Source organism: Janthinobacterium sp. CG3 (assembly GCF_000344615.1).
Lineage (GTDB): Bacteria > Pseudomonadota > Gammaproteobacteria > Burkholderiales > Burkholderiaceae_D > Janthinobacterium.
Genome location: NZ_KB467824.1, coordinates 2,705,718 through 2,816,879, shown reverse-complemented (window position 1 = coordinate 2,816,879; position 111,162 = coordinate 2,705,718). Strand labels below are relative to the sequence as shown.

Annotated in this window: 101 protein-coding genes, 4 tRNA genes, 1 other RNA gene, 3 pseudogenes and 1 riboswitch (2 of these 110 running past the window's edge); of the genes and pseudogenes, 57 read left to right on the top strand and 52 right to left on the bottom strand. The window is 65.9% G+C overall.

Annotation, left to right across the window (positions count from 1 at the left end):
• Nucleotides 1-1,348, top strand: the 3' portion of a protein-coding gene (locus tag JANGC3_RS0112310; protein ID WP_017876793.1) for a hypothetical protein. The gene continues 1,004 nt to the left of window position 1, outside the view; only the last 1,348 of its 2,352 coding nucleotides appear in the window; its start codon lies beyond the left edge, outside the window; it ends in the stop codon at nt 1,346-1,348.
• Between the two features lie 42 nt (nt 1,349-1,390).
• On the opposite strand, the gene JANGC3_RS0112305 is transcribed toward JANGC3_RS0112310, so the two are convergent.
• The 10 genes from JANGC3_RS0112305 to JANGC3_RS0112260 form a co-directional block, all read right to left on the bottom strand.
• Complete coding sequence (locus JANGC3_RS0112305) at nt 1,391-1,762, bottom strand: hypothetical protein (protein ID WP_017876792.1); 372 nt, start codon at nt 1,760-1,762, stop codon at nt 1,391-1,393.
• A 22-nt stretch (nt 1,763-1,784) separates the two neighbouring features.
• Nucleotides 1,785-3,038 (bottom strand): TerD family protein, encoded by a 1,254-nt coding sequence (locus JANGC3_RS0112300; RefSeq protein ID WP_017876791.1) that lies wholly within the window; start codon nt 3,036-3,038, stop codon nt 1,785-1,787.
• Entirely contained in the window at nt 3,035-4,069 is a 1,035-nt protein-coding gene (locus JANGC3_RS29190; RefSeq protein ID WP_017876790.1) for an HpcH/HpaI aldolase/citrate lyase family protein, read from the bottom strand. Before JANGC3_RS29190 ends, JANGC3_RS0112300 begins: the two co-directional genes overlap by 4 nt.
• Nucleotides 4,062-5,153: a cysteine protease StiP family protein gene (locus tag JANGC3_RS0112290; protein ID WP_017876789.1), complete on the bottom strand. Its 1,092-nt coding sequence runs from the start codon at nt 5,151-5,153 to the stop codon at nt 4,062-4,064. Before JANGC3_RS0112290 ends, JANGC3_RS29190 begins: the two co-directional genes overlap by 8 nt.
• Complete coding sequence (locus JANGC3_RS0112285; RefSeq protein WP_017876788.1) at nt 5,150-5,902, bottom strand: hypothetical protein; 753 nt, start codon at nt 5,900-5,902, stop codon at nt 5,150-5,152. The genes JANGC3_RS0112290 and JANGC3_RS0112285 overlap by 4 nt, the downstream gene beginning before the upstream one ends.
• The gene (locus JANGC3_RS0112280) at nt 5,874-7,037 is read right to left on the bottom strand and encodes a phosphoribosyltransferase domain-containing protein (RefSeq protein WP_017876787.1); all 1,164 of its coding nucleotides are present in this window, start codon (nt 7,035-7,037) and stop codon (nt 5,874-5,876) included. Before JANGC3_RS0112280 ends, JANGC3_RS0112285 begins: the two co-directional genes overlap by 29 nt.
• Nucleotides 7,034-8,056 (bottom strand): ATP-grasp domain-containing protein, encoded by a 1,023-nt coding sequence (locus JANGC3_RS0112275; RefSeq protein ID WP_017876786.1) that lies wholly within the window; start codon nt 8,054-8,056, stop codon nt 7,034-7,036. Before JANGC3_RS0112275 ends, JANGC3_RS0112280 begins: the two co-directional genes overlap by 4 nt.
• Before the next feature lie 64 nt (nt 8,057-8,120).
• Nucleotides 8,121-8,834, bottom strand: coding sequence for a TIGR00266 family protein (locus tag JANGC3_RS0112270; RefSeq protein WP_017876785.1), 714 nt, complete (start codon nt 8,832-8,834; stop codon nt 8,121-8,123).
• A gap of 85 nt (nt 8,835-8,919) precedes the next feature.
• Nucleotides 8,920-9,495: a TerD family protein gene (locus tag JANGC3_RS0112265; RefSeq protein ID WP_017876784.1), complete on the bottom strand. Its 576-nt coding sequence runs from the start codon at nt 9,493-9,495 to the stop codon at nt 8,920-8,922.
• Between the two features lie 109 nt (nt 9,496-9,604).
• Nucleotides 9,605-10,639, bottom strand: coding sequence for a DUF475 domain-containing protein (locus JANGC3_RS0112260; protein WP_026132898.1), 1,035 nt, complete (start codon nt 10,637-10,639; stop codon nt 9,605-9,607).
• Between the two features lie 268 nt (nt 10,640-10,907).
• Between JANGC3_RS0112260 and JANGC3_RS0112255 the strand changes: the two genes are divergently transcribed.
• From JANGC3_RS0112255 to JANGC3_RS0112245, 3 genes are all read left to right on the top strand, one after another.
• Nucleotides 10,908-11,330 (top strand): divergent PAP2 family protein, encoded by a 423-nt coding sequence (locus JANGC3_RS0112255; RefSeq protein ID WP_026132897.1) that lies wholly within the window; start codon nt 10,908-10,910, stop codon nt 11,328-11,330.
• A 333-nt stretch (nt 11,331-11,663) separates the two neighbouring features.
• Nucleotides 11,664-12,821 carry an efflux RND transporter periplasmic adaptor subunit gene (locus JANGC3_RS0112250; protein ID WP_017876781.1) on the top strand — a complete coding sequence of 386 codons (1,158 nt, stop codon included), beginning with the start codon at nt 11,664-11,666 and terminating at the stop codon, nt 12,819-12,821.
• Nucleotides 12,822-12,824: 3 nt separating this feature from the next.
• On the top strand, nt 12,825-16,031 hold the full coding sequence (locus tag JANGC3_RS0112245) for an efflux RND transporter permease subunit (RefSeq protein ID WP_017876780.1): 3,207 nt from the start codon (nt 12,825-12,827) through the stop codon (nt 16,029-16,031).
• A gap of 301 nt (nt 16,032-16,332) precedes the next feature.
• On the opposite strand, the gene JANGC3_RS0112240 is transcribed toward JANGC3_RS0112245, so the two are convergent.
• The 4 genes from JANGC3_RS0112240 to JANGC3_RS0112225 all read right to left on the bottom strand — a co-directional run bounded on the left by JANGC3_RS0112240 (nt 16,333) and on the right by JANGC3_RS0112225 (nt 20,453).
• Complete coding sequence (locus JANGC3_RS0112240) at nt 16,333-16,761, bottom strand: hypothetical protein (protein WP_017876779.1); 429 nt, start codon at nt 16,759-16,761, stop codon at nt 16,333-16,335.
• 79 nt (nt 16,762-16,840) lie between these two features.
• On the bottom strand, nt 16,841-17,605 hold the full coding sequence (locus JANGC3_RS29185) for a ferritin-like domain-containing protein (RefSeq protein WP_035787657.1): 765 nt from the start codon (nt 17,603-17,605) through the stop codon (nt 16,841-16,843).
• Between the two features lie 32 nt (nt 17,606-17,637).
• Entirely contained in the window at nt 17,638-18,810 is a 1,173-nt protein-coding gene (locus tag JANGC3_RS0112230) for a hypothetical protein (RefSeq protein WP_017876777.1), read from the bottom strand.
• Nucleotides 18,811-19,052: 242 nt separating this feature from the next.
• Entirely contained in the window at nt 19,053-20,453 is a 1,401-nt protein-coding gene (locus JANGC3_RS0112225; protein ID WP_026132896.1) for an L-cystine transporter, read from the bottom strand.
• Nucleotides 20,454-20,800: 347 nt separating this feature from the next.
• On the opposite strand from JANGC3_RS0112225, the gene JANGC3_RS0112215 reads away from it, so the two are divergent.
• Nucleotides 20,801-21,604 (top strand): alpha/beta fold hydrolase, encoded by an 804-nt coding sequence (locus JANGC3_RS0112215; protein WP_026132895.1) that lies wholly within the window; start codon nt 20,801-20,803, stop codon nt 21,602-21,604.
• 5 nt (nt 21,605-21,609) lie between these two features.
• Nucleotides 21,610-23,178, top strand: coding sequence for a hybrid sensor histidine kinase/response regulator (locus JANGC3_RS0112210; RefSeq protein ID WP_017876774.1), 1,569 nt, complete (start codon nt 21,610-21,612; stop codon nt 23,176-23,178).
• 138 nt (nt 23,179-23,316) lie between these two features.
• Here the strand turns inward: JANGC3_RS0112210 and JANGC3_RS0112205 are convergent.
• The 11 genes from JANGC3_RS0112205 to JANGC3_RS0112155 form a co-directional block, all read right to left on the bottom strand.
• Nucleotides 23,317-23,392 (bottom strand) — tRNA-Lys (locus JANGC3_RS0112205).
• Between the two features lie 77 nt (nt 23,393-23,469).
• Nucleotides 23,470-23,545, bottom strand: a tRNA-Lys gene (locus JANGC3_RS0112200).
• 90 nt (nt 23,546-23,635) lie between these two features.
• Nucleotides 23,636-23,711 (bottom strand) — tRNA-Lys (locus JANGC3_RS0112195).
• Nucleotides 23,712-23,789: 78 nt separating this feature from the next.
• Entirely contained in the window at nt 23,790-24,548 is a 759-nt protein-coding gene (gene ybgF / locus JANGC3_RS0112190) for a tol-pal system protein YbgF (RefSeq protein ID WP_017876773.1), read from the bottom strand.
• A 100-nt stretch (nt 24,549-24,648) separates the two neighbouring features.
• Nucleotides 24,649-25,179, bottom strand: a complete 531-nt coding sequence (pal, locus tag JANGC3_RS0112185; protein WP_017876772.1) for a peptidoglycan-associated lipoprotein Pal — start codon at nt 25,177-25,179, stop codon at nt 24,649-24,651.
• Nucleotides 25,180-25,205: 26 nt separating this feature from the next.
• A complete protein-coding gene (tolB, locus tag JANGC3_RS0112180; RefSeq protein WP_017876771.1) occupies nt 25,206-26,480 on the bottom strand; it encodes a Tol-Pal system beta propeller repeat protein TolB in 1,275 nt (424 codons plus the stop codon).
• The gene (gene tolA / locus JANGC3_RS0112175) at nt 26,480-27,511 is read right to left on the bottom strand and encodes a cell envelope integrity protein TolA (protein WP_026132894.1); all 1,032 of its coding nucleotides are present in this window, start codon (nt 27,509-27,511) and stop codon (nt 26,480-26,482) included. The genes tolB and tolA overlap by 1 nt, the downstream gene beginning before the upstream one ends.
• 19 nt (nt 27,512-27,530) lie before the next feature.
• Complete coding sequence (locus JANGC3_RS0112170; RefSeq protein ID WP_017876769.1) at nt 27,531-27,944, bottom strand: ExbD/TolR family protein; 414 nt, start codon at nt 27,942-27,944, stop codon at nt 27,531-27,533.
• A 36-nt stretch (nt 27,945-27,980) separates the two neighbouring features.
• Nucleotides 27,981-28,670, bottom strand: a complete 690-nt coding sequence (gene tolQ / locus JANGC3_RS0112165; protein ID WP_017876768.1) for a protein TolQ — start codon at nt 28,668-28,670, stop codon at nt 27,981-27,983.
• Between the two features lie 55 nt (nt 28,671-28,725).
• Entirely contained in the window at nt 28,726-29,127 is a 402-nt protein-coding gene (ybgC, locus tag JANGC3_RS0112160) for a tol-pal system-associated acyl-CoA thioesterase (protein WP_051068289.1), read from the bottom strand.
• A 231-nt stretch (nt 29,128-29,358) separates the two neighbouring features.
• Nucleotides 29,359-30,105 (bottom strand): SDR family oxidoreductase, encoded by a 747-nt coding sequence (locus tag JANGC3_RS0112155; protein WP_017876766.1) that lies wholly within the window; start codon nt 30,103-30,105, stop codon nt 29,359-29,361.
• 158 nt (nt 30,106-30,263) lie between these two features.
• A riboswitch (ZMP/ZTP riboswitch) is annotated at nt 30,264-30,387 on the top strand.
• A gap of 99 nt (nt 30,388-30,486) precedes the next feature.
• Between JANGC3_RS0112155 and glyA the strand changes: the two genes are divergently transcribed.
• The 12 genes from glyA (at nt 30,487) to nusB (ending at nt 40,015) form a co-directional block, all read left to right on the top strand.
• On the top strand, nt 30,487-31,731 hold the full coding sequence (gene glyA, locus JANGC3_RS0112150) for a serine hydroxymethyltransferase (protein ID WP_017876765.1): 1,245 nt from the start codon (nt 30,487-30,489) through the stop codon (nt 31,729-31,731).
• A 114-nt stretch (nt 31,732-31,845) separates the two neighbouring features.
• Complete coding sequence (gene nrdR, locus JANGC3_RS0112145; protein WP_026132892.1) at nt 31,846-32,316, top strand: transcriptional regulator NrdR; 471 nt, start codon at nt 31,846-31,848, stop codon at nt 32,314-32,316.
• Nucleotides 32,317-32,552: 236 nt separating this feature from the next.
• Complete coding sequence (pilV, locus tag JANGC3_RS0112140) at nt 32,553-33,128, top strand: type IV pilus modification protein PilV (RefSeq protein ID WP_035787655.1); 576 nt, start codon at nt 32,553-32,555, stop codon at nt 33,126-33,128.
• On the top strand, nt 33,125-34,108 hold the full coding sequence (locus JANGC3_RS0112135) for a PilW family protein (RefSeq protein ID WP_017876762.1): 984 nt from the start codon (nt 33,125-33,127) through the stop codon (nt 34,106-34,108). The genes pilV and JANGC3_RS0112135 overlap by 4 nt, the downstream gene beginning before the upstream one ends.
• A gap of 51 nt (nt 34,109-34,159) precedes the next feature.
• A complete protein-coding gene (locus JANGC3_RS0112130) occupies nt 34,160-34,786 on the top strand; it encodes a pilus assembly PilX family protein (protein ID WP_017876761.1) in 627 nt (208 codons plus the stop codon).
• The gene (locus JANGC3_RS0112125) at nt 34,783-35,253 is read left to right on the top strand and encodes a type IV pilin protein (RefSeq protein WP_017876760.1); all 471 of its coding nucleotides are present in this window, start codon (nt 34,783-34,785) and stop codon (nt 35,251-35,253) included. The genes JANGC3_RS0112130 and JANGC3_RS0112125 overlap by 4 nt, the downstream gene beginning before the upstream one ends.
• A gap of 38 nt (nt 35,254-35,291) precedes the next feature.
• The gene (locus JANGC3_RS0112120) at nt 35,292-35,807 is read left to right on the top strand and encodes a GspH/FimT family pseudopilin (protein WP_232429695.1); all 516 of its coding nucleotides are present in this window, start codon (nt 35,292-35,294) and stop codon (nt 35,805-35,807) included.
• A gap of 108 nt (nt 35,808-35,915) precedes the next feature.
• Complete coding sequence (gene ribD, locus JANGC3_RS0112115; protein WP_017876758.1) at nt 35,916-36,986, top strand: bifunctional diaminohydroxyphosphoribosylaminopyrimidine deaminase/5-amino-6-(5-phosphoribosylamino)uracil reductase RibD; 1,071 nt, start codon at nt 35,916-35,918, stop codon at nt 36,984-36,986.
• Nucleotides 36,987-36,998: 12 nt separating this feature from the next.
• Nucleotides 36,999-37,625, top strand: coding sequence for a riboflavin synthase (locus JANGC3_RS0112110; RefSeq protein ID WP_026132890.1), 627 nt, complete (start codon nt 36,999-37,001; stop codon nt 37,623-37,625).
• Between the two features lie 195 nt (nt 37,626-37,820).
• Nucleotides 37,821-38,936 carry a bifunctional 3,4-dihydroxy-2-butanone-4-phosphate synthase/GTP cyclohydrolase II gene (gene ribBA / locus JANGC3_RS0112105; RefSeq protein WP_017876756.1) on the top strand — a complete coding sequence of 372 codons (1,116 nt, stop codon included), beginning with the start codon at nt 37,821-37,823 and terminating at the stop codon, nt 38,934-38,936.
• Nucleotides 38,937-38,971: 35 nt separating this feature from the next.
• Nucleotides 38,972-39,457 carry a 6,7-dimethyl-8-ribityllumazine synthase gene (gene ribH, locus JANGC3_RS0112100; protein ID WP_026132889.1) on the top strand — a complete coding sequence of 162 codons (486 nt, stop codon included), beginning with the start codon at nt 38,972-38,974 and terminating at the stop codon, nt 39,455-39,457.
• Nucleotides 39,458-39,544: 87 nt separating this feature from the next.
• Nucleotides 39,545-40,015 carry a transcription antitermination factor NusB gene (gene nusB, locus JANGC3_RS0112095; protein ID WP_026132888.1) on the top strand — a complete coding sequence of 157 codons (471 nt, stop codon included), beginning with the start codon at nt 39,545-39,547 and terminating at the stop codon, nt 40,013-40,015.
• Nucleotides 40,016-40,372: 357 nt separating this feature from the next.
• On the opposite strand, the gene JANGC3_RS0112090 is transcribed toward nusB, so the two are convergent.
• Entirely contained in the window at nt 40,373-40,972 is a 600-nt protein-coding gene (locus JANGC3_RS0112090) for a recombinase family protein (protein ID WP_017876753.1), read from the bottom strand.
• A gap of 192 nt (nt 40,973-41,164) precedes the next feature.
• Between JANGC3_RS0112090 and JANGC3_RS32650 the strand changes: the two genes are divergently transcribed.
• Both JANGC3_RS32650 and JANGC3_RS29180 read left to right on the top strand, forming a co-directional pair.
• Nucleotides 41,165-41,374: a hypothetical protein gene (locus tag JANGC3_RS32650; protein WP_157406584.1), complete on the top strand. Its 210-nt coding sequence runs from the start codon at nt 41,165-41,167 to the stop codon at nt 41,372-41,374.
• Entirely contained in the window at nt 41,362-41,835 is a 474-nt protein-coding gene (locus JANGC3_RS29180) for a PIN domain-containing protein (RefSeq protein ID WP_017876752.1), read from the top strand. Before JANGC3_RS32650 ends, JANGC3_RS29180 begins: the two co-directional genes overlap by 13 nt.
• A 184-nt stretch (nt 41,836-42,019) precedes the next feature.
• On the opposite strand, the gene JANGC3_RS29175 is transcribed toward JANGC3_RS29180, so the two are convergent.
• A complete protein-coding gene (locus JANGC3_RS29175; RefSeq protein ID WP_035787654.1) occupies nt 42,020-42,910 on the bottom strand; it encodes a lytic transglycosylase domain-containing protein in 891 nt (296 codons plus the stop codon).
• Nucleotides 42,911-43,410: 500 nt separating this feature from the next.
• Between JANGC3_RS29175 and ubiD the strand changes: the two genes are divergently transcribed.
• Both ubiD and ffs read left to right on the top strand, forming a co-directional pair.
• A complete protein-coding gene (ubiD, locus tag JANGC3_RS0112075) occupies nt 43,411-44,895 on the top strand; it encodes a 4-hydroxy-3-polyprenylbenzoate decarboxylase (protein WP_026132887.1) in 1,485 nt (494 codons plus the stop codon).
• Nucleotides 44,896-44,967: 72 nt separating this feature from the next.
• Nucleotides 44,968-45,066: signal recognition particle sRNA small type (gene ffs, locus JANGC3_RS31530), an RNA gene on the top strand.
• A gap of 72 nt (nt 45,067-45,138) precedes the next feature.
• On the opposite strand, the gene JANGC3_RS0112070 is transcribed toward ffs, so the two are convergent.
• Nucleotides 45,139-45,804, bottom strand: a complete 666-nt coding sequence (locus JANGC3_RS0112070) for a DUF2987 domain-containing protein (protein WP_017876749.1) — start codon at nt 45,802-45,804, stop codon at nt 45,139-45,141.
• A gap of 169 nt (nt 45,805-45,973) precedes the next feature.
• On the opposite strand from JANGC3_RS0112070, the gene dnaX reads away from it, so the two are divergent.
• Genes dnaX through JANGC3_RS0112050 form a run of 4 tightly spaced genes read left to right on the top strand, consistent with a single transcriptional unit; the run spans nt 45,974 to nt 50,519 of the window.
• A complete protein-coding gene (gene dnaX / locus JANGC3_RS0112065) occupies nt 45,974-48,280 on the top strand; it encodes a DNA polymerase III subunit gamma/tau (RefSeq protein ID WP_017876748.1) in 2,307 nt (768 codons plus the stop codon).
• Nucleotides 48,281-48,322: 42 nt separating this feature from the next.
• A complete protein-coding gene (locus JANGC3_RS0112060; RefSeq protein WP_017876747.1) occupies nt 48,323-48,649 on the top strand; it encodes a YbaB/EbfC family nucleoid-associated protein in 327 nt (108 codons plus the stop codon).
• A gap of 39 nt (nt 48,650-48,688) precedes the next feature.
• A complete protein-coding gene (recR, locus tag JANGC3_RS0112055) occupies nt 48,689-49,279 on the top strand; it encodes a recombination mediator RecR (RefSeq protein WP_026132886.1) in 591 nt (196 codons plus the stop codon).
• Nucleotides 49,280-49,286: 7 nt separating this feature from the next.
• On the top strand, nt 49,287-50,519 hold the full coding sequence (locus JANGC3_RS0112050; protein WP_017876745.1) for a CaiB/BaiF CoA transferase family protein: 1,233 nt from the start codon (nt 49,287-49,289) through the stop codon (nt 50,517-50,519).
• Nucleotides 50,520-50,599: 80 nt separating this feature from the next.
• On the opposite strand, the gene JANGC3_RS0112045 is transcribed toward JANGC3_RS0112050, so the two are convergent.
• The 4 genes and pseudogenes from JANGC3_RS0112045 to JANGC3_RS0112030 form a co-directional block, all read right to left on the bottom strand.
• Nucleotides 50,600-52,729, bottom strand: a complete 2,130-nt coding sequence (locus JANGC3_RS0112045) for a putative bifunctional diguanylate cyclase/phosphodiesterase (protein WP_026132885.1) — start codon at nt 52,727-52,729, stop codon at nt 50,600-50,602.
• 1 nt (nt 52,730) lies between these two features.
• Nucleotides 52,731-55,631, bottom strand: coding sequence for a hybrid sensor histidine kinase/response regulator (locus JANGC3_RS0112040; protein WP_017876743.1), 2,901 nt, complete (start codon nt 55,629-55,631; stop codon nt 52,731-52,733).
• A 203-nt stretch (nt 55,632-55,834) separates the two neighbouring features.
• Nucleotides 55,835-55,981, bottom strand: coding sequence for a hypothetical protein (locus JANGC3_RS32645; RefSeq protein WP_157406583.1), 147 nt, complete (start codon nt 55,979-55,981; stop codon nt 55,835-55,837).
• A pseudogene (locus tag JANGC3_RS0112030) lies at nt 55,978-56,247 on the bottom strand (carbon starvation protein A); the annotation flags it as partial. The gene JANGC3_RS32645 and the pseudogene JANGC3_RS0112030, both read right to left, overlap by 4 nt.
• Between JANGC3_RS0112030 and JANGC3_RS33725 the strand changes: the two are divergent.
• The 4 genes and pseudogenes from JANGC3_RS33725 to JANGC3_RS0112010 all read left to right on the top strand — a co-directional run.
• A pseudogene (locus tag JANGC3_RS33725) lies at nt 56,246-56,353 on the top strand (DNA-binding response regulator); the annotation flags it as partial. The pseudogenes JANGC3_RS0112030 and JANGC3_RS33725 overlap by 2 nt on opposite strands.
• 222 nt (nt 56,354-56,575) lie before the next feature.
• Nucleotides 56,576-57,751, top strand: coding sequence for an HDOD domain-containing protein (locus JANGC3_RS0112020; protein ID WP_026132884.1), 1,176 nt, complete (start codon nt 56,576-56,578; stop codon nt 57,749-57,751).
• Nucleotides 57,752-57,753: 2 nt separating this feature from the next.
• Complete coding sequence (locus JANGC3_RS0112015; protein ID WP_017876738.1) at nt 57,754-59,802, top strand: putative bifunctional diguanylate cyclase/phosphodiesterase; 2,049 nt, start codon at nt 57,754-57,756, stop codon at nt 59,800-59,802.
• Nucleotides 59,803-59,898: 96 nt separating this feature from the next.
• A tRNA-Ser gene (locus JANGC3_RS0112010) sits at nt 59,899-59,988 on the top strand.
• Between the two features lie 368 nt (nt 59,989-60,356).
• Here the strand turns inward: JANGC3_RS0112010 and JANGC3_RS0112005 are convergent.
• Both JANGC3_RS0112005 and JANGC3_RS29170 read right to left on the bottom strand, forming a co-directional pair.
• A complete protein-coding gene (locus JANGC3_RS0112005; protein WP_017876737.1) occupies nt 60,357-61,478 on the bottom strand; it encodes an ISAs1 family transposase in 1,122 nt (373 codons plus the stop codon).
• A gap of 59 nt (nt 61,479-61,537) precedes the next feature.
• Nucleotides 61,538-62,677, bottom strand: a pseudogene (locus JANGC3_RS29170) (glycoside hydrolase family 3 protein); the annotation flags it as partial.
• A gap of 60 nt (nt 62,678-62,737) precedes the next feature.
• Here JANGC3_RS29170 and JANGC3_RS0111995 point away from each other — a divergent pair.
• Nucleotides 62,738-62,953 carry a helix-turn-helix domain-containing protein gene (locus JANGC3_RS0111995; RefSeq protein ID WP_017876735.1) on the top strand — a complete coding sequence of 72 codons (216 nt, stop codon included), beginning with the start codon at nt 62,738-62,740 and terminating at the stop codon, nt 62,951-62,953.
• 22 nt (nt 62,954-62,975) lie between these two features.
• On the opposite strand, the gene JANGC3_RS0111990 is transcribed toward JANGC3_RS0111995, so the two are convergent.
• Complete coding sequence (locus JANGC3_RS0111990) at nt 62,976-63,452, bottom strand: SRPBCC family protein (protein WP_327076117.1); 477 nt, start codon at nt 63,450-63,452, stop codon at nt 62,976-62,978.
• On the opposite strand from JANGC3_RS0111990, the gene JANGC3_RS0111985 reads away from it, so the two are divergent.
• Both JANGC3_RS0111985 and JANGC3_RS31525 read left to right on the top strand, forming a co-directional pair.
• Nucleotides 63,451-63,741, top strand: a complete 291-nt coding sequence (locus tag JANGC3_RS0111985; RefSeq protein ID WP_198292020.1) for a hypothetical protein — start codon at nt 63,451-63,453, stop codon at nt 63,739-63,741. The genes JANGC3_RS0111990 and JANGC3_RS0111985 overlap by 2 nt on opposite strands.
• 404 nt (nt 63,742-64,145) lie before the next feature.
• Nucleotides 64,146-64,517, top strand: a complete 372-nt coding sequence (locus tag JANGC3_RS31525) for a VOC family protein (RefSeq protein WP_081611837.1) — start codon at nt 64,146-64,148, stop codon at nt 64,515-64,517.
• Between the two features lie 96 nt (nt 64,518-64,613).
• On the opposite strand, the gene JANGC3_RS0111975 is transcribed toward JANGC3_RS31525, so the two are convergent.
• Nucleotides 64,614-65,618, bottom strand: a complete 1,005-nt coding sequence (locus JANGC3_RS0111975) for a DUF4349 domain-containing protein (protein ID WP_017876731.1) — start codon at nt 65,616-65,618, stop codon at nt 64,614-64,616.
• Between the two features lie 82 nt (nt 65,619-65,700).
• Between JANGC3_RS0111975 and JANGC3_RS32640 the strand changes: the two genes are divergently transcribed.
• The 5 genes from JANGC3_RS32640 to JANGC3_RS31520 all read left to right on the top strand — a co-directional run bounded on the left by JANGC3_RS32640 (nt 65,701) and on the right by JANGC3_RS31520 (nt 72,244).
• Nucleotides 65,701-66,483: a hypothetical protein gene (locus JANGC3_RS32640; protein WP_157406582.1), complete on the top strand. Its 783-nt coding sequence runs from the start codon at nt 65,701-65,703 to the stop codon at nt 66,481-66,483.
• Nucleotides 66,480-66,851, top strand: a complete 372-nt coding sequence (locus JANGC3_RS0111965) for an MmcQ/YjbR family DNA-binding protein (protein WP_232429693.1) — start codon at nt 66,480-66,482, stop codon at nt 66,849-66,851. Before JANGC3_RS32640 ends, JANGC3_RS0111965 begins: the two co-directional genes overlap by 4 nt.
• A 172-nt stretch (nt 66,852-67,023) precedes the next feature.
• Nucleotides 67,024-67,518, top strand: a complete 495-nt coding sequence (locus JANGC3_RS0111960; protein ID WP_035788606.1) for a hypothetical protein — start codon at nt 67,024-67,026, stop codon at nt 67,516-67,518.
• A 428-nt stretch (nt 67,519-67,946) separates the two neighbouring features.
• Nucleotides 67,947-68,903, top strand: a complete 957-nt coding sequence (locus JANGC3_RS29165; RefSeq protein ID WP_017876727.1) for a transporter substrate-binding domain-containing protein — start codon at nt 67,947-67,949, stop codon at nt 68,901-68,903.
• Between the two features lie 11 nt (nt 68,904-68,914).
• The gene (locus JANGC3_RS31520) at nt 68,915-72,244 is read left to right on the top strand and encodes a response regulator (protein ID WP_157406581.1); all 3,330 of its coding nucleotides are present in this window, start codon (nt 68,915-68,917) and stop codon (nt 72,242-72,244) included.
• 80 nt (nt 72,245-72,324) lie between these two features.
• Here JANGC3_RS31520 and JANGC3_RS0111945 read toward each other — a convergent pair whose 3' ends face one another.
• Nucleotides 72,325-73,338 carry a zinc-binding alcohol dehydrogenase family protein gene (locus tag JANGC3_RS0111945; protein ID WP_026132882.1) on the bottom strand — a complete coding sequence of 338 codons (1,014 nt, stop codon included), beginning with the start codon at nt 73,336-73,338 and terminating at the stop codon, nt 72,325-72,327.
• Between the two features lie 115 nt (nt 73,339-73,453).
• Here JANGC3_RS0111945 and JANGC3_RS0111940 point away from each other — a divergent pair, with 115 nt between their 5' ends.
• The gene (locus tag JANGC3_RS0111940; protein WP_026132881.1) at nt 73,454-74,356 is read left to right on the top strand and encodes a LysR family transcriptional regulator; all 903 of its coding nucleotides are present in this window, start codon (nt 73,454-73,456) and stop codon (nt 74,354-74,356) included.
• Nucleotides 74,357-74,639: 283 nt separating this feature from the next.
• On the opposite strand, the gene JANGC3_RS0111935 is transcribed toward JANGC3_RS0111940, so the two are convergent.
• On the bottom strand, nt 74,640-74,864 hold the full coding sequence (locus tag JANGC3_RS0111935) for a hypothetical protein (RefSeq protein ID WP_026132880.1): 225 nt from the start codon (nt 74,862-74,864) through the stop codon (nt 74,640-74,642).
• A 175-nt stretch (nt 74,865-75,039) separates the two neighbouring features.
• Here JANGC3_RS0111935 and JANGC3_RS0111930 point away from each other — a divergent pair, with 175 nt between their 5' ends.
• The 3 genes from JANGC3_RS0111930 to JANGC3_RS0111920 are packed head-to-tail and all read left to right on the top strand — an operon-like array spanning nt 75,040 to nt 77,570.
• Nucleotides 75,040-75,759, top strand: coding sequence for a phosphatase PAP2 family protein (locus JANGC3_RS0111930; protein ID WP_017876723.1), 720 nt, complete (start codon nt 75,040-75,042; stop codon nt 75,757-75,759).
• 30 nt (nt 75,760-75,789) lie between these two features.
• Entirely contained in the window at nt 75,790-76,749 is a 960-nt protein-coding gene (locus JANGC3_RS0111925) for a diacylglycerol/lipid kinase family protein (protein ID WP_017876722.1), read from the top strand.
• A gap of 2 nt (nt 76,750-76,751) precedes the next feature.
• Entirely contained in the window at nt 76,752-77,570 is an 819-nt protein-coding gene (locus JANGC3_RS0111920; protein WP_017876721.1) for a metallophosphoesterase family protein, read from the top strand.
• Nucleotides 77,571-77,589: 19 nt separating this feature from the next.
• Here JANGC3_RS0111920 and cls read toward each other — a convergent pair whose 3' ends face one another.
• Together cls and JANGC3_RS0111910 are read right to left on the bottom strand one after the other, a co-directional pair.
• Entirely contained in the window at nt 77,590-78,900 is a 1,311-nt protein-coding gene (gene cls, locus JANGC3_RS0111915) for a cardiolipin synthase (RefSeq protein WP_017876720.1), read from the bottom strand.
• Nucleotides 78,901-78,980: 80 nt separating this feature from the next.
• A complete protein-coding gene (locus tag JANGC3_RS0111910) occupies nt 78,981-81,098 on the bottom strand; it encodes a site-specific recombinase (protein WP_017876719.1) in 2,118 nt (705 codons plus the stop codon).
• A gap of 318 nt (nt 81,099-81,416) precedes the next feature.
• Here JANGC3_RS0111910 and JANGC3_RS0111905 point away from each other — a divergent pair, with 318 nt between their 5' ends.
• Nucleotides 81,417-82,511: a porin gene (locus JANGC3_RS0111905; protein WP_026132878.1), complete on the top strand. Its 1,095-nt coding sequence runs from the start codon at nt 81,417-81,419 to the stop codon at nt 82,509-82,511.
• A gap of 150 nt (nt 82,512-82,661) precedes the next feature.
• A complete protein-coding gene (locus JANGC3_RS0111900; protein WP_017876717.1) occupies nt 82,662-83,495 on the top strand; it encodes a branched-chain amino acid aminotransferase in 834 nt (277 codons plus the stop codon).
• A gap of 24 nt (nt 83,496-83,519) precedes the next feature.
• Here JANGC3_RS0111900 and JANGC3_RS0111895 read toward each other — a convergent pair whose 3' ends face one another.
• Entirely contained in the window at nt 83,520-84,068 is a 549-nt protein-coding gene (locus JANGC3_RS0111895; protein ID WP_017876716.1) for a DUF3617 domain-containing protein, read from the bottom strand.
• A gap of 145 nt (nt 84,069-84,213) precedes the next feature.
• Here JANGC3_RS0111895 and JANGC3_RS0111890 point away from each other — a divergent pair, with 145 nt between their 5' ends.
• Nucleotides 84,214-87,027 (top strand): M16 family metallopeptidase, encoded by a 2,814-nt coding sequence (locus tag JANGC3_RS0111890; protein WP_017876715.1) that lies wholly within the window; start codon nt 84,214-84,216, stop codon nt 87,025-87,027.
• Nucleotides 87,028-87,248: 221 nt separating this feature from the next.
• Here the strand turns inward: JANGC3_RS0111890 and JANGC3_RS0111880 are convergent, their stop codons facing one another.
• The 4 genes from JANGC3_RS0111880 to JANGC3_RS0111865 form a co-directional block, all read right to left on the bottom strand.
• A complete protein-coding gene (locus JANGC3_RS0111880) occupies nt 87,249-87,929 on the bottom strand; it encodes an OmpA family protein (RefSeq protein ID WP_017876713.1) in 681 nt (226 codons plus the stop codon).
• Nucleotides 87,930-88,030: 101 nt separating this feature from the next.
• Complete coding sequence (locus JANGC3_RS32635) at nt 88,031-88,177, bottom strand: lmo0937 family membrane protein (RefSeq protein WP_017876712.1); 147 nt, start codon at nt 88,175-88,177, stop codon at nt 88,031-88,033.
• A 184-nt stretch (nt 88,178-88,361) separates the two neighbouring features.
• A complete protein-coding gene (locus JANGC3_RS0111870) occupies nt 88,362-88,604 on the bottom strand; it encodes a hypothetical protein (RefSeq protein ID WP_017876711.1) in 243 nt (80 codons plus the stop codon).
• A 153-nt stretch (nt 88,605-88,757) separates the two neighbouring features.
• Nucleotides 88,758-89,417: a glycine zipper 2TM domain-containing protein gene (locus tag JANGC3_RS0111865; protein WP_026132876.1), complete on the bottom strand. Its 660-nt coding sequence runs from the start codon at nt 89,415-89,417 to the stop codon at nt 88,758-88,760.
• Nucleotides 89,418-89,766: 349 nt separating this feature from the next.
• Here JANGC3_RS0111865 and JANGC3_RS0111860 point away from each other — a divergent pair, with 349 nt between their 5' ends.
• A complete protein-coding gene (locus JANGC3_RS0111860) occupies nt 89,767-90,510 on the top strand; it encodes a Crp/Fnr family transcriptional regulator (protein ID WP_017876709.1) in 744 nt (247 codons plus the stop codon).
• Nucleotides 90,511-90,685: 175 nt separating this feature from the next.
• On the opposite strand, the gene JANGC3_RS0111855 is transcribed toward JANGC3_RS0111860, so the two are convergent.
• Both JANGC3_RS0111855 and JANGC3_RS0111850 read right to left on the bottom strand, forming a co-directional pair.
• A complete protein-coding gene (locus JANGC3_RS0111855) occupies nt 90,686-90,901 on the bottom strand; it encodes a glycine zipper 2TM domain-containing protein (RefSeq protein WP_017876708.1) in 216 nt (71 codons plus the stop codon).
• Nucleotides 90,902-91,046: 145 nt separating this feature from the next.
• Entirely contained in the window at nt 91,047-93,113 is a 2,067-nt protein-coding gene (locus tag JANGC3_RS0111850; RefSeq protein WP_017876707.1) for an AsmA family protein, read from the bottom strand.
• Nucleotides 93,114-93,474: 361 nt separating this feature from the next.
• Between JANGC3_RS0111850 and JANGC3_RS0111845 the strand changes: the two genes are divergently transcribed.
• The 7 genes from JANGC3_RS0111845 to JANGC3_RS0111815 all read left to right on the top strand — a co-directional run bounded on the left by JANGC3_RS0111845 (nt 93,475) and on the right by JANGC3_RS0111815 (nt 97,887).
• Entirely contained in the window at nt 93,475-93,840 is a 366-nt protein-coding gene (locus tag JANGC3_RS0111845) for a DUF4398 domain-containing protein (protein WP_017876706.1), read from the top strand.
• Nucleotides 93,841-93,929: 89 nt separating this feature from the next.
• Entirely contained in the window at nt 93,930-94,832 is a 903-nt protein-coding gene (locus JANGC3_RS0111840; protein WP_017876705.1) for an OmpA family protein, read from the top strand.
• Between the two features lie 63 nt (nt 94,833-94,895).
• Nucleotides 94,896-95,432 carry a ferritin-like domain-containing protein gene (locus JANGC3_RS0111835; protein WP_017876704.1) on the top strand — a complete coding sequence of 179 codons (537 nt, stop codon included), beginning with the start codon at nt 94,896-94,898 and terminating at the stop codon, nt 95,430-95,432.
• Between the two features lie 49 nt (nt 95,433-95,481).
• The gene (locus JANGC3_RS0111830) at nt 95,482-95,784 is read left to right on the top strand and encodes a DUF883 family protein (protein ID WP_017876703.1); all 303 of its coding nucleotides are present in this window, start codon (nt 95,482-95,484) and stop codon (nt 95,782-95,784) included.
• A gap of 20 nt (nt 95,785-95,804) precedes the next feature.
• Entirely contained in the window at nt 95,805-96,188 is a 384-nt protein-coding gene (locus JANGC3_RS0111825) for a phage holin family protein (RefSeq protein WP_017876702.1), read from the top strand.
• Nucleotides 96,189-96,236: 48 nt separating this feature from the next.
• A complete protein-coding gene (locus JANGC3_RS0111820) occupies nt 96,237-96,596 on the top strand; it encodes a hypothetical protein (protein WP_017876701.1) in 360 nt (119 codons plus the stop codon).
• Nucleotides 96,597-96,777: 181 nt separating this feature from the next.
• Complete coding sequence (locus tag JANGC3_RS0111815) at nt 96,778-97,887, top strand: patatin-like phospholipase family protein (protein ID WP_051068376.1); 1,110 nt, start codon at nt 96,778-96,780, stop codon at nt 97,885-97,887.
• Nucleotides 97,888-98,024: 137 nt separating this feature from the next.
• Here the strand turns inward: JANGC3_RS0111815 and JANGC3_RS29155 are convergent, their stop codons facing one another.
• The 3 genes from JANGC3_RS29155 to JANGC3_RS0111800 all read right to left on the bottom strand — a co-directional run bounded on the left by JANGC3_RS29155 (nt 98,025) and on the right by JANGC3_RS0111800 (nt 99,079).
• Nucleotides 98,025-98,345: a hypothetical protein gene (locus JANGC3_RS29155; RefSeq protein WP_017876699.1), complete on the bottom strand. Its 321-nt coding sequence runs from the start codon at nt 98,343-98,345 to the stop codon at nt 98,025-98,027.
• 73 nt (nt 98,346-98,418) lie between these two features.
• The gene (locus JANGC3_RS31515; RefSeq protein WP_017876698.1) at nt 98,419-98,574 is read right to left on the bottom strand and encodes a DUF3309 family protein; all 156 of its coding nucleotides are present in this window, start codon (nt 98,572-98,574) and stop codon (nt 98,419-98,421) included.
• Nucleotides 98,575-98,632: 58 nt separating this feature from the next.
• Complete coding sequence (locus JANGC3_RS0111800) at nt 98,633-99,079, bottom strand: glycine zipper 2TM domain-containing protein (RefSeq protein WP_026132874.1); 447 nt, start codon at nt 99,077-99,079, stop codon at nt 98,633-98,635.
• Nucleotides 99,080-99,475: 396 nt separating this feature from the next.
• Between JANGC3_RS0111800 and JANGC3_RS0111795 the strand changes: the two genes are divergently transcribed.
• Both JANGC3_RS0111795 and JANGC3_RS0111790 read left to right on the top strand, forming a co-directional pair.
• Nucleotides 99,476-99,787: a BON domain-containing protein gene (locus JANGC3_RS0111795; RefSeq protein WP_017876696.1), complete on the top strand. Its 312-nt coding sequence runs from the start codon at nt 99,476-99,478 to the stop codon at nt 99,785-99,787.
• Between the two features lie 236 nt (nt 99,788-100,023).
• Nucleotides 100,024-101,118 carry an AI-2E family transporter gene (locus JANGC3_RS0111790; RefSeq protein WP_017876695.1) on the top strand — a complete coding sequence of 365 codons (1,095 nt, stop codon included), beginning with the start codon at nt 100,024-100,026 and terminating at the stop codon, nt 101,116-101,118.
• Between the two features lie 46 nt (nt 101,119-101,164).
• Here the strand turns inward: JANGC3_RS0111790 and JANGC3_RS0111785 are convergent, their stop codons facing one another.
• On the bottom strand, nt 101,165-102,079 hold the full coding sequence (locus tag JANGC3_RS0111785) for a YhjD/YihY/BrkB family envelope integrity protein (RefSeq protein WP_017876694.1): 915 nt from the start codon (nt 102,077-102,079) through the stop codon (nt 101,165-101,167).
• A gap of 86 nt (nt 102,080-102,165) precedes the next feature.
• The gene (locus JANGC3_RS0111780; RefSeq protein ID WP_017876693.1) at nt 102,166-103,188 is read right to left on the bottom strand and encodes an OmpA family protein; all 1,023 of its coding nucleotides are present in this window, start codon (nt 103,186-103,188) and stop codon (nt 102,166-102,168) included.
• A 359-nt stretch (nt 103,189-103,547) separates the two neighbouring features.
• Here JANGC3_RS0111780 and JANGC3_RS0111770 point away from each other — a divergent pair, with 359 nt between their 5' ends.
• Both JANGC3_RS0111770 and pbpC read left to right on the top strand, forming a co-directional pair.
• Nucleotides 103,548-109,217 (top strand): Ig-like domain-containing alpha-2-macroglobulin family protein, encoded by a 5,670-nt coding sequence (locus JANGC3_RS0111770; RefSeq protein WP_017876692.1) that lies wholly within the window; start codon nt 103,548-103,550, stop codon nt 109,215-109,217.
• Nucleotide 109,218: 1 nt separating this feature from the next.
• Nucleotides 109,219-111,162, top strand: partial view of a penicillin-binding protein 1C gene (pbpC, locus tag JANGC3_RS0111765; protein WP_157406579.1) — the 5' portion only. The gene runs 192 nt beyond the window's last position; the window shows 1,944 of its 2,136 coding nt (coding positions 1-1,944); its start codon is at nt 109,219-109,221; its stop codon lies beyond the right edge, outside the window.

The window sequence follows — 111,162 nt, the reverse complement described above, 5'->3', positions numbered from 1 at the left end:
GGCCGCGACCGAGGCGCGCATCGAAGTGGACCGCCAGTTGCGCGCGGTGGCGCTGGCGCGCGTCGCCGCCGAGCAGGAAGCCGAAATCCAGGGCCACGCCAAAGTCGAGGCCGAGGCCAACGCGATGGAACAGGCGCGCCTGCTGCAGGCCGCCGAAGCCGCCGCCGCCGCCGCCGCCGTGCAGGAACTCGACGAGCGGCAGCGCGCCACCCGCCTGGCGCAGGAGCGCGAGAGCCTGGCGCGCGCCGGCGTCGAACTGGCGGCAAGCCAAAACGCGGCCGCGCAAACCGAAGTGCTGGCCATCGCCGCCCAAGTTGAGGAGAGCGGCGCGAACGCCGCGCTGGCGCAGCAAAAAGCCGCGCAGGCCGTGCGCCTGCTGGCGGCCGAGCGCGAACGCGGCGCCGCCGAACACCTGGCGCTGGCCAGCATGAACGAGCGGCTCGACGCCGAACAGGTGGCCGCGGCCGCCGCGCAGGCGCGCATCCAGTCCGAACAGGACGCGGTACAGGCGCTGCGCGCGCAGCAGGACGCCGAAATGCGCCTGCAAGAGGCGGCCGACAAGCAAGCGGCCGCGGCGCGGGTGATCGCCGAGCAGAGCGCCATCGAGGCGGAACAAAAGGCATTGGCGGCGCAAGCGGCCCAGGCCCAGGCCAAGCTGGCGGTCGAGCTGGGCCAGGTGCATGGCGAACGCACCCGCGCCGAACAGGACAAGGCGCAAACGGCGGCGGCCCTGCTGGCGTCGGAACAAGCGCTGCTGGCCTCGCAACAGGCCTTCGTGCAGGCCGAACGCCAGACGCTGGCGCTGAAGGAAGAGCATTTGCTGCTGCAGCGCCAGACCAGCGCAGCCGAAGAGCGCGCGCTGCAAGCGATCGCCGCCCGCGTCGAAGCGGAAAGGAACGCGGCGGCGCAAGCGGCGGCGCGCGCGCTGGTCGAGCGGGAAAACGCCGAGGCCGAGCGCCAGCGCGAACTGGCCGAACAGGACGCGTACCAGGCTAGCGTCGAGAAATGCGAAGCGCAGAAAATCCTGCTGGCCGGCGCGCAAGAACACGCCGCGCTGCAACGCAAGGTGGCCGACGCGACCCGCGCGATGGCCGCGGCGAAACAACAACTGCTGGCGCTGGAAAGCCGCCGCCTGCAAGCGGAAGAACAGGCCCTGGCGGAGCTGCAGGAAAAGCTGCAAGCCGAGCACGTGGCCAGCCAGCGCGTGGAGGAGGGCGATTTTTCGTCCGCCATCGCCGCCGCGCGCGCCAAAACCGAGCGCGCCCAATCCGAAATGATCGCCCGCGAAATGATCGCGCGCCTGACCCAGTCAAGCGAAGCCTCCAGCCACGACTGGCAAGCGCGTTAAAAACGCCCTACGACGCGCCAACTTCATGCCACCTGGGTCGCGTTATGGGACTATGTGGACTTTTTCGGCGTAGTATTCGGTTTCGCCGAAGCAGTCGGTCGGGACGCCTTTGTGCTGGGCGTAGCTGAGCAGCACGCGTTGGCCGGTCGCGGCCAGGAATTGCTTGGCCACGGCGTCGTCGCGCACGCTGAACTGGAATTTTTCCGGCACCGCGCCCGGCAGCGTCGTCAGCATGATTTCGCCTTCCCAGGTCTTGCAGACCCAGCCCCGTTTGGAGAATTTCTGCAGGAAGCCGGCGCGCTCGCCTTCCGAATAGGTGACGCTGAGCGCGATCCAGGTGTAGGCGCAGAACAGCGCCAGCGCGGCGGCGGCGACGCCGATCAGGGTGAACGTGATGCGTTTGCTGGTGGTCATGGTCTGCCTTTCTATGGGATGCTTAGTCTTTGCGGCCGGCCGACCAGTTCAGGCCGAAGCCGTAGCGTTCGTCCATCAGTTGGTGGGCGGTTTTCTTGCCTTCGCCGCCGAAGTACTCCACCAGCTTGGTCACTTGCAGGTTGCCGCCCTTGTTCTCCAGCATGGCGATGGCGCACATCATGTGCCGGCTGTCGCTGTCGAGTTTGACTTCGACCGACGGCTGGCCCGGAATCTCGATGCTCACCATGGCGTCCGTCGCGGCCCAGTTCGGCACGCCCTGGTAGATGAAGGAGTAGATCAGCACGCGCTTGATGCGGTCGAAGTGGACGCCGTTGATGAACAGGTTTTCGCCGGTGCTGACGGTGCCGGTGCGGTCGTCCGCCTCCAGGTGGATGTAGGGCGGCTGGTCGTAGGCGCCCCAGGTGTTGCCCAGCGCTTGCACCGCGCTTTTGGCGCCGTCGCTCATTTCAAACAGGCAGCCGATGTCGAGGTCGACGCCGTTGGCGCCGCCGCCGCCCACTTTGCTAAATAGTTTGCCCATGAAGCCGGCCGGCTCGGCTTTCGCCGGCGTCGTCGCCGTGCCGCCGCGGTTCCAGTTCAGGTTGACGCGGATGCGGCCGTAGCCCTGGCTGTCGCGCTTGTCGAGCGAAATTTTGTCGCCGGTCTTTTCCAGCCGGATTTTCGATAGCGAGATTTTTTTCGCCTCGGGCGCGGGCGCGGCCGCCGGTGCCGGAGGCGCGGCGGCAGCGGGCGCCGGTGTCGACGTCGCTTCGCTGCCGCCGAAGTGTTTCAGCAGCGCCGCCAGGCCGCCGGAGAAGCCCTGGCCGACGGCGCCAAAGCGCCAGGCGCCGTCGCGCCGGTAGATTTCGCCGACGATGACGGCTTTCTCGTCGACGAAGTCGGCGCCGGAAAAGGCGAAGCTCAGGTTGCCCTGGCCCAGCGTCAGCGAGGACGGGCCCAGCGCGCGCATGCTGCCCTGGTCGCTGGCGGCGGTAAACACCAGCTTGTCGATGCTGGCCGGCAGGCGCGCCAGGTCGAGCTGGAACACAGCCTTGCCGGCCTCGCCCAGTTGCAGCGTCACCGCGTTGTCCGGCGCGCTCTTCTGGTTGAAGAAGACCATATAGCGGTCGTCCGACAGTTGGCCGTTGGCGTCCAGCCCGAAGCAGCTGACGTCGACGTCGATGGCGCCGGCGGCGATCTGCAGCGTGGCGGCGAAGGCATCGCCCAGGCCCAGTTCGGCCAGCTTGCCTTTTTGTCCTCGGTTGAAATTGCTCATGGTCGTACACTCCCTTGTGTGGTCGGTGTCTGCGGCTGGCCGTGCGGCGCGGCCTCCGGGCCGGCGCCGCCGTCGTGGCCCTGGCCCTGGCTGGCGTGGTTGCTAATATTGCCTATACTATCATTAGCGTGGCGGATGCCGAACAGGCGCGCCTGTTCGATGATTTGCTGCGCCCAGCTGCTGTGGGTGGCCACTTCGCACATCGATTCCTGCATGCGGAACACCGCCGGGCTGTCCGGGTCGATGATGCGCAGCGCCAGTTCGATGTCCGATTGCGCCACCTGGTAGTGGCGCTCGATGTGCGGCACCTGGTCGGGATGGATCGCGGTTTTGGCTATCATGCCGTGGGCCAGGTCCTGCGCCACCTCGGCGTCCAGCCAGGCGCCCTGCGACAAGTGCTCGAACACCGGCGCGGTGAGCGGGATGCCGTGCGGCCGGAACGTGGTGATCAGCCGGCCGATCACCTGTCCCAGCGGGGTCTGGTAGATGGTGCCGCTGGTGGGGCGGCGCAGCCCCAGCAGCGCCAGCAGGTCGTTGCCGCCGATGCGCAGCGCCAGGATGCGCGGGCGCACCTGCGGCGCGCTCAGGCAGCGGCAAAACAGCTTCATTTCCTCGTCGTCGAAGACCTCGGCCGTTTCCAGCGTCGGCATCAACAGGTGCTGGGTGTGGCGCACCTGGGCGAAATACTGCTCGAAGTTGTGGCGGGTGGTTTTCGGCAGCACGAAGCCGGTCAGCTTGTGCGCGCCCGGCATCGCCAGCACGCGCGCCATCACTTCGGGGTTGCGCACGCGCACGAAGCGCAGCGAGTCCGATTCCTCGCCCATGTTTTGCAGCGCCAGCGACAAGTTGAACAGCGCGTAGCTCAGGTCGCGCTCGGCGACCGCGTCCTCGGTGCACAGGATCAGCGAGCGCAGGTGCTCCAGCTTGTCGCCGTTGGCGATCGCCAGCAAGTCCTTGTGGGTGCTCGGCACGTACAGCGAGGCGCCCAGCGCCGGCTTGTGCGCGCTGTGCTGGTAGCTCGGGTTATCCATCGACTGCGCTCCTGATCAGGGCGGCCGCCTGGTAGGGCAGCGTTGCATCTATTGTTAGTGGTATCGATTTTTCGGCCGCCAGCAGGCACAGGTGCGCCACGTCCGGCGCGTCGGCGTCGCGCACGATCAGGCGCTGCGGCACGCGCCGCAGCAGCACCCGGGTCGCTTCGCCGATGCCGGGCTTGACCAGGTTGACGTCGTCGATGCCGTAGCGCCGCTGCGCCTGCGCCATGTAGGCCGCCGAGGTGGCGGCGGCGGCGCGCGCGTCCAGCGCCTGCGCCGCCGGCACGCCTTCGGCCGCGGCCAGCGCGACGGCGTCGCCGACCAGGCCGTCGGCGAACTGGCGCGACTGGTCGTGGGCGGCGAACTGCTCGTAGTAGACGCAGCCGTGGAAGTCGTCCGGGCCGATCGCCTGGTTCAGCACCGAGCGGCTGACCAGGCCCGAGACGGTGGCGTTCAAAATGCTCGACGGGATCAGGTAGTCGTCGCCGGAGGCGGCGCAGGCGGCCGTGCCGGCCAGGTCGCACAGCACGTACAGGCCGCCGTCGACGGCGCTGCGGTGGCGCGCGTTGAAGCCGTCGACGGCCTGGCGCAGTTCGCGCGAGATCACGCCCTTGCCGGTCCAGCCGTCGATGAAGACGATCGATTCGGCGCTATGGCCCTGCCGCAGGATGTGCCGCAGCGCCACTTCGTCGACGCCGCGGTCGCGGATGATCGACACCGAGTAGTGGCTGCACTCGCGCCCGAAGACGCGCCGCAGCAGGTGGCCGAGGATGACGCCGACCGGGGTGCCGGCGCGCGCCAGCGACACCAGCGTGATGGCGCCGTCGCGGCGCGCCGCGATCAGCGCGGCCAGGCGCAGGCAATCGCGCGCCATGCGCTGGCGGTTGGCCGCGAAGGCGTCGCGGAACAGCGCCAGGTAGGCCGGCGACGGCAGCGACTCCGGCGACAGCATTTCGCTGTAGTGGCGCCGGCCGGACTGGATCAGGCGCTCCTTTTCGTCCAGGTCGAGGATAGGTTCGACGCCGATCGGTTTGAGCAGGAAGCTGACGTCCCCGGCGCGGTAGCTGCCGCTGAACGTCATAGGGCCGCCACCGTCAGGGCCGCCAGCTGGGTGCCGTTGGGGATGATGGCGTAGTCGCAGGCGGCCATGAAGCGCGCGTCCGAGCGGCTGTCGCCCATGCCGAAGCTGAGGATGGGGCCGTGCTCGGCCTCCAGCTCGGCGCGCAGGTAGGCCACCGCGCGCGCCTTGTTCAGCGTTTGCGGCAGCAGCGCCAGGTTGTTGCCGTTGCGGTGGATGAAGTAGTCGGCGCCGGGGCCGTCGACCCACGGGCGCAGCACTTCCATCTCGATCTCGGCGAGCCGCTCGGCGTTGGCCTCGTGGTCCTTGATGACGATGTAGAACGGCGTCGCGTAGTCCTCGATCAGGCGGGCGCGGGACGGCCGGCCCAGCTTGACCTGGAAATCGTCGATGACGTCCATCGCCTCGCGCAGGCCGGGCAGCGCCACGTGCATGTCGGCGCGCATCAGGTCGAGCCAGCCGGCGTCGAGCGCGCCGCCCGGTTGCAGCACCACCCCGCCGTAGTCCAGCACGGCGTAACTGGCGAACGGCAGCTTGACCCGGCCAAAGGCGTCGGCGTTGCGCGCGGTGGCCGGAATCAGCGTCATCTCGCGGTTGGCGAACTCGGTGAAGGCGCGCTGGCGCGGCGTCGTATACGAGCACGCCTCGCCGTTTTTCAGATAGGCGGCCGGCTCCAGCGCCACTTCGGCGGCGCATTTTTTCGGGGTTTGGAACAGGGTGTCGTCAAGGTCGACGAACAGGAATTTCTTCAATTTGGGTCTCTGACTGGAAGTGGAACAGGCGGCCGTCGAGCTGGCCGGCCAATTGGGTGAGGGCGTCGCACAGCGGGGTTTCGTGGCAGATGAAGACGTGTTGGTACTGGCCCGCCGCGACATTGTAGAGGTAGTTGGCGATGCCCTCGCCGTAGTTGTCGGGGCAGCTGACGATATGTCCAACCGAGCCCCACGACAGGATCGGCGAGCGGGTGGTCGACTGCACCAGCACGTGCTTGCCGAGCGCTTCGAGTTCGCGCGCCAGCAGGAAGGCCGGGTGCATGAATTCGCCGGTGCCGAGTACCAGCACCGATTCGCCGGCGCCGATTTCCCGGGCCAGGCGCACGGCCAGCGCGTGCGGGGCCGCCAGCGCGCGCTCGACGCCGATGCGCCCGAAGGCGGCGCTGGCGCCGCGCTCGGCGTCGGCGTCGAACAACTGGGCCGGCGCGGCCAGCGGCGCCGGCGCCGGGCCGTTGACGAAGCTGTAGTGGCCCGACAGCGTGGCGCCGACCGTGGTCGGCACGCCGAAGCGCGGGGTCAGCTCGGCGTTGGCCTCGCGGCCCATGAAGTTGGTGATGACGGCCAGGTGGATGCGCTCGATGTTCGGGTTGCGCGCGCGGCAGACGGCGGCCAGGTTGACGAAGGTGTTGCCGGTGCTGGCCTCGTCGTCGACCAGCACCAGGCTGCGCGCCAGCGCGAACAGCTGCGCGGCGCGCTCGGACAGGTGCAGGAACTGGCGCGGCGCGTGGCTGTGCGATTCCTCGAATTCGAAGAAGGGCACGCTGCCGACGCGGTAGCGCGAGCTGTGCAGGAACAGCGCGCTGCGGCCCGGGTTGTCGCGCAGGTAGGCCTCGAAGACGCCCTGGCCGAGGCCGATCGCGGTTTCCGCCATGGCGATGAAGACCACCGGGCCGGGCAGGCTGGGCGGGATTTGCCCGGCCAGGTCGGAGTGGATCATGTCCATCGCCCGCGGCGTCACCGGCCAGTGCTTGCCCAGCACCTTGGACAGGAATAGGAAGCCGCGCTTGGCGTTGGCGCGCGCGGCGAAGCCGATCAGCCAGTTCAGCGGGAAGCGCGCCTCGTCGACCTTCAGCGTCAGTTCGCCGGTCGGCATTTGCTTGGTGACGAAGTTCATGGCAGCTCCACGACCACGGCCGCTTCGCCGACGCGCAGGCCGTCGCGGATGGCCGGCACGGCCAGGCCGGCGTAGCCCCGGTCGAAGCCGGCCAGCGCCAGGTAGGGCAGGTTGGGGCCGGCCGCGCACGCCATGCCGATGCCGCCGGACATGCGCGGATTGATCTCCAGCAGCGCCAGGCCGTTGCGGCCCTCGCGGAACTGGATGTTGAACACGCCGTTCAAGCGGTAGTCGCGCGCCAGTTGCGCGCACGCTTGCAGGATGTCGGTTCTAGCGTCGATGAGCTGGCCCTGGCCGCCGGCGTGCGGCTTCTTGCGCGGCACCGCGCAGACCAGTTGGCCGTGGTCGGCGACGCAGTCGGCGCTGTATTCGTAGCCGTCGAGGTATTCCATCAGCAGCAGCGGCTTGAAGGTGGCCAGCTGCGCCAGGCCGCGGCGCAGCTCGGCGGCGTTGACCTGGTAGGCGGCGCCGGCCAGCAGCAGTTGCGTGGTGCTGCGCTCCTCGTCGAGGACGGCGAAGCCGAGCGCGTAGACGCCTTCGGACGGCTTGATGCACAGCTTGCGGTGCAGCGGGCGCAGCTCGGCGTAGGCGGCGTCGTACTCGGCGATGTTTTCGACCACGCGAAATTGCGCCGGCGGCGCTAGCGGCAGGTCGAGGCCGGCGCAAAAGCGCGCCTTGTCGTGCATCAGCGCCAGCACCTCGGCGCTGGCGACGCTGAGCACGCGCGTGCCCTGGGCCTCGAAACGGGCGCTGTTCGACGCGACCAGGCCGGCTTCCTTGCCGGGCCAGAAAATCGTCACGCCGCGCTCGCGGCAAAACGCCAGGCACCAGTCGAGGTAGGCCTCGCCGAGCAGGCCGGCCGGCTCGACGGCGTACTCGTGGGCGGCCAGGAAGGCGGCCGCGTGGGCGTTGGTGTTGCTGCAGATGACGTGGTAGCGGCCGGCGCCGTCCGCCTCGCGTATCAGTTTGATGGCCGTGCCGACCGAGGAAAATGTTTTGTTGAACCAGACGCGTTGCATGTAAAGCCTAATATGTTCGGTTGTGGCGCCCGAGGGCAGGGTGGTGCGGTGTGACGCGCTTGGCTTAACCCGCCTTGCCGCTGGCGACCCATTTCAAGAAGGCGTCGCGGTTGCGCGAGCAGATATACACCTTGCCGCTGCCCGAGAAGCGCAGCACGATGCCCTCGCCGCTGGTGACGCTGTTGACGATGTTGCCGATGAAGCCGCCGATACCGCCGCCGGCCGCCGCGCCGGTGGTCACCGACACCTCGTAGTGCAGCGAGCTGTCCCAGCAGACCACGTGCGCATTGTCGATGACGACGTCCTTGCCCTTTTCCACGTCGAGCTGGAACATCGAGCCGAAGCCCGACACCACCACCTGGCCGGTGCCCGAGGTTTCCATGACAAAAAAACCGCCGGACTGGGCGAACAGCGCGTTGCCGATGCTTTGCGTGCGCACCTTCATTTCGGTGCCCGAGGTGGCGGCGACGAAGGCGCCGTCGTTCATCAGATACTGGCGCGCGCCGACGTCGACGACCTCGATGGCGCCGGGCAGCGTCGGCGACAGCAGGCAGTCGCCGTCGCCGCGCAGCGCCTCGATGTGCTGCTGGAAGAACGATTCGCCGTTGGCGAAGCGGCGCATGATGGCGCTGCCGATGCCGCCGGTCATGCGGCCGCGCAGGTCGAGCGCGGTTTCCATCATGACCATGGCGTCGGACTCGCAATAGATTTTCTCGCCCTGCTTCATGTGCACGTGCAGGAAGGGATCGACGTCCCCGGTGGCGGTAAACACTGGCATGTTGTTCTCCCCAAAAAAGTGGCGGCGTGGCCAAAAAAAAGCCGCCTGAGCTAGATCCAGGCGGCTGCGTCAGCGCGGGACCGGTTTAAGCGTTGACCCCGTACGAGCGCGCCAGCGGCCCCAGGCCGCCCTTGAAGCCCTGGCCGATGGCCTTGAATTTCCATTCGCCGTTGTGGCGGTAGACTTCGCCGAACACCATCGCCGTTTCGGTCGAGCCGTCCTCGGACAGGTCGTAGCGGGCGATTTCCTTTTCGCCGTTGGCGTCCATGCAGCGGATGAAGGCCTTGCCGACCATGCCGAAGTTCTGGTTGCGCGACTCGGCGTCGTGGATCGTCACGCCGACGGTGATGCGCTCGATCTCGGCCGGCACTTTTTCCAGGTCGATGACCAGGCGCTCGTCGTCGCCCTCGCCGGCGCCGCTGGTGTTGTCGCCGGTGTGGGTGACCGAGCCGTCGGTGGATTTCAGGTTGTTGTAGAAAATAAAGTCGGAGTCGCCGCGCACCTTGCCGTCGGCCTTCAGCAGGAAGGCGCTGCCGTCGAGGTCGAAGGTGGCGCCGTCGGTGACGCGCGGGTCCCAACCGAGGCCGATGACGACTTTTTTCAGGTTCGGCGCTTCCTTGCTCAGGTTGACGTTGCCGCCTTTTTGCAGACTAATTGCCATGATTAAAACTCCTTTTTGTTAAGTATAACCGCACCGGGGATGCTTGTTGCGCACGGCGCCGCCCAGGCGTGCCGCGTCCTGCGATAACGTGGGGTTGATTGCGACAATATCAATCCTGGCCGGCCTGTTCTTTTTTATGCCGCACCGACGACCACAGCGACACCAGGATGAAGGCGACGCCGGACAGGCCGGTGAACCATTCGGGAATATGGTACTTGACGCTGGCGAGCATGATCAAGGCCAGGATGCCGATCGCGTAGTGGGCGCCGTGCTCGAGGTAGACGAATTCCTGCAAGGTGCCCTTGTGCACCAGGAACACCGTCATCGAGCGCACGAACATGGCGCCGATGGCCAGGCCGAGCATGATGACGACGACGTCGTTGGTGATGGCGAAGGCGCCGATGACGCCGTCAAAGCTGAACGAGGCGTCCAGCACCTCGAGGTAGAGGAAGCCGCCGAAGCTGCCGCGCGAAATCATCTTGCCGATCACCGGGTCGGCTTCCTCTTCCTCGAGCAGGCCGCTGATCCAGTTGACGGCGACGTAGATGGCCACGCCGAGCACGCCGGCGCTGAACACGCTTAATTTGCGCGCCTGCGGCACCATCAGCACGCAGCCGTAGGCCGCCGCCAAGGTCAGCAGGATGGCCAGGCCCTCGCTGCCGTGCTTGCCCAGTTTTTCCTCGATCCAGCCGAGCCAGTGCAATTGCTTCTCCTCGTCGAAGAGGAAGTTGAGGAACACCAGCAGCAGGAAGGTGCCGCCGAACGCGGCCACCTCGGCGTGGTTCTCGGTCAGGTGGCGCGAGTATTCAGTCGGCGTGTTGATGGCCATGTGCCAGACGTCGAGCAGGCCGAGGCCGGTGGCGACCGAGACGATGACGAGCGGGAACAGCAGCCGCATGCCGAACACGGCCACCAGGATGCCGACGGTGAGGAAGAGTTTTTGCCAGAATGCGTTCCAGTGGCGCAGCACCGAGGCGTTGACGACGGCGTTGTCGAACGACAGCGACACCTCCATGATGCCGAGCACGCCGGTGATCAACAGCGCCTGCAACAGGCCGGCCATGCCGGCGTGGCTGTAGCCCCACCAGCCGGCCACCGCCATCAGCACGACCGTGACCATAATAGAAATGCGAAAATGTTTCATATGAAAACCTTTGCGAGAAAACCGCGCTGAGCAAACGGGAGAGGCTGCCCCGGCCACCGCGGGCGGGGCGGCGGGCGCATTGCTGAATCCGACATGCTGATTTTATATTACTTGTCCGAAACTGGGCGCATTTGTCCCGATTGCTCGCGCATTGGTCCGCCCCGGGCGGGCGGCCGGTGGCCAGCGCGGCGTCCTTATCTGCGATAATTGCGGCCCGCGCCACGCGGCCCGTCACACCGGCCCATCACACCATATATAAGGAATCATTTTGGATATTGCCTACCTCGTCACCCCCCTGATAACCTGGACCCTGGTGGGCCCGATCAAGTTCCTCATCAACAGCGTGCGCACCCGGCAATGGGCGTTCGGTCTGGTCGGCAACGGCGGCTTTCCCAGCAACCATAGCGCCGTCGTCGCCAGCATGGCCACGCTGATCGCGCTGCGCGAGGGCATCGGCCACCCGGCCTTCGGCGTCGCCGTGACGCTGGCCTTCATCGTCGTCATCGACGCCAACAGCCTGCGCCAGCACGTCGGCAAGCACGCGGCGGCGATCAACCGCCTCGGCAAGGACGGCGGCGCGCGCGTCTGGTTGCGCGAACGCATGGGCCACACGGTCGTGGAAATCATCGGCGGCCTGTGCACCGGCGTCGCCATCGCCCACGGCATCCACGCCGTGCTTGGCCGCGGCTGAGCAGGCGCGTAGCCGCCCAGGCTGAAATGCCTCGTTGGCATCATTGAAACCAAGGGCGCCACCCCGGGGGCAGACCCTGAGGGCCTGATCTTCCCGCCTTGGCGCCGGCTCTTTGCCTTGGGTTGGTGTTTGGCGTGCGCGACCTCTTAACACTCGGGACCGGCTACGCCGGCTCCGCTTCATCCCCCCGAAACCGCGTTTCGAGCGCCAAATTTGGCGTTCCGTCTGCTCGCCGATTGACGCCCCGCGCCGCCTCCGGGATACTCTGACACTTGCTGTTTTATTAAATATTCCGTCCGCATTACAGGTCAATAATTTTCGGAGACGTCTTCTATGTTGCGCAAAACCATATTCGTGCTCGCGGTCGCATCGGCCCTGGCTGCTTGTAGCAAGGGTGCCACTGAACCGGGCAAGGCCGGCGCCGCCGGCAAGAAGGCGGACGCGGCGGCCGAGCGCAAGCTGCTCATTTCGCCCGAGGATGTGTTGACGATTCAAAGCAACGCGCTCGCTTCCGGCCCCGTCATCACCGGTTCGGTGCAACCCGAGCGGCGCGCCGACCTGCGCGCCGAGGTGTCGGCCGTGGTGTTGCAGGTGCTCAAGGAGAACGGCGAGGTCGTCAAGCGCGGCGATCTGCTGGTGAGCCTGGACGAGACGGCGATCCGCGACAGCCTGCAGTCGGCCGAGGCCGGCAGCCGCGCCGCCGGCCAGACGCTGGAGCAGGCCGAGCGCAACCTGCAGCGCTTGAAAACGCTGCGCACCTCGGGCATGGTGTCGGCGCAGGCGCTGGACGACGCCGAAAGCCGCCGCAACAACGCGCAAAGCGAGCTGGCGGCGGCGCGCACCCGCGCCGCGCAGGCGCGCCAGCAATTGCAGCGCACCGCCGTGCGCGCGCCCTTCGACGGCGTCGTCAGCGAGCGCAAGGTGTCGAACGGCGACACCGCGCAGATCGGCAAGGAGTTGATCAAGGTGATCGACCCGACCAGCATGCGTTTCGAGGGCCTGGTGTCGGCCGACAAAATCGGCGTGGTCAAGGCCGGCCAGGTGGTGCGCTTCCGCGTCAACGGCTATCCGGGCCAGGACTTCACCGGCCAGGTCAAGCGGGTCGACCCGGCCGCCAACGCCGTGACGCGCCAGGTCGAGGTGCTGGTCGCCTTCGCCGACAAGACGCTGCCGCGGGTGGCCGGCCTGTACGCCGAGGGCCGCATCGAGGCCGACAGCGTGCCGGCGCTGATGATCCCCGACGTCGCCGTGGTGCGGGTCGGCGACAAGGCGCATACCTGGCGCCTGAAGGGCAAGACCTTGAGCAAGGTGGCGCTGGAGCTGGGCGCGCGCGACCCGCGCACCGGCTACCGCGAGGTGCGCGCCGGGCTGGCGCAGGGCGACACGGTGTTGCGCAGCCCGAACGCCAGCTTCAAGGACGGCCAGCTGGTCGAACTGGCCGCGCCGAAGCCGGCGCCGGCGGCCTCCGCCGTTGCCAGCAAGGGGAATTGAGCCATGTTCCTGTCCGATTTCAGTATCAAACGGCCGGTCGCGACGATCGTGCTGATCCTGGCGATGATGTGCCTCGGTTTGCTGGCGATCAAGAAACTGCGCGTCAACCAAAACCCGGACGTGGAAATTCCGGCCATCGTCATCAGCATCCCCTATCCGGGCGCCTCGCCCGAGACGGTCGAGCGCGAAATCATCAACCGGCTTGAAAAGTCGCTGCAAAGCATCAGCGGCGTGGCCAACGTCAACGCCGAGGCGCGCGAGGGCTCGGCCACCTTCGAAATCGAGTTCAGTTTCAAGAAGAATTTGATCGAGGCGTCCGACGACGTGCGCAACGCCATCGCGGCGGTGCGCTACAAGCTGCCCATCGAGATGCGCGAGCCTATCTTGCAGCGCATCGACCCGTCGGCCCAGCCGGTGCTGCAACTGGCGCTGTCGTCGTCGAGCCAGAGCCACGCGGAGATTTCGCGCTTCGCCGAGGACGTGCTGGCCGACAAGTTCCGCGCCGTCGACGGCGTCTCGGTCGTCACCATCAGCGGCGCGCTGAAGCGCGAGTTGAGCGTGCTGCTGCGCGCCGACAAGCTGCGCGAATACAACGTCTCGGTCGGCGACGTGGTGTCGGCGCTGCGCAACCAGAACACCAACGCGCCGGTTGGCAAGGTGCGCGGCGAACTCGACGAGAAGAGCATCCGCCTGGTCGGGCGCATCGAGTCGCCGGCCGAGTTCGAGCAGGTCGTCGTCAAGCGCCGCGGCGAGGAAATCGTCCGCCTGGCCCAGGTGGCGACGATCCAGGACGGCTTCGCCGAAATGAGCGGCGTGAGCATCCGCAGCGGCAAGCCCAACGTCGGCATCTCGATCACCCGCACCCGCGAGGCCAGCGCCGTCAGCGTCGCCAAGCGCGCCGGCGAGTTGGCCGACGAGATCCGCAAGACGCTGCCCAAGGGCACCGCCATCGACGTCACGCGCGACGGCGGCAAGGACGCCCAGCGCAGCCTGAACAATGTGATCGAGTCGCTGGTGTTCGGCGCCGTGCTGACCATTTTCGTCGTCTACGCCTTCCTCAATTCCTGGCGCTCGACGCTGATCACGGCGCTCAGCCTGCCGACGTCGGTGATCGCCGCCTTCATCGCGGTGTGGTTGTGCGGTTTCACGCTGAACTTCATGACCCTGCTCGGGCTGTCGCTGGCGATCGGCGTGCTGATCGACGACGCCATCGTGGTGCGCGAAAACATCGTGCGGCACATGCAGATGGGCTCGGACCGCCGCAAGGCCGCGCTCGAGGGCACCGCCGAGATCGGCATGGCGGTGGCCGCCACGACCTTCTCGATCATCGCCGTGTTCATTCCAGTGGCCTTCATGCCGGGCGTCTCGGGCGAATGGTTCCGTCCGTTCGCGCTGACGGTGACGTGCTCGGTGCTGGTCAGCCTGGCCATTTCATTCACGCTCGACCCGATGCTGTCGGCCTACTGGGGCGACCCGGCCGACCACCACACGGCGCCGAAAACCGGTCTGAGCAAGGTCCTCGCCAACTTCAACGACTGGTTCGACCGCCAGGCCGACCGCTACGGCAACGTGATCGCCTGGGCGCTGCACCACCGCCGCTGGATGGCGCTGATCGCCGTGACCACGTTCGCCGGCGCCATTGCGATGCAGGCCACCGTCGGCGGCTCCAGCTTCCTGCCCGCCTCGGACCAGGGTTTCCTGATGATCGACGTGCGCACGCCGGCGTCGAGCAGCCTGGAGTACGCGCGCCTGAAGATGGAGAAGGCCGCCGAACTGGCGCGCACGCTGCCGGAAACCAAGGACACCAACAGCCGCATCAGCGCCAGCGGCGGCACCATCTACGTCGACATCGGCAGGCGCCAGACGCGCGAGCGCAGCGCCAAGGTGGTGGCGGTCGCGTTGCGCGAGAAGATGGGCCGGCTGGTCGGCGCCGAATACGTCGTGCTCGACGACTTGAACGGCGGCGCGCGCAAGCCGATCCAGGTCGAGTTCACCGGCCCCGATTCGCGCAAGCTGATCGAAATCACCGCCGCCTACATGGAGAAGCTGCGCCTGGTGCCGGGCGCGGTCGACGTCGGCCTGTCCGAGCAGGACGCGAAAAACGAGTTGCAGATCGAACTCGACCGCGGCCTGGCCAATTCAATGGGCATCTCCGTCAGCGACGCCGCGCAGTCGCTGCGGGTAGCCTTCGCCGGCGTCGAGGTGGGCGACTGGGTCGACCCGACCGGCGAGTCGCGCGACGTGGCGGTGCGGCTGCACCCGGACGACCGCACCAGCGCCGAGAACATCGAGCGCCTGCCGATCGCCGTCACCGGCACCAACCAGATGGTGCCGCTGGACCAGATCGCCACGATCACGATGGGCAAGGGGCCGTCGTCGATCGAGCACAAGAACGGCAAGCGCACCTTGACGGTATCGGCCAACGCCCAGGGGCGCTCGAACGGCGAGGTCACCAGCGACGCGATGAAGCTGGCCGAGGCGATCGAGTTCCCGCCCGGCTACGGCCTGGCGCTGGGCGGCGCCGGCCAGGACCAGAAGGAATTGTTCACCGAGATGTTCATCGCGCTGGTGATGGGGATCGGCCTGATGTACCTGATCCTGGTGATGCAGTTCGGCTCGTTTACGGCGCCGGTGGCGGTGATGCTGTCGCTGCCGCTGAGCCTGATCGGCGTGGTGCTGGCGCTCAAGCTGACCAACAACACACTCAATTTGATGAGCTTTATCGGCATCATCATGTTGATGGGACTGGTCGCGAAAAACGCCATCCTGCTGCTTGACGCGGCGCGCCGGCGCGAGGCCGAGGGCTACGGCCGCGAGGACGCGCTGATGCACGCCGGGCGCATGCGCCTGCGGCCCATCCTGATGACGACGTTTGCGCTGATCGCCGGCATGTTCCCGGTCGCGCTGGGCCTGGGCGAGGGCGGCGAGTTTTACCGGCCGCTGGCGATCGCCATCATCGGCGGCACGATCACCTCGACCATCCTCACCTTGCTGGTGGTGCCGACCTTTTACGACAGCATCGAGATCACGCGCGACCGCGCGCTGGCCAAGTTCCACGGCCGCGCCGCGCGCTTGCCGGTGCTGCTGGCCTTTTTCCTCACGCTGGGCGAGGCGCTGCTGGCGCTGCTGTTCGTGCGCCTGGTGTACCGCTTGCTGGTGAAGGGCGCGCGCCTCGTCTCGGGCCGCGGCAAGGCGGTGGCGGCGCGCTGACGCGTTTGCCGGCGGCGGCCATGCCGCACGAAAAAAGAGCCTTCGACGAAGGCTCTTTTTTTTGGTGCGCCCAGCATGGGCGCATTCCTGCGGGTGCAAGTGCCGCCGCGAGCTGAGCACAGTGGGGAATGCCGTTCACTTAACGTGTCGTAGGTCGGATTAGCGCAGCGTAATCCGACCATGTTGGCCGAAGCGCGTCGCGCTGCTCTGGGCCAACGTTGTCGGGTTACGCCGTTCCGGGAGCAGCTAATTTTAGCTGCCCCCCCCCCCCCATTTCCGATCCCGCGACGCGGCGCGGACCTTAGCCGCCGCTCGGTGGCGTCGTGGTGCCGGTGCCGGTAGTGCCAGACTTCGAGGAACCGCTGGTGCCGCTGGTGCCCGAGGAGCCGCTGGTGCCGTGCGTGGTGCCAGGCGTGGTGGTACCGCTACCGGGCATGGTGCTGCCCGGCGTGGTGGCGCTGTCGGGCGGAGTGACGCCCGGTGTCGTGGTGGTGCCCGGCGTGGTGGTGGCGGGCGGCGTGGTCGTGTCCGGCGTGGGGGTGGTGCTTGGGGTGGCGCCAGGGCTGGTGCCGGTGGCGCCGCTGGTGCCGCTGCTGCCCGAGGTGGTGCCGGTGCCGCTGGTGCCGGCGGCGCCGGTCTGGTCGGTCGGCGTCTTGCGGCAGCCGCCCAGCATGGCGCTCAGCAGTGCCGCGGTCAGGATGATTCTGGAGGTTTTCGACAGTGCAATCATGATCGTTCCTTTCTTTAAGTGGGTAACTGTTAGGTTTGCCAGTCGGGTAAAAGTTCAACCTGTGCGCGACGCCGCTACCTCAGGGCGGCAGTTCCTCCAGCTCGTTGTCGTCGTCGATCTCCCGCACTCCGGGGATGCCGATGGCCTCTTCGTACCAGCTCTGCACCATCAGCAGGTGGCCGCGTTCCTCGTCGAGGGCGACGGTGAATTCGCCGACCATGTCGTACTGTTCCTGCTCCTCGGCCAGCGCGATCAGCGACTCCCAGCCGGCCTGGTCGGCCAGTTCGGCCGTCAGCAGCGCGTGCAGCGACTGCGCGATGGTGGTGCGCGGATCGTTGAGCACTTGCACCAGCCCCATCGATTCGACGCCGACCAGGTCGGCGCTGGGGGTTTGCGACGTGGCGTCGCCGCCCAGCGCCTCGATGGCCCGCGCCACCGTCAGGAAGTGGCGCGCCTCGTCGTCGCGGATTTCCTGCAGGTCGTCGATGCTCATGCTCAGGGTGCCGTCGAGCATTGCCTCGCATTTGGTGATGAGGGCGTCGTACAGGCGCGCGCCGGTGCGCTCGAAGGCCAGCCGCTCGCCCAGCTTGTCGAGCAGGATGTGCGGGCTGTCGCCCTTGAGCGCGGCGACGCCGGCCTTGGCCACGCCCTTCAGCGTGGCCGGCAGCGGCACCGAGCCGAGCAGGTCGGCGTTGACGATGTAGTCGTTGCGCAGGTTGGCGATGCCGGAGTCGTCGAAAAAAGCGTCCGGCCCGGCGCCGCCGACGTCCTGCATGGCGCGGCTGTCGAGCGGCGACATCTGGATGCCGGTGCGGTTCATACCGAGTTGTTCTGTCTGTGTCATCGTGGTGGTCCTCGCAATGTGCCCGCGCGCCGTCAGTCGACGGCAATCACGGTGCGGTTCAATTCCGTGCCCGGCACCCAGGCGTAGCCGGCGGCCACCGACTCGCTGGGCGAACCGTCGCGGTTCATCTGGTCGCGGTAGGCGCGCGACTGCGCGCTTTCCTGCGGCTTGTCGACGAAGCGGCTGCCGTTGGCGCGCAGGTCGACCTCCTGCGCCAACACCTGGCGCACGAATTCGCGGTGGCTCTTGAGGGCGATCGGCTCGGGCAGCGCCGGCGGCAGCAATTCGCTCGGGTCGCGTTTTTCGATCTGTTTGAACAGCTCGCTGACCATGTGGAAATGGCCCAGCTCGTAGTCGAGGAAGCGCTCCCAGATCGCCTTCACGTGGTGGTTGGTTTCCTGCTGCACGCAGCTGTAGTAGTTGTAGACCTCGTTGGCCTCGTGCAGCAGCCACTGCTCCATCCAGGTTTCGGACGGGTCCAGCAGCGACTCGTACTGCGTCACGTGCTGCTCCTCGATCGAGGCGATCTCGGCGTACAGCTGGCGCGCCACCGGGTCCGAAAACAGCGGCCCGACGTTCATGTAGTAGTCGTGGGTCTGGAACTCCGCGCCGGTGATGGTGAGCGCGTGCATTTTGGTCAGCGGCAGCGCGGTGGCGCGGTCGTACGGGTCGCGCAGGTCGTCTTGCGGGGCGCGGTGCTCGAGCATGGTCGGGCGGCCGGGCAGGATGTCGGTGTAGCTTTGCAGGATGTTGTTGGCGTCCTTGCCTTCGAGCCGGTCCAGCAGCGCCGAATAGCGGTACAGGTGGTCGAAGTCTTCCAGCATGCCGAAGCGGTATACCTGCGCCAGGTAGGGGTCCGGTTCGCGCTGGGCCACGGCGGCGGTCACCTCGATCGCCACCTGCTCGTAGGCGATGGTGGTTTCCAGCGGCGAGTGGTCCGAGCCCAGCAGCCAGTTGACGGTGGTGGCCTGGTGCTGTTCGGCGCGGCGGATTTGCGCCAGCGGCAGGCGCAGGTCGGCGTTCATGCGCGCGGCCATGTGCTGGAAGCGGATCGCTTCGGTTTCGACGCCGTTCATGAGGATGACGCGCACGCGCGTGAAGGCGTCGTCGTCGAGTTTGCTGATCGGATTTTGCACCAGCTCGCGCCAGGTGAAGCGCTGCCGGTCCAGCGCGCAACCTTTTGAGTCGTATAAATTGAAAGCCATATCGCCCCTCCTTCCTTGGTGTGCGGCGCGCGGACGGCGGGCCGCAGCCATCAGCCGACGTTCGAGCGCATCCCGATGGCAAAAATTAGACTGGCCGGCGCGCCCGTGGTTCGGACGTGTTGACGGAATCGGGGCGCGAGGGGGACTTCTGGGAACGGGGTTTGATGTGCGCCAAACGGACGCCAAGGAGGGGGTTGCGGCCGTGCCGTTGGCGTAAAAAGCCAAGGGCACGGCGGTGCCGCCTACGCGGCCAGTTCGGCCTCGTCCAGGTTGAGTTCGGCGTCGCTGTTGAAGAGCGCCATGTCGGTCTGGCCCAGCACCCGGCTGGTCAGCGTGCCGGCGGTGATCGAGCCGCTGACGTTGAGGGCGGTGCGGCCCATGTCGATCAGCGGTTCGATCGAGATCAACAGGCCGGCCAGCGCCACCGGCAGGTCCATCGCCGACAGCACGATCAGCGCGGCGAAGGTGGCGCCGCCGCCGACGCCGGCCACGCCGACCGAGCCGATCATGACGATCGCCAGCAGCGGCAGGATGAAGGCGGCGGTGAACGGGTCGACGCCGACGGTGGGGGCGATCATCACCGCCAGCATGGCCGGGTAGATGCCGGCGCAGCCGTTCTGGCCGATAGTCGAGCCGAACGAGGCGGCGAAGTTGGCGATGCCCTCCGGCGTGCCCAGGCGCCGGGTCTGGGTCTGCACGCTCATCGGGATCGAGCCGGCGCTGGTGCGCGAGGTGAACGCGAAGGCCAGCACCGGGAAGATCTTGCGCAGGTAGCGCAGCGGGTTCAGGCCGACGCCGGCGATGATGGCCAGGTGCACGCCGAACATCAGGATCAGCGCGCTGTACGAGGCCAGCACGAAGCTGATCAGGTTGAGGATGTCGGCGTAGCTGGAGCTCGACACCACCTGCGCCATCAGCGCGAACACGCCGTACGGGGTCAGGCGCAGCACCAGCGTGACCATGCGCATGACGATGGCGTGGGCGACCTTGACGCATTGCTCGAACGAGGCGAACAGCGCCGGTTTTTTGGCGGCGATGCCGGTGGCGGCGACGCCGACGAAGAGCGCGAAGATGACCACGGCGATGGTGGAGGTCTTGCGCGCGCCGGTCAGGTCGAGGAAGGGGTTGGACGGGATGAAGCTGATTAGCATGCTCGGCAGCGAGATCGCCTTGGCCGTCGCCAGCGAACCCTGCAGGTATTCGCCGCGCGCCGCCTCGGCGGCGCTGGCGGTCAGGCCGACCGCGCTCAGGCCGAACAGCTTGGCCATCAGGATGCCGATGGCGGCCGCCACCAGCGTGGTGAGCATCAGCGTGCCGATGGTCAGGGCGCTGATCTTGCCGAGCGAGTTGGCGTCCTTGAGCTTGATGACGGCGGCGACGATCGACACCATGATCAAGGGCATGATGATCATCTGCAGCAGCTTGACATAGCCGGTGCCGACGATGTCGAGGTAGTCGTTGGTGCCTGCCACTACCGGCGCGCCGGCGCCGTAGATCAGTTGCAGCGCGGCGCCGAGGACGATGCCCAGGCCCAGGCCGGTGAATACGCGCACGGTGAACGAGGCGTGCCGGCTTTGCAACTGGAACAGGACGGCGCAGGCGGCCAACGCCACGGCCAGGTTGATGAGTATGTGAATTGCCATTGATTGCCCTCGTGTTGGTTTTCTTAGGGAGACGGGTGCCCGCGCGCGCTGGCGCCGACACCATGTTATACAAGTTTGCCGGGCGCCACAGCGGCGGCCGGTTTGGCACTGTACAGGATTGCCGCGCCGGCGTCGCCGGCCTAGCCGCGAATATTCAATTATATTGATATAAGGATAATGATTCAGCGGAACGGGCGCGGCTGACGGCCAAACTCCCAGTGGCTGCGAAAGCGAAATAAGCGACGATGTCGTCTTGCCAGGCAAGTTGTCGCGTGCGCGCCGTTGCCCATCGGTTCAAGCTACAATCGCCGTTTCGCGCAACAGTTACATCCTCTTTGGAAAATCCTATGTCCGTGTTAGTAAGGAATAATGTTCGTATCGAGGGTAACGGGGCCGCTACCATGGTGTTCGCACATGGATTCGGCTGCGATCAGACCATGTGGCGTTTTCTGACCCCCGCCTTCGGTGAACGTTTTCGTACCATTTCGTTTGATCTGGTTGGCAGCGGCGGGTCCGACCTCGGGGCCTATGACCGGATGAAATACGGTACGCTGCACGGTTATGCCGATGACTTGCTCGAGATCCTCGAAGAGTGCGCGACCGGACCCGTGGTGTTTGTCGGCCATTCCGTCAGTAACATGATCGGACTGCTTGCGACGATCAAGGCGCCGGAACGGTTTCTCGCGCAAGTGATGGTTGGGCCCTCTCCATGCTATATCAACCATGGCGATTACGCCGGCGGATTCAGTCGCGGGGATATTGATGAACTCCTTGGTACCCTTGAATCGAACTATCTTGGCTGGTCTGGCAGTATGGCCCCTGTGATCATGGGCGTGCCTGAGCAGCCTGCGCTGCGCGAGGAATTGACGGACAGTTTTTGCCGCAACGATCCTGAGATCGCCAAGCACTTCGCCCGCGTGACTTTCCTCTCCGACCATCGTGCCGATGTGCCTAAATCGGAGGTTCCGGCGCTTATCCTTCAATGCAGCGACGACCTGATCGCGCCACGCGCCGTTGGTGACTACCTGCATTGTCATTTGCCGAACAGCACTCTGCACGTCATCGAGAACGTCGGTCATTGTCCACACATGAGCGCGCCCACCGAGAGCTCAAGGGTCATCGAGAGCTTCCTCGCGCATACTTTGCGCTGACCCTGATGAGCGAGGCACTGCCATCGGGCGACTTTCTGTTTGAGCACGCGGCTTGCGCACTATTGCTGGCCGATTCTAACGGCCTGATTTTGAGGGCCAATGCCAGTGCATGTCGCTGGCTCGGTTACGAAGAAAACGAGCTGGCCGGCAAACTGCGCATGCTAGACCTGCTGCCCGTCGGCGCGCGCTTGTTCTACCATACGCACTGTCTTCCGATACTCCAGGTGAAAGGGTCGGTGGGCGAGATTCAAGTCGACTTACGTAACCGCTTGGGCGAGCGCGTGCCGATGCTGATTAACATCATGCGTTCGCAGCACGAGGATCGCGTGTTGGATCAGTGGGCGCTGTTCATCGCATCGGATCGCCGGGAATATGAGCGAGAACTGCTCGTTGCGCGTAAGACTGCGGAAGCGGCGCTGGAGGCGCGCCAGGAAGCGGAAGTGCTGCTGCAGGCGGTCAACGCGCAGCTATCCGCGACTGACCGCCGCAAGGACGAGTTCCTGGCAACGCTTTCGCACGAGCTTCGCAATCCCCTTGCGCCAATGCGTAGCGCGCTCGACGTCCTGAAGATGAAGTTCCACGGCGTGGCCGACGACCGGATACTGTCGGTATTCGATCGCCAGCTGCGCCATTTGACCCGGCTGATCGACGATTTGATGGAGGTGTCGCGCATCTCCCAGGGCCGTATGCAGCTGCAGCGGGAGCCGGTCGAGCTGACTGCGCTGTTGCGCAGCGCCGCGCAGGATGTCGCCACGCTGATGCAGGCGGCCCGGCATACGCTGACACTCTCGCTCCCCGCGCATCCTGTCGTTGTCGACGGGGATGCTACCCGCCTGGTCCAGATTGTCCTGAATCTACTCACCAATGCTGCGAAATACACGCCCGACGGCGGCTTGATCAAGCTGACGCTGGAGCGCGACCAAGAGCATGTCGTAGTGCGGGTGCGCGACAATGGCATCGGCATCCCGAACGACGCGCTGGCGAGTGTGTTCGATATGTTCTCCCAACTTGAACCGGCCCTGGAGCGGGCCAAGGGTGGATTGGGCATCGGCTTGGCGCTGGTACGGGGACTTGTCGAACTTCACGGCGGCACGATTTGTGCCAGCAGCGCGGGGCAAGGTAGAGGAAGCGAATTCACCTTGCAGTTGCCGTTAAGCTCAGACGCGGTAAGCCGCCACGTCGCCGCGGAAAAAATCGAGTTGCAGCAAGCTAACCTGCGCGTCATGGTCGTTGACGACAATAAGGATGCCGCTGAAACAATAACGATGGCACTGGAGTTGTTCGGTTGTAAGGTAAGGGCGGCCCATACCGCCGAAGCAGCGCTCGACATGGTCGCCGACTTCAAGCCCCAGGTCGCTTTGCTCGATATCGGACTTCCTGATATAAACGGCTATGAACTGGCTAGGCGCTTGCGCACCACGGCCGAAGGCTCATCTATGACCTTGATCGCTTCGACCGGGTGGGGACAGGAAAAAGATCGTCAGCTTGCATTCGATGCCGGTTTCAATCACCACCTCACCAAGCCCGTCGATTTTGAGCGTTTGCGCTTATTGTTGGTTTCCGATTTTCGGTAGAGCCTCGGTAATACTGATTTGCGCGGGCCAGTGCGTGTGATTGCACGCATCGACCGAGGTGGAATATACCGGCGACCCGAGAGGGGCCGGAAAGCAAAAAGCCCACGAACCGAAATTCGTGGGCTTCCTGGTGCATCTTGGTAGGCCGTGCGGGATTCGAACCTGCGACCAACGGATTAAAAGTCCGCTGCTCTACCAGCTGAGCTAACGACCCAAGGTAAAACGGTAACGCCTGGAAGAGAAAAGGGCCGCACGCAGAGCATGCAACCCTTGTTCTTTTCAACTTATTCGTGGTAGGCCGTGCGGGATTCGAACCTGCGACCAACGGATTAAAAGTCCGCTGCTCTACCAGCTGAGCTAACGACCCGAAAAAGATAAAACAACAACAGTAAAACGTCGCACTAAAAAAAGCTTACAAACCGAAGTCTGCAACCAGCTTCTTTTGGCACTGTATTCGTGGTAGGCCGTGCGGGATTCGAACCTGCGACCAACGGATTAAAAGTCCGCTGCTCTACCAGCTGAGCTAACGACCCGAAGAAGAAAGATTATAGGGGCAGGGCGCGATCCTGTCAAATGCCCCGCAGCATTTTTTGTATGCCACTACCCCGTGATTACTTTTTCGGCAGGCGTTCCTTGGCCGTTTGCGCCGCGCTTGAGTCGGGGTATTGCGCCACCAGCGCGTCCAGGGTTTTCTTGGCGTTGGCCTTGTCTTTCAGCTCGGCGTAGCAGCTGGCCATGTTGAGCATGGCGTCGGCCGCCTTTGGGCTGTCCGGGTAGGCCTTGACGACCACCTGCTGCGCCGCGATCGCGCTCTTGCAGTCGCGCAGCGCGTAATGGGAGTTGCCCAGCCAGTATTGTGCGTTGGCGGCGTAGCCCGACTCCGGGTAGCGCTTGACGAAGCCGTCCAGCGCCGCGGCGGCGGCCTTGTAGTCGCCGGCCTTGAACAGCAGCAGGGCGGCGTCGTAGGACGCTTGCTCGGACGGTTGCACCGCCGCGTCCTTGCCGTCGATGCTGATCTGCCGCGGTTCGAGCTTGCGCAGGCGCGCGTCGAGGTCGACGTAAAAATCCTTCTGGCGCTTTTGGGCGTTCGACAACTCGTTGGCCAGCACTTCGATTTGCCCGCGCAGCCGGGCGATTTCCTGCATGGTCTGCTCGTGCTGGTTGATCAGCTCAAGCGTGCTGGTCTTGTCGGACTTGCCGTCGATGCGCCCGTTCAGCTCGCGCGTGACGGCGTCGACCTTGGCGCGCAGGTCGAGGATCGCCTTGCGCGCCTCGGCGTCGTCAAGCAGGCCGGCGCCGGCCTGCAGCGGCAGGTAGGCAAACGCGGCCATTACGGCCGCGGCCAGGCCGGCTTTGGAGAATGTCATCATGGTTCGGTGTGCTTTCATAAGCGGTTGTGCAAACGGGGCGGGGCGCGGTGTTGACCGCGCGCCGCCCCGTTATTATGCCCGTGGCCGGGTCGCCTGCCGATTAATAAACGATGTCCGCGCGGCGGTTTTCAGCCCACGCCGCTTCGTTGCTGCCGGACGCCTTCGGTTTTTCCTTGCCCAGCGAGACCGCTTCCATCTGGCTGTCCGGCACGCCCAGCGCGCCCAGCGACTTGCGCACCGCTTCGGCGCGTTTCTGGCCCAGCGCCAGGTTGTATTCGGCGCCGCCGCGGTCATCCGTGTTGCCTTGGATCAGAATCTTGCGGGTCTTGTTCTTGTTCAGGTACTGCGAATGGTTCGACACCACCGCTTGTTCGGCTTCGCGCACGATGTAGCTGTCGAAGTCGAAGTACACGCTGCGCTTGGCCAGCACGCCTTGCGGGTCGTTCAGCGGGTCGGTCGAGGCGGTGTTGACCGGCTCGACGGCGCGCGTGTCGGCGCCCTGGTTCGACTGGGCCGGCTCGGCCGAACGTTCGACGACTTTCGCCGGCTCGCTCAGTTTGACGGGGGTGCTGCAAGCGGACAAGGCTGCCGCCGCGGCGACGATCAGGGCCAAACTTTTATAGCTACTCATGGAATTCTCCTGTTAGTGGTAAAAAACTACTTCATGAAAGGACCCCAGGTGGGCTCCTTGATAGTGCCCGCTTGCGTGGACAGGCGTTGCTTGACCTTGCCGTCGACCGACACCACGGCCAGCGACTTGCGTCCGCCGGCCGCAGTGGCGTACATGATGTACTTGCCGTTGGGCGAAAAACTCGGCGACTCGTCGCTGCCGCTGTCGGACAGCCGCGTTTCCTGGCCGCTGGCCAGGTCGAGCGCGTACAGCTGGAAGCCGTCGCGGCGCGAGATGTAGGCCAGCGTCTTGCCGTCGGAGGCGATGCGCGGGCTGATGTTGTAGTTGCCGCCGAAGGTGACGCGCTTGGCCTCGCCGCCGTCCACGCCCATGCGGTAGATTTGCGGGCCGCCGCTGCGGTCGCTGGTGAAGTAGATGCTGGCGCCGTCGGCCGAGAACTGCGGCTCGGTGTCGATGCCGTTGCTGTTGGACAGGCGGCGCAGGCCGCTGCCGTCGGCGTTGACGATGTAGACCTGGGTATGGCCGTCGCGCGACAGCGCCACCGCCAGGCGGCTGCCGTCCGGGCTCCATGACGGCGCAGAGTTGCTGCCTTTTTCGTTGGCGACGACGGTGCGCGCGCGCGTGACCAGGTTTTGCACGTAGACCACCGGTTTTTTCTTCTCGAACGAGACGTAGGCGACCTTGGTGCCGTCCGGCGCCCACGACGGCGAAATGATCGGTTCGTTCGAGCGCAGCGCCACCTGGATGCCCTCGCCGTCGGCGTCGGCCACTTCCAGGCGGTATTCGCGTCCGCTCTGGGTGACGTAGGCGATGCGGGTGGCGAAGGCGCCGCGCGCGCCGGTCAGTTTCAGGTAGATGTCGTCGGCGATCTTGTGCGCCGACAGGCGCGTGAACTGCGGCGCGGCGGCCAGGCCGAGCGCCGACAACTGGCCCGACTTGATCGTGTCGAGCAATTTGTAGCGCACGTCGAAGCGCCCGTCGGCCAGGCGCTGCACGCTGCCGACCACCAGCGCGTCGGCGCCTTTGGCCTTCCACTGCGCGTAGTTGATCTCGCTGGTCTCGGACAGGGTGGCGCCGGCGTCGATGACCTTGAAGGCGCCGCTGCGTTCGAGGTCGGCCTTGATGATGGCCGACATCTGCGCCGGGGCGACCGACTCGTCGGCGAAGGCGGCGATGGCGATCGGAATCTGGTTGCTGCCGACGCCGGAGATTTCGACCTTCAGCTGGGCGTGGGCGGCGCCGGCGCCGACCAGCAGGCCGCTGCAGACGATCCAGTAGTGGAATTTTTTCATGGTAGTCATCAAGGCAAGTCTTTCATATTGAATCCTGCGTCAACCTCACGCTCGACCGTGCCGTCCTTCTTCTTCGGCAGGGGCGACGATTTGGTAATGGCGTTCTCCACCGCGCTGTCGTACGCGGGGATGCCGCTGCTTTTGACCTTGCGCACCGAGATAATTTCCCCGGTCGGCAGCTGGTCGATCTTGAACACGGCGCGCGGGTTGCCCGGCACGTCGGTGTTGCCACTGTAGGCGATGTTGCTCTTGATCTTGGCCGTGATCGCCGCCGCGTAGCCGCTGTCGCTGCGCGGCGCGGTCGACTTGGCGGCCGTGCCGCTGGTGCCGGCGCCGACGGCGCCGGTGATGCGGCTCATCTCGAGGTTGCGCACGGCGTCGGCGGCCTTCTGCTCGGCGGCGGCGCGCTTGCTCTTGGCCAGCTTGTCGGCCAGCTTCTTGTCGGCCGCTTCTTTTTGCTCGGCCGCGTCCTGCTCGGCCAGCGCCTTCTCCTTGGCGATGTTCTTTTCCTTGGCCAGCTTGGCGGCTTTCTCGGCTTTCTCGGCCTTTTCGGCCTTTTCGGCTTTATCGGCCTTGGCGATTTTTTCGGCCTTCTCGGCGGCTTTTTCGGCCTTCTCCTGCTCGTCGAGCTTGCGCTGCTCCTTCAGCTTGGCCAGTTCGGCCAGCTTGTCCTTCTCGGCCTTGCGCTTTTCCTTGCGCTTTTCCAGCGCGATGTCGGGCGCCTGCGGCACCGGCGGCGCCTCCACCGGCGGCGGCGCGACCTTGGGCGCCGGCCGCGGCGGCGGCGCCGGTTCCGGCCGCGCCCGCGGCGGAGGCGGCGGGGGCGGCTCGGGCGCCGGCGCCGGCGGCGCGGCGGCCTGGGTGCGCACGTCCCACACCTCGGCCTCGACGGCGACGGGCTCGGTGTTTTGCCAGCTCACGCCGATCCACAGGAAGAACAGCAGGCCGGCGTGCACGCCCACCGCCAGGGCCAGCGCGGGCCAGCGGCGCTTGTCGCGCGGCACCCGGTAGGGCGCCTCGTCTGCGTGGGCGGGGTTCATGTTCTGCACGGTGTCGTCTTTACTTGGTGGCCAGGCCGACCCGGTTGATGCCGATTTTCTTCGCTTCGGAAATCAGCTGGATCACGTCGTCGTACTTGCTTTCCTTGTCGCCGGCTATCATCACCGGAAATTCGGGGTGCGCGGCGTGCAGCAGGCGCAGCTTGCGCATCAGCGCGGCGCGGTTGGGCGCCGTCTCCGGCGTCTGCTGCGCCTTGCCCTGGATGCCGATCGACAGCGCGCCGTCCGGTTTCAGCACCACCTGGATGTAGTCGTCGGGCGGGCGCGCCGACTTCTCGGCGTTGGGCAGGTTCACCACGCTCGGGTTGTTCGACGAGGGCATGACCATGAAAATGATCAGCAGCACCAGCATCACGTCGATGTAGGGTACGACGTTGATCTCGGACTTGAACTTGCGGCCGCGGCCGCCGCGCATATTGCTGGAAAAAGATGCCATCTGCTCGCCCCCGGCTTAGCGCGACTGGCGCTGCAAGATGTTGGAGAATTCCTCGACGAAGCTCTCGAAGCGGATCGCCAGACGGTCGATGTCGTGGGCGAAGCGGTTGTAGGCGACGACGGCGGGAATGGCGGCGAACAGGCCGATGGCGGTGGCGATCAGCGCCTCGGCGATGCCGGGCGCGACCGCCGCCAGGGTGGCTTGCTGGACGTTGGCCAGGCCGCGGAAGGCGTTCATGATGCCCCAGACGGTACCGAGCAGGCCGATGTAGGGTGACACCGAGCCGACCGAGGCCAGGAAGGCCAGGTGCGATTCGAGCACGTCCATTTCGCGCTGGAAGGCGGCGCGCATGGCCCGGCGGGCGCCGTCGAGCACGGCGCCGACGTCGAGCGCCTCGCGGCTGGCGTAGGACGCCTTGCCCTTGATGAATTCGCCCATGCCGGCGTCGAAGATGCGCGCCAGCGCGCCGCTTTCGCTGCGGTTGCCGCTGGCGCTCTGGTGCAGCGCGTGCAGGTTGCCGCCGGCCCAGAAGCTGCGTTCGAACTCGACCGTCTGGCGGCGCGCCGCGCGCACCGCGAAGACCTTGCGGAAGATGTAGGTCCAGCTGGTCAGCGAAATGCCGAGCAGCAAGGCCATGATCAGCTGCACGATCAGGTGGGCGTTCGAGATCAGCGCGAGGAAGGACAGGTCTTGTGTTGCGTTCATTGGCGGGCTTCGGTTGGGTGGGTTCGTAGGGGCGGGCGGCGCGGGCCGGCGTCGCTCAGGTGGCCAGCATTTTGGCCGCCACGGCGGCCGGCACCGCGCGCGGGCGCAGCGCCGCGTCGACGCAGCCGACCTTGACGCGGGCGGTGTTGAGCAGGCGCTCGCCGCACCAGGCTTGCTGGACGAACACGATGGAGGCGCGCCCGAGTTTTTCTATGGCCAGCGTCAATTGTAGTACGTCATCGAGTTTAGCCGGCGCGTGATAGTCGGCGCTGACGCTTTTGACGACGAACATGGCGTCTTCCCGCTGCAGCAGGTCGTGCTGGCCGACGTCGATGGCGCGCAGCCATTCGGTGCGGGCGCGCTCGAAAAATTTCAGGTAGTTTGCGTAATACACAATACCACCGGCGTCCGTGTCTTCGTAATAGACGCGCACACTCCAGTTGAAGGTTGCGGGCATAGTTAATTTGTTATCATTAATGAGAGTGAGCAACATACTACGCGATTTGCGCCAGGCGTGGCGCGGTCGAGCGCCCAGCCGCGCCGTCCCGCGGCGGCGGCGGACGGCGCGCCCACAAGCTCGGCCACAGTAAAGCCGAGCCGTGGCGAAACGCCAAGCGCTGTAACAAACGCTTACGTTTCGATCATCAAAGTTGCACAAGTAAAACTTTGCGACGGTCCCGGCGGCGCCTTATTGGCGTTTGATCGAGAACGGCGAAAAGCCCTGGCAGGTCGGCATCAGCTCGATGTTGTTGACGTTGATGTGCGGCGGCAGGGTGGCGATCCAGTAGGCGGTGTCGGCGATGTCCTGCGCCGTCAACGGCGCGGTGCCTTCGTAGATCTTGGCGGCGGCGGCGTCGTCGCCCTTCATGCGCACGTTGGAAAACTCGGTGCCGCCGCACAGGCCGGGCGCGATGGTGGTGGCGCGCACGCCGCTGCCGGCCAGGTCGGCGCGCAGGTTCAGCGTGAACTGCTCGACGAAGGCCTTGGTGGCGCCGTAGACGTTGCCGCCCGGGTAGGGATAGTGGCCGGCGATCGAGCCGAGGTTGATGACCAGGCCGGCGCCGCGCGCCACCATCGCCGGCAGCACTGCCCGCGTCATCGCCACCAGGCCGGTGCAGTTGGTGGCGATCATGGTTTCCCAGTCCTCCAGCGCGGCCTCGTGGGCCGGGCCGGTGCCCAGCGCCAGGCCGGCGTTGTTGATCAGCACGTCGATTTGGCGCCAGTCGGGCGGCAACGCCGCCAGCGCCGCGTGGATGGCCTGCTTGTCGCCGACGTCGAGCACCAGCGGCAGGGCGGCGCCGCCCAGCTCGTCGGCCAGCGCCTGCAGGCGGTCGGCGCGGCGGCCACTGATAACGACCCGGTGGCCGCCCTTGACGAAGGTGCGCGCCATGGCGGCGCCGAAACCGGCGCTGGCGCCGGTGATGAAGACGATCATGATGATTCCTTAATGGAAGATAAAGTGGGTGGGCTGGCAAAATTGTAGCCGAAACCGCGCCGCCGCCGGCGGCGCCGCCGCGGCGCGCCCGCCTGTTGCAAGCTTTGCAGCGGTTTCCTTGCCCAAATCAAGCACTTACCTTACAATTTGGCTTCCATTACGTCTCACGTGACTGGCGAAAAGTCGGCACGATGGCCCCCGGGGGCCATCGCTGCATCGGCGAAAGGTGGGCATCCACCGGGAAACGTGAGATTTCATCCGCCGTTCGCCTGGGCAGCCCACGATGGCATTGCACGAAGAGGCTGCCTTTCCGTTAACACGGCTTCCCTCATTCGATCCAACATTGGCAGTACAGTCACTCTTATCGATTGGAGTTTTTACATGTTCGCAAAAGATCACAACCTCGCCAACGTCGACCCTGAATTGTGGGCCGTCATCCAGAAGGAAAACACCCGCCAGCACGACCATATCGAGTTGATCGCGTCGGAGAACTACACGTCGCCGGCCGTGATGGAGGCGCAAGGCTCCCAGCTGACGAACAAGTACGCCGAAGGGTATCCGGGCAAGCGCTATTACGGCGGTTGCGAATTCGTCGACGTCGCCGAGCAACTGGCGATCGACCGCGTCAAAAAACTCTTCGGCGCCGAATGCGCCAACGTGCAGCCGAACTCCGGCTCGCAGGCCAACCAGGGCGTGTTCTTCGCCATGTTGAAGCCGGGCGACCTGATCATGGGCATGTCGCTGGCCGAAGGCGGCCACCTGACCCACGGCATGCCGCTGAACATGTCCGGCAAGTGGTTCGACGTCGTCTCCTACGGCCTGACCGCCGAAGAGGACATCGACTACGAGGCGATGGAGCGCCTGGCGCACGAACGCAAGCCCAAGCTGATCATCGCCGGCGCCTCGGCGTTTTCGAAAAAAATCGACTTCGAGCGCTTCGCCAAGGTGGCCAAGGACGTCGGCGCGTATTTCATGGTCGACATGGCGCATTACGCCGGTCTGATCGCCGCCGGCCTGTACCCGAACCCGGTGCCGCACGCCGACTTCGTCACCTCGACCACGCATAAATCGCTGCGCGGCCCGCGCGGCGGCATCATCCTGATGAAGGCCGAGCACGAGAAAGCCATCAATTCGGCGATTTTCCCCGGCATCCAGGGTGGCCCGCTGATGCACGTGATCGCCGCCAAGGCGGTGGCGTTCAAGGAGGCGCTGAGCCCGGAATTCGTTGCCTACCAGACCCAAGTGGTGAAAAACGCCGACGCCCTGGCCAAGGCGCTGATCGCGCGCGGCCTGCGCATCGTTTCCGGCGGGACCGAATCGCACGTGATGCTGGTTGACCTGCGCGCCAAGAACCTGACCGGCAAGGAAGCCGAGGCGATTCTGGGCAGCGCCCACATCACCTGCAACAAGAACGGCATCCCGAACGATCCGCAAAAACCGTTCGTCACCTCGGGCATCCGCCTGGGCAGCCCGGCCATGACCACGCGCGGCTTCAACGAAGCCGACGCGACCCAGGTCGGCCACCTGATCGCCGACGTGCTCGACAATCCGCACGACGCCGCCACCATCGAGCGCGTCAAAGCGGCCGTCAAAGTGTTGGCCGACGCCCATCCGGTCTATGCCTGATCGTGCGGCAAGCTAGTTGTAGTTAGTATCAGTATCGCGGGCGCGCGCCATTCAACCGGCGCGCGCCCGTGTTCCATCTGTTGAAACAAGTTTCCTCACGCGTCATCTGCCTCCATGAAATGTCCCTTCTGTCATCACGACGAGACCCAGGTTCTCGATACGCGCGTATCGGAGGAGGGCGACGCGATCCGCCGGCGCCGCCGTTGCGCCAAGTGCGACAAGCGCTTTACCACCTACGAGCGGATTGAACTTGTGATGCCCGTCGTGGTCAAAAAAAATGGCAGCCGGACGGAATACGCCGCAGCCAAACTGCGCGGCAGCCTGATGCTGGCCTTGCGCAAACGCCCAGTCGCGGCAGCCGCCGTCGACACCGCGATCGCGTCGATCGAAGAGAAGTTGCTCACCAGCGGACAGCGCGAAGTCGATTCCGGCTATATCGGCGAACTGGTGATGCAGGAATTGAAGGCGCTCGACAAGATCGCCTATATCCGTTTTGCGTCGGTGTACAAGAACTTCGAGGACCTGGCCGAGTTTCAGCAAGCCATCGCCGAAGTCGGCCACGAACGCAAGCCGCGCAAGTCCTGAGGCTGGCGCGGGCGCCGCAGCGCCGCGCCTCCGTTGCCACCCCGTCGCAATCATTCCCGCCACCAATTTATTCTTTTTTGCAATCCTGTTCGTCAATCGTCCCCCAGTCATTTCCCGTTGATGGCCGCGTTTGTGCGCGGCGCTTGCGTATTGTCACGCCCCCGGCCGGGTGCGCTGCTAACGTGTAATTGCGCACCCGGCGGCGGTGCGGCCCTTTCAGCGAGGCGGAGGCAGCCATGCAAGCAGGCAAGAGCGCGGGCTTTACGATGATCGAAGTGCTGGTCGCGGTGTTGGTGCTGGCGCTTGGCGTGGTCGGCGGCAGCGCCATGCAACTAAGCGCGTTGCGTACCCGGCACCAGTCGGCGTTGCTGTCGAACGCGCTGCAACTGGGCGCCGGCATGACCGAGCGAATGCGCGCCAACGCCGTGCTGATGCGCCAGCCCGACGCCGAGAACCCCTATCTGAACCTGCGCTACGACGTGCTGGCCGAAGGCGCGCCGGCGGCGCCGGCGCACTGGTGCTTTGCGGCGCAGCCGTGCAGCGGCGCGCAATTGGCCGCCGCCGACATCTACGAGCTGAAGCGGCAAATACGCCTGGCGCTGCCCGGCGGCCGGCTGGTGATTTGCCGCGACGCGCGCCGCTGGAACGCCGCGCGCGAGGGCGCCAGCTGGGACTGCGACGGCGCCGCCGGGGCGCCCGTCGTCATCAAGCTCGGCTGGCGCGGCAAACATCCCGACGGCCGGCCGCTGCAGCGCGACGCCGGCCGGGAGGCGCCGGCCGTCGCGCTGGTACTGGCGGGAACGGCGCCATGAGCCGGCGCGGCGCGGCGGCGCCGACGCGGGCGCGCGGCTTTGGCGTGGTTGAACTGCTGGTGGCGTTGGCGCTGGGCGCGTTGCTGGCGTTGACCGCCAGCGTCGTGTTGCTGGCCTCCAGCGCCAGTTACCTGAACCAGGTCGAGGCGGCGCGCCTGAACGACAGCGCCCGCTACGCGCTCGACATCATCGGCCGGGCGGTGCGCCAGACCATCTTCGCCAACGGCGTCGGCGCCGGTGCCGGCGTCGACGCGCCGGCCGGCGCCCGCCCCGCGGACAGCGCCAGCGTCGGCGGCCTCGACGCGCGCAGCGTCAGCCGCGGCAGCGACGGCATCGAGGCGCCGCTGGCCGGCGCCGTCAACGGCAGCGACGTGCTGTCGCTGCGCTATTTCGGCGCCGGCTCGGGCAGCGGCGGCGATGGCTCGGTGATCAATTGCGCCGGCTTCGGCGTCGGCGCGGCCGATTCCGAGGCCGAGCGCGGCTGGAGCATTTTCTATGTCGCCACCGACGCCGGCGGCGAGGCCGAGTTGCGCTGTAAATACCGCGGCGAAAGCAGCTGGGGCGCCGACGCCATCGTGCGCGGCGTCGACACCTTCCAGGTCCTGTACGGGATCGACACCGACGAGCCGGCCGACGGCGCGGTCAACCAGTACGTCAACGCCAGCACAATCGACGCCCTGGACGCGGCGCTGGTGCTGGACGGCGCCGACGCCGCCGCCAAGGAACGCGACAAGAACGCCCGGACCCACTGGAAGCGCGTGGTCAGCATCCAGATTGCGTTGCTGCTGCACGGCGCGCGCGGTTCCGCGCCGCGGACCGGGACGGCGCAATTCGACTTGTTTGGCAAGGCCTACGCGGACGCCTACGGCGGCGCCGACGCCGGCGTGCGCATCGACGAGGCGCGCCTGCCGCCGGCGCAGCGCGGCCGGGCGCGGCGCGTCCTGGTGACGACGATCACGCTGCGCAACCGGCCGGCCTAGGCCATGGCGGCGACGGTACGCGGGCGTGCTGCAAGGGGCGGCGAGGACGGCATGGTGCTGTTGCTGGCGCTGTGCGTGCTGGTCGCGGTGATGTTGATGGGCGTCTCGGCGGCGCAATTGGCCTTGCAGGGCGAGAAGGCGGCGCGCGGCGAGCGCGACCGGTTGACCGCCCTACAGGCGGCGGAGGAGGCATTGATGGACGCGGAAAACGACATTGAGGGGGCGGGCGGGGCATCCGCTCGCGGCGCCATGTTCGCACCCGGCAGCGCGCAGGGCTTTGCCGCCGGTTGCGCCAGCGCCGCGGCCGGCGCCGGGCACGGCCTGTGCCTGCGCCCGGCCGAGGGCGAGACGCCGCTGTGGCAGAGCGTCGATTTCGACGACGACGCGGCGACGGCGCGTTCGGTGCCGTACGGGAAATTCACCGGCGCGCAGATGGTCGCCGGCGAGGGCATGCTACCGTTCCGGCGACCGCGCTACATCATCGAATTGCTGCCCGATCCCCGGCAAGCGCAGGGCGGCGCGCCGCCTCCCCGCTATATTTACCGGGTCACGGCGGTCGGCTTCGGCGCGCGCGCCGGCCGCGAGGTGCTACAGCGTTTTCACCGCAAGTATGAAGCGCCCGCCGGCGAGCAGGGGGATGGGCCCGGGGATGGCGATGGCGATGGGGGCGGGCAATGAGGCGCCCGCCGCGGCCGTTTCGCGCGGCCGGCGTGAGCTTGTTGGAACTGCTCGCCGTCCTGGTGATCGTGAGCGTGCTGGCGGCGCTGACCTATCCAACGTTCCAGCACCACGTCGTCAAGGCGAAGCGGGCCGAAGCGCAGGCGGCGCTGATGCAACTGATGCAGCAGCAGGAGCGCTATTACTCCCAAAACAACAGCTATCTGACGTTTTCGTCGGCCTCGACCGATCCGGATGAAAAATTGTTCAAATGGTGGTCGGGCCAGGGCGCGGCGGTGGCGAGCGGCTACGAAATCCGCGCCACCGCCTGCGTCGACGACACCATCGCGCAATGCGTGAAACTGGACGCCGTGCCCGGCACCGACAAGGTGGACGCCCGTTTCGCCGACGCCGCCTGCCAAACGCTGACGCTGACCAGCACGGGCGACAAAAGCGCGTCGGGTCCGTCGCCGCGTTGCTGGCCATGAGGGGCGGCGAGTACCGCGGCGCCACCTTGGCCGAATTGATGGTGGTGCTGGCGATCGCCACCGTGTTGCTGGCGGCGGGTATGCCGTCGATGCACGACATGATCGCGCGCCAGCGGCTGCGCACGACGGTCGCCGACCTGTTCGCGGCCATCGACCTGACCCGCTCCGAGGCAAGCGCGCGCGGCGGCCGCGTCATGTTGGCGCCGCTCGACTCCATGGGCCGCGACTGGCGGCGCGGCTGGGCCGTGTTCGTCGACAAAAACGGCAGCAAGAACCTGGACCGGGGTGACGAACTGATCTTTCGGCATGGACCGGTCGCGGCCGGCATAATGATCAGCGCGGGGTTTTCATCGCCCCAGCCGCCCTTATATATTGCATATAATGCTGATGGACGGAGTTGCAGCGCTGGCAACAGCATGACCGCGCGCTGGGGCAGCCTGTCGGTGGTGCTGGGCGCGCGCACGCGCAACATTAAAATTAATATGTTGGGACGGGTGCGGGTCTGCGATCCCGACGTCGAGCGGGACACCTGCGCCGGCGTGGCCGGGCACTGACGTTGGGGGGCGTTAAGCCAGGCGGCTTCGACGTTGCGATATTCAAAACCCTTTAGCCATCAATACATATATAAGACACTCGTGCAAATACTCAACGATTTAGACGGCATGCAGCTTGCGCTGGAATGGGCCGCCAAGGGGCTTTACACCACTTCGCCGAATCCGCGCATCGGCTGCGTGATCGTCAAGGACGGCCTGGTGATCGGCACCGGCGTTACCCAGCCGGCCGGCCAGGCCCACGCCGAAGTGCAGGCGTTAGCCGACGCCGCCGCGCGCGGCCACGACGTGCGCGGCGCCACCGCCTACGTCACGCTGGAACCCTGCAACCACCACGGCCGCACACCGCCATGCTCGGACGCGCTGGTGCGCGCCGGCTTGGGCCGCGTGGTCGCCGCGATGACCGACCCCAACCCGCTGGTGGCGGGGCAGGGCTTGGCCAAGCTGGCAGCGGCCGGCATCGCCGTCAGCACCGGCTTGCTGGCCGAGCAGGCGTATGAGTTGAACATCGGCTTCTTTTCGCGCATGCGGCGCGGCCGGCCGTGGGTGCGGCTAAAGGCGGCGGCCAGCCTGGACGGCATGACGGCGCTACACAACGGCCGCAGCCAATGGATCACCGGAGCGGCGGCGCGCGCCGACGGCCACGCCTGGCGCGCGCGCACCTGCGCGATCCTGACCGGCATCGGCACCGTCAAGGCCGACAATCCGCAATTGACGGTGCGCGCGGTCGATACGCCGCGCCAGCCGCGCCGCATCGTCGTCGACAGCCGCTTGGAAATCGATGCGGCGGCGCGCGTGCTCGACGGCGGCGGCACCTGGATCGTCGCGGCCGTGGCCAACCCGGCAAAGCAGGCATCGCTGCACGCCGCCGGCAACGAGGTGATCCTGCTGCCGAACGCCGCCGGCAAAGTCGACCTGGCGCAGTTGATGGACGAGTTGGGCCGGCGCCAGATCAACGAATTGCACGTCGAAGCCGGCTCCAAGCTGAACGGCTCGCTGATCCGCGCGGGCTGCGTCGACGAATTGCTGGTGTACCTGGCGCCGTGCCTGATCGGCGACGCCCAGGGCATGTTTGCGCTGCCGGCCCTGACCGAGCTGGATCGCAAGCAACAGTTGAAATTTCACGAAGTCAAGCAAGTCGGCGACGATTTGCGTATCCTTGCCCGCTTTAACCCACTTTAAGATTGGTATCGCATGTTTACAGGAATTGTTGCCGCCGTTGGAAAAATTAGCTCGGTGCAGCCGCTCGACGGCGGCCTGGACGCGGGCGTGCGCCTGCACATCGACGCCGGCGGCCTGCCGCTGGCCGACGTCGCGCTGGGCGACTCGATCGCCATCAACGGCGCCTGCATGACCGTGGTAGAGAAGGACGCCACCAGTTTTGTCGTCGACGTCTCGCGCGAAAGCCTGAACTGCACCGTCGGCCTGGACACCACCACCGAGGTCAACCTCGAAAAAGCGCTGACTCTGGCCGAGCGCCTGGGCGGCCACCTGGTGTCCGGCCACGTCGACGGCCTGGGCCTGGTGCACAAGTTCGAGGCGGTCGGCGAATCGTGGGAATTGGTCATCGAAGCGCCGCGGGAGCTGGCGAAGTTCCTGGCCTTTAAAGGCTCGGTGGTCGTCAACGGCGTCTCGTTGACGGTGAACCGGGTCGAGGACCTGGGCGCCGGCGCGGCGCGGGGCTGCCGTTTCTCGATCAACCTGATTCCGCACACCATCGCCATGACGACGCTGAAAAACCTCGGCGTCGGCTCGAAGGTGAATCTGGAAATCGACCTGATCGCCCGCTATGTCGAGCGTATGCTGTCGCTCGGCAAGTAAGAGGGCGTGCCCCGGCGGCGGCGCGCCATGGACCGGGCGCGGCGGCCGATTCCGGCGCCGGCGGCGCCAACCGAGCGTTAATTCCAGTTTGGATGCGTTAAATCCTTTAAAATAGCAGGTTATAGAAAAATCGCGAAAATTCGAGAAGCACTCGACGGACTTCGCTTCAAGCGGTTTCGTAACCAAGGATTAAAAATGTCAATTTCCAGCACCGAAGAAATCGTCGCCGAACTGCGCGCCGGCCGCATGGTTATTCTGGTCGATGAAGAGGATCGGGAAAACGAGGGCGACCTGGTGCTCGCCGCCGATTTCGTCACGCCCGAGGCGATCAATTTCATGATCAAGCACGCGCGCGGGCTGGTCTGCCTGACGCTGACCGAAGAGCGCTGCGACAAGCTCAACCTGTCGATGATGACGTCGCGCAACGGCACCGCCTACGGCACCAATTTCACGGTGTCGATCGAAGCGGCCGAGGGCGTTACCACCGGCATCTCGGCGGCCGACCGCGCCAAGACCATCCAGGTGGCCGTGGCCAAGGACACCCAGCCGAGCGACATTGTGCAGCCCGGCCATATTTTCCCGCTGAAAGCCCAAAAGGGCGGCGTGCTGATGCGCGCCGGCCACACCGAAGCCGGTTGCGACCTGACGGCGATGGCCGGCCTGACGCCGGCCTCGGTGATCTGCGAGATCATGAAGGACGACGGCACCATGGCGCGCCTGCCGGACTTGCTGGAGTTTGCTGAAGAGCACAATTTGAAAATCGGCACCATTGCCGACCTGATCCATTACCGCAACCAGAACGAGTCCCTGGTCGACCGCATTGCCGAGCGGCCGATCCAGACCGCGCACGGCGAGTTCCGCCTGATCGCCTTCCGCGACAAGCCGAGCGGCTCGGCCCATCTGGCGTTGGTGCACGGCGACCTGGCCCCCGGCCTGGAAGCGCTGGTGCGCGTGCACGAGCCGGTGTCGGTGCTCGACCTGCTGGAAACCGAGGCCACCACCCATTCGTGGAACGTGTCGGCGTCGCTGGCGGCGATCAAGGCTTCCGAGCGCGGCGTGATGGTGTTGCTCAACTGCGGGGAATCGGCCAACGATCTGTTCGCCCAGTTCGCCGCCCTCGACACGCCGGAAGTGAAACCGAAGGGCCGCGCGGCCAGCATGGACCTGCGCAGCTATGGTATCGGCGCGCAAATCCTGCGGGACTTGGGCGTGGGCAAGATGCAGCTGCTGGCCAGTCCGCGCAAAATGCCGTCGATGACGGGTTTCGATCTGGAAGTGGTGGGTTTTCAAGCCAAGCCGAACGGACAATAAGACAGTATCTATTCCAAATATAGAAGAGGTTTGACATGACAGTAGGAACATACGAAACAAATTTCGCCGGCGACGGCTTGCGCGTGGGCATTGTCCAGGCGCGCTTTAACGAAGTCGTCGGCCACGGCCTGTTGTCGGCCTGCCTGGCCGAATTGAGCAAGCTGGGCGTGGCCGACGAGGACGTGTTGCACGTCACCGTGCCGGGTGCGCTGGAAATTCCGCTGGTGCTGCAGAAAATGGCTGAAACCCAGCAGTTCGACGCCTTGATCGCGCTGGGCGCGATCATCCGCGGCGAGACCTACCATTTCGAACTGGTGTCGAACGAGTCGGGCGCGGGCATTACCCGGGTCGGCCTGGATTTCGGCATCCCGATCGCCAACGCGGTGTTGACGACGGAAAACGACGAGCAAGCCGAAGTGCGCATGCTGGTCAAGGGCGCGGAAGCGGCGCGCGTCGCCGTGGAAATGGCGAATCTGGCGCAAGCGCTGGAAGAGTTGCAGGAAGCCGGCGAAGAAGAGTAAGCGAGCAATGCGGCGCGGACCGTGCGCGGTTCGCCCGCAGGCCGGATTTGTAGTGAACACAGTAATTAAGAACAGGTAAGAAACATCATGACAGAGAAAACTTTGCTCGCCAACCCCAGCAAGAACCGCACGCCGCGCCACCGCGCGCGCGAGTTTGCGTTGCAGGGTTTGTATCAGTGGCTGCTTAACAATGAAGACGCCGCCACCGTCGTGAACAACATTCGCGCCGCCCACGGCTTCGACAAGGCCGACGGCGACCATTTCAGCGTGCTGTTGTACGGCACCATCAAGGACTCGGTCGCCCTGCGCGACAGCGTCGCGCCGCTGATCGACCGCAAACTCACCGAATTGTCGCCGATTGAGCACGGCATCCTGCTGATCGGCGCGTTCGAGCTGAAGAACAACACGGAAATTCCTTACCGCGTCGTCATCAACGAAGCGGTCGAGCTGGCCAAGTCTTTCGGCGGTATCGACGGCCACAAGTACGTCAATGGCGTGCTCGACAAGTTGGCGGCGCAGTTCCGCGCCGACGAAGTCGCGGGCAATAAGCGCGGCTAAGACGCCGGGCGGCCAACTGGCCGGCCCAAGCAAGCGGCAAAAAGCCGCCGCGGGAGCGATCCCGCGGCGGCTTTTTTCATGGCGCAGTTTCGTGGCGTCGGCGTTGGGATAGGTAAAACTAAGTGCGCACCCCTGGGCCAGGCCCTAGTGCCGCTCAGTTAAGATTCCGTAGGTCGGAGTAGCGGACCGCGTCATCCGACGCCGCACCGCTGCCGACGCCAGTCGGGATACGCCGTTCCGGCTCACCCGACATACGAAAATTCTTAACTGAGCGGCATTAAGGTCAGACTGCGGCGCTTTGCTTTTGCTTGGTTTCAGTGCTGCCGGTGTCGTTTTCAGAAGGCGACTGCTCGAATGTCAGGAGTTGGTTGCACCGACCGAAACATGTCTGGCCCGTACCCGCATGATGGACTGGCGCGTCGTGCCAAAATCACGTGCTACCTTGGCGACCGACTCACCGGCCGCGAGTCGGACCATTGCATCGACTTGCTGAACTTTCGTCAGCGCTGACGGACGACCCAAAACCTTTCCTTCGGCCCGTGCGCGAGCGATACCGGCCTGGGTACGCTCGATCAATAGGTCGCGTTCGAATTCAGCAACCGCGCTAAGCACGCTCATGGTCATCTTGCCCGCAGCGCTTGTCAGATCCACACCGCCGAGTGCTAAACAATGCACACGAACAGAATCCGCCGCCAGCTGCTCTACCGTGGCACGCACATCCATGGCGTTGCGGCCCAACCTGTCTAGCTTGGTAACGATCAGCACATCGCCAGGCTCCAGGCGGTCAAGCAACCGGGCGAACTGTGGGCGCTTAGCGGCAGCGACGCTCCCACTGATGCTCTCGCACACGATCCAGCGTTTGTTGACGGCAAAGCCAGCGGACTCGATCTCGTGAATCTGGTTGTCCGTGTTCTGATCAATCGTGCTGACCCTTGCATAAATGAAAGTGCGAGACATATGGCAAAAATCCGTACGAAATGGGGGTCCTAATTGTAAGGCATGTCCGATACCGTATGTGCCTATTTTTGGTACATCCAAATCCAACCTGTACGTAACCGATCATTTTCGTACATATCGCCAATGCTGGGGAGACAACGGGCTAGTGGATGCGCTACACTTACATTAACATTCACAAAATGGAGGTGCGCTATGGCAACCCTGAAACACTCACTTGGTGATCATCATGTTCTTGATACTACTGCGACGACCGAATCGGTTGTAGAAGATACGATCGAAGCACGCCGAGCACGTCGCATGGCTGCGCTCAAGAAGGTTGCTGGTATCTGGTCGCGCCGTCCAGACATCCCAGCGGACGGATTGGAATACCAGCGGGAACTGAGGTCTGAATGGCGGGCCTAGTTCTTTTTGACACCAATATCCTGATCGACTGGAGCAAAGGCTACGCGGAAGCGCTAACTGAATTGGCACACTGGGACAATCCAGCCATCAGCGTGATCACCTGGATGGAATTGTATGGTGGAGCTGATGTGACTGACGTGCCGCGTTTCGACGAATTCATGGCGGACTTCGGGTTCGAGATCATCGAGATCGACCCCGAAATCATGCAGGCCGCAGCAGCCATCATGTCCGAGCGCCGCCGTCTAGGGCCGAAAATCGGATTGCCAGACGCAATCATTCAGGCAACAGCCGATGTCAAGAAGCTGACTATTATCACGCGCAATACGAAGGACTTCAGGGGGCAGGACGTACGTGTCCCATACGAGCTTAAGACGACGTCAACCGTCAGCGTAGTGAACATCAACCCTCCTGGCGAAACGCCAATACCTCCACGCGTAGGTCGCCTTACGCACATCAAATAGATAGCAGCGCACGAAGTGCTTCGGCAGCAGCTAGTAAGCCGCGGCTGGTCATCAGCGCTGTGCAATTAGCTCCTGAAAATCTGTGCAGTCACCTTCTGAAAATGACAGCCGGCCCGCAACGAAAAAAGCGGGCGGTCCGCGAGGACCGTCCGCCTTGTTGGCGTGTATATATATAGGTGACGCTTTACAGGCCCGCCAAGTCGTCTTGCTGCAGCAGCGCGGTGGTGGCTTTGTCGACGCTCGGGGCCGCTGGCGAGGCGGCCGGCGCGGCGGCGACCATCACGGGCGACGATGTGGTCGGCACTTTTTTACCGGTCGAGACTTGCTTGAGGCGGTTGTACTCGGCCAGTACGCGCGAGCCGTAGCCGTCGTCGGTGGCAAAGGCTGCCGCGCCCACATAGGTTTTCAGGCCAGCTTCCACCGAGCCGCCGCGGGTCACGTAGTCTTTCAGGATCAGCGAGCCGACACGGATGTTGGCCACCGGATTGAGCGCCGCCTGCACGCCGCCCATTTCCTCGAACTTGGCGTGGTGGATCTTCGACATCACCTGCATCAAGCCTTGCGCGCCGACCGGGCTTTCGGCGAACGGGTTCAGGCCCGATTCAATCGCCATCACAGCCAGGATCAGCAGCGGGTCGAGTTTGATCTCGCGCGCCGTCAGGTAGGCGGTGGAAACGAGCATGTTGGCGGCGTCGCCGGCCACGCGGTAGCGCTTGGAGAGCCAGGAGGTGACGAATTGCTGCTGCTTCTTGGTGCCGAGCAGGGCTTTCTCTTCGGCCGTCAGCGGTGTCGTGGCGGCGCCCGGGGCGCTGGCCGCAATCGCCGGTGCTTCCATCAAGTCCGACAGCGCGGGCGCCGCGACGACCAGGGCCGTTTCGACGGCCGGTTCGGCAAACAGGCTTTTGCTCATTTCTTTGGCCAGGTCGGGCCGGGCCAGTAGCAGGGCCACCAGTGCCACTGCGGAAATGCCAAGGATGGTCAAGGTGTGTTGCGCGGTGGCCAGCAGGCCGCGTGCCGATACGCGCGCGGTGGACAGCCACAAACGTGGTTGGCGCGCCGTCTTTGAAGCATGCATAGATGCTTCGGTGAAACGATTAGTCATTAGAATTCCCCTGAAATGTCGCGAAAAAGGGTCCCCGCGCCGCGTGTAACCGCAGCGTAGCTGGCCAGTGCCGTGCATCAGAAATAGCATCGTCTGTCGCCGCGGTGGTGCGCGCGAAAGACGCCGTCATTGCTTGCCTGAGCTGGTCGTTCCCTGTGGTATAGGACCAGTCGCAATACAACTTTTTTCGGGGGCAAGGCAGACGCCTTTTGAAAACACTCCTTAAAATGCCATGTGGAGCCCCGACTCCGTGAATGAATGAGTGACGTACAATCGGGTCCGCAGACCGGTGTCCTCTTCAAGTAGGGCAAATTGTAGAAGCCAGTTTATATCAAGTCAATACTAACACTTTCATTCTTTATTACTTTTATGTCTTACTTTTTTGCTTGCATTGCTCAGAAACCCAATAAAATCAATTACTTGGCATAGATATTGAAGCGACAACGCCTTCCATCAAAAAAAATTAAAAACACATGAAATATTCAGATTTGCGAGATTTTATTTCCCAACTGCAACGAATGGGTGAACTTAAGCCTATTTTGACGCCGGTTTCCCCTTTTTTAGAGATGACCGAGGTCTGCGACCGCACTTTGCGCGCCGGCGGGCCGGCTTTGCTGTTCCAGCGGCCGCTTGGACATAGCATGCCGGTGCTGGGTAATTTATTCGGCACGCCGCGCCGGGTGGCGCTGGGCATGGGCGCCGAGGACGTCGGCGAATTACGCAATATCGGCCATGTGCTGGCGCGCCTGAAGGAGCCGGAGCCGCCGAAGGGCTTCAAGGACTTGCTGGGGCTGGGTTCGCTGGTCAAGGCGGTCTGGGATATGTCGCCGAAGGAAGTGCGCGGCGCGCCCTGCCACGAGGTGGTGTGGGAAGGCAACGACGTCGACCTGGCCAAGCTGCCGATCCAACATTGCTGGCCGGGCGACGTGGCGCCGCTGATCACCTGGGGCCTGACCATTACCAAGGGGCCGAACAAGAAGCGGCAGAACCTCGGCATCTACCGCCAGCAGGTGTTGGGGCGCAACAAGGTCATCATGCGCTGGCTGGCGCACCGCGGCGGGGCGCTCGACTTCCGCGAGCACGCGCTGCAAAACAAGGGGCAGCCGTATCCGGTCGCCGTGGCGCTGGGTGCCGACCCGGCCACCATCCTGGGCGCGGTGACGCCGGTGCCGGACAGCCTGTCCGAATACCAGTTCGCCGGCTTGCTGCGCGGCAGCCGCACCGAGCTGACCAAGGCGATCGGCAGCGACCTGCGCGTGCCGGCCTCGGCCGAGATCGTGCTGGAGGGCCACATCTACCCGGACGAGAGCCATCCGTCCGGCTACGAACACGCGCTGGAGGGGCCGTACGGCGACCATACCGGCTATTACAATGAGCAGGATGCGTTTCCGGTGTTTACCATCGACCGCATTACGATGCGCCGCGACCCGATCTACCATTCGACCTATACCGGCAAGCCGCCCGACGAGCCGGCCGTGCTGGGCCTGGCGCTCAACGAGGTGTTTGTGCCGTTGCTGCAAAAGCAGTTCAGCGAAATCACCGATTTCTACCTGCCGCCGGAAGGTTGCAGCTACCGCATGGCGGTGGTGCAGATCAAGAAGCAGTACGCCGGCCACGCCAAGCGCGTAATGTTCGGCGTGTGGAGCTTCCTGCGCCAGTTCATGTATACCAAGTTCATTGTCGTCGTCGACGAGGACGTCAACATCCGCGACTGGAAAGAGGTGATCTGGGCCATCACGACGCGCGTCGATCCGAGCCGCGACACCACGCTGGTCGACAACACGCCGATCGACTATCTGGACTTCGCCTCGCCGGTGAGCGGGCTGGGCAGCAAGATGGGCATCGACGCGACCAACAAGTGGCCGGGTGAAACCAGCCGCGAGTGGGGCACGACGATTGCGATGACGCCGGCCGTGAAGGCGCGCGTCGACAGCATTTGGCAGGAGCTGGGGCTGTAGGGGGGAAGGTGGGGCGCACGGTGTTGTTCGCGGCGCCCCACGAAAACCCAAAGCTCGGTTATAATTGCACCCGGCGGGCCCCTGCGCATTGTGGCATGGCTAACCTGGTCAGGTCGGGAACGAAGCAGCCACGGCTATTACCCATAAGTGCCGCAGATCAGGCTCGCCTCTTTTGATCTCTCAAATCTTGCTCCGGCAAGCATGCAATACTCTGTCGGCACCTCTGTTTCGCCCCCTCTATTTTTACTCGGTATCCAGTTCAGCCGCGCCTGGCCGCTCCGACACCAGCATCAGCGGATCTTCTTGCAGCAGCGCCAGCTCCGGCGCCAGCCTGATCTGGTTCTTCGCGTCGCTGTTATAGAGTTTGGCGCCGCTCTTTCCCTGTATCGTCAACTGGGCGGGCTTGGGGAATTGCAGTACCACCGTTTTGATCGTTGGCACCAGCAGGCTCAACATGCCCGCGTGCGTTTTGATCAGCTCGTTGCTCTGGGCGACGCTGCCCATCAGCCTGCTATAACGCCATTGCCGCCCGTCCGGCACCAGCGCATCCATGCCGAAGCCGACGCCGACTTTTTCCGACGTCGGCAGATTGGTCCAAATTTTCGCGTCCTCCTTGATCCAGGCCGCGTTCGGCACCAGAAACAGTTTGCCCTCCGGCGTGATGGGCAGCACCTGCTTGCCGGCCGAGTGCGCCACGGTCAGCACCATGTCGGATGGCTTGATGCCCTTGTTCTTCGGCGTCAACATGGCATACAGGGTGACCTTGTCGCGCCCGCCGATGGGGGAGGCGTAGAACTTGTCGAGCTTGAGTTTGTCGATCAGTTTCGCGTACGCAATCCATTCGCGGTCCTCGGCGAAGGCGCTGGCGTGTAGCAGGCAGAACAATGGTACCAGGAGTATTTTCTTCATTTTTTTGGAATGTTAAGGAAAAAACAAAGTGTAGCGGAGACCTCTGCTTTCCCCAAATTGCGGCACACCTTGTTACAATTCGCTCTTTGCAGCCGCTACCACCAGGGCTCCTGCGCGCGGCCAGCGCAGGATTAACCGCTCCATCCGCTATCTACGGTAAAATCCCAGCATGTCCTATCAAGTCCTCGCCCGTAAATACCGCCCCAAAAATTTCGAAACGCTCGTCGGCCAGGAACACGTCGTGCGCGCCCTGACGCACGCGCTGCATAGCGGACGCCTGCACCACGCCTATTTGTTCACCGGCACGCGCGGGGTCGGCAAGACCACCCTGTCGCGCATCCTGGCCAAATCGCTCAATTGCATCGGCCCGGACGGCAACGGCGGCATCACCGCCCAGCCCTGCGGCGTATGCGAAGCCTGCACCGCGATCGACGCCGGCCGCTTCGTTGACTATATAGAGATGGACGCGGCGTCGAACCGCGGCGTCGATGAAATGGCGCAGTTGCTGGAACAGGCCGTGTACGCGCCGTCCAACGCCCGTTTCAAGGTGTATATGATCGATGAGGTGCACATGCTCACCAATCACGCCTTCAATTCGATGCTGAAGACGCTGGAGGAGCCGCCCGAGCACGTCAAGTTCATCCTGGCCACCACCGATCCGCAAAAGATTCCGGTGACGGTGCTGTCGCGCTGCCTCCAGTTCAACTTGAAGCAAATGCCGCCCGGCCACATCATCAGCCACCTCGACAACATTCTGGGGCAGGAGGGCATCGCCTTCGAACAGCCGGCGCTGCGCCTGCTGGCCCAGGGCGCGCACGGTTCGATGCGCGACGCGCTGTCGCTGACCGACCAGGCGATCGCCTACGCCGCCGGCGAAGTGACGCTGGACGCGGTGCAGGGCATGCTGGGCGCGCTCGACCAGACTTTCCTGATCCGCCTGCTCGACGCGCTGGCGCGCCAGGACGGCACCGACTTGCTGGCCGTGGCCGACGAAATGGCCACCCGCAGCCTGTCGTACAACGGCGCCCTGCAAGACCTGGGCACCTTGTTGCACCGGATCGCGCTGGCGCAAACCGTGCCGGCGGCGTTGCCGGCCGACTTGCCCGAGTATGCCGACATCGTGCGTCTGGCCGCCGCCTTCGACGCCGAGGAAGTGCAACTGTATTACCAGATCGCCGTGCATGGCCGCAATGAATTGGGCCTGGCGCCCGACGAGTACGCCGGTTTTTCGATGACCCTGCTGCGCATGCTCGCCTTCCGGCCGGGCATAGGCGGCGCCGAGGGCTTGCCGGCGACGCCGGCCGCCACGCGGCCTATGGGTAATCCGGCTGGCGCGGCGCGCGCCGCCGTCGCCGCCGCGCCCGCGAGGGCGGCGTCGAACGCCGTCGCCAGCCACGCCGCCGTGACGCCGCCGGCCGTGGTGGCCGCGGCCGCCGCCACGCTGGCCCGCGGCGCTGTGCCGCCGGCGCGCGTTGCGCCGGCCGCGCTGGCGGCGCGTCCAGCCGCCGTGCCAGCGCCGGCCGCCCCTGTTACCCCAGTCACGCAGGCGGCCCCGGCCGCCGCACCGTCGACGCCGGCCAGTGCGGCGCGCGCCGCGCTCGACGCCGCGCTGTTGGCGGCCCGCGCCGCATCCAAAGGCAACGGCGGCGGCCGCTCGGCGCCACCGCCGGCGGCCGCTCCGGCTCCGGCGCCAGCCGCCCCGGCCCCGGCCCCGTCCCCGTCCCCGTCCGTTATGCGGGCTCCGGCCGCCGCGTCGGCGCAACCCGCCCCCGCGCGGCCGATGCCGCCGCCGGCGACGGCGCAGAAAGCCCCCGCGCCATGGGACGACGCGCCCGCGGTGGCGGTAAGGGACGCCGCGGCTGAGGTTGCCGCGCCGGTGCGCCAGGTTGCGCCGCAGCAGCAGCAGGCCGAGCCGGATGACGACTTGCCGCCCTGGGTTACCGAATTTTCCGACGACAGCGCCTCGGCGGCCGTGCAGAGCGCGCCGGCCGAAGCCGCCCCGGTGGCGGCGCGGCAAGCCGTTCCGGCGCCGGCGCAGCGCGCGCCGTATGTGCTGGTGCCGGTGCCCGGCCTGGAATGGGACGGCGATTGGCCGGCCGTGGCGGCCGTGCTGCCGCTGCGCGGCGTGGCCCAGCAACTGGCGGTGCAAGCCGAACTGATCGAATGCCAGCACGACGGCCACAGCACGCTGTTCCGTCTGCGCGTGCCGATCGATACCTGGCGCAGCCCGGCCAACGTCGAGAAGCTGGCCGCCGCCTTGAGCGAGCGCTTCCAGCGCAAGGTCGGCGTCGACACCGAACTGGGCGCGGTCTGGCACACGGCCAGCGCCGAGGCGCAGGCGCACCGCGAAGCCTGCCAGCGCGAAGCCGAGGACACCATTGAACACGATCCTTTTGTGCAAAGCATGATGCGCGACTTCAACGCCACCGTTGTGCCGGGCTCGATCACGCCGGCGCCCGCGGCGCCGCCGCACTAATTAAATAATTTCAATCTATCCAACCTTACGGAGCACACCATCATGATGAAAAACCAATTGGCAGGCCTGATGAAGCAAGCGCAGACGATGCAAGACAATATGAAGAAGGCGCAAGACCAACTGGCGCTGGTGGAAGTCGAAGGCCAGTCCGGCGCCGGCTTGGTGAAGATCGTCATGACCTGCAAAAACGACGTCAAGCGCGTCTCGATCGACCCGTCGCTGCTGGCCGACGACAAGGACATGCTGGAAGACCTGGTCGCCGCCGCCTTCAACGACGCCGTGCGCAAGGCGGAAGCCACCTCGGCCGAGAAAATGGGCGGCCTGACCGGCGGCATGAACTTGCCTGCCGGCTTCAAAATGCCATTCTGATGCACACCACGACGCAGCGCGCGCGGGGTCGCCTCAGCCATGTCTAAGGCGCTCGAGTTCTTGACCGAGGCGTTGCGGCGCCTGCCCGGCGTCGGCCCCAAGTCGGCGCAGCGGATGGCCTTCCACCTGTTGCAGCACGACCGCGAGGGCGCCGCCATGCTGTCGCGCGCGCTGTTCCAGGCGGTCGACGCGGTGCACCACTGCGCCTTGTGCAACACCTTCACCGAACACGAGGTGTGCGAGAACTGCCTCGACGGCGAGCGCGACAAGCGCCTGCTATGCGTGGTGGAAACGCCCGCCGACCAGTTGATGATCGAGCAGACGCTCACCTACAAGGGCCTGTACTTCGTGCTGATGGGACGCCTGTCGCCGCTGGACGGCATCGGGCCGAAGGACATCCACCTGGAAAAACTGCTGGCCCGCGCCAACGACGGCGTCGTCGGCGAGGTGGTGCTGGCCACCAACTTCACCAACGAGGGCGAAGCCACCGCGCATTACATCAGCGAAATGCTGAAGGCGCGCGGGCTGCGCGTCAGTCGTCTGGCGCGTGGCGTGCCGGTCGGCGGGGAACTGGAATACGTCGACGCGGGCACCATCGCGCGCGCGATGCTCGACCGCAGAAGCACTTAAAACATCCATGGAAAAAAAGAATTCGGCCGGCCCGCTGACGGGCATCAAGGTCTTGGAGCTGGGCACCCTGATCGCCGGGCCGTTCTGCGCCCGCATGCTGGCCGAGTTCGGCGCCGAGGTGATCAAGATCGAGGCGCCCGAGGGCGGCGACCCGATCCGCCACTGGCGCGTGCTCAAGGACGGCACCTCGCTGTGGTGGTCGGTGCAGGCGCGCAACAAGAAAAGCCTGACCTTGAATTTAAAGGACGCCCGCGGCCGCGCCATCGCCCGGCGCCTGGCGCTGGACGCCGACATCATCATTGAAAACTACCGGCCCGGCGTGCTGGAGAAGTGGGAACTCGGCTACCAGCAGTTGAAGCTGGAAAATCCCTCGTTGATCATGGTGCGCCTGTCCGGTTTCGGCCAGACCGGGCCGATGAAGGACTTGCCGGGCTTTGGCGCCATCGGCGAATCGATGGGCGGGCTGCGCTACGTGTCGGGCCATGCGGACCGGCCGCCGGTGCGCGTCGGCGTCTCGATCGGCGACTCGGTGGCGGCGTTGCACGGCGTCATCGGCGCGATGATGGCGCTGCGCCACCGCGACGCCACCGGCGGGCGCATGGCCGCCGGCAACCCGGGCGGGCAGGGGCAGATGGTCGACGTCGCGCTGTACGAGGCGGTCTTCAACATGATGGAGTCGCTGGTGCCGGAATTCGACCACGCCGGCGTGGTGCGCGAGCGCACCGGCGGCGCGCTGCCGGGCATCGTGCCGTCGAACACCTACACCACCGGCGACGGCGAGAACATCGTCATCGCCGGCAACGGCGACGCCATCTTCAAGCGCCTGATGCTGGCCATCGGCCGCATCGACCTGGCCGGCGACGCGCAACTGGCGCGCAACGACGGCCGGGTCGCGCGCACCGCCGAGATCGACGAGGCCATCGGCGCCTGGTGCGCCGGGCGCGACATCGACAGCGCGCTGGCGGTGCTGAAGGCGGCCGACGTGCCGGCCGGGAAAATCTACTCGGTGCGCGACATGATGAGCGACCCGCAGTTCCTGGCGCGCGAGATGTTCGAGCAGCACCACTTCGCCGACGGCACGCCGGTCAAGCTGCCGGCGATCACGCCGAAACTGTCGGAGACGCCGGGCCGCACCAAATGGCTGGGACCGGAGCTGGGCCAGCACAACGACGAGGTGCTGCGCGGTTTGGGCTATGACGAGGCCGCCGTGGCCGAGTTGCGCCGCGATGGGGTGTTGTAAGTCGCCGCGCCGTGTCGCGGGCCGGATTGGCCCGATGGGCTAACCCGACCTGCGAAACCCGGCTGACTTCATCGTCGCCCTTAAACCTGGCCCCACAGGTTCAGCTGCGGCGCCGCCGTCAACGCCGCCTGGTTGTTGAGCATCAGGGTGATCGATTCGTGCGGCAACGGATGCCCCAGGAAGTAGCCCTGCACCATGTCGCAGCCGTATTGCTCGAGCAGTTGCAGTTGCTCGTCCGTTTCGACGCCCTCGGCCACCACCACCATGCGCAGCCCGTGCGCCATGGCGATGATGGCGCGGGTGATGGCGGCGTTCTCCGAATCCTGCGGCAGGCCGCTGATGAAGCTTTTGTCGATCTTTAGCGCGCGCACGTCGAAGCGCTTCAGGTAGTTCATCGACGAGTAGCCGGTGCCGAAGTCGTCGATCGACAGGTACACGCCGATCGCCCGCAGCTGCTCCAGCGTCACCAGGGTGGCCCTGGCGTCGTCCATCAGCGTGCCCTCGGTCAGTTCGAGTTCCAGCAAGCGCGCGTCGAGCCCGGTGTCGGCCAGCGCCGACATGACGATCTGCGTCAGGTTCTCGTCCTTGAATTGTTTGGCCGACAGGTTCACCGCCATGCGCAGCGCCCGCTTGCCGTTCCTTTGCCAGCTCTTCGCCTGCAGGCAGGCGGTGCGCAGCACCCATTCGCCGATCGGCACGATCAGGCCGGTATCCTCGGCCAGCGGGATGAAGTCGTTCGGCGAGATGATGCCGTGCTCGGGGTGGCGCCAGCGCACCAGCGCCTCGACGCCGACGATTTGCGCGCTCTGCACGTCGATCTGCGGCTGGTATAGCAGGTACAGCTCGTCGTTTTTCAGCGCCTTGCGCAAACCCACCTCGAGCTTGACGTGGCTCATGATCTGCATCGTCAGCGAGGAGCTGTACAGCTTGGCGTTGTTCTTGCCGCAGTTCTTCGCGTGGTACATCGCCGTGTCGGCGTACTTCAGCAGCGAGGTGCAGTCGTCGCCGTCCTGCGGATACAGCGAAATGCCGATGCTGGCGGTGACGAAGATTTCGTGGTCGTCGATGAGGAAGGAGCGGCGCATCGCCTCCTTGACGCGGTGCGCCACGTTGAGCGCGTTTTCGACCCGCTCCAGGTCGGGGATCAGGATGGTGAACTCGTCGCCGCCCAGGCGCGCCAGGTTGTTGTCCTGCTCGTTGCGCGCGACCAGGTCGCGCGGCCGGATGGTGTCGCGCAGCCGCTCCGAGACCGCCTGCAGCAGCAGGTCGCCGACGTTGTGGCCGAGCGTGTCGTTGATGCGCTTGAAGGCGTCCAGGTCCATGAACAACACGGCGAATTTCTTGTCGGCGGCCTTGGAGCGGGCCAGCTCGCGCTCCAGCGTTTCCAGGAAGGCTTGGCGGTTCGGGATGCCGGTCAGGCTGTCGCAGTAGGCCAGGCGGCGGATCTGTTCCTCGGTGCGCTTGCGCTCGCTGATGTCGCGCACCAGGCCGAGCACCTGGTCGCTGCCGGTGGTCACCAGGCGGGTTTCGAAGTGCAGCGTGCCGTCCTGCCGCGTCAGTTCGTAGTCGGCGGAACGGATGTGCTGGCTGTCGAGCACCGCGTGCATTTGCTGCATCAGGCGCTCGGCGATGTCGGCCGGCAGCACTTCGCTGATGTGCTTGCCGACGCAGCCGGCCGCCGAGAACACCGCGCTGGCGTCGTGGCCCTGCTCGTAGTCGAGGTAGACGCCGTCCCGGTTCAGGCGGAAAAAGGTGTCGGGGATGGCCGCCAGCACGGCGCGGTTGTGGGCGTCGGCGATGCGCAGGCGGGCAATGGCGTCGCTGGCGCGCAGCACGTACAGCACGCGGTGGCCGAGGATGGGCCAGTTGATCGGTTTCGAGACGAAGTCGGTGGCGCCCACCTCGTAGGCGTGGGTCACCGATTCGAGTTCGTCGCCGCCGGTGACCATGATGATCGGCACCACGCTGTCCGTTTCCAGCCGGCGAATTTCGCGGCACACGGCGAAACCGTCCAGCGCCGGCATGTCGACGTCGAGCAGGATCAGGTCCGGCGCCATGCTCTTGTACCGGGCCAGCGCCTCGAGGCCGTCGCAGGCCTCGATGGCGTCCAGGCCGACCTGGCTCAGCATTTCCAGCATCAGCAGGCGCATCACCGGATCGTCGTCGGCGACCAGCACCACGCCGCGTTTGGGGAGGAGGGGCGCTGCCATCTTAGGTTTCCTTTTCAAGTAGGGCACTGAGCGAGTGCCGCACCGCCTGAAACTCCTGCTCCATGTCGGTCAGCATGTCCGACGCCCCTTCGGTGCTGTCGGTGCGGCCGAGTTTTTCCATCTCCTTGCACAGGTGCGCCAGCCCGTCGGCGCCGACGTTGGCGCTGCTCGACTTGAGGCTGTGGGCGGCCTTGCGGATAATGCCGGTGTCGAGTTCGCGGATGGCCGCGCGCAGCGTCTGGAAATGCTGCGGCGTGTCGTCGACGTAGGCGTGGATCACGCGCTGCACCAGCGCGTTGCCGCTGGTGGTGCTGAGCGCGCGGATGTTGTCGAGCGCGCGCCGGTTGATGTTGGCGCCGTGCGCGGCGGCGCTGGCGGCGGCCGGCGCCGTCGTCGGCACCGTCGTCGTCGGCGCCGGCACCGGCGTCGTCGTCGGCGGCGGCGCGGCGGCGGCCCTGGCGGGCGGCGCCGCTACGGCGGCCTCGTCGTGGTGCACGGTGGCCGCGCGCGGCAGCGCGATCCAGCGGCCGATGGTCTGGCCCAGCTCATGCTGGGTGAACGGCTTGCTCAGGTAGTCGTCCATGCCGGCCGCCAGGCAAGCCTCGCGGTCGCCGTGCAGGGCGTTGGCGGTGATCGCCAGGATCGGCAGCCCGCAGGCGCGTCCGCTCATCTGGTCGAGGCGGCGGATCTCGGCGGTGGCGGCGAAGCCGTCCATGACCGGCATCTGGCAATCCATCAGAACCAGGTCGAAGTCCTCGGCCTGGACCGCGCTGAGCGCCTCGGCGCCGTCGCGGGCGCAGACGACGTCGAGGCCGAGGCCCTCGAGCATCGCCATCGCCACCTCGACGTTGACCGGGTTGTCCTCGGCCAGCAAGACCTTGCGGCGCTGGCGCGCGGCCAGCGGGCGCTGCGCGTGCGCGGCGTTCACGCGCGCGCCCTCGCTGGCGCGCAGCGGCGTGACGATGCATTCGTACAAGTCGTATTCGCGGGGCGGCTTGATCAGTTGGAAGGCAACGCCGGCCTCGCGCCGCTGCACCGTGTCGGCGGCGCCGGCGTCGCTGCTCAGCAGCAGCAGCTTGACGGCGGCGACGGCGGGGTCGGCCTTGATGGTGGCGGCCAGCGCCAGCCCGCTGGTGCGCGACAGCTCCATGTCGAGCAGCGCGACCGCGTACGGCTGGCCGCGGCGCGCCGCGGCGTCGAGCATCCGCAGGCAGTCGGTGGCCGAGGCGGCGCAGTCGCAGACCATGCGCCAGCTGCTCAACTGGCGTTCGAGCACCGCCCGGCTGGCCGGGTTTTCATCGACGATCAAGGCGCGTAATCCCTGGGTGGCTTTCTGGTTGAATGACGGATCGTCGAAGTCGACGCGGCGCTTATCGAAATTTACCGTGAACCAAAAGACCGACCCTTGCGTTAACGCATTGTCGATACCGATTTTTCCGCCCATCAGTTCGATCAATTGCTTCGAAATCGCCAAGCCCAGGCCGGTGCCGCCGTGCTTGCGCGTGGTCGAGCCGTCGGCTTGCGAGAACGAGTTGAAGATGTGTTTTTGCGCCTCGCTGGAGACGCCGACGCCGCTGTCGTGCACCTCGACGCGCAGGCCGACGCTCTGGCCGTCCTCGGCGGTGACGCGGACCTTGACGGTGATGTTGCCGCGGTCGGTGAACTTGACGGCGTTGCCGAGCAGGTTCACCAGCACCTGGCGCAGCCGGTTCGGGTCGCCGCAAATGGCCAGCGGGATGTCGTTGGCGATGGCGAATTCGAGGCGCAGGCCCTTGGCCTGGGCCTGCGGCGTAAACACGTACTCGACGTCGTCGAGCAGCTCGCGGAAATTGAAGTGGATGTATTCGACGGTGAGCTTGCCGGCCTCGATCTTGGAAAAATCGAGGATGTCGTTGATGATCACCAAGAGGTTCTCGCCGGAGCGCTTGACGGCCGTGGTGTAGTGGCGCTGCTGCTCGGAAAGTTCGCTGCCCAGCAGCAGCTCGGTCATGCCCAGCACGCCGTTCATCGGCGTGCGGATCTCGTGGCTCATCGTGGCCAGGAAGGCGCTCTTGGCGTGGCTGGCCGCCTCGGCCGCGTTCTTGGCCTTTTCCAGCTGCTCGGTGCGCACGCCGACCTGGCGCTCAAGCTGGTCGCGGTAGTTGGCCAGGGTGGCGTCGCGGCTCTCGATTTGCGCCAGCATGGCGTTGAAGCTGTCGATCAGCGTGCCCAGCTCGTCGCTGCGGCGGTGCGCGATGCGGTGGGTATACGTGTGGCTGTCGGTGACCTTTTGCGCCGCGTTGATCAGCTTGGTGATCGGCTCGGTGATGATGTTGCGAAAGCGCCCCGTCAGCAGCAGCGCGCCGGCAAACGCCAGCAGGGTGGCGCCGGCGATCGCGCTCAGCTGGGTCATCAGGCTGCGCCAGATATCGCTCAGGTCGGCCTCCAGCATGACGGTGCCGACGACGGCGTCGTCGAGGTTCCTGACGGGCCGGTACAGGCGGATCACCGGCGCCCAGAACGGCCCCGTGTCGGCGCTGATGATCACCGGCGCCAACTGGAGCTGCTCCTGCAACTGGGCGTCCAGCGGCGCCAGCTCCGGCGGCTCGTCGGCGCCGGCCTGGTAGCGGGCGAACGGGCTGCCGTTGACGTCGAACAGCGCGGCGCGCGCAATTTCGTCCTTGATGCTGAGCGCCTGCAGGCTTTGCTGGGCCTGCTTGCGGTCCTTCGTCAGCAGCGCCTTGGTATTGCTGGCGCCGATCACCCCGGCCAGCGACAGCAACTGCCGGCGCTCGCTGCCCTTGTAGCTGAGCATCGAGGCCAGCGCGAAGGCGATAAACACCAGCAACAGCGCGCCGCCGGTCGACAACATGGAAAACAGCGTGAGCTTCTGGCTGATGCTGGAGCGGTCGAATTTATGCATGGGCGGCCTGCGGTTCGCTGCCGGCGGCCGATAGCGCGGGTGGCCGGCGCGACCGGCGGGACGTCAAGAAGCAATGGTGGCGCGAAATCTCCATGATAGGCAAGCCGTGGGTAAGGCGGTGGGTGGGGAAGGTGGCGGGCGCAACGACAGCGTCGCCGTAGGGAAAATATAGGCGGGAACGCCGGGCGCGGCATTGAGGCGCGTCAACTATGCGCGCAAGCAAGGGCGGCGCAACAACGCCGGGGCCGGGTCTCGATATCGCGGGTTTTACTCAAGGCCGGCAGGCCGACCATCAGCCGCGCGCTTTGGCCCAGGTAGCGGCCGGCCTTGGCGATGTCGTCGAACATCATGGCGCCGCCGGCATCGCCTGGAACGCGCTTTCCCTGGCCCTCGGCGCCGCCTGGGCGCGCGCCGCCAGCACGGTGCGCGCGCCGAAGAACAGTACGCTGAGCACGACCAGCATGAAGAAGCCGGCCAGCGAGGCGTCGAGGTAGTCGTTGAAGATGATTTGCCGCATTTGCGCGAGCGACTTGGCCGGCGCCAGCAGTGCGCCCCGGTCCAGCGCCGCCGCGTATTTCCGCGCGTGCGCCAGGAAGCCGATGCGCGCGTTGGCGTCGAGGCGCACGGTCGAAACGCACGGTCTGAACATCAAGCGCAAGCTGGGCATCGAAGGGCAGGCCGTTTTGAGCAAATTCGCCGTCGAGTACGGCGCCGGCATGTAAGATCACCTGGTCGCGCAACGGCGTGCGCCGCCGCAGCCGACGCGGCACTTGCGCAACAGCATGTAAAAACTGCTAGGATATTGCTAGAATAAAAATGTTCCCACGGATAGATTCGGATAGAATGGCCGGGCTTGATCTCATGCCGACCCCGTGCGCCCGTAAAATGGTTGCCATTGATCAATGGTTGAATTAACATGGCTTTCTACCCACACCGAGATACCGATGTCCGCGTCTGAATCAAGCCCGTTCCCATTGGCGGGTATACAAGCCGTCGCCAACGCCCACAACGAGTGGGTGGCCGTCAGCGTGCACCTGCCGCCCGACGCCGGCGACGCCATCGCGGCGTTGACGACGCTGCTCGGTTACCCCGACGTCTTCGCGGCCCTGGCGCCGCTTGACTGCATCATTCCAATCGCCGACCCGCTGGCGATCGGCGCTGGGCTGCTGGAGGTGTTGCCGGCCCAGCGCATCCTGTTCCGCGTGCCCACCGAGCTGTGCGCCGAGAAACCGGTGCAAGCCAAATGCAAGGCGCTGACCGACGAGGGCTACCGCATCGTTGCCGACGGCGCCGGCGGCATCGCCGCGGCCCAGGCCGGCGCGCGCGCGCTCAGCTTCAACGGCGCGGCCGAGCTGCCGCAGGCGTTCCAGCTGATGCTGATGCCCGGCCCGCACCTGGCGCGCAACGTCGACACCGCCGCGCGCCTGGCGCAATGCCGCGCGCTGGGCTTCGGCTGGTTCGCCGGCGACTACGCGCTGGACGCGGCCAAGGCCGGCGGCGCCGGCGACGACGGCACCTCGCGCAAACGCCTGCTGGCGTTGCTGGGCCTGTTGGCGCGCGACGCCGACTCGCGCGAACTCGAAACCCTGCTCAAGCAAGACCCGGCGCTGTCCTACCACCTGCTGAAACTGGTGAATTCGGCCGCCTTCGCGATGAGCAGCCCGATCAACAACTTCGGCCAAGCCATCAACATGCTGGGCCGGCGCCAACTGCAGCGCTGGCTGCAACTGCTGCTGTACGCGCGCCAGCACGACGACGGCGGCGCCAACGCGCTGCTGCCGCTGGCGGCGGTGCGCGCGGCGCAAATGGAAATGCTGAGCAAGATCAACGGCGGCGACCGCGACCAGCAAGACCTGGCCTTCATGGCCGGCGTGTTCTCGCTGCTCGACGTGCTGTTGGGCATGCCGATGCGCGACATCGTCGGCGCGCTCAACCTCGCCCCCGACATCGAAGCGGCGCTGCTCGAGCGCGCCGGTCCGCTGGGCGCGATGCTGGCGCTGACCGAGCAACACATCGTCAGCGCCGCCGCGCTCGACGCCGTCGGCATCGACGCCGAAACCTACTGGCGCAGCCTGTTGCAAGCCTACCACTGGGCCATCCAGGTCAGCCGGAACCTCTAACCATGCTCGACCACCCGGTGTCCGACTTCCTCGCCAGCAGCGCCGCCCTATGCGACGCGGTGCTGCGTTTGCGCGGCCCGGCGCTGGCCGAGGAACTGGGGCGCATCGCCCGCAACGTCTTGTCGAGCCCGTACGGCCTGTACCAGGCGGCGGCGGCCGCCGACGGCGCCGCCGAGCCGGTGTGGGCCGCGGCCACGCTGTGCCTGGCGCAAGACATCGTCTACGAGCGCCAAGGCTTCGGGCGCTACCTCGTCGGCGGGCGCCAGTCCTACGACGACAACGACCGCCAACGCCTGGCCAGCCTGGCCGCGCTGACGGCCAGCGTGCTGCAAGTGCACGCGCTGGCGCAACGCTCGACCAACGCCTACGCCCAGGTCGAGGCGCAACTGCGCCAGCAATCGCAAATCCTCGACCAGATCCACGAATCGGTGCTGACGATGGACCAGAGCGGCTTCATCACCAGCTGGAACAAGGGCGCCGAGCGGCTGTTCGGCTACAGCGAATGCGAAGCGCTGGGGCAAAACATCCTCTTCCTGTACGAGGACGAGGACACCGCCTTCCACGACGCCTTCGTCGAGCAGGGCGGGCGCCTGATGGAAGTGCGCCGGCGCAAGAAGTCGGGCGAAGTGTTCTGGGCCAGCCTGTCGCTGTCGCCGCTGTACGACATGGAAGAGCGGGCCGTCGGCCTGATCGCCTACCTGAGCGACATCACCGAGCGCAAGCAGGCCGAAGAGCGCCTGCACCACCTGGCCTATTACGACGCGCTGACCGGCCTGCCCAACCGCACCCTGCTGACCAAACTGCTGGACCAGGCGCTGACGGTCGCGCAGCGCGGAAAAATGCTCGGTTGCGTCCTGTTCATCGACCTGAACCGCTTCAAGTTGATCAACGACACGCTGGGACGGCGCATCGGCGACGAACTGCTGCGCCAGATTTCGCTGCGTTTTCGCAGCGCGCTGCGCGACCCGGACCTGGTGGCGCGCCTGGGCGGCGACGAATTCGCCGTCGGCCTGTTCGACATCAGCCAGCACTTCGAGGCCAGCATGGTCGCGCAGAAACTGCTGGCCTCGCTGGTACAACCGTTCCTGATCGAAGGCCACGACCTGCGCGTCGGCGCCAGCATCGGCATCAGCGTCTATCCGCAGGACGGCAGCGACGCCGAAACCCTGCTGCGCCTGGCCGACATCGCCATGTACCGGGCCAAGCAAGCCGGCCACGGCGAAGAGGAGAGCGTCACCTTCTACAGCCAGGACATGAACCAGGGCATGCAGGAACGCATGCGCCTGGAGATCGGCCTGCGCCACGCGCTCGGCCACGGCCAGCTGCTGCTGCACTACCAGCCCAAGTTCGCGCTGGCGAGCGGACGCATCATCGGCGCCGAGGCGCTGGTGCGCTGGCACCACCCCGAGCGCGGCATGATCCCGCCGGTCGAATTCATCCCGCTGGCCGAGGCCACCGGGCTGGTGGTGCAGGTCGGCGAATGGGTGCTGGAGGCGGCGTGCGCGCAGGCGCAAAGCTGGAAGCTGGCCGGCTTGCCGCCGATCCGCCTGGCGGTCAACGTCTCGGCGCGCGAATTCACGGCGGCGTTGCCGGGCCGCGTCAGCGAAACGCTGGAGCGCTACGGACTGGAGCCGTGCTGGCTGGAGCTGGAAATCACCGAAAGCACCTTGATGCACAACATCGACCGGGTCATCGGCATCATGGACCGCATCACCGCGCTGGGCGTGGCGCTGTCGCTGGACGATTTCGGCACCGGTTATTCCAGCCTGTCGTACCTGAAGCGCTTCCCTATCGACACGCTGAAAATCGACCGCTCGTTTACCACCGGTATCCCGGGCGACACCAACGATTGCGCCATCGCCAGCACCATCATCAGCATTGCCCAGCAACTGCGGCACAAGGTTATTGCCGAGGGCGTCGAGACGGTCGAACAATTGGCGTTTTTGAAAAGCGCCGGCTGCGACCAGGTGCAGGGCTATTTGTTCTCGCGGCCGCTGCCGGCGCTGGAATTCGAGCGCGCGCTGCGGCAAAACTGGGATCTAGACGGTTGAGCGGGGGCCGCGCGGGCACTTTTTCGCGCAAAGGGCGGCAATCGGCGAGGTGCGTACTGGCGCCGCGGCGTTGTTTAGGTATAATGCTGCACAGCAGGAAGCGTGGCCGAGCGGTTGAAGGCACCAGTCTTGAAAACTGGCGACGGGTTACACTGTTCGTGAGTTCGAATCTCACCGCTTCCGCCAAGAAATAAATAAACCGCCGCCAGGCGGTTTTTTTTATTTCTTGGCGGAAGCGAGTGGAGCGCCTGCGCGCTCCACGCGTGAGATTCGAAGGGCTGGGCGTACTTCGCCCAGCCCTCTCCGAATCGGCCGACTGCCACGCGCGTAGCGCGTGGCCTTGCGCGCCGAGGGCGCGCTCGCAAAAAATACTCAAAATCAAGATCAGCCAAAAGCAACTGGCCGCAGATCATAGAAAAGTGTCGGCGCTGCTGACACAAATGCTTTGGATGCACACTTTTATCATTCTCGCGCGGATGAACGGGCATTTTATCTGTGCCGTCGACAAAGCCGAGGTTGCCTTCGTGCTGCATGCAGGGCGATTGCATGAAGGATCAGATTGCCAGGCCCAACACCTTGCCAAGGTAGTCGGCGTTCCAGCCCGCCTTTAGGCGCTTGGAGGCGACGCCGAGCTTCGTCGTTTTCTCGTTTTTCAGCAGGTTGAGGGCAATGCGGCGCAGGATAGCGAAATTTTGCGCCGCGTCGCCAACGCGCACGCGGCAGCCGTCCTCGCGAAATGCGACGTCCAGCACCCAATGCATGCTGTTTTCGATGCCCCAGTGCGCCCGTACTGTTTTGCCCAACATTGCAGCCTTGGCCGGCAAGCTGCTGATGTAATAGCGGCGTTCAACGCTGGCTGTTCCGGTGCTGTTTCGCCCGATGATTTTGCGCGTCGACTCGATCATGATGAGACTTTGCAGCCCGCTCCAATGCTGTTTTTGCTGAACGAGCCAAGCGATGTCGTTGGTGACAAGGCAGCGCCGGGTTTCGATCCGTCCGTGATCTTTTTCGGTCTGGATGTGCTCCCAGAATGGACGATCCATCTTGCCTGCGTCGGCGGCGTCGAACCACAGCTTGACGGCTTCGGCCAAGACGGGCTGGTTGTCCTTCACACCCAGAACATAGTCGGCGCCGCTGGCAACGATCTTGGCGGCGATGTCGCGCTGGCACCCCATCGCGTCGATTGTGATGATGGCGCCTTTGACGTCCAGGGTATCCAATAATTCCGGTATCGCGGTGATCTCGTTGCTCTTGTCGGCGGTCCGAACCTGCCCAAGTGTGACGCCGCTCGCGCTGCTCCACGCCGACACCAGATGAATGGCGCTCTGTTTGCCATCGTGTGAACCACGCACGCATTTGCCATCGATGGCAATGTGCTGCCCTTCAAGCGACGGACACAGTGCGCCCATCCAGCGTACAAAACACGATTCGAACTGCTTCGCGTCAAGCAGGGAAAAAACGCGTCCGAAGGTGTCGTGCGAGGCGATGCCATTGGCGAACGGCCGGTACTGACGCAGCCACTCGAGCTTCATTTCGCTCCATTCCACAACCGTGGTCCAGCTTTCCGCTCCACTGATGACGGCGCAGATCGCGGCCAGCAGCAATTCGTCCAGTTGATATGCGCACTCGCGCGCGCGCGGATCGCGTAATTCATCGAATGCTTCCAGCAGCGACATCGGTCCGATTGTCATTTTTCTCGCCCAAATATCGAGAGTAAACGCCTTTTTCAAAGAGTTTACAAGCGATACCTACAAGCTGTGCTCATCGCCTCGGCTCCGCCTTCATGCAATCGCCCTGAGTGCTGCATGCTGCCGAACATGTAGTTCGGGTGTAGCGTTTCAAACGGCGTCTGCACGCGCAGCAGGGCGACGTCGGCCTCCTGCGGCGTGGCGACGACGGTGTAGCCGTATTGCTGCGCCACTGCCGCGCTGATGCCGTACAAATACACCTTCTTGACGCTGGCCGCCAGCGGCAGCACCTTTTGCTTGCTCTCCAGCAGCACCAGCGAGCGGCGCTGCGCGCCCAGCCCTTCCTTCACGAAGTCGGTGTTGCCGAACAGCCCCTGGCGGAATTTTTGCAGCAGGATGCGGCGCGCCGACTGCGCCAGCCGCGCCTCGCTCAGCGTGCCTTGCCGCACCGCCGCGACCAGTTCGCTGGCATCGCGCTCGCCGTCGAACTGGTCCATGCCCGTCTCGACGGCGCGCACGAAACGGGCGCGCCGGCCCGCGTCCTCCATGCCCCACGGCGTGCCGAAGCCGATGAAGGGCGGCGCCACGCCGGCCGGCGTGCCGTTGCGGCAGTTGCTGTCGCAGTCGGAGGTGATGCCCCAGTCGGACAGGATGACGCCGTCGAAGCCGTATTTGCCGCGCAGCAGATCGGTCAGCAGCGGCTTGCTGAAGCCGGCGCCCACCTTGTCGAGCTTGATGCCGTCGACGCTGATATCGCCGTCGGGCAGCGCGTAGGTCGGCATCACCGAGCCCACCTTCGCCGCGAACTCGCCTTCGAAGGGCTTCAGGTGGTAGGCGAAGTTGTTGCCCGGATAGCTCATGAAGCGGCCGTAGTAATTGTGGCTGTCGAAGCCTTCCTGGGTGGCGCCGTAGCCGGCCCAGTGCTTGACCATGGCGACCACGCTGCCGTCGCGCACGCCGGTGGCGCCGCCTTGGAAACCTTCGATATAGGCCTGCACCATGCGCTTGGCCAGCTCGGCGTCCTCGCCGAAGGTGCCGTTGATGCGCGACCAGCGCGGCTCCGTCGCCAGGTCAGCCTGCGGCGAGAGCGCCTGGGTGATGCCGACGGCCAGGTATTCCTGGCGCGCGGCGTCGCCGAAGCGTCGCACCAGGTCGGCGCTGCCGATGCCGGCCAGACCGAGCGCCTCCGGCCATTGCGAGAAGCCGGTGTCGGCCGCGCTGGCGCCACGCCATGGTCGCTGCGGCGCATGCTACGGCAGGAAAGCAGCACCTTCAGCGCGCTGGAGCTGAAGGTGAAAAGCGACGAGGCGCGCGCCTTGTTGCAAGCCGGCGCGCTCAGCGTGGCCGCCGTCAGCGACCGGCTGGGCTTCTCGTCGCAGAGCGCCTTCACGTGGTTTTTCAAGCTGCACCACCACGTGCCGCCGGCGCAGTACCGCCAAAACGCCGCGCCAGCTGGGCGCTAGCCTGGCTGCCGGGCGAGCGCCGCTAAAGGTCGGCGTTGTGATAGCCGCGCTGCCACGCTTCCACCTCGAAGGCGTTAGAAGACAGGAAGGCACGCATGCGCTCGAAGCGCCTGACGGTCTGGCGACGGAACACGTGGTGTACAAGCGGTTCGAGCAACCATCGCAGCAGGCGCGGGCCGGTTTCGATGTTGTAGGTGTAAATTAAGATCGAGCCGCCGCCGGCAGCGGGCTCATGTTTCATCGAGGCTGCCCATCGGGAGAAGGGAAAGGACGTGCCGAGCATGCGCGCCGCAGCCAGGTGCGGCCGCTGGTAACTGACGAATTTGGTGCGCATCGACAGGGCGCGCAACAGGCCGCCGCCGGCATTGGCGCTGACCGCGCCGACGTAAGGACAAGGCGCGCCGCTATCGACCTCGGTGTGCGACACCAAACTGTCCCAGCGCCCACGCCACTGGTGGTAGTGAAAAACGTCAAACACTACCTCGCACGAGGCAGGCATGGGAAATGCGATGCGATCATGCGCCATGGCGCTTCGCCCGTCGATTCAGCCGGCCTTTTCGGAGACCGGGCAGATTGGTCAGCAGTACCACGACCACATCAGCGTCAAGCTGGACGACTTCGTCGATCAAGTTCTTGATCATCTTTTTCTTTATAGGTTCGCACTTGCGACATTACTCATGGACACACTGGCAGAAGAAGTATCTGCTGCAACGCAGACGATAGCAAGGCACGACCCGGAGCACAACGCCCAACTGCGCGGCACTCGAAATTTTCGCCACTCGATGTAAAACCTTGATCCCCGTCGGGGGGCAGATAGCATCCATTCACTTGGACTTGGCCTGCATCAACGCGCGCCTCGACCACTTGGGTGTTCGCCTGGAACGTATCGAACGCCACCTCGACTTGACCGACGCGCGACAAGCGCGCTAGCGCGGATCGGCTTTTGAACGCTCGAACCGATAACGTCTTCTTCCTCTAGGAAGTCAAGGCTACTATGCCACTCGTCGTTCATTTGACGAACATCAGGAACAATTGCTTGTATTTGCTTTATTGCCACTATTTATTTTATGAAATATAATAAGATCATGCCAATTCATTCGGAGGGGTGAATGACTACGCTAAGGTTCGCGCGCTTATACACATGATGTCTAACCGTTGCGTACATTCAAAAACCTTACACGAGAGTTATACCATGGCACTGTTAGCGAAACCAAATCTTCAACTGGTCTACGTATCTGATATTGAACGTTCAACGACTTTTTACAAAACAATTTTCAACGCCGAAGCAATATTTGCAAGCCCCCGCTACGTGGCATTTTCAGCTGGTGGCGAGGCCTTGTTTGCCATTTGGACGGGCGGGGAAAAACCGGACGTTACAGCGCCGCGGTTTTCTGAAATCGGCATTATGTTGCCAACTGGTAAAGATGTGCTCAGTCTTTTTGAAGTATGGCAACAGAACCCCGACATAAAAATCACCCGCGAACCGTACACCGAAGTCTTTGGCCTGACCTTCCTCGCCGAAGACCCAGATGGTCATATTATTCGAGTCTGTCCAGTCGATTGAGTTGTTTGTACACTGCATCATAATCGCGGTGGCCGTGTGCGGTAGGCCTGTTCGGTGGGTACGTTCCTGTACCCATCCAAGCTAGCCTTGCCGGCGTTATTCCGACGCGACCGCCGCTTTCCGCTGGCGCCGCTTGACGCGCCACAGCATCGGTCCGAGCGCGCCGACGACCAGCAACACCGGCCAGATGCCGGCCAACGCCAGGAGAAGCTCCAACAAACCCTCCCAGCCGCCGCGTAGCCGCTCGCCCAACTGGTTGAAGAAGCCGGGGCCGAACTGGCGGTACAGGCTGCTGACGTCGACGCGCTCGGTCTGCAGCACCTTCGATGGCTGATACAGCGTCACGTCGATGGTGCTAAAAGCAACCTGGTCCTCGAATTCCTTTTTCGCGATATGGGCGGCATCACGCGCTGCCTTGACATCGTTACGGGTGGCAATCGCATCCGTTTTTTGTACCAGCTTGCCGCCGTCCTTGACCGCCTGCCCCAGCTCACTCTGGGTTTCCTGGTTGCGCATCATGTCCAGTTGTTGACGCAACAGGTCGAGTTGCGCGTCGCGCGCGGAGAAACTGCGCTGATCCAGGAACATGATATGGCCGACAATGGCGTGCAGGAACTCCTGGGTCTTGGCACTGGGTACTCGCACGATCAAATGCCCCTGCACCGTATGTTCGCTCAGTTCCATCAATTTCCCATTGCCGATCGGATAGCTCAGCGTGCCGACGCTCTCGGCGCTGATGTCGTTCTTGACCACGAAGCCGCCATGGCTGCCGACGGTGTCCTCGATGCCCAGCGCGGCGACATAGACATCCTTGACGCGAAAGCGGGCACTCGCGGTGCGGATGAATTGGCGTTCGCTGTCGGCGTAGGTGGCCGCGCTGGAACCGATTTGCTGAGAAGTAGTCGCGGCGGTGACAGCCTTCTCGGGCGCCGCTGGCGCCGCCCGCGCGGACAGGCCAGCCGCGGGGCGCGCGCTTTCCTGCATTTTCCCCTCGACGGCCGGCGCCGCGGAGGGCGCTTCTTCTTTTTTCGCGCATGACGCGAGCAAGACCATCAGCGTGATATAGCCGGCGGCGCGGGTACGGTTCTTCAGGTCCATCATGGCAGTCCTTGCTGTAATCGATCGAAAAAAACGCGGCTGCGTAAGCCGCAACGTTGCCGTGAATAAGTGACAAGTGCTTGTCATGACAATGAAGCGTTACGGGAAGGGAAAAAGGGTTAAGCACGACAATATAAATCCAAGGCATCCCGCCAATCTGGGCGCCTGCCGCCAGCTGGCCGGCAAGAACGTGCGCGTCATCTCGGCGATAGAAAACTCGCCGGCCGACCGGACCGGGGTGCGGGCCGGCGACGTCATGGTCAACATCGACGGCCCCGCCGCCGAAGCGGGCGCCGGCGCCGCGACGAACAGGCAATTGAGCAAGCGCCTGCGCGGCGCGGCCGGATCGGTGGTCACGCTGGCGCTGATGCGTCCCGGCCAGGGCCGACGCGCGCTTGACAGGGGTCGGGCCGGTGCTGCAAAATCGGCAACATCAAGGTCGCCCCGACCGGCGCCGGCCCGGCCCCGGCGCCGACATTCCGCCACCGATTCCTATCCCATGCCAAAAACCGCCCTCGCCATGCTCATCGCCTTGCTGCATTGCGGCGCGTCGGGCGCGCCGACCTCGCCGTTCTCCATTCCCCAAAAAATGCAAGGCGTGTGGGGGAACACGCCGGCCGCCTGCAACGGCGATGTCCTCGCCGATAGTTCCGGTTACGAAATCGACGCGGAAGTCATCCGGCAGCTGGATGAAAATTGCCGCGTCGTCAAGGTGAAGCGGGAAAGCGCCACGGCGCTGACGGCGGACTTCAGTTGTTCGTGGTCGGACGCGCCGTTCCCCAAGACCCTGGCCTTGAGCTTGTCCGCCGACGACAGCCGTTTGCAGGTCGGTGATCGGCGATTGGTACGCTGCAAGAGCGCAAAATGATGGACACGCAACGCTTGCAGCGGGCCTGCGCCGCCTTGCCCGGCGCCGAGCGGCGCCTGTACGGGGCGCCGTCGAACATCCTGGTCTATTCGGTGGGCGACAAAAAATTCGCCTACTTCAAGACCAGCGAACCGGAGGCGTGGCGCTTCAGCCTGCGCGTCAGCGCCGAGCGCTTTGTCGAGCTGACCGGCGTGCCCGGCATTAAGCCGGCGCGCTACATGGGGCGCTTCCACTGGGTCACCATCGTCCACGTCGCCTGCCTGCCGCAGGACTACCTGCTGGAACTGCTGGCATGGTCGCATCAGCGCGCGTTGGCGTCGCTGAGCAAGGCGCGCCAAGCCGAGTTGACGGGCGCGCCGACGGAATAGGGCGGGCGCAGGCCGGGGCGGTGTTAAACTACGCCCCTTACACTCCATTTAGACAGCCATGACGAACAAAAAACAGCCTCCTGCCAAAAAGCCAGTCGCAGTGAAGGTGGCCGTTGCGCGCGCCAAAAAGCCTGCCGCGGCGAAGCCCGTTGCCGACGCCGTCGAGGCGCCCGTGGGACGCCCGGAAAACCCGTTTATCAGCCCCGAGTTCTTTGCGCGCATGCGCGACTACACCGAGCGCGACGCGGCTTTTTCGAAAGAGTTGAAGGCGATCGCCGAACGCGGCGCCAGCAAGCTGAGCACCGACGCCCGCGTGGCGCCGTCGCTGCAGGCGATGCGCGGCGTGGTGAAAAAAGGCTTGCCGCTCAAGGATATGTTCGAGCGTATCGTGCTGGGCGTTGAAAAAGGCCTGTGGGAACCATGGCTGAGCGCGTTCGGCTTCGAACTGCGCGGCGTCAACTACGCCAAGACCGGCGAGCGCAACGCCCGTCTGGCGCTCGACATCAGCCTGGCCTCGAAGGCCAACACCGCGTTCGCCAACGCCGGCGTCGCCAACTGGCGCAGCCTGGTGGTGGAAGACTGCGCCCAGGTGCAAGTCGAAAAACCGGGCGAGAAAACACCGGCCAAGGCCTACGCCATTTTCTACCTCGACGCCGCGCCCAAGTAAGCGTCGCCGCCGCCCGGCGGCTCAGGGAACACCAAGTGTCAGGACGCCCCGCCGGCCGGCGGGGTCTGCGTTCGCCCCGCATGGATGGCGCGTATGCGTATATTTGTGCGCGCGCAACCCGGGGTCATTGATCGGTACGCCATCTCCATGCTGGCTGCCGGCGGTGACTGAACGGCATGGCAGCGAAAGCCGGCTTTTTTGCCGCCGGCTCGCCGAAAATATCGCGCTCCAGCGAGCCGGGGCAGGAGCCGAGGCCGCAAATCGGCCTGTGGTGTGGCCGGTGTTGCAGCTGCAGCAAAAAGTGTCGATTTCACGTAACATATTTGTAACGTAATGCATAAATTTCGTGACATGATGTGATGTGACTGAAAGGGTAGGCAGCAGAATCGGGCCGCTTGTCAAGCTGACATGACACTGGAGATTCCACAATGGTCCGTTCACTCTGCCGCGGCGACCGAGCGACATCATGGCGTGGCGCGCGCCTGGTCGCGCACACGCTGGCGCTGTGGCTGTGCCAGGCGGCGGCGCTGGCCGCTCCCGCCATGGCCGACCTGAGCGCGGCCCAGCGCGCCTGGGTGGCGCGGCAGGCGCCGGTGCGCTACGCGCCGGAGCGCGACTACGGCCCCTTCGTCTATCTCGACGGCGACAACGTGGTGCGCGGCCTGTCGGTGGACGTCCTCGCCCTCATCGGCGAGAAAACCGGCCTGCGCTTCGTCGCCGCCGAGGCGCTGCCGCTGGAGGTCAACCTGGACAAGGCGAAGCGCGGCGCGGTCGACATGCTGACCTCGCTGCGTCCGACCCCCGAGCGCGCCGCCTTCCTCGGCTTCACCAGCGCCTACGTGGCCATTCCGGCCGCCTTGATCCGCCGCGGCGACCAGCCGGCCGGGCTGGCGCTGCGCGACATGCGGGGGCGCAGGGTGGCGCTCGGCAAGGGCTACGCGGTCGAACATTTCGTCCGCGCCCGCTATCCGCAGGTGCAATGGCTGGCGCTGGCCAGCGACGACGCGGCGCTGGCCGCGCTGGTAGCCGGCCAGGTCGACGGCGTCGTCGCCGACGTCGCCAGCCTGCAATTTCTGGCGCAGCGGCGCGGCTGGAGCCAACTGGTGGTGGCCGGCCACGTCGGCTTCGACTATCCGCTCAGCTTCGCCTACCGCAAGGACTTGCCGATGCTGGGCGAAGTGTTGCAGCAGGGCTTGCGCAGCATCTCCGCCGCCGAGCGTCGCCACTTGCTGGCGCGCTGGCTGGCGCCGGCGCTGCGCGGCACCTGGCAGAACCGGCCCACCTGGCCGATGTGGGCGGTGGCCGCCTTGTTGCTGGTCGGCGCCGGCCTGGCGCTGTGGCGCGCGCGCCGCGGCGCCGCCGGCGCGCACGGGGCGGCCAATTGAAGCCGCGGGCCATGACGCCGGTGCGCCGCACCCTGCTGACGCTGGCGCAGTTCAGCGCGCTGTATTTCCTGCTGGCGCTGGCGGCCATCGCCCTGTCCCGCCATCCCGGCAACATCGCCACGCTGTGGTTCGCCAACGCGCTCGGCGTCGCCTATCTGCTGACCCAGCCGCGCGCGCTGGCGCCGGCGCTGCTGTTGTGCGCCGCCGGCGCCAACCTGCTGGTCAACCTGCTGTACGGCGACGCGTGGGCGCTGGCGATCACCTTCCTGCCGGCGAACATGCTGGAGATGGCCATCGGCGCCTACCTGGTGCAGCGCGCCGGCGTCGCGCGTGGCTTCGACGACAGCCCCGCCAACCTGCTGCGCTTCGTCGCGCTGGCCTGTTGCGTGCCGCCGCTGGTCGGCGCCACGCTGGGCGCGGCGGTCATTTCGACGCAGGGCTTTGCCAGCTTCGCCACCGTTTGGCCGGCCTGGTACGCCGGCGACACCGCCGGCACCGTCGCCACCTTGCCGTTGGCGCTGCTGGTGCTGCGCGGCGGCGCCGCCGCCTTCGTGCGCCAGGTCGACTGGCTGCGCGTGGCGTCGCTGGCCTGCCTGTCCGCCGCCGTCAGCGTGTTTTCCCTGCTGTACCTGCCGTTCCCGTTCATCTACGTGATGGTGCCGCTGGTGCTGGCCGCCGTCGCCACCGGCTTCGCCGGCGTCAGCGTGCTGGTGTCGCTGTCGCTGCTGGCGACGGCGGGCTTGCTGGCCAGCGGCTACTTCGCGACCCCGCCCGCCACCGCCAGCTGGCAGGTGCTGCTGGTGTACCTGCCGATCCTGCTGACGCTGGTGCCGCCGCTGCTGCTGGCGGCAAGCATGAACCAGGCCCGGCTGCGCGAGCTGGTGCGCCAGGGCTTCGAGCTGGCGCTGGAGCGTAGCAACGCCGAATTGCAAACCATCATCGACCAGATGCCGTCGATGATCGCCTACTGGGACGCCGACCTGCGCAACCAGTTCAGCAACCGGCCCTACCTCGACCATTACGGCGGCACGCCGGCGCAGATGCGCGGCAAGCACGTGCGCGAGGTGATCGGCGAGGAAAAATTCCGCCACGACCAAGCGTCGTTCGACGCCGTGCTGCGCGGCGAGGCCACGATGTTCGAGCGCAGCAGCGTCGGCGCCGACGGCGCGCCGCGCCACACGCTGGTGTCGTGCGTACCGGACCTGCGCCACGGCAGCGTGGTCGGCTTCTACTCCTTCGTCACGGACGTGACGCCGCTGCGGCGCGCGCGCGCGGCCGAGGCCGCCGCGCAGACGCAATTGCAGGGGGTGCTGGACGCGGCCGGCGAGTTCGCCATCGTCGCCACCGACCTCAAAGGCGTGATCCGCCTCTTCAGCGTCGGCGCCCAGCGCATGCTCGGCTACGGCGCCGACGAGATGGTCGGCCGCCAGAGCCTGGCCATGCTGCACGTCGAGCGCGAACTCGCGGCGCGCGCGGCCGAATTGAGCGAGCAGCTGGGCCGCCAGGTGCGCGGCGTCGAGGTGTTGGTGGCGCTGCCGCGCCAGGGGCCGGCCGAGTCGCGCGAATGGACCTATGTGTGCAAGGACGGCGCGCTGCTGCCGGTCAACCTGGTGGTCAGCGCGATGGTCGACGCCGAGGGCAGGAGCAGCGGCTTCCTCGGCGTGGCCAAGGACATCACCGGACCGAAGCAGCTGCAGGCGTCGCTGCAGGCGGCCAAGGAGCTGGCCGAGGCGGCCAGCCGCGCCAAGAGCGAGTTCGTGGCCAACATGAGCCACGAGATCCGCACGCCGCTGAACGCGGTGCTGGGCATGGCGCACCTGCTGGGCGCGACCGCCCTGGAGCCGGCCCAGCGCAAATACCTCGACATGATCCGCGTCTCGGGCCAGTCGCTGCTGGCGATCCTCAACGACATCCTGGATTTCTCCAAGGTCGAGGCGGGCCGCATGGAGCTGGCCGCCAGCCCCTTCCTGCTGGGCGACGTGCTCAGCGCGCTGGCCACCATCATGGCCGTCAACGCCGGCGAGAAGGAGCTCGAACTGGCCATCGGCGTCGAGCCGGACGTGCCGCAACAACTGGTCGGCGACGCGCTGCGGCTGCAACAGGTGTTGATCAACCTGACCGGCAACGCCATCAAATTCACCGAGGAGGGCGAGGTGTCGGTGCTGGTCGAGCAGGTGCGGCGCGACGGCGACACGGCGCTGCTGCGCTTTCGGGTGCGCGACAGCGGCATCGGCATGGACGCCGAACAGCAGCAGCGGCTGTTTTCGGCCTTTTCCCAGGCCGACGCGTCGATGACGCGGCGCTTCGGCGGTACCGGCCTGGGCCTGGCGATCTGCCGCCGCCTGGTCGAGCTGATGGGCGGCGCCATCGAGGTGCGCAGCGCGCTTGGCGCCGGCAGCGAGTTTTGCGTCACGCTGCCGCTGGCGGTGCGCCGCGCCGACCCGGCGCAGGCCGCCGGGCCGCGCTTGGGCGGGCAGCCGGGCGCCCGGCGCCTGCTGGTGGTCGACGACAACCAGACCAGCCGCGAGTACCTGTGCAAAACCATCCGCGCCTGGCAGTGGCAGGCCGACGGCGCCGCCTCCGGCGCGCAGGCGCTCGACTGCCTGCTGGCGCAGCACGCGGCCGGGGTGCGCTACGACGCCGTGCTGGCCGACTGGCAAATGCCCGGCATGGACGGGCTGGCGACGATGCGGGCGATGCGCGAGCGGCTGCCGCGGCCGGCGGTGCCGGTGATCGTCATGGTCAGCGCCTTCGGCCGCGGCAAGCTGATGCAGGACGCCGCCGCCGCCGAGGCCGACGCCGTGCTGCTCAAGCCGGTGACGGCGTCGAGCCTGCTCGACACCTTGCACGAGGCGCTGGCGCGCCGCAGTGGCGGCCTTGGCGCGGACGTCGACGCCGTTCTGCTGGCGCCGGCGCCGGCGGAGGACGCGGCCGAGGCGGCGTATCCGCGCCTGGACGGCGTGCGCCTGCTGCTGGTCGAAGACAATATGCTGAACCAGCTGCTGGCGCGCACCATACTCGAGCAGGCCGGCGCCGTCGTCGACACGGTGGACGACGGCGCCAAGGCGGTCGAGCGGCTGCGCGGCGCGGCGGCCGACTACGCGCTGGTGCTGATGGATGTGCAAATGCCGGTGATGGACGGCTTCGCCGCGACGCGGCTGATCCGCGGCGAGCTGGGCCTGGGGCTGCCGGTTCTGGCGATGACGGCCGGCGTCATGCTCGAGGAGCGCGAACGCTGCCTGGCGTGCGGCATGAGCGACTTCATCGCCAAGCCGCTCGACGTGCGGCCAATGCTGGAAACCATCGCGCGCCACTACCGCCCGCAGGCCGGCAATCCGTAAACCGAGGGCCTAACCCCGGGGGCAGAGCTAAAGCCGCGACCCCGGCTCTTCGCCGTTGCTTGGCGCCCGCCAATTCAAGCTTAAAACCCCTCCAGCACGATTTTGCCGCGCGCCTTGTTGCTCTCGATGACGGCGTGGGCGCGCTTCAGGTTGGCCGCGTCGATCTTGCCGAAGCGCTCGGCCAGGGTCGACTTGAGCACGCCGGCGTCGACCAGCCGCGCCACCTCGTCGAGCAGTTCGTGCTGCTTGTGCATGTCGGCGGTCTGGAACAGCGAGCGCGTAAACATCAACTCCCAATGCAGCGAGATGCTCTTCCTCTTGAGCAGGCTGACGTCGAGTTCGGCCGGATCGTCGATCAAACCCAGCTTGCCCTGCGGCGCGATCAACTCGACGATCTGGGCGAAGTGCGCGTCGCTGTGGGTCAGGCTGGCCACGTAGTCGACCGGCGGCAGGCCGAGCCGGGCGATTTCCTCGCTCAGCGGCTTACCGTGGTCGATTACGTGGTGCGCGCCCAGCCGGCGCACCCAGTCGGCCGTCTCGGGGCGCGAGGCGGTGCCGATCACGGTCAGGCCGGTCAGCTGGCGCGCCAGTTGCACCAGGATCGAGCCGACCCCGCCGGCGGCGCCGACCACCAGCAGCGACTTGCCCTGGGCGTCGGCGCCGCGGCCCACCTGCAGCCGTTCGAACAGCAATTCCCACGCCGTGATGGCGGTCAGCGGCAGCGCCGCGGCGGCGCCGAAGTCCAGGCTGGCCGGCATGTGGCCGACGATGCGCTCGTCGACCAGGTGCAATTCGCTGTTGCTGCCGGGGCGGGCGATCGAGCCGGCGTACCAGACCCGGTCGCCCGGCCGGAACAGCGTCACGTCCGGGCCGACGGCCTTGACGACGCCGGCCGCGTCCCAGCCCAGCACCTGCGGCGCGCCGGGCGCCGGCTCGGCTCTTTTGCGCATCTTCGCGTCGACCGGGTTGACCGAGACCGCCTTGACCTCGACCAGCAGGTCGCGGCCGCCGGCGCGCGGCGCCGGCAGTTCCAGGTCGAGCAGGGCGTCGGCGTGGGTGATGGGCAGGGAAGTGCGGTAAGCAACGGCTTTCATGATGGTTTCCTTGTTGGTGGGGCGGCGGTGCGGTCCCGATAGGCGTATCATCATTTGTTTGGCCGCAAAGAAAAAGCCGCGCGGCACCGAAACACTTTCAAAGGAATCAGGAAAATTGCTGCGTCTGGATGATTTGCAGGTCTTTGTGCGCACGGCCGACCGCGGCAGCCTGTCGGCGGCCGGGCGCGAACTCGACATCTCGCCGGCGCTGGCCAGCGCCGCCGTCAAGCGCCTCGAACTGGCGCTGGGACTGCGCCTGTTCGCGCGCACCACCCGCTCACTGCGGCTAACCGAGGAGGGCGAGCACTACCTGGTCCACGCGCGCGAGGCGCTGCGCCTGCTCAAGGAGGGCCACGACGCGCTGATCCAGGGCAAGGACACGTTCAGCGGCACGCTGAAAATCTCGGTGCCGTCCGACCTCGGCCGCAACGTCATGCTGGGCTGGCTGGACGCGTTCCAGCTGCACTATCCGGCGCTGCAATACCAGCTCAGCGTCAGCGACCGGATCGCCGATATGTACCGGCAGCCGGTCGACATCGCGCTGCGTTACGGCAGGCAGGACGACTCCAGCCTGATCGCCATGCCGATCGCCCCGGCCAACCGGCGCGTGCTGGTGGCCGCGCCGGCCTACCTGGCGCAACACGGCGCGCCGGCCGCGCTGGAAGAGCTGCACCGCCACAACTGCCTGCGCTATGTGCTCGACGACGTCGTCTACGACCGCTGGAGCTTCCAGCGCGGGCCGGCGCAGGAGCCGATCAGCGTGGCCGTCGGCGGCAACCGCACCGCCGACGACGCCGACGTGGTGCGGCGCTGGGCCGTGGCGGGCCTGGGCATCGCCTACAAATCGCGCATCGACGTCAGCGAGGATATCCGCTGCGGCCGCCTGCAAGTGTTGTTGCCGGACTTGGCGTGGGAGCCGGTGCCGCTGCATCTGGTGTGCATGCACCGCGCGCAGGTGACGCCGGTGGTGATCCAGTTGCGCGACTTCCTGCGGGCCGCGTGCGCCGCGCAGTTATAGCGCGGCCAAGACCATCAAAGCAAGACCGGCATACAGCGCAGGGCATCGCCCAAAGCGGAGAGATCAAACGCGGCGCGATGGCATGCGCGCCGCCTGGCGGCAGTCGGTAGTGCGTCCGGGGGGAAGCTGTGGAGGCAAGCCGGGGATACAAGCTGGGGATACTAGCTGTGGCGGCAAGTTGCGCAGCAGGGCCGCACCTGCCAGCCCGGCTGTGCCCGGCGCGTGAGGCAATGAGGGGTCGATCCTGGGGATCGGTGCTTCGCGCGCCCGGAACGGCCGGGCATCAATGCGCTTTTGACAGGATCAACAGCCAGCGGCGCATCAGCAGCACTTCAACGTAGCCCGGCTCGATGCCGGTGCCGCACTCGATGACAGGATTGACAGCATAGTAGCGCTTGCGGAAGTCACGGCAAACGAGCATTTCACGTTTGCCCATGCGGACCAGGAAGGAATTAGGGGCGTATTCCAAACCGAACCGTGAGCCGAAACCGCTATTCAATGTTGTCATGACAATCCTTTGAAGGGAGATGCGTTGAACGAGACATCACTGTAGCATAAGTACTGTATAAAAGCACAGGTACTGTACGAATAAACAGTACTTTTTTAGATCTGTGGCGTTTTAACAATAACTCGCGCGCCGGCCATCTGGGGTATGCTGGCGGCCCCCGAACCGAAGGATTGCCATGACCTCGAGCGCCGCGTCCAAGCTGAAAAAATTCCTGGCCGCGCGCCTGACGCCGGACGGCGAGTTCGGTTTGTACCTGACGGTCGGCGTCGCGCTGCTGCTGGCGGCGGCCTGGATTTTCGGCGGCATCGCCGACGCCGTGTTCGGCGCCGCGCGGATCGGCGTGCTCGACGTGCGCATCTCGCAATGGTTCAACCGCCACGCCATCGGCTGGGTCACGCGGGTGATGGTCGTCGTCACCCATTTGCACAGCGTGGCCGGGATCGTCGTGCTGACGGCGCTGCTGGCGCTGTATTTCCACCGGCAAAAGGCGCGTTTCTGGCTGCTGACCTTGCTCGTCGCCATGCCGGGCGTCATGGTTCTGAATGTGCTGCTAAAGTATACCTATCTGCGGGCGCGCCCGAGTTTCGAGGAGCCGGTGTTCGATCTGGCCTTGAGCAGCTACAGTTTTCCCAGCGGCCACACGGCCACCGCCACCTTGCTGTACGCGCTGCTCGGCGCCTATCTGGTGTGCCGCACGCCGAAGTGGGGCGCGCGCCTGGCCATCGTGCTGGCCGCCGCGCTGATGGCGGCGCTGGTCGGCTTGAGCCGCGTCTACCTGGGCGCCCACTATCCCAGCGACGTGCTGGCGGCGATGGCCGAAAGCTGCGGCTGGCTGGCCGTCTGCATCACCGCCTGTTCGCATTTGCGGCGCCGTTTGGAGGCCGCCAACAAGTAACAAGTAACAAGCTAGGAGTTCGATCTGAGTGTGATTCCCATTGTCGTCATCATCAACGCCGGCGCCGGTTGCGGCTACGCCGCCGACTGGACCGAACAGCTCGACGCCAAATTTCGTGCCAACGGTTTCGAGGCCGCCATCACGCTGGCCGAAAGCGGCGCGGACATGATCGCAACGGCGCAGGCCGCCGTCGCCGCCGGCGCGGCCATGGTGGTGGCCGGCGGCGGCGACGGCACCATCAACGCGGTCGCCTCGGCGCTGGTCGACAGCGGCGTGGCGTTTGGCGTGCTGCCGCTGGGCACGCTGAACCACTTCGCCAAGGATTTGCGCATTCCGCTGCCGCTCGACGAGGCCATCGCCAACCTGGCGCAGGGCGCGGCGGCGCTGGTGGACGTGGGCGAGGTCAACGGCCGCGTGTTCCTCAACAATTCCAGCCTCGGCCTGTACCCCGACATCGTGCGCGACCGCGAAAAGCAGCAGCGCCGGCTGGGCCGCGGCAAGTGGCTGGCGTTTGCCTGGGCCGCGCTGGCGGCGCTGCGGCGCTACCCCTTCCTGAGTGTGCGCCTGAGCGTGAACGGCCAGCGGCACGCGCGCAGCACGCCCTTTGTTTTCATCGGCAACAACGAATACGTGATGCAGGGCTTCAACATCGGCGAGCGCGCGCGCCTCGACGCCGGCCAGCTCAGCCTGTACGTGGCGCAGCGCCCCGGCCGCCTGGGTCTGGTGCGGCTGGCCTTCCACGCCTTGTCCGGGCGACTCGCCGAGCAGAAGGATGTCGACGTCTTGCTGGCCACCGAAATGGACATCGAGACGCGCCACAAGCGGCTGCGCGTGGCCACCGACGGCGAAGTGACCGTGATGGCCACGCCGCTGCGCTATCGGATACGCCGCGGCGCGCTGCGGGTACTGGTGCCGCGGCCCGCCGGCGCGGCCGGCGACCCGGCCGCCAACAGCGCCGGCCCTTTTCTTTCCGCCACAGGGAGTGAATAACGATGCGCACCCTCATCCATTTATCGGATTTGCATTTCGGCCGCGTCGACGAGGCCCTGATCGCGCCGCTCAAGGCGCTCATCGAGCGCCTCGAACCGGACGTGGTGGTGGTCTCGGGCGACTTGACCCAGCGCGCCCACAGCCACGAGTTCCGCGCCGCCCGGGCCTTCCTCGACAGCCTGCCGGGGCCGCAGATCGTGGTGCCGGGCAACCACGACGTGCCACTCTACAACGTGGTGGCGCGCTTCCTGACGCCGCTGCGCAAATACCGGTTGCACGTCACCGACGACCTCGACCCGGAATACGTCGACGAGGAAATCGCCGTGCTGGGCATTAACACGGCGCGTTCGCTGACGTTCAAGGACGGCCGCGTCAACCATGAGCAGATCGATCAATTGCGGGCGCGGCTGGACCGCCTGGAGCCCGGCTTGACCAAGGTCATCGTCACGCACCACCCGTTCGACCTGCCGCCGCACTTCGACGAGGACAACCTGGTGGACCGGGCGCCGATGGCGATGGACATGTTCGCCGAATGCGGCGTCGACCTGTTGCTGGCCGGGCATATGCACGCCAGCCACGCCGGCAACACCGCCGAGCGCTACAAGATCGGCGGCTACGCGGCGCTGATGGTACAGGCCGGCACGGCGACGTCCACGCGCGGGCGCGGCGAAGCCAATTCCTTCAACGTGCTGCGGGTCGAGTCCGAGCACATCAAGGTGGAGCGCTACAGTTGGCAGGAGGGCGGCGACGCCTTCGTCAAAGTCAGCACCGAATCGTTCGACCGCGTCGGCGGGGTCTGGGCCAGCGCCCGGCCCTTGTAGCGGAGGGGGGGGGCGCCCGTTACAGCCAATAGTTCATGAAGCGCGCGGCCCATTCCTTCATGCGCTCGGCCAGCGGGCGCGCCGCCCAGCTTTCCTGGGTGATTTCGACCGAGTCGCGCAAGTCCTCCAGGAAGGCGTTTTCCATTTCGCGCCCGAAACTGTCGCCCAGCACCACCACGTTCAGTTCGCTGTTGTGCATAAAGCTGCGCATGTCGATGTTGGTCGAGCCGACCGTCGACCAGGCGCCGTCGATGACGGCGGTCTTGGCGTGCAGCACCGCCAGTTGCAAATGGTGGATGCGCACGCCGCAGCCGAGCAACTGGTCGTACAGCGCGTGGCCGGCGTGGAACACCAGGCCGCTGTCGGAGACGCCCGGCAGCACCACCTTGACGTCGACGCCGCGCCCGGCCGCGCCGCACAGCGCCGCCACGGTTTGTTGGTCCGGCACGAAGTAGGCCGAGGTGATGTGGATGCTGCGCCTGGCTTGCTGGATCGCCAGGATGTAGGCCTTGTAGATTTCAAAGCCGCCGCCGGGCTCGCTGGCAATAACGCGCACCAGGCGCTCGCCGACTTCGGGCAGCAGCGGGAAATAGTCGGCCTCGGGCAGGTCGGCCGCGTCCTGCCCGGTCCAGGCCTTGATGAAGAGCCACTGGAACGTCGCCACCGCCGGACCCTGCACCTTGACGTGGGTGTCGCGCCAGCCGACCTGCGACTGCTCGGTCGGCTTCGACTTGGAGCGGAACAGCGAACTCTTGGCGTAGGTGTCGCTGATGTTGATGCCGCCGGTGAAGGCGGTCTTGCCGTCGACGATCAGCACTTTGCGGTGGTCGCGGTTGTTGATCTTCCAGGCATCGCCGCGCAGCTTGGTCGGATTCACCGGATTGAAGGCCACCAGGCGGATGCCGGCGGCGCGCATGCGCTCGAAGAAGGTTTGCGGCACGCCCAGCGTGCCGACGCTGTCGTAGATGATGTTGACGGTGACGCCGGCGCGTTGTTTCTCGATCAGGGCGTCGGCGAACCTCAGGCCCAGCGCGTCCTGGTCGAAGATGTAGGTTTCCAGGTTGATATTGTTCTTGGCCGCGTTGATGGCCTTGAGCATTTCGGCCATCGTCTGCGGGCCGTCGAACAGCAGCGTCACCTGGTTGCCCTTGACCAGCGGCACGCCGGTGGCGGCCTCCTCCAGCGCCGCCAGCGTCTGCAGGTCGGCGCCGGACTTGGCCCAGCGCTTGGCCAGCAGCGCGCGCGTGCTGTTGGCCGGCAGGGTGCCGCCCTTGCCGGTGGTGACGCTGGGCACGGCGGCCGGCTCCAGCGTGGCGCTCAGTTTGCTCACGTCCGGAAGCGCGGCGCAGGCTGCCAAGATCCAGCACAGCGTGAGCGGGGGCAGCCAGCGAATTGCGTTCCGGGGTGGCATCAGTGTCCTTTGGACGGTGTCCCTGCCGCGTCGTGCTCCGCGGCGGCGGCCGGCTCGTCTTTCGAGCCGATGAAAAAATCAATTGGCGCCAGCATGAAGCGCCATCCCAAAATCCGCAGCAAGGCCAGCCCGTGCTTGAAGCGCACCTGGCGCGAGCGCAGCGCCACCCACAGCGCCAGGCCGAAGCTGACCAGCAGGTTGACGGTGCCGATCGACAGGAAACCCAGGATCGACCGCAGCGCCAGTTCCCAACTCATATTGTGATCGAGTGCGACCAAGGCGGTGGCGAAATTCGTGGAAGAAAATGTAACGTGGCGGATATCCAACGGTAGGCCCAGCAGGAAGCCCAGCGTGCCGATGGTGCCGAGCAGGATGCCGAAGTAAAAATTACCCATCAGCCCGCCCAGATTGTTCTCCAGGTACAGGCCGAGGCGGCGCAGGCGTTCCTGGCCGATCAGCCGGCCCAGGCCGCGCAGCTGGGCGATGCGCTGCGACCAGCGGGTGTACAGCGCCTGGTTGTCGTAATAACCCGAAATGAGGCCGGCGACGAACAGGCAGACCCCGGCGATCATCGCGTAGAACAGGGCCGGGCTGCCGATCGGGTCGATGTCGTGCAGCATGTGCATGGCCTTGTCCGGCGACACCAGGTGCTTGCCGGTCCAGGCCTTCCAGCCCAGCGCGATCAGGTAGGCGGTCGGGATCGCCGTCGCCAGGTTGCCCAGCACGGCCATGTTCTGGGTGCGGAAGACCTTGTTGATCAGCTCGGCCATGCTGTCGAGGTCGATGTTCTTGCCGTCCTTGCTGTGCAGGCCGGCGGCGATGCGCGAGGCCGTCATCGCCGGCTGCTTGGTGGCGACGGTGAAGTGCAGCAGGTGGATGAGCATGAAGCCGACCGAATAGTTCATGCTGAACAGGAAGGATTCGACCAGCGGCGCCGCGCGCAGCTTGCCAAACAGGATCTTGACGAGCGACATGACGCCGATGACCAGGCCGGCGCCGGCCGACGACAGGAACATGCCGGCCAGTTGCTTGCGGTTGTCGGCGACGTAGTGTTCGCCGGTGCGGCTGGCGTTTTCGGTGACGTTGCGCGCCAACAGGTTGATATTGTCGGCGAACAGGTCGCGCACCGTGTACTTGTTGTTGTTCGCCTCGATCAGCTCGAGCGCCAGCGCGACGGCGGCGGCGCGGCGCAGGCTGACGCTGGCCGCCGGCGCCGGCGTGGCGTCGCTGGCGATGGCCTCGAGGTCGACCGTGGGCGCGCTCGGCAGCTCGCCGCTGACGTCGACCAGGAAGAGCAGCTTGCGCATGCGGTCTATGCTTTGCGACAACGCCACCAGCAGGTAGGTCAGGGCGATGCTGGTGCCCTGGGTCAGCGCCTTCTTGCGGATCTTGACGATCACCTTGTCGCACTGGTCCAGCATCACCAGCAGGTGCTTGGCGTCCTCGATGCCGTCGGCGGCGCCGGCCAGCAGCGCGGCGTAGCCCTGCAAGTGGGCGTTGACTTCGACGTTCTGCATCATGAACGGCGACTCGAAGGTTTCAATTTCGGTATGGAATTTGGTCAGCTCGGGTTCGAGCCCGATCGCGCAGACCCGGTACGACAGCGTGCGGATCGCCTCTAGCATGCCGGGCAACATGATGTTGCCGGCGCCGTGGCCGTCGTGCTCCTCGTGCTCCTGGTGCTGCGCCTGCTGGTCGAACAACAGGTCGAACAGCTTGAGCCAGTCGGCGGCGGGCACCGCGCTAATCCACTGGTAATCGGTTTTCAGGTACAGCACCTGGTCGAGGGCGTCGCTGAGGTACTCGTCGCCCAGCGCCGGCGGCAGCACGCGGTAGGAGACGCGTTGTTTCAATTCGGAGAAGAAACCGTTGTTTGACAGCACCCCGATGTCGGTGTACAGGCTGGTGTGGCGGCGCTTGCCGAGCAGGCCGAGCGCGTAGCCGCGCAACGCCTCGGCGTGTACGGGATTGCCCTTGAGCAGTTGGCACAGGGTCCGCACGTTCGCGGTGGCCTGGTGCTGGTCGCCTGGGCGATGGGGACGCAAGGTGTCGACCAGTTCGACCAGCAGGTCGATGTTGTCGTGGTCGGCATCAATGCGTTCGATAATAGAGAGCATGCGGTGGGAACGGCGGGGCCGCAGTAAGCGAAAGACGTAGTGTAACGCCTGCGACCGCTTTCTTAATGTACGCCAGCATACATAAGAAAGGGCTACCACCGCGTCGGCGGCGGCGCCGTGCGCCTGGCCGACGGGTTTGCGTTTGCTCAAGGCCACGGCGCGCGCGGCAGCTTGATCGCCTGTTGTGTTGCGCGGCGCACGGAGTGCTTGCATTCAAACGTGGATAAGGTATACCTGAGTTATGGCGGAAAAATAGTGTTGCCAACCGGAAGGGCGGGTTGGCGGCGGCCTGGCCTGGCGTTCACCTAGAGATACATCATGAAGACTTCGTGTGTGGCGTTCGTCATGTTCAGCTTTTGCCTGCCGGGTTGGTCGGTCCGGGCGGCGGCGGGGCAGACGGCGGTTGACGTCTATGGTGTGCTCGACACCGGCGCCGTGGCGCAGCGCGGCTGCGGCGATTGCGCCGCCAACAAGGTCTCGGCCGGGGTGGCGTCCGGTTCGCGGCTGGGCATCCGCGGCCGCGAGGCGCTGGGCGAGCGGGTCGCGGCGGTGTTCACGCTGGAGGCGGGCGTGCTCAACGACAGCGGCGAATCGGACCAGGGCGGCAGGTTGTTCGGGCGCCAAGCCTACGTCGGGCTCGACAGCAGGCTCGGCGCGCTGACCCTGGGGCGCCAGTACAACCCGCAATACCTGAGCCTGACCGACGTGGCCGATCCGTTCCACGGCGGCATGGCCGGCAGCGCCGGCAATTTGATGGGCTACACCGTCAAGCGCTACGACAACACCGTCAAGTACGTCACGCCGCAGTCGCGCGGCCTGAGCGCCAGCGCCATCTACAGCTTCGGCGAGTCGCCCTATAGCAACGCCAGCAACCGCGCCTATGGCGCCATGCTGGGCTACGCCAAGGGCCCGGTGAACCTGAGCGTGTCGCACCAGCGCAAGAACAACATCATCGCCGGCAACGGCAACGGCGCCATGCAGTCGCTCGACACGTCGGCGCGCAACAGCCTGGTCGCCGCCAACTTCAACTTGCGCTACGCCACCGTGTTCGCCGGCTATGGCGTCAACAAGGGGCCGGGCAGTTCGCCGTGGGACCCGGCCAACCCCTACGGCACGCTGGCGCTGGCGGCCTCGTCGACGGACAGCCGCGACGTGCTGTTCGGCGTGGCGGCGCCGTTCGGCGGCGCCACCTTGCTCGCCTCGTACATCCGCAAGGACGACCGCGGCGTGGGCAACCGCGACGCCCGCCAAGTCGCCATCGGCGTGACCTATTCCTTGTCGCGGCGCACCGACCTGTACGGCGCCTACGCGCACATCAGGAACAGCAACGGCGCCGGCTACACGGTCGGCAACGCCAGCGACCCCGGCCACGGCAACGCCGCGTTCAACCTCGGCCTGCGCCACGCGTTTTAGGCCGCGGCCGCCAGCGCGGCGCCGGTCTATTTACCATCACGGCAAGATTGCCGCGCCATTCACGCCCGTCCCGACTCTGTGCTAAATTAGGGGGCTGCGCCGGCGCGCCCGGCGCACCGCTCACCTCAACGACAATCGCCAGGACCCAGAATGTATCTGACATATTTCAACAATAGTTGGACCGAAGGCAATACCCCGCTGTTCGGCGCGATGGACCACAGCGTCTGGCTGGGTTCGTCCGTGTTCGACGGCGCCCGTTCGCTGGGCGGGCGCATGCCCGACCTGCGCCTGCATCTGGAACGGGTGATCCGCTCGGCCGAGCGGGTCGGCCTGGCCTGCCCGTACAGCGTCGAGGACATGGAAAAACTGGTGCGCGAGGGCGTGGCCCAGTTTCCGCCCGAGGCCGAGCTGTACATCCGCCCGCTGGTGTTCGGCACCGACGGCCTGCTGATTCCACTGGCGGAAAAAAGCGGCTTCGCGCTGACGCTGTTCGACGCGCCGATGCCGCCGTTCACCGGCTTCTCGGCCTGCCTGTCGAGCTTGCTGCGTCCGGACGCGTCGATGGCGCCGACCGACGCCAAGGCGTCTTCGCTGTACGCCAACACCACCAGGGCGCTGCGCGAGGCGCAGCAGCGCGGCTTCGACAACGCCGTGGTGTGCGATAGCGCCGGCCAGGTGGCCGAATTCGCCACCGCCAACCTGTTCCTGGTGACGCCGCAGGGCAAGGTCGTCACGCCGGCGCCGAACGGCACTTTCCTGTCGGGCATTACGCGCGCCCGCGTCATCGCCTTGCTGGCGCTGGAGGGCGTCGTGGTGGAAGAGCGCACGGTGCTGCCGGCCGAACTCGACACCGCGGTTGAGATCTTCAACACCGGCAACTACGGCAAGGTCAGCCCTTGCGTGCGCTACCAGTCGCGCACGCTGGCGGTGGGACCGGTGGCCACGCTGGCGCGCGACCGCTATATGGCGTTCGCCGCCGGGTAGGCCCGCCGCATGGGGCGTAGGGCGCTAGCGCCGCGCCGTGGCCGGGCAGGTCTCGGCCAGCCACTGGCCGGTGCTGTTGACCGTCACGCGCTCGGGCGCGCCGCGGGCGCTGGTGGTCACTTGCATCGTCATCGTGAAGCCGCGTTCGCCGACGAAGCGCAGCTGGCCTTCGCCGCTGGACGGCGGGCTGGCGCAGGTGAACGCCATGTTCATGCCGCCGGCGACGGCGACGTTGCTCGATGTGCAGTCGCCCGGTTGGCCGGTGGGGATTTGTTTGCGCGCCGCCATCTCGGGCGTGATGCAGGTGCTCACGCCGATGCCGCCGTCGGCGCCGATGCTCGGCATGGTCATGCCGTTGTTGGCCGCCATTTGCTCCATCGCCTTGCGCTGCTCGGGCGGCAAATTGCCCAGATGCTGCAGCAGCATGCCCATGGCCATGTCGGTCTCCGCTTGCGCCGACGTCAGTTTGCTGTTGATTTGCCACAGGCCGGGCTTGATGGTGTCGGCCGCGCTGGCGGCGGAGCCGAAAAGGGCGAGCGCCAGCGTTGCCGCTGTCAATACATTGCGTTTCATATCAACTCCAGAATGCTTTAGCTGCCCAAGGATAAAACAAATCGCGTCGAGGGGCCGTTCGGCTTGGCGCGCCGCCGCGCCACCCGGCGTATTTCCCACCATATTTCTCCCTATATTTTCCCTATTTTTTTGACAGGAAGCTGATTTGAAACCCATCACCGCCATCTTGTTAAGCGCCGGCATCTTGTCGCCGGCCTTCGTGTTCGCCGCCGCGCCGGCCGCTCCCGCCGCGACGCACCAAGCGGCCGCGCCGGCCGCCGCCGTCAAAGTCACCTCGGTCGAGGGCATCACCGAATACCGCCTCGGCAACGGCATGCGCGTGCTGCTGTTTCCCGACGCCAGCAAGCCTACGCTGACCACCAACATCATCTACCACGTCGGTTCGCGCCACGAGAGCTACGGCGAAACCGGGATGGCGCACCTGCTCGAGCATTTGCTGTTCAAGCCGACCGCCAATTTCGGCGTGAAGAAGGGTAGTAAGACCCCGGTGGAAATCCTCAACGGCACCGGCGCCCAGTTCAACGGCACCACCTGGTACGACCGCACCAACTACCACGCCACCTTCCCGGCCAACGAGGGCAACCTGCGCCAGTTGCTGGCGCTGGAGGCGGACCGCATGGTGAACGCGCCGATCGACCAGAACGAGCTGTGGAACCCGCGCACCAACAAGGGCGAGATGACGGTGGTGCGCAACGAGTTCGAAATGGGCGAAAGCGACCCGGTCGGCGTCACCACCGAACGTATCCAGGCGGTCGCCTACGATTGGCACAACTACGGCAAGTCGACCATCGGCGCGCGCTCCGACATCGAGCAGGTGAACATTGCGCGGCTGCGCGCGTTCTACAAGAAATACTACCAGCCCGACAACGCGGTGCTGATGGTGGCCGGCCGCTTCGACGAGGCCAAGGTGCTCAAGCAGGTCAACGAGCTGTTCGGCCGCATCCCCAAGCCAAGCCGCGTCATCGAACCGACCTACACGGCCGAACCGGCGCAGGACGGCGAGCGCGCCGTCACCGTGCGGCGCAGCGGCGGTAGCCAGTTCGTCGGCGCCGGCTACCACGTGGCGCCGTCCGGCCACCCGGACGCGGTGGCGCTGGCACTGCTGGCACGCATCCTGGTCGACGCGCCGAGCGGGCGCCTGCACAAGGCGCTGGTGGAAACCAAGCTGGCCTCCAGCCTGGACTACAGCTCCGTGAGCAACCTCGAACCGGGCTACCGCATCTTCGGCGCGGTGGTGCCGAAGGACGGCCAGCTCGACGCCGCCCAGGACGCCATGCTGAAGGTGCTGGAGGGTTTGAAGGACGCGCCGGTCAGCGAGGCCGAAGTGGCGCGCGCGCGCCAGCAGATCAACACCGGCATCGACCTGGCGCTGGCCGACACGGCCAGCCTGACGGTGGCGCTGACCGAATCGCTGGCCGCCGGCGACTGGCGCCTGTTCTTCCTGCAGCGCGACCAGGTCGCCAAGCTGGACGCGGCGGCGGTGCAGGCGGCGGCGGTGAAATACCTGAAGCCGTCCAACCGCACGCTGGGGCGCTTCCTGCCGACCGACGCGCCGGACCGCGCGCTGGTGCCGGTGAACGCCGACGTGGCGGCGCAGTTGAAGGACTACGCCGGCCGCGCCGTGGTGGCGCAGGGCGAGGCGTTCGACCCGAACCCGGGCAATATCGAGGCGCGCACCCAGCGCTTCACGCTGCCGGGCGGCTTGCGCGGCGCGCTGCTGCCGAAGACCACCAAGGGCGGCACCGTCAGCGTCGCGCTGCAACTGCGCATGGGCAGCGAGGCCAGCCTGCGCGGCAAGGCCGGCGCCGGCTCGTTCGCCGCCGACATGCTGATGCGCGGCACCGAGAAGCTGTCGCGCCAGGAGGTCAAGGACCGTTTCGACCAGCTCAACGCGCAGGTCGGCATCGACGGGCGCGCCGAGGGCGTCCGCGTGGCCGTCACCTGCACCCGCGCCAAGCTGCCGGAAGTGATGGCCTTGCTGGCCGAGGTGCTGAAAACGCCGCGCTTCGACGAGACCGAATTCCTCGAACTGCAGCGCGAGCAGGTCGGCCTGATCGAGCGCGACCTGCCGGAACCGCAGCCGCTGGCGAGCAACGCCTTCCGCCGCCTGGTCGACGCCACGCCGGAGGGCCACGTGCGCCACGTCGACACGCTGCCCCGGCAGCTGGCCGAGACCAAGGGCGTCGGCGTGGCCGAGGTGCGGGCCTTCCACGCCGCCTACTACGGCGCGGCCGACGCCACCTTCGCGGCGGTCGGCGACTTCGACCCGGTGGCGCTGAAGGCGCAGGTGGGCGAACTGTTCGGCACATGGAAAGCGGCCCAGCCGTATGTGCGGATACCGGCGCAGGTGAAGGACGTGGCGGGCCAGCAACTGACGCTGGAAACGCCGGACAAGGCCAACAGCGTGCTGTTTGCCGTGTTGCCGCTGCCGCTGAAGGACGACGCGGCGCTCTACCCGGCGCTGGTGATGGCCAACCACATGCTGGGCGGCGGCGCGCTGCGCAGCCGGCTGGCCGACCGCATCCGCCAGAAGGAAGGCCTGTCGTACGGCGTCGGCTCGCAGTTGAACGTGCCGGCGCGCGACCCGGCCGGCTTCTGGATGGCGTACGCCATCAGCGCGCCGCACAACACGGCGAAGGTGGAGGCGGCGCTGCGCGAGGAAGTCGAGAAGGTGCTCAGCGAAGGTTTCAACGAAGCCGAGCTGGCCGAGGCGAAAAAAGGCTGGGCGCAAGCGGAAGAGGTGGCGCGCACCGACGACGGCGCGCTGGCGAGCACGCTGGCGGCGTACCTGACGCTGGAGCGCACCATGGCCTACGACAAGGACCTGGAAGCGAAGGTTGCCGCGTTGACCGTGAAGCAGGTCAACGCGGCGCTGCGCCAATACATGAAAACGGCCAAGCTATCGGTGGTGCGCGCGGGCGACTTCGCCAAGGCCGGCAAGGACGCCGCCGGCAAGTAGGGCGCGGAGCTGGCATTCAGTTGGCGTGGCGTAGGTCGGATGAGCGGCACGCGTAATCCGACCATGTTGGCCTAAGCGAGACCCGCTGCTCCGGGCCAACCCGGTCGGGTGGCGCCGTTCCGGCTAACCCGACCTATGAAAAAAAACCGCGCGAACGAAAAAAACGCCGCCAGCCCGGATGCGAATCCGGCCTGGCGGCGTTTTGTCATGCGGCCGCAGTATTAGCGCGGCGCCATTTCAGCGACGTAGATTTCAACGCGGCGATTGCGGGCGCGGCTGGCGTTGTCGTCGTTCGAGGCGACCGGCTCGCGGGCGCCGCGGCCTTCCACCACAACCCGGGTCGGCGACACGCCGCGCTGGGCCAGATAGTCGCGGGTATGAGACGCGCGGTCCATCGACAAAGGCAGGTTGATCGAGTCGCTGCCGGTGCTGTCGGTATGGCCGACGATGCTCACGGTCGAGGCCGGGTTTTCGTTCAGCGTGGCGGCGAAGCGGTCCAGAATCGGGCGGAAGTTGGACTTGATGTCGGAGCGGTTGGTGTCGAACGACACGTCGCTAGGAATGTCCATTTTCAGGCGATTGTCGGCGGTCTGCGACACTTGCACGCCGGTGCCGCGGGTGGCCTGCTCCATCGTGCGGCGCTGGTTTTCCATTTTATTCGACCAGATGTTGCCGACGATGGCGCCGGCGGCGGCGCCGATCGCGCCGCCGGTGGCGGCGCGCTTGCCGCCGCCGCCGCCGGTGGACGCGCCGATCAGCGCGCCCAGGCCGGCGCCAACGCCGGCGCCGGTGGCGGTGCCTTGCTGGGTGGCCGACATGTCGGCGCAGCCGGAAACGGTCAGGGCCAGGGCGATGGCGGCGATCAGGGTTTTGCCGATTTTGCTGGTGTTCAGTTGTTTCATGGAATTGTCCTTGGGGGTGTTGGAAACGCTAGAACGGCGCCGCGCGCCATTGCGCGTGTCGCCGTCGAATATACGGGCGGGCCGCGGCCCGCCGGCCCAGTCTATAGGCCGCGCCCGCTAATGAGGCGCAGCAGCACCATGATAACCGCAACGACCAACAGGATATGGATGAAGCCACCGATGGTATAGGAAGTGACCAGGCCCAGCAGCCACAGGATGAGTAGAACGACGGCGATTGTATAGAGCATGATATTTCCTCAGAGTATTTGTGTGCTTTGATGGTGGCCGCGGTAGGCTTGTCCTGCCCATTCCAGCCTGCCACCGGCTTCCTATCCTATGCCCCGGCTGGCGCACTTGATATCGTGGAGCCATTGTGGGCTTCGGCGCGGCGCTTATCTGTTCGCTGGCGTACACAGCGATATATTTCTGCAATTATTCGGCGGGCGCGGGCGCGGCGGCCGTTTCCAGTCCGGGGATCCAGCCCATCAGCCCGGTCAGGCCGAGCACGCCGGCCAGGCAGCCGGCCATGCCGCCGGTGAGCAGCAACAGCGCCGCCAGCGCCGGCGCCGCCGGCGCGCCGTCGACGCCGGCCGGGGCCGGATCGAGCGCGCCAAAACCCGCCGCCGTGGCCAGTACGCCGCCGCCAATGATGCCGACCCAGATCAATTTGTTCATACGCGCCTTTTGTGGGAGTGGCCGTCATGGTTGTCGGGCCTTGCGGCGATTGTCGCGGTTGCCGCCGCGCTGATCTGTTCGTTGGCGCACATTATCAAAATGAAAACGCCCCGCGGCGGACCGCGGGGCGTTGTTGAAGGACCGGGGCGCCGCTTAGTCGTTCGAGCGGATCGCGCCGTCGACGATGCGGACCTGAGAGCCGGTGCTCCAGTTTGGTTGCGAGTTCTGGTGGATCACGCGGCTCTCGCCGTTTTCCATGCGCACCGTCACGTCATAGCTGGTGCTGGCCTTGACGTGGCCCTCGATCTGGTTGCCGGCGACCGCGCCGCCGATGGCGCCGGCGACGGTGGCGAGCTGGCGGCCGTGGCCGCCGCCAACCTGGTTGCCCAGCAAGCCGCCGAGCACGGCGCCGCCGGCCGCGCCGACGCCGCTGCCTTCGGCGCGGGTTTTAATTTCGCGCACCGACTCGATCACGCCGCAGTTGTTACACACGCTGCGCGCCGGGGCGGGGGCCGGGGCCGGCTGGTGGCGCACCGGCGCCGGGTGCGAGGTGTTGGCGGTGTTGGATGAGGTGCTGTGCTTGGTATGGCGGGCTTTATCCGCTTTTTCGTCCTTTTCTTCCTGCGCTTCCTTCTCGGCCAGCGCGGTCTGCGCGGCAATTTCCCGCTGGGCGTTGTTGCCGCCGATCGAAGACGGCAGCCAGCCCATGACGGCGGCGGTGCCGACGGCGCAGAACAGCACGACGGCGACGGCCGCGGCCATCATCATCGGATGCATCGGCGATTTGTGCGTGGTGTGGTTAGGTGTGTTCATGGTGTGTTCCCTTTTATTGGTTTTGTGAATGAGGTGCAGCATTGAAAATTGTTTGACGGAACCATTTTGCCTTTTTGCGTCGGGCGCTTCCGTGCGTCACCGTACATACATGGAAAATGTTTGCCGCTACGCTAGCCTTGCTGCTGCGAATACCGGGGACAAGCCCAGGCGAATTCACACAGATTCACACAGATTCAGACAGATTCAGACATATTCAGACAGATTCAGACGCACCAGGATTCAGATCTATACCAGTCGAAAAGGCACGCGTATCAATGAGCTTCCCAGACTATCTCCCGCCCGCTCGCGGCGCCACCAGCTGCGCCGGGCCGCCATTGAAGGCCTGGCCATGAACCTGTCCTGGAGCACCAGCCACAACGGCAGCACCCAGACGGCGCCCGGCAACCGGCTGCTGGGCAGCTTGCCGGCCGAAGACCTGGCGCAGTTGACGCGGCTGGCCGACACCGTCACGGTCGAGGTCGGCGACGTGCTGTGCGAGCCGGGCCAGGCGATCCGCTATGTGTATTTCCCGGCCGACAGCTTGATCTCGCTGCTGGCGGTGGCGGAGGGGCGCATGACGCTCGAAGTCGGCTCGGTCGGACGCGAGGGCATGCTGGGCGCCTCGGTGGCGCTGGGCCACGGCGTGGCGCAGGTGCGCGCCGTGGTACAGCGGGCCGGGCGCGCCGCGCGCATCGACAGCGCCGACTTTTGCGCCGAGTTCAGCCGCACCGAATCGCTACAGCGGCTGTTGTACCGGTATACCGACGCCTTGCTGGCGCAGGCGATCCAGATCGCCGTATGTAGCCGCTTCCACGTGCTGGAGGCGCGGCTGGCGCGGTCGCTGCTGATCACGCGCGACCGCCTGCAATCGGAAAAATTCCACCTGACCCACGAATTCCTCGCGCACGCGCTGGGCGTGCGGCGCGTCGGCGTGACCAAGGCGGCCAGCGCGTTGCAACAGCAAAAACTGATTACCTACAGCCGCGGCAACATTGAAATCCTCGACTCGGCCGGGCTGGAGGCGGTGTCTTGCCGCTGCTACGAGCTGGTCAAGGACGCCGGCGCCGGCGGCATGAATTGCGCTTTCCTGTAAGCATTAAAACCAATTGCCTAGCCCCCGGGCCGGACTTGAAGGCTTGCGTCTCTCGCCTTGGCGCCGGCGCTTAGCCCTCGCTTGATTCAAGCGCCCCCCGGCACGCTCATTGGACGGCATTGGGGCCGGGTTGCGCATGCGCAACCCGGCCCCAATTGTCGGATCCAGCCGGTGTTTATTTTTTGACCTGGTTGCCGATCACGCCGCCCACCGCCGCGCCGCCGACCGTGCCGGCGGTGCTGCCGCCGGTCAGCACCGCGCCGGCCACCGCGCCCACGCCCGCGCCGACGGCGGTGTTGCGGTCCTGGGCCGACATGCCGGCGCAGGCGCCCAGGCTAAGTACCATTGCCGCCGTCGAGATTGCCAGTGCCAGTTGTTTGATCGATTTCATGTTGTTGCTCCTTGGTGTAGCGCTGTAAGTAGCGCCGATAGACGTAGAGTAGGGCGCGGCCCAGCTTGAGTCTGTTCGGCAGCACACACAGTGTTGCCGCACCGATTGTGTTGTGGCGTGGCGGGCGCAGCGTCGCCCGGGCCGCTTAGCGGCCGCTGCGCGGCTTGGCGCGCATGGTCTGGCCCGGCGGCGGCGCCACCGGCTTGACGCGGGCCTGGGCCAGCAGTGCCGCGCATTCGCTGTTCTCGCCGGGGCCGGCGTTGATCAGGGGCAGCAGCGCGGCCGCCGGCGCCAGCGCCGCCAGCGCCAGCGCGCCGCCGGCGCGCATCGCCAGCACGCCCTTGTCGACGCTGACGTCGGGCTTGCTGAAGCTGCCGCGCACGTACAGCGGCGCGCGCAGCGAGAACACGCGCAAGCCCTTGCTCTGCGGGCGCAGCGTCAGGTCGAGCCGCTCGTCGGCCAGGTTGACGGTGCCGCTGACGTCGAGAATCGCCTCCTCGGTGTCGACGATGAAGCTGCGCGTTTGCATCAAGCCCTTGGTGACGACGAAATCGGTGGCCATGCAGTTGAGCTTGACCTGTTTGTCGCCGAACAGGCGCGCCAGCACGACGTTGCCGATGTTCAGGCCCATCTCTTCGAGCAGCAACTTGCTGATCGTGCCCTGGTTGATCAGCGTCTTGATCTCGCCGTTCGACGCGCCCAGCATGCCGGCCACGGAGTTGCCGGTGGCCGAGAGCTTGGCGTCGCCGTTGATTTCGCCCATGCTGGCCTGGGCCACCTTAAATTGCGGAAACAGTTGCTGCAGTTTCAGGTGGCGCGCGGTAGCCTTCAGTTCGGCGCGGATGGCGTTCGGGTTGACCTTGCCGCTGCCGTCGAGCTTGATCTCCGAGCTCAGCGTACCGCCGGCGATGTCGAAGTTGAGCGGGACCAGCGACAGCACGCCGTCTTTCATCAGCAGGTGGGTGTTGAGCTTGTTGATCGGCAAATCCTTGTCGCGCGTAATCTTCTCGGCGCGGTAGCTGACGTCGGCGTCGACGCTGGTCCAGCGTTCGGTCTTGAACGGCTCGACCGGCAACACCTTGCCCGCCGGCTGCTTCGCGTCGACGCCGCGGGCGGCCTTGCTGGCGTTCGAGTCGGCGCCGATCAGCGGGCCGAGGTCGCTAAATTGCAGCAGGCGCGAGCTGACCTCGCCGCTTAGCATGCTGCGCGGGCGCTTCGCCTCGAACGTCAGCTTGCCGGCGATGTCGCTGGCGCCCACCTTGCCGCTGAATTTGTCGTAGACCCAGCGCCCGCCCAGCTGGCCCAGCGTACCGCTGAGGTGGCCCTCGGTCGAGAAGCGCGGCGTTTCCGGCAGCACCACGCCGATCAAAGGGTACAGGCGGGCCATGCTGGCGCCGGACAGCTTCAGGCGCATATCGAGCGCGGCCAATTCGGTCGGCTTGGTCAGCGTGCCCTCGACGGCGATGCTGGTGCTGCCGACCTTGACGTCGGCGGCGATCGGGTAGGGCGCGGTTTGCTGGCGCAGCGACAACACGGCGCCGGCCTTGCCGTTGCCGCTGACGCGCTCGCCGTTAAAGGTGCCGGCCAGCTTCCAGGCCACGCCATAGGCCGGGTCGGCGTTGATGGTGTCGACGTCGGCGCTGACGTCGGCGCGCCGTTGCGCGTCGACAAGATGCACGCGGCCCTTGGAAAAGACCACGCGCTCGAGGTCCAGCCGCCACGGCGACGGCTTGTCTTGCTTGCTAAAGGTCCAGTTGTTTTGGCCGTCCGCGCGGCGCTGCAGCAGCACCACCGGCTCGGCGAAACGCAGCAGCGGAATCGAGATGGTCTTGTCGAGCAGCGCCAGCGGGTTCAGCGAAAAGGAGAATTCGCTGACGCTGGCCATGTCGGCCGGCAGCGGCGCCTTCTTGTCGGCCGTCATCGAGACCGGGTTGCCGACGTGGACGTCGCGCGCCACCAGGTGCGGCCACGGCAGGTAGTCGCGCCAGCTTTTCTGCTGCTCCGGCAGTTTGTTGCCGCCGCGCTCCCACGTCAGCGCCAGGTTGCCGCGGATCTCGAACGGGCGGCCGATGGCGTCGCCGGCGCGCTCGTTGAGCCAGGGCTTGGCGCGGTTCCAGTCGTAGTTCATTAACACCACGACGGCCACCAGCGGCACGCTGAGGGTGAAGGAGGCAATGGCGAGCGCGATCTTGGTACGGCGCGGCATGGTCATGGCGGCGGTTCTTTCTTGGCTTGGATGGAAGGGGTGCGGGCGGAAGCGGGAGAACCGTTGAAGCGCCGGCTCGGTCCTTATTCCACCGTGTGGTTTGGTTATTGATACCAAATGCTACACGAAAGCCCGGGCCGCCGATGTGCGCTGACGTACGCAAGAGCGCGCCGCGCGACGACACGCGCCCCCGGCCGCGTCGGGCCGGCCGACAACATTGCTAATTATTTAGCCTATGTGCGGCACCGTACCGAACATGGTGGTACAACAGACTATAACGTTACACATCGGCGAACAAACTTACCCCGCAACTTCGCTTAACGCTTCAAGGAGAACAACAATGACAACACGTATTCAGAAACAATTTATGTTGGCGCTGTGCGCCGCCGCCGTCGTCCTGAGCACCGGCTGCACCAGTCTGAAAACCCCGGCCACCGCCGACGTCGCGGTGTCGCGCGCGGCGGTTGACAACGCCGCCGGCGCCGGCGCCGCCGAGCTGGCCCCGGCCGAAATGACCGCCGCCCGCGAAAAAATGGCGCGCGCCAACCAGGCGCTGGCCGCCAAGGATTACAAGCTCGCGCGCGATCTGGCCAGCCAGGCCCAGGCGGACGCCAAGCTGGCGCAAAGCAAGGCCAACTCGGCCAAGGCCACCAGCGCCGCCGACGCCTTGAACGAGGACATCCGCATCATGCGCGAAGAACTCGACCGCGCCAACGCCAACGCGCCCAAGTAAGTCCCCATGAAGTAGGCCGGCGTCAGCCGGCTTATAAAAACAATACTGATCGGCGGGACCAGCGCTGATCGCACTCCAAGGAAAACACCATGAAAATCAAACAATTCAATCCCGCCCTGCCAGCCCTGTTGGCAATGGCCGTGTTCGTGGCAGCCTGCAGCTCGGCGCCGACCACCACCAGCCTGCTCGACCAAACCCGCGGCGACTTTATGGCGGCGCAGGGCAATCCGGCCGTGACCAGCTATGCGCCGGTCGAATTCAAGCAGGCCAGCGAGGCGCTGGAGCAAGCCAACGCCGCCGCCGCCCGCAAGGACAGCCAGGAAAAGGTCGACAAGCTGGCCTATCTGGCGAAGCAGAAAATCGCCACCGCGCAGGAAGTGGCCAAGCAGAAATCGGCCGAGGCTGAAGTGGGCACCGCCGGCAAGCAGCGCGACCAGGTGCGCCTGGAAGCGCGCACCCAGGAAGCCGACCAGGCCAAATTGAAAGCCGAGGAGGCGCAACGCCAGGCCGCCGCCGCCCAGGCGCAGGCGCAGAACGCCGACGCCGCCACCCGCGACGCCCAGGCCCGCGCCGCCGCGCTGGAAGCGCAACTGGCCGACCTGTCGGCCAAGAAAACCGAACGCGGCATGATCATCACGCTGGGCGACGTGCTGTTCGGCACCGACCAGGCGCGCCTGACGCCGGACGGCATGCAGACCGCGCGCAAGCTCGCCGACGTGCTGGCCAACAACCCGAAACGCACGGTGCTGATTGAAGGCTTTACCGACAGCACCGGCGGCGCCGACCACAATCTGGCGCTGTCGCAACGACGCGCCGAGGCGGTCCGCAACGCGCTGCAGGAAATGGGCGTCGCCCGCGACCGCATCGCCACGCGCGGCTATGGGGAAGCCTATCCGGTGGCCGGCAACGACAGCGCGTCGAACCGCCAGCTGAACCGTCGCGTTGAAATCGTCCTGTCCGAAGAGGGTAGCGCGATTCCGGCGCGCCGCTAAGCGGCCAAGGCGCGTCCTTGGTGGCGCGCCCCGTTTATCCCCTTCACTTTGTAAAGGATTGCCATGTCTGATACCTCAACCACGACGCCTGCCGGCATCGACGTCGCCGCGGTACGCGCCGCCGCCCAGAACCTCGACGACGGCGCCGTCACGGCCGGCTACAAGGGCCAGCGCGAAGCCGTGATCGCCATGCTGAACGGCGCGTTGGCGACCGAGCTGGTGTGTATTTTGCGTTACAAGCGCCACTACTACACCGTCAGCGGCTTGCAGAACGGCCCCGTCAAGGCCGAGTTCCTCGAGCATGCGATACAGGAGCAAGAGCACGCCGACTGGCTGGCCGAGCGCATCGTCCAGCTCAACGGCAAACCGGATTTCAATCCGGCAACGTTGCTCGCGCGTAGCCATGCCGAGTATGATGACTCTGCCAGCGTACAAAGCATGGTGCGCGCCAACCTGATCGCCGAGCGCGTGGCGATCGAATCGTACCGCCAGATGATTGAACAAATCGGCGCCACCGATCCGACGACTCGCCATTTGTTGGTGAAGATCATGGCAGTAGAGGAAGAGCACGCCGATGATATGCGGGATTTGCTTGAATAGGTTTTACGCAGTAGAGTTATTACTTTATCCATAAACTAGGAGTTAAATCATGCTGGAAAACAATATTACGACCGTCAATAACGATGTCAAAACGCTGGTGAAAGATGCCCAGGCCCTGTTTAGCGCCGCTGCCGCGCTGACCGGCGAAAAGGCCGAAGAAGTGCGCAACCGCGGTATGCGTTCGCTCGACGCTGCGCTGGCCAAGGCCGCCGAAGCGCAAGCCGGCGCGATTGTCGCCGGCAAACAAATGGCCGCCACGGCCGACGTCTACGTCAAGGAAAACCCATGGCGCACCATCGCCGCGGCGGCCGGCGTCGGCCTGCTGGTGGGCGTCATCCTGGGTCGTAAGTAATTCAACCCGGTAGGCGCGCTATGGACAAGTCCGCTGCATCGCAGGCCCCCGGCCTGATCGCCTCGCTGGCCGGCGTCACCAGGAACACGTTCGGGTTGTTGCTGTCCCGGCTAGAACTGGCGTCCTACGAACTATCGGAGGTGCGCAACCATGTGCTGCAACTGATCGTGGTGTTCGCGCTGGCGCTGGTGGCGGGTTTGTTCGCCGTCGCCTATTGCAGCGTGATGGTGGTGTTTCTGGCTTGGGAGAAGATGGGTTGGACCATCTTGCCCGTGATGACCTTGGGCTTCCTCGCCATCGCCGTCGGCCTGGCGCTGTACGCGCGCGCGCTGCTGCGGCAGGATAAGCTTTCCTTGCCGGCCACCATGGCCGAATTGAAAGCCGACCGCGACATGTTGTTGTAGGCGGCAGGCGCCGGCCTTGCCGGCGCGGCAGCACTTTGGGAGAGGGCAATGTCGAAGGACGCGAAAGAGGCAGCGCTGGCTGCCCACAAGAAACGATTAATCGCCGAGGGCGAGTTTTACCGGGTCGGCATCGTCCACGCCCGGGCCAGCGTGGCGCACGCCCTGCATCCGCAAGCGCTGCTGCATGGCGCGGTCGAGCACATGGTCGGTTACGCCGGCGCGCGGGTCGACACCTTGCTGGCGCCCGGCGGTCTGGGCTGGAAGGCGGCGACGCCGTATATCCTGCCGGCGCTGACCTTCATCGCCCGCAAGAAAATTATCAAGCCGGCGCTGGGGGTGGGCGTGCTCGTCGCCGCCGCGGTCGGCTGGCTGGTGCGGCGCAAACGCCGTACCGGCGTGGCCGGATAATGCGCAGGCGCCGTCTCGACGGCGCTTTTTTTCGCCCGGAGCATGCCGCCCGCGGTGCGGCGGCGCCGCTGGCCGGCGCCTTGGCGGCGGGCGATCCCTTACAATCGGCATCACGGTGAGCACCCTGCATGCCAACAACGGAGCAATTTTGACGACGATCAACCAACTCAATCCCGCCAACATGCGTATCGTGCTGGTCTTGCAAGGCGGCGGCGCGCTGGGCGCCTACCAGGCCGGCGTGGCCCACGCCTTGCACGATCACAAGCTGGTGCCGGACTGGATCGTCGGCACCTCGATCGGCGCGATCAACGCGGCCATTTTGGCGGGCAACCCCCCGGAACAGCGCATCGAGCGGCTGAAACAGTTCTGGGAACGCGTCTCGCACCGCGACAGCGTCGACATGAACCGCGTCAACGACGAGCAGCGCCGCTCCAACATCTGGCTGGCGACGCTCGACACCCTGTTTCGCGGCGTGCCCGGCTTCTTCAAGCCGCGCCTGTTCAGCCTGTTCCCGGCCGGCGTCGCCGTAAAACCGGAAGAGGCCAGCTACTACGACACCAGCGAACTGGCCGCCACGCTCGACGAGCTGGTCGATTTCGACTACCTGAACGCACCCGGCGGCATGCGCCTGACGGTGAATGCGCTGAAGGTCAAATGCGGCACGCTGAAACCGTTCGACAGCAGCGAGCAGGCCATTTCCGGCGACCATATCCGCGCCAGCGGCGCCTTGCCGCCGGGCTTTCCGGCGGTGCGTATCGACGGCGACCTGTACTGGGACGGCGGGCTGTATTCGAACACGCCGCTGCAAACCGTGCTGGATGATTTGCCGCACATCGACACGCTGGTGTTCATGGTCGACCTGTGGAGCGCCGACGGACCCGAGCCGACCACCCTAGAAGAAGTGCAGACGCGCCAGAAGGACGTCACCTTCGCCTCGCGCTCGAAGCGCCACATCGAAGACTACGTGACGACGCACCGGATGCAGCACAAATTACGCGAACTGTACGCGGCGCTGCCGGAGCGCGAAAAGAGCGCGTCGGACGAGGCCGAACTGGCCGCGCTGGGCTGCGACAGCACGATGCACATCGTGCGCCTGCCGTACGCCGGTCGCGACTGGCACATGGCGGCCAAGGACATCAATTTTTCGAAGGGCTCGATCGAGTGGCGCTGGGAGCGGGGCTACCAGGACGGGTTGCGGGCGATCAAGGCCGCCGGTTGGCTGGCGTTCTACAGCGAAGACACGCCGCTGGTGGTGCACGAACTGCCGCCGTACGAGCGCACCGTGAGCTAAGCGTCGGCGAAGCGACGGATTGTCGCCGGTCGGGTTAGCCGGAACGGCGTAACCCGACTGGCGTCGGCGGCGGCTCGGCGTCGCATTACGCTTTGCTAATCCGACCTACGGATGCTTCGGTCGTGTCCCGGCGCCGCCTACTGCTGCGGATGCGCATTGGCGCGCTGTTGCTGCGCGTTCGCCATATCCTGCTGGTAGGTATTGCGGGCTTCCTTCATGCAGGCGCCGCGTTCGGCGGCGGGCATGCGCTTGCACTCCATCTGTGCTTCCTGGAAGGCGGCGCCGATTTCCTTGCGCAGCGTGCGCAATTGCGCCTGGGCGGTGGTGTCGTCGACATACCAGCGCGACGGGTCGCCCGCTTGCGGCGCGGCGTGTTGCGCATGCCCCGCCGCCATGGCGAAGTAGCAGAGGGCGGCCAGCGCGGTGGCCCGAAGTGTGCGTGTGCTTGTTTGCATCATGTCTCCCCTTGTATGTGACACGTTGAATGTGACACCTTGTATGTGACAAGGGGCGCCAACGGCGCCCCGGAACCTACAGCCTGCCGGTAAGCAGCAGCAGAATCAGAATGATCACGACCAGACCGGCAACGCCGCTTGGGCCGTAGCCCCACGAGCGGCTGTGGGGCCAGGCTGGCAGCGCGCCGATCAGGGCGAGTACCAGTATTATCAAGAGGATGGTGCTAAGCATGTGATTCTCCTAGTTTGCTTGGATATTCCGGTCCGCGGCGCGTCCGGCCCGACTGTATTTAGTAACGGTAGACCCGGCCGTCGACCACGCGCACGCGGTTGCCCACGCGCAAGTCGGTGGCGTTGTCTTGCACCACGGTGCGATAGTCGCCGTTGTTCAGGCGCACGCTGATCTGATAGGCGTCTTGGCCCTGGCCACGGCTTTTCTCAATTTCATTGCCGGCTACCGCGCCGCCGACCGCGCCCGCCACCGTTGCCGCCTTGCGGCCGTTGCCGGAACCGACTTGGTTGCCCAGCAAGGCGCCGACCAGGCCGCCAGCGACGGCGCCGACGCCGCTACCGCTCGAATTGACGCGGGTGATCTGGATCGAGTCGATGGTGCCGTAGCTGGCCGAGTCAGGCTGCGACGTCGCAGAGCTGGTTTGTTGCGGGCTGGTGCTGGCGCAACCGGTCAACAGGGCGGTGCCGACGACCATTATTGCTGTTAGGGTTTGTTTAGTATTCATATTGTCCTCCTGACATAGTGTGAGCAAATCTTAGTCATTCACGTACGACGGGTCTGTGCGCTAGCGAACCTAGTTGATGGCATCTCTGTGGGCGGGCTGTGTGATCGATTTTGCAGCTGTGTAAAAATAAATTTTCTTATGTACGATACCGAACAGATGACGCCGCGCTTTCCACGTAAAACGTAAGTCATGGCACGGACGCAACGCAACATCGTCGTACGGGCCGTAAGCACTACAAGGAATTGCCGGCAGCGCGGTCGCTACAGAAACAAGCGATACTCTGCCGGCGCAGCCAAAGACCTTTGTCCGCATGCTGTGAATACCCAGTTCGGCTGTCAAAGCGAGCGGGACCGCTCAAATGAGCACTTCGATAGACCATTTCTAAGGAAAAATATTATGAATATCACTAAAAAAATCGCTACTGGCCTGTTCGTCGCTTCCCTGTTCGCTGTGGCTGGTTGCGCATCGACCTCGACCAAAGAAGGCACCGGCGAATACGTCGACGACGCTGTCCTGACCACCAAGGTCAAAGCCAGCATCTTTAATGAGCCTAGCCTGAAATCGACCGAAATCAATGTCGAAACCTTCAAAGGCACCGTGCAACTGAGCGGTTTCGTTGCCCAGCCTGGCGACATCGCCCGTGCCGGCGAAATCGCCCGCGGCGTCAAAGGCGTTACGTCGGTCAAGAACGATATCCGCGTGAAGTAATGTAAGACCGGCGCAGTGATGGCCCCCTGCCGGAGTCGCCTCCGGGAGCCCAAGCGGCTTCCGGGGCCGGCTCCGGCAACTTTTTGTAGATAGCGCGCAATCAGATGAACGTCCAGCCAACTCAAGTCCAGCCCGACCTCGCCGCCGTTGTAGAGCCGGCCGATGCCTGTCCCGCTACCCCCGCCGCCGCCGCCCCCGTTCAGCAAACCGACACGCCCGAGCTGCAAAACGCGCCATTGCGCCTGCCGCTGCACGTCAACGCGCGCGGCCTGGCGCTGGCCGTCATCGCCACCGTCACCTTCGTGTGGGGCTTGCAATGGGCGCAGAAATTCCTCATTCCTTTACTGCTGGGCATTTTCATCGCCTATACGCTGAATCCCTTGGTACGCTGGCTTGAGCGCATCAAGATACCGCGCGCGCTGGGCACGACCTTGGTCACGGTGATGATACTGGGCGGCTCGGTGGCCGTGATCGACCGGGTGCAGGGTGAATTCGAGGCCATCGTCGAAGAGCTGCCTGCGTCGGCCGGCAAGATCTCGGGCTTGATCGAAGGCATGGTCGGCGGCAAGCCCGGCATGTTGCAGAAGATCCAGGCCGTCGCCACCCAGATCGAGCGGGCCGCCAACGGCGCCGAGGCGCGCCGCGCCGCGCGGCGGGCGGAACCGGCGCCGGATCATCCGCAGTTCAAGGTATTCGACTGGGTCTGGGCCGGTTCAATGGGGCTGATCGGCTTCCTCAGCCAGGCCACGATGGTGATTTTCCTGGTGTTCTTCCTGCTGCTGTCGGGCGACACCTTCAAGCGCAAGCTGGTCAAACTAACCGGCCCCTCGCTGACGAAGAAAAAGATCACCGTTCACATCCTCGAAGACATCAATACCTCGATCCAGAAGTATATGTTCATGCTGCTCATCACCAACGGCCTGCTGGCCTTGCTGATGTGGATCGCGCTGAGCCTGATTGGCCTGGAAAACGCCGGCGCCTGGGCCGTGGTGGCCGGCTTGCTGCATATCATGCCGTACTTCGGCCCCTTGCTCATCACCGTCGCCACCGCCATGATCGCCTTCCTCCAGTTCGAATCGCTGGAAATGGTGGCGCTGGTGGCGGGCACCTCGCTGGCGATCGCCACCGTGGTCGGCACCTTCGTCGCCACCTGGATGACTGGCAAAATCGCCCGCATGAATCCGACCGCGGTCTTCGTCAGCCTGCTGTTCTGGGGCTGGTTGTGGGGGGTCTGGGGCTTGCTGCTGGGCGTGCCGGTGATTGTCATCGTCAAGGTCGTCGCCGAGCGCGTGCAGGGCATGGAAGCCGTGGCCGAGTTACTGGGCGAATAAGCAAAAAAAACCAGAGGCTCTACGCTTCTGGTTTTAAACAACCGCGCTACGCCGCCGGTATGTTCTGGTCGCGCAAGCTGCCCATCTGCAAGGCATACTGGCGCGCGAACTCGGCGCCCAGGAAAAAGATCTGCGCCGAATAGTAAACCCACAGCAGCAGCGCGATCATCGAGCCGGCCGCGCCGAAGCTGCTGGCGACGCCGCTGTTGCCAATGTAGACGCCAATCGCATACTTCCCCAGCGTGAACAGGGCCGCCGTGCCGAGCGCGCCGATGACGACGTCGCGCCACGACAGCCGCACCCGCGGCAGCATCTTGTAAATCACCGCGAACAGCGCGGCGATCACGGCAAAGCTGATCGTCGCCGACAGCAGCGACAGCAGAAACACCGCGTCGCTCCACAAACCGTTCAGGTAGTTTTCGACGATCGCCAGCGCGGCGCTGATCACCAGCGACACCATCAGCAGAAACGCCAGCACCAGCACCAGCCCGAAGGACAGCAGGCGGGTGCGCAGCGTGTCCCAGACGCCGCCCTGTTTCAGCGGCGGCACCTGCCAGATTTCATCCAGGCTGGCCTTCAGCTCGGCAAATACGCTGGTAGCGCCGAACAGCAGCAGGGCGGTTGCCACCAGCGTCGCCAGCCGTCCCTCCTTGTGGTTGCTGGCGCCGGCCAGCACCAGTTGAATCGCCTCGGCGCCCTGCGGCCCGAGCAGGCCCCTCAGCTGCCCCAGCAGTTCGCCGCGCGCCGCCTCCGGGCCGTAAAAAAAACCGGCGATGGCGATCACCAGAATCAGGATGGGCGCGATTGAAAACAGCGTATAGAACGCCAGCGCCGCGCCCTTGCTGGAGGCGCGGTGCTCAAGCCACTCCATCACCGAGCAGGTGACGACGGAGCGCATTTCCTTGACGAACGGCACGATGCCGCCGACGTCGCCGCGGCGGCTAGGGACAGATACATTCATGTGTGACCTTCCAACTAGATAAGGGGTAAAACCCGTTACGGGTGCTACCCGCCATCTTACCTATCCGGCCGCCAACGTGACGCACCCTACTGCACCCGCCGTTCAATCGTGATTTGCTCCACTTCCACCCGGCGGTTCGGCTCCAGGCACTTGATCAAGTCGGCCATCTTGCGGTCATTACAGACCACCACCGGGTTGGCCTCGCCCTTGCCGACGGCCGTCAGGCGACTCGCCGCGACGCCCTTGCCGGTCAGGTAGGTCTTGACCGCGTTGGCGCGCTGCTCGGACAGTTTCTGGTTGTAATTGGCCGAGCCGATGCGGTCGGCGTAGCCGGTGATAACGATGTTGCCCACGTCCGGCGCGGCGCCAAGGGCCGAGGCGATTTCATCGAGTTTGGGTTGCGGACCCAGCAGCGCGGCGCTGTTGAATTCAAACACCTCGGTGGCCGACAGGGTCACCTTCTCGAAGCGCTGCGGCGGCGGCGGCGGCGGTGGCGGCGCCGGCGGCATCACCACCACCACGGGCGGCGTTGGCGGCGGTGGCGGGAGCACCGGCTCGGGCGGCTTGCTGAACGCGTAGTTCAAGCCGATGGTCACATAATAATTGTTCGTCCTGTCGTGCGCGAAGGTGTCGCCGCGCAAGAAACCGCGCACGTCGCGGATGTCCGCCTGGAGCGATAATTGGTCATTGAACATGGACTGGAAGCCCACGCCGACGCTGGCATAGGGCGAGTTCTTCTGGCGCTGGCCAAAGGCAAAGCTGTTTTCCCTGTCGCGCTCGGCGCCGATACCGACCAGCAGAAAAGGCCGGAAGGACTTTCGGGAGAACAGGTACAGCGCGTCCACGCCCAGCGTGTGCTGCTGGTAGCGCTGGCCGCTCTCGCGCGAGCGGGCGTAGGTCAGGCCCATTTGCAAGTCCCATGACGGCGCGATGGCCTTGCCGAACTTCAGGCCCGCGCCGTAGCCGGTTTTATCGGCGGCGAAATTGTCGTCCGGGCGCATTGCGTTGACGCTGGGTTGGATATACCAGGAGGGGTTGATGTCCTGCGCTTGGGCCGCAAAGGCGGAACACAGGGCGGCGGCGATGGCGATTTTCTTTAAATTATTCACAAGTGGCTCCCAACGTTGATAAGAATTTTTGGTTCGACTATGCTTTAGCCAGCCCCAAAAACGATGCCGGGGTCGCTTGTCGCGGCCCCTGCACAGCTGTTGGAGCCGACCTTATGCGGACGCGTTCGAGCGCGCGCCGCCTTAGTGCGCTCGCCACTGCGTAATGTCAATTGAACGCTTGATCTGCCGTAGGAATGCACATGCAAATTATGCATTCCGGCGTTTTCGGCGTCGTGGCGCTCCTGCCGGGCGGCGCGGGTCACATTACTGTTGACTAAGGTGAACGTTATTGCAACACTGTGTGACCGGTCGGCAGCGCGAGCGGCCAGCCCCGATTCCCGTTCAATGGAGCGCCCGCCGTGACCCACACCGTGACGAAATACCTGTCGAAATACCTGAGCGCGCTGTTGGCGGGCTGCTTGGCGCTACCCGCTTTGCCCGCGCTGACGCAAACCAGCGTGGCTTCGTTCTCGCCGTCCGGCGTGGTCAAGGGCGTGCGCCAGGTGCGCGCCCAGTTCAGCGCGCAGATGGTGCCGTTCGGCGACCTGCGCCTGGGCGACCCCTTCGACGTCGATTGCGCGCAGCCCGGCAAGGGGCGCTGGGCCGACGGGCGCAACTGGAGCTATGACTTCGAACGCGACCTGCCGGCCGGCCTGGTGTGCCGTTTCACGCTGAAGGCGGGCTTGAAGGACCTGGCCGGGCAGGCGCTGGCGGGGCCGGCCGGCTACAGTTTCTCGACCGGAGGCCCGGCCATCGTCGAAGCGGCGCCGGGCGAAGGGCAGGGGCGCATCGACGAGAACCAAATTTTCATGCTGGGCCTGGACGCGGTGCCGAACGAGGCCAGCGTCGCGGCGCACGCCTATTGCCGCGCCGACGGCATCAACGAAAAAATCGGCGTGCGCCTGTTGCAGGGCCAGGAGCGCGAACAGTTGCTCGCGCTGCGCAAGAACTTCGTCGAACGCCACCTGAAGCAGTACGCCGAGGGCCGCGGCGAAACGTGGAAGGCGGCGCCGGACGGCAAGCGCGGCGCGGCGCTGCCGCTGGTGCTGCTGCAATGCAAGCGCACCTTGCCGGCCAACGCCAAGGTGGCGCTGGTGTGGGGCGAGGGCATTGCCACCGCCGGCGGCGTCGCCGCCACGCAGGCGCAAACGCTGCCTTACCAGACCCGGCCCGACTTCACCGTCAAATTCAGTTGCGAGCGCACCAGCACCAAGGCCCAGTGCATTCCCTTCCTGCCGATGCGGCTGCAGTTCAGCGCGCCGATCAAGGCGCGCGACGCCCAGGCGATCACGCTCACCAGCGCCGCCGGCAAGGTGTTCCGCCCCGCCGCCGACAAGGAAAACGAGAAGGCCGACTACGTCGACGCCGTCACCTTCGCCGGACCCTTGCCGGAGCAAAGCAAATTCACCATCGCCCTGCCGCCGAAGTTGAAGGACGACGCCGGCCGCGCGCTGCTGAACCAGGCGCGCTACCCGCTGGCGGTGCGCACCGACGAGCAACCGCCGCTGGTCAAGTTCCCGGCCAGCTTCGGCATTTTGGAGGCGCGCGGCGACCGCCTGCTGCCCGTCACCGTGCGCAACGTCGAGGCCACGCTGGCCGGCAAGAGCAGCCCGGTGCAGGGCAATATGCTGCGCCTGCCCGACGACCAGGACCAATTCATCATCGACTGGCTCAAACGCCTGTCCGGCGGCCGCTCGTGGCAGCCGGGCGCGCAGTACGGCAGCGACATGGCCACCTCGGTCTTCGCCGGCAAGGGCGCCACGCGCAGCTTCGCGCTGCCCAAGCCGGGCGGCAAGCGCGCTTTCGAGGTGATCGGCATCCCGCTGCCAAAAACCGGCTTCTACGTGGTCGAACTGGCCAGCCCGAAACTCGGCGCGGTGCTGCTGGCCAAGCCGCGCAGCGCCTACATCCACTCGGCCGCGCTAGTGACCAACCTGGCGGCGCACTTCAAGCACGGCGCCGCCTCGTCGCTGGTGTGGGTGACCACGCTCGACAAGGGCGCGCCGGTGCCGCAGGCGGCGGTGGCGGTGCGCGACTGCGCCGGCAAGCTGCTGTGGCGGGGCGTCACCGACGGCGCCGGCGTGGCCCACGTCAAGCGCGAGCTAACCGCTTCCAAATGCGAAGGCAACGAGGACTACTTCGTCAGCGCCCGCAGCGGCGGCGACATGACCTTCACGTTGTCGAACTGGGTCGGCGGCATCGAGGCCTGGCGCTTCAACCTGCCGACCGCCGAGCTGCGCGACGACAACACGCTGCTGTCGACGGTATTCGACCGCACCCTGCTGCGCGCCGGCGAGACGGTGCACATGAAGCACTTCCTGCGCCGCCACACGGCCGCCGGCATCGCCCTGGCGGCGGCCGGCAACGGCCCCGGCGGCGCCGACAAGGTGATCCTCACACACCAGGGCAGCGAACAGAAATACGAACTGCCGCTGCGCTGGTCGGGCGCCGGCGCGGCCGAAAACGACTGGGCCATTCCGGCCGACGCCAGGCAGGGCGTCTACGACGTCAGCATGGCCGGGCGCCCATCCGGCAGCTTCCGGGTCGAGGCCTTCCGCGTACCGACCATGAAGGCGCTGTTGCAGGGACCGAAAACGGCGCCGGTGCAGGCCGCCAAAATCGACCTCGACATACAGCTCAACTACCTGTCCGGCGGCGGCGCGGCGAACGCGCCGGTGAAGCTGCGCACGCTGTTGCAGGACCACAGCGTCAGCTTCCCCGACTACGACGACTTCACCTTCAGCAACGGCGACGTCAAGGAAGGCTTGACCAAGGACACCGCCGGCTTCGACGAGGACAAGGGCAATGGGGAGGAGCAAGCCGGCGAGCAGGCCGGCGGCCCGGCGCGCACCCAAAGCCTGAACCTGGACCGGGCCGGCGGCGCCCGCGTCACGGTCGACCAGCTGCCGGCGCTGACGGTGCCGCGCGAACTGCTGGCCGAACTGGCCTACCAGGACGCCAACGGCGAAACGCTGTCGGTGTCGACGCGGGTGCCGCTGTGGCCGTCGAAGAGCGTCATCGGCATCAAACCGGACGGCTGGGCGCTGAGCAAGGACGCCTTCAAGTTCCAGGTGGCGGTGCTGAACACCGCCGGCAAGCCGGTGGCGGGCGCGCCGGTCGCGGTCGATTTTTTCCAGCGTAAAACCTATTCGCACCGGCGCCGCCTGATCGGCGGCTTCTACGCCTACGAAAATTCAAACGAGGTGCTGCGCCTGGGCGCCGCCTGCGAAGGCAAGACCGACGCCAAGGGGCTGCTGCTGTGCGAAGTGAAGGCGCCCGCCAGCGGCAACCTGATCCTGCGCGCGCGCACCGTCGACGCCGACAACCGCGCCGCCGTCGCCAACCGCGAAACCTGGGTGGCCGGCGGCGGCGACTGGTGGTTCGACGCCAGCGACAACGACCGCATCGACCTGCTGCCGGAGAAAAAACACTACGAGCCGGGCGAGAGCGCCAAGCTGCAGGTGCGCATGCCGTTCCGCGAAGGCACGGCGCTGGTGACGGTGGAGCGCGAAGGCATCATCGACACCTATGTGCGGCAGTTGTCGGGGCGCGAGCCGGTGTTGGAAATCCCGGTCAAGCCGCATTACGCGCCCAACGTCTATGTTTCGGTGCTGGTGGTGCGCGGCCGCGTGGCCGGGGTGCAGCCGACCGCGCTGGTCGACCTGGGCAAGCCGGCCTACAAGATGGGCGTGGCGGCGCTGCGCGTGGGCTGGCAGGCGCACGAGCTGAAGGTGCAGGTCGCCAGCGACCGCGAGGTGTATAAAACCGGCGACAAGGCGCAGGTCAAAGTGAAGGTGGCGCGCGCCGACGGCCGCGCCCTGCCGGCCGGCGCCGAGGTGGCGCTGGCGGCGGTCGACGTCGGCCTGCTGGAGCTGATGCCGAACGACAGCTGGGAGCTGCTCGACGCCATGATGCGGCAGCGCAGCCTGCAGGTGGAAACCTCGACCGCGCAAATGCAAGTGATCGGCAAGCGCCACTTCGGCCGCAAGGCCTTCCCGCACGGCGGCGGCGGCGGCAAGGGCGGCGGGCGCGAGCTGTTCGACACGCTGCTGTTCTGGAAGGCCAGCGTCAAGCTCGACGCCCACGGCGAAGCCACGGTGCAGGTGCCGCTGAACGACTCGTTGACGGCGTTCCGCATCGTCGCCATCGCCAGCGCCGGCGCCGACCTGTTCGGCACCGGCAAGACCGAAATCCGCAGCTCGCAAGACTTGATCGTGCTGTCCGGCCTGCCGGCGCTGGTGCGCGAGGGCGACAAGTTCCGCGCCGGTTTCACGGTGCGCAACACCTCGGCCGCCGAGATGAACGTGGAGTTGGCCGCCAGCGTGCAGGGCCAGGCGCTGGCGCGCCAGAGCGTGACGCTGGGCGCCGGCCAGGCCCAGGACCTCGGCTGGAATTATCCGGTGCCGGCCGGGGTGAAAGAGTTGGTGTGGGACGTCAGCGCCAAGGCCGGCGCCGCCACCGACAAGCTGCGCGTGAAGCAGAGGGTGACGTACGCGGTGCCGGTGCGCACCTACCAGGCGACGCTGCTGCAGATCGACAAACCGCAGGCGATGGCGGTGCAGATGCCGGCCGACGCCTTGCCCGGTCGCGGCGGCGTGCAAACGCTGCTGAGCGCGCAACTGGGCGGCGACCTGCCGGGCGTGCGCGAGTACATGAGCGCCTACCCGTACAGCTGCTTCGAGCAAAGCACCTCGAAGGCCATCGCGCTGGGCGACGCGGCGATGTGGCGCGCGCTGGTGGCGGCCTTGCCGGCCTACCTCGACGGCGACGGCCTGCTGAAGTACTTCCCGATGATGAACCAAGGCAGCGACAGCCTGACCGCCTACGTGCTGTCGGCCACGGCGGAGGCGGGCTACGCGATTCCCGAACAGGCCAAGAACCGCATGGAGGAGGCGCTGGCCAACTTCGTCCAGGGCCGCGTGCTGCGCTATTCGGCTATGCCGACGGCCGACCTGGCGGTGCGCAAGGTGGCCGCGCTGGAAGCGCTGTCGCGCTCGGCCAAGGTGGCGCCCGACGCGCTGGAATCGTTCGCGGTCGAGCCGAACCTGTGGCCGACGTCGGCCGTGATCGACTGGTATCTGGTGCTGCAACGCACGCCGCAACTGGCGCGGCGCGACGCCCTGCTGGCCGAGGCGCAGCAAATCCTGCGCGCGCGCCTGAACTTCCAGGGCACCACGATGGGCTTCTCGACCGAGCGGCGCGACAACTGGTGGTGGCTGATGGTGTCGGGCGACGTCAACGCCAACCGCCTGTTGCTGGCGGTGCTGGACAACCCGGGCTGGAAGGACGACATCGGCCGGCTGGTGCGCGGCGCGCTGGGGCGCCAGCACAAGGGCCGCTGGGATACCACGGTGGCGAACGCCTGGGGCACGCTGGCGATCCGCAAATTCTCCGACAAGTTCGAGTCCGAGGCCGTCGGCGGCAGCACCAGCGTGACGCTGGCCGGCGCCGAGAAGACGCAGAAGTGGAGCGCACCTGGCGCCGCCATCCTACAGGCTTGGCCGCGCGGGGCCGGCGAGCTGAAAATAGCCCATACCGGCACCGGCAAGCCGTGGGCGACGGTGTCGAGCCTGGCGGCGATTCCGCTCAAAGCGCCGCTGTCCAGCGGCTATACCATCGTCAAAACCATCACCGCGGTCGAACGCAAAACCGCCGGCGTCTGGTCGCGCGGCGACGTCTACCGGGTGCGCCTGGACCTGGAGGCGCAGGCCGACATGACCTGGGTGGTGGTCGACGACCCGATTCCGGCCAGCGCCAGCGTACTGGGCACCGGCCTCGGGCGCGATTCGCAGATGCTGAGCGCCGGCGAGAAGCGCAGCGGCTGGGTCTGGCCGGCCTTCGAGGAGCGCACGTTCGAAGCCTTCCGCGCCTATTACGAGTTCGTCCCGAAGGGGAAATGGAGCGTCGAATACACGGTGCGGCTGAACAACGCCGGCGACTTCAACCTGCCGGCCAGCCGGGTCGAGGCGATGTACTCGCCCGAGATGTTCGGCGAAATCCCGAACGCCGTGTTAAAGGTCGGGCAATAGCATGGCGCGTGTTTGCATCATGGCGGCGATGGCGATGGCGCTGGCGCTGGGCTTGAGCGCGGCGGCGCTGGCGGCCGACGACGCCCCCCTGACGCCCGGCCAGGTCAAGGCGGCCTACCGCAGCTCCGAGGCGCAACTGCTGGACCGGCACGGCGAGGCGCTGAAATCGCTGCGGGTCGACATGAAGGCGCGCCGGCTGCCGTGGGTGGCGCTGGCCGACATCTCGCCGGCGCTGCGCGCGGCCGTGCTGCTGGCCGAGGACCAGCACTTCATGCAGCACGGCGGCGTCGACCTCGGCGCCATGGGCAAGGCCGCCTGGGACAACCTGTTCCAGCGCCGCCCGCGCGGCGCCTCGACCATCACGATGCAACTGGCCGGGCAGCTCGACGCCGACCTGCGCGCCAGCAGCGCCGGGCGCAGCTGGGGCCAGAAATGGGACCAGATCCGCGCCGCGCAGGCCATCGAAGAGGGCTGGAGCAAGGCGCAAATTATGGAAGCCTACCTGAACCTGGTGTCCTTCCGCGGCGAATTGCAGGGCATCGGCGCGGCCTCGCACAGCCTGTTCGGCAAGGCGCCGTCGGGGCTGAACCAGACCGACTCGGTGATCCTGGCCAGCCTGGTGCGGGCGCCGAACGCGCCGGCCAAAACGGTGGCGCGGCGCGCCTGCGCGCTGGCCAAGGAAAGCAAAATGGACAGCAGCTGCCGGCTGATCGAGGCGCGCGTCGACACCGCGTTGCAGCGCACCGCGCTGTACGCCGAGCTGCAACCGGCGCCACAGGTGGCGCAACAACTGCTGAAGAAGCCGGGCGAGGCGGTGCGTAGCACGCTCGACGGCGCGTTGCAGCGCTTCGCGCAAAACGCGCTGCGCCAGCAACTGGGCGCGCTACGCGAGCGCAACGTCAACGACGGCGCGCTGGTGGTGCTGGACAACCGCAGCGGCGACATCCTCGCCTACGTCGGCAACGCCGGCGCCAGCGACGTCGACGGCGTGGCGGCGCTGCGCCAAGCCGGCTCCACCCTGAAACCCTTCCTGTACCAGCTGGCCATCGAACGGCGCCTGATCACCGCCGCCTCGCTGCTGGACGACGCGCCGATCGACATTTCGACCGACGCCGGCCTGTACACGCCGCAAAACTACGACCGCCAATTCAAGGGCTACGTCAGCGCCCGCACCAGCCTGGCCAGCTCGCTCAACGTGCCGGCCGTGCGCACGCTGCTGCTGACGGGGCTGGACGGCTTCTACAACCGGCTGCGCGACGTCGGCCTGAGCAGCTTGAGCGAATCGGCCGATTACTACGGCTACTCGCTGGCGCTGGGTTCGGCCGAAGTGAGCCTGCTGGAACTGAGCAACGCCTACCGCACGCTGGCCAACGGCGGCCTGGCCGGCAGCACCAGCCTGCTGCCGCGCGCGCCGGAGCGGCCGCGCCGCGTGCTCGACGCCGGCGCCGCCTACATCGTCGGCGACATCCTGGCGGACCGCGCCGCGCGCAGCCTGACCTTCGGCCTGAAGAACGAACTGGGCACGACGTTCTGGAGCGCCGTCAAAACCGGCACCAGCAAAGACATGCGCGACAACTGGTGCGTCGGCTACTCGGAGCACTACACGCTGGGCGTCTGGGTCGGCAACTTCGACGGCAAAGCGATGTGGGACGTCTCCGGCGTGACGGGCGCGGCGCCGGTGTGGCGCGACGTCATGGACTACCTGCACCGGCAGCGGCCGAGCCGGGCGCCGGCGGCGCCGCGCGACCTGCTGCGCCAGCGCGTGGCCTACCAGCCGGCGCTGGAACCGGAGCGCAGCGAATGGTTCATCCGCGGCACCGAAAGCGCCGTCGTCGCGCTGGTCGGCGACAGCCACAGGCCGCCGAAAATCCTGTACCCGGGCGACAGCAGCATCATCGCCATCGACCCCGACATCCCCGAGGCGATCCAGCGCGTGTTCTTCCAG

What these genes read in the sequence shown, in the direction of transcription:
- JANGC3_RS0112305 (WP_017876792.1), bottom strand. Translation starts at nt 1,762, where the DNA reads ATGACCACCAGCAAACGCATCACGTTCACCCTGATCGGCGTCGCCGCC.
- JANGC3_RS0112300 (WP_017876791.1), bottom strand. Translation starts at nt 3,038, where the DNA reads ATGAGCAATTTCAACCGAGGACAAAAAGGCAAGCTGGCCGAACTGGGC.
- JANGC3_RS29190 (WP_017876790.1), bottom strand. Translation starts at nt 4,069, where the DNA reads ATGGATAACCCGAGCTACCAGCACAGCGCGCACAAGCCGGCGCTGGGC.
- JANGC3_RS0112290 (WP_017876789.1), bottom strand. Translation starts at nt 5,153, where the DNA reads ATGACGTTCAGCGGCAGCTACCGCGCCGGGGACGTCAGCTTCCTGCTC.
- JANGC3_RS0112280 (WP_017876787.1), bottom strand. Translation starts at nt 7,037, where the DNA reads ATGAACTTCGTCACCAAGCAAATGCCGACCGGCGAACTGACGCTGAAG.
- JANGC3_RS0112275 (WP_017876786.1), bottom strand. Translation starts at nt 8,056, where the DNA reads ATGCAACGCGTCTGGTTCAACAAAACATTTTCCTCGGTCGGCACGGCC.
- JANGC3_RS0112270 (WP_017876785.1), bottom strand. Translation starts at nt 8,834, where the DNA reads ATGCCAGTGTTTACCGCCACCGGGGACGTCGATCCCTTCCTGCACGTG.
- JANGC3_RS0112265 (WP_017876784.1), bottom strand. Translation starts at nt 9,495, where the DNA reads ATGGCAATTAGTCTGCAAAAAGGCGGCAACGTCAACCTGAGCAAGGAA.
- JANGC3_RS0112260 (WP_026132898.1), bottom strand. Translation starts at nt 10,639, where the DNA reads ATGAAACATTTTCGCATTTCTATTATGGTCACGGTCGTGCTGATGGCG.
- JANGC3_RS0112250 (WP_017876781.1), top strand. Translation starts at nt 11,664, where the DNA reads ATGTTGCGCAAAACCATATTCGTGCTCGCGGTCGCATCGGCCCTGGCT.
- JANGC3_RS0112245 (WP_017876780.1), top strand. Translation starts at nt 12,825, where the DNA reads ATGTTCCTGTCCGATTTCAGTATCAAACGGCCGGTCGCGACGATCGTG.
- JANGC3_RS0112240 (WP_017876779.1), bottom strand. Translation starts at nt 16,761, where the DNA reads ATGATTGCACTGTCGAAAACCTCCAGAATCATCCTGACCGCGGCACTG.
- JANGC3_RS29185 (WP_035787657.1), bottom strand. Translation starts at nt 17,605, where the DNA reads ATGACACAGACAGAACAACTCGGTATGAACCGCACCGGCATCCAGATG.
- JANGC3_RS0112230 (WP_017876777.1), bottom strand. Translation starts at nt 18,810, where the DNA reads ATGGCTTTCAATTTATACGACTCAAAAGGTTGCGCGCTGGACCGGCAG.
- JANGC3_RS0112225 (WP_026132896.1), bottom strand. Translation starts at nt 20,453, where the DNA reads ATGGCAATTCACATACTCATCAACCTGGCCGTGGCGTTGGCCGCCTGC.
- JANGC3_RS0112215 (WP_026132895.1), top strand. Translation starts at nt 20,801, where the DNA reads ATGTCCGTGTTAGTAAGGAATAATGTTCGTATCGAGGGTAACGGGGCC.
- JANGC3_RS0112210 (WP_017876774.1), top strand. Translation starts at nt 21,610, where the DNA reads ATGAGCGAGGCACTGCCATCGGGCGACTTTCTGTTTGAGCACGCGGCT.
- ybgF (WP_017876773.1), bottom strand. Translation starts at nt 24,548, where the DNA reads ATGATGACATTCTCCAAAGCCGGCCTGGCCGCGGCCGTAATGGCCGCG.
- pal (WP_017876772.1), bottom strand. Translation starts at nt 25,179, where the DNA reads ATGAGTAGCTATAAAAGTTTGGCCCTGATCGTCGCCGCGGCGGCAGCC.
- tolB (WP_017876771.1), bottom strand. Translation starts at nt 26,480, where the DNA reads ATGACTACCATGAAAAAATTCCACTACTGGATCGTCTGCAGCGGCCTG.
- tolA (WP_026132894.1), bottom strand. Translation starts at nt 27,511, where the DNA reads ATGAACCCCGCCCACGCAGACGAGGCGCCCTACCGGGTGCCGCGCGAC.
- JANGC3_RS0112170 (WP_017876769.1), bottom strand. Translation starts at nt 27,944, where the DNA reads ATGCGCGGCGGCCGCGGCCGCAAGTTCAAGTCCGAGATCAACGTCGTA.
- tolQ (WP_017876768.1), bottom strand. Translation starts at nt 28,670, where the DNA reads ATGAACGCAACACAAGACCTGTCCTTCCTCGCGCTGATCTCGAACGCC.
- ybgC (WP_051068289.1), bottom strand. Translation starts at nt 29,127, where the DNA reads ATGCCCGCAACCTTCAACTGGAGTGTGCGCGTCTATTACGAAGACACG.
- JANGC3_RS0112155 (WP_017876766.1), bottom strand. Translation starts at nt 30,105, where the DNA reads ATGATCGTCTTCATCACCGGCGCCAGCGCCGGTTTCGGCGCCGCCATG.
- glyA (WP_017876765.1), top strand. Translation starts at nt 30,487, where the DNA reads ATGTTCGCAAAAGATCACAACCTCGCCAACGTCGACCCTGAATTGTGG.
- nrdR (WP_026132892.1), top strand. Translation starts at nt 31,846, where the DNA reads ATGAAATGTCCCTTCTGTCATCACGACGAGACCCAGGTTCTCGATACG.
- pilV (WP_035787655.1), top strand. Translation starts at nt 32,553, where the DNA reads ATGCAAGCAGGCAAGAGCGCGGGCTTTACGATGATCGAAGTGCTGGTC.
- JANGC3_RS0112135 (WP_017876762.1), top strand. Translation starts at nt 33,125, where the DNA reads ATGAGCCGGCGCGGCGCGGCGGCGCCGACGCGGGCGCGCGGCTTTGGC.
- JANGC3_RS0112130 (WP_017876761.1), top strand. Translation starts at nt 34,160, where the DNA reads ATGGTGCTGTTGCTGGCGCTGTGCGTGCTGGTCGCGGTGATGTTGATG.
- JANGC3_RS0112125 (WP_017876760.1), top strand. Translation starts at nt 34,783, where the DNA reads ATGAGGCGCCCGCCGCGGCCGTTTCGCGCGGCCGGCGTGAGCTTGTTG.
- JANGC3_RS0112120 (WP_232429695.1), top strand. Translation starts at nt 35,292, where the DNA reads ATGGTGGTGCTGGCGATCGCCACCGTGTTGCTGGCGGCGGGTATGCCG.
- ribD (WP_017876758.1), top strand. Translation starts at nt 35,916, where the DNA reads ATGCAGCTTGCGCTGGAATGGGCCGCCAAGGGGCTTTACACCACTTCG.
- JANGC3_RS0112110 (WP_026132890.1), top strand. Translation starts at nt 36,999, where the DNA reads ATGTTTACAGGAATTGTTGCCGCCGTTGGAAAAATTAGCTCGGTGCAG.
- ribBA (WP_017876756.1), top strand. Translation starts at nt 37,821, where the DNA reads ATGTCAATTTCCAGCACCGAAGAAATCGTCGCCGAACTGCGCGCCGGC.
- ribH (WP_026132889.1), top strand. Translation starts at nt 38,972, where the DNA reads ATGACAGTAGGAACATACGAAACAAATTTCGCCGGCGACGGCTTGCGC.
- nusB (WP_026132888.1), top strand. Translation starts at nt 39,545, where the DNA reads ATGACAGAGAAAACTTTGCTCGCCAACCCCAGCAAGAACCGCACGCCG.
- JANGC3_RS0112090 (WP_017876753.1), bottom strand. Translation starts at nt 40,972, where the DNA reads ATGTCTCGCACTTTCATTTATGCAAGGGTCAGCACGATTGATCAGAAC.
- JANGC3_RS32650 (WP_157406584.1), top strand. Translation starts at nt 41,165, where the DNA reads ATGGCAACCCTGAAACACTCACTTGGTGATCATCATGTTCTTGATACT.
- JANGC3_RS29180 (WP_017876752.1), top strand. Translation starts at nt 41,362, where the DNA reads ATGGCGGGCCTAGTTCTTTTTGACACCAATATCCTGATCGACTGGAGC.
- JANGC3_RS29175 (WP_035787654.1), bottom strand. Translation starts at nt 42,910, where the DNA reads ATGCATGCTTCAAAGACGGCGCGCCAACCACGTTTGTGGCTGTCCACC.
- ubiD (WP_026132887.1), top strand. Translation starts at nt 43,411, where the DNA reads ATGAAATATTCAGATTTGCGAGATTTTATTTCCCAACTGCAACGAATG.
- JANGC3_RS0112070 (WP_017876749.1), bottom strand. Translation starts at nt 45,804, where the DNA reads ATGAAGAAAATACTCCTGGTACCATTGTTCTGCCTGCTACACGCCAGC.
- dnaX (WP_017876748.1), top strand. Translation starts at nt 45,974, where the DNA reads ATGTCCTATCAAGTCCTCGCCCGTAAATACCGCCCCAAAAATTTCGAA.
- JANGC3_RS0112060 (WP_017876747.1), top strand. Translation starts at nt 48,323, where the DNA reads ATGATGAAAAACCAATTGGCAGGCCTGATGAAGCAAGCGCAGACGATG.
- recR (WP_026132886.1), top strand. Translation starts at nt 48,689, where the DNA reads ATGTCTAAGGCGCTCGAGTTCTTGACCGAGGCGTTGCGGCGCCTGCCC.
- JANGC3_RS0112050 (WP_017876745.1), top strand. Translation starts at nt 49,287, where the DNA reads ATGGAAAAAAAGAATTCGGCCGGCCCGCTGACGGGCATCAAGGTCTTG.
- JANGC3_RS0112045 (WP_026132885.1), bottom strand. Translation starts at nt 52,729, where the DNA reads ATGGCAGCGCCCCTCCTCCCCAAACGCGGCGTGGTGCTGGTCGCCGAC.
- JANGC3_RS0112040 (WP_017876743.1), bottom strand. Translation starts at nt 55,631, where the DNA reads ATGCATAAATTCGACCGCTCCAGCATCAGCCAGAAGCTCACGCTGTTT.
- JANGC3_RS32645 (WP_157406583.1), bottom strand. Translation starts at nt 55,981, where the DNA reads ATGATGTTCGACGACATCGCCAAGGCCGGCCGCTACCTGGGCCAAAGC.
- JANGC3_RS0112020 (WP_026132884.1), top strand. Translation starts at nt 56,576, where the DNA reads ATGTCCGCGTCTGAATCAAGCCCGTTCCCATTGGCGGGTATACAAGCC.
- JANGC3_RS0112015 (WP_017876738.1), top strand. Translation starts at nt 57,754, where the DNA reads ATGCTCGACCACCCGGTGTCCGACTTCCTCGCCAGCAGCGCCGCCCTA.
- JANGC3_RS0112005 (WP_017876737.1), bottom strand. Translation starts at nt 61,478, where the DNA reads ATGTCGCTGCTGGAAGCATTCGATGAATTACGCGATCCGCGCGCGCGC.
- JANGC3_RS0111995 (WP_017876735.1), top strand. Translation starts at nt 62,738, where the DNA reads ATGCTACGGCAGGAAAGCAGCACCTTCAGCGCGCTGGAGCTGAAGGTG.
- JANGC3_RS0111985 (WP_198292020.1), top strand. Translation starts at nt 63,451, where the DNA reads ATGGGAAATGCGATGCGATCATGCGCCATGGCGCTTCGCCCGTCGATT.
- JANGC3_RS0111990 (WP_327076117.1), bottom strand. Translation starts at nt 63,452, where the DNA reads ATGCCTGCCTCGTGCGAGGTAGTGTTTGACGTTTTTCACTACCACCAG.
- JANGC3_RS31525 (WP_081611837.1), top strand. Translation starts at nt 64,146, where the DNA reads ATGGCACTGTTAGCGAAACCAAATCTTCAACTGGTCTACGTATCTGAT.
- JANGC3_RS0111975 (WP_017876731.1), bottom strand. Translation starts at nt 65,618, where the DNA reads ATGATGGACCTGAAGAACCGTACCCGCGCCGCCGGCTATATCACGCTG.
- JANGC3_RS32640 (WP_157406582.1), top strand. Translation starts at nt 65,701, where the DNA reads ATGACAATGAAGCGTTACGGGAAGGGAAAAAGGGTTAAGCACGACAAT.
- JANGC3_RS0111965 (WP_232429693.1), top strand. Translation starts at nt 66,480, where the DNA reads ATGATGGACACGCAACGCTTGCAGCGGGCCTGCGCCGCCTTGCCCGGC.
- JANGC3_RS29165 (WP_017876727.1), top strand. Translation starts at nt 67,947, where the DNA reads ATGGTCCGTTCACTCTGCCGCGGCGACCGAGCGACATCATGGCGTGGC.
- JANGC3_RS31520 (WP_157406581.1), top strand. Translation starts at nt 68,915, where the DNA reads ATGACGCCGGTGCGCCGCACCCTGCTGACGCTGGCGCAGTTCAGCGCG.
- JANGC3_RS0111945 (WP_026132882.1), bottom strand. Translation starts at nt 73,338, where the DNA reads ATGAAAGCCGTTGCTTACCGCACTTCCCTGCCCATCACCCACGCCGAC.
- JANGC3_RS0111935 (WP_026132880.1), bottom strand. Translation starts at nt 74,864, where the DNA reads ATGACAACATTGAATAGCGGTTTCGGCTCACGGTTCGGTTTGGAATAC.
- JANGC3_RS0111930 (WP_017876723.1), top strand. Translation starts at nt 75,040, where the DNA reads ATGACCTCGAGCGCCGCGTCCAAGCTGAAAAAATTCCTGGCCGCGCGC.
- JANGC3_RS0111920 (WP_017876721.1), top strand. Translation starts at nt 76,752, where the DNA reads ATGCGCACCCTCATCCATTTATCGGATTTGCATTTCGGCCGCGTCGAC.
- JANGC3_RS0111910 (WP_017876719.1), bottom strand. Translation starts at nt 81,098, where the DNA reads ATGCTCTCTATTATCGAACGCATTGATGCCGACCACGACAACATCGAC.
- JANGC3_RS0111905 (WP_026132878.1), top strand. Translation starts at nt 81,417, where the DNA reads ATGAAGACTTCGTGTGTGGCGTTCGTCATGTTCAGCTTTTGCCTGCCG.
- JANGC3_RS0111900 (WP_017876717.1), top strand. Translation starts at nt 82,662, where the DNA reads ATGTATCTGACATATTTCAACAATAGTTGGACCGAAGGCAATACCCCG.
- JANGC3_RS0111895 (WP_017876716.1), bottom strand. Translation starts at nt 84,068, where the DNA reads ATGAAACGCAATGTATTGACAGCGGCAACGCTGGCGCTCGCCCTTTTC.
- JANGC3_RS0111880 (WP_017876713.1), bottom strand. Translation starts at nt 87,929, where the DNA reads ATGAAACAACTGAACACCAGCAAAATCGGCAAAACCCTGATCGCCGCC.
- JANGC3_RS32635 (WP_017876712.1), bottom strand. Translation starts at nt 88,177, where the DNA reads ATGCTCTATACAATCGCCGTCGTTCTACTCATCCTGTGGCTGCTGGGC.
- JANGC3_RS0111870 (WP_017876711.1), bottom strand. Translation starts at nt 88,604, where the DNA reads ATGAACAAATTGATCTGGGTCGGCATCATTGGCGGCGGCGTACTGGCC.
- JANGC3_RS0111865 (WP_026132876.1), bottom strand. Translation starts at nt 89,417, where the DNA reads ATGAACACACCTAACCACACCACGCACAAATCGCCGATGCATCCGATG.
- JANGC3_RS0111860 (WP_017876709.1), top strand. Translation starts at nt 89,767, where the DNA reads ATGAACCTGTCCTGGAGCACCAGCCACAACGGCAGCACCCAGACGGCG.
- JANGC3_RS0111855 (WP_017876708.1), bottom strand. Translation starts at nt 90,901, where the DNA reads ATGAAATCGATCAAACAACTGGCACTGGCAATCTCGACGGCGGCAATG.
- JANGC3_RS0111850 (WP_017876707.1), bottom strand. Translation starts at nt 93,113, where the DNA reads ATGACCATGCCGCGCCGTACCAAGATCGCGCTCGCCATTGCCTCCTTC.
- JANGC3_RS0111845 (WP_017876706.1), top strand. Translation starts at nt 93,475, where the DNA reads ATGTTGGCGCTGTGCGCCGCCGCCGTCGTCCTGAGCACCGGCTGCACC.
- JANGC3_RS0111840 (WP_017876705.1), top strand. Translation starts at nt 93,930, where the DNA reads ATGAAAATCAAACAATTCAATCCCGCCCTGCCAGCCCTGTTGGCAATG.
- JANGC3_RS0111835 (WP_017876704.1), top strand. Translation starts at nt 94,896, where the DNA reads ATGTCTGATACCTCAACCACGACGCCTGCCGGCATCGACGTCGCCGCG.
- JANGC3_RS0111830 (WP_017876703.1), top strand. Translation starts at nt 95,482, where the DNA reads ATGCTGGAAAACAATATTACGACCGTCAATAACGATGTCAAAACGCTG.
- JANGC3_RS0111825 (WP_017876702.1), top strand. Translation starts at nt 95,805, where the DNA reads ATGGACAAGTCCGCTGCATCGCAGGCCCCCGGCCTGATCGCCTCGCTG.
- JANGC3_RS0111820 (WP_017876701.1), top strand. Translation starts at nt 96,237, where the DNA reads ATGTCGAAGGACGCGAAAGAGGCAGCGCTGGCTGCCCACAAGAAACGA.
- JANGC3_RS0111815 (WP_051068376.1), top strand. Translation starts at nt 96,778, where the DNA reads ATGCGTATCGTGCTGGTCTTGCAAGGCGGCGGCGCGCTGGGCGCCTAC.
- JANGC3_RS29155 (WP_017876699.1), bottom strand. Translation starts at nt 98,345, where the DNA reads ATGATGCAAACAAGCACACGCACACTTCGGGCCACCGCGCTGGCCGCC.
- JANGC3_RS31515 (WP_017876698.1), bottom strand. Translation starts at nt 98,574, where the DNA reads ATGCTTAGCACCATCCTCTTGATAATACTGGTACTCGCCCTGATCGGC.
- JANGC3_RS0111800 (WP_026132874.1), bottom strand. Translation starts at nt 99,079, where the DNA reads ATGAATACTAAACAAACCCTAACAGCAATAATGGTCGTCGGCACCGCC.
- JANGC3_RS0111795 (WP_017876696.1), top strand. Translation starts at nt 99,476, where the DNA reads ATGAATATCACTAAAAAAATCGCTACTGGCCTGTTCGTCGCTTCCCTG.
- JANGC3_RS0111785 (WP_017876694.1), bottom strand. Translation starts at nt 102,079, where the DNA reads ATGAATGTATCTGTCCCTAGCCGCCGCGGCGACGTCGGCGGCATCGTG.